Below are 113972 nucleotides of genomic sequence, written 5' to 3' on the forward strand. Positions count from 1 at the left end.
AGCCCGAAGGCAGCAGCCTGTTTCGTGATGCTCTGTAACAGGAAATCATCGCGCCGATCCGGCCCTACAACCGGAACACTCTGACCCTGCCGTTTTTCAAGAGCTCTCTTCAGAGGAGCAGCCCCGCCGGCGTGATCCAGATGACCATGTGTGAGGAGAATAGCCTCGACAGGCATGTCACCCAGTTCCTGCAGGATGTCATCAACATCCCCACCCGGGTCCACCACGACAGCACGGCCTGCGTCATTCGAGAGAATGGTGCAGTTCTGCCGCAAGGGCGTAACCGGCACCCGCTTCGCATACAAAGGAGTCATCACTCCTCCTTCCAGACGATCCGTTCTGATGTGGCGATACAGGCTCCGTCTCCGCACGACAAGTCAACCGGAAGGATTGTGTCGCGCAGATCATTGACCCCCTTTCGCAGGAAGGTCACTCTCGCCCTTTCCTCTCCAGACCAAGGTATCATCATGAGCCGCATCATCCGCACGGAACCTAACGCCATTCTGTCCAAGGCTGTCGAATATCATGGCTTCATTTTCACGCAGGGCGTGGTCGCAGCCGACCTGTCGCAGGGTATCGAAGGACAGACCCGGAGCGTTCTCGACCAGCTCGATCAGATCCTTGAAGAACACGGCACCGACAACACCCGTATCCTGCAGGCCCAGATCTGGCTGAAAGATATCGCAGACCGCGCCGCACTCAACACGCTCTGGTCCGCCTGGCTTCCGGAAAACGCAGCCCCCGCCCGTGCCTGCGTTCAGGCTGTGATGGCAGATCCGAAGATTCTCGTGGAAATCATGCTCACGACAACGAAATGATCTGACCCGAACGATTGTGGCGAGAATGCAGCAGGATGTGGTGTCAAAAAGATTTTCCATGGAAATGAAAATTTAACACACAGGTCTGCATTCTGCTCTTGTCAGGGTTGCGGGAAGGTTGTTACCTCCCTGTAACCCGAACAACACACAACCAATCAGGATCCTAAAGATCGTGAAGCATAAAAGTTGCCGGAAAACCTTTCTCTCCGCTCTGGCGCTCTCCGCTGTCGCGTTCTTTTCAGGACAGGCTCAGGCCCGTCACAGTTCGGCTCATCACGGACGGTCCGTTTTCCATAGCCGTCACTCCATCAGCCACCATCATTCCTATGCACACGTCATTCAGTGCGTCGCCTATGCCAAAACGGCCTCTGAGGTCGAACTGCACGGCAATGCGCGGGACTGGTGGTATAATGCTGCTGGCGTTTATGCCCGTGGCTCTGCACCGCAGGCCGGATCGGTCCTGAATTTCCGGGCCATCCGCCGCATGCCCCTCGGCCACGTCGCCGTCGTGCGTTCGGTCGAAGACAGCCGCACGATCTATATCGATCAGTCGCATTGGGCCTCGAACGGCATCGCGCACAATGTCCGCGTCGTTGACGTCTCGCCCAACAATGACTGGAGTGCCGTCCGCGTTGGTCTCAATGACCGTAGTGGTCGACTGGGCAGCATCTACCCGACATACGGCTTCATCTATCCCCGTTCCGACGACGGTGACCGCACCCCGGCGCCACATGTTGTGCTGGCCCGTGCCTCGAACGTCTCAGGCTTTCGTCACCGCGCTATCGTGAATGGCTCCGATGCACTGAGCCATCCGATGCTCAGCACCGAGGTTGCTGAAGCACCGGACGACGCCTTCACTTCGGATGCGCCAGACCGTTCGATTCGCTGATATAATCAGGAATATATAACCGGCGGTTCAGTCTGGCCGGGACTCCCGATGATAGGGATGACCGGTATTGATGGCCTGAGCCCGAAACACCTGTTCGGCAATCAGAACCCTGACCAGCATGTGCGGCCAGGTCAGTTTCCCAAGAGAAATCACGGAATCGGCCCGCTGGATCACACTCGAATCCAGCCCTTCTGCACCACCAATCAGAAAATGAATGGGACGTCCGGACTCCTGCCAGCGGGACAACATCTCTGCCAGACGCAGACTGTCAGGCGTCTTACCGCCCTCGTCCAGAGCCACGATCAGCGCGTTATCGGGACAGGCCCCCAGCAGAGCCGCAGCATCCTTGCGTTTCTGCTCCTGGACGCTGCCTTTTGACGGCGCGAGTTCCGTCACCGTCAGGGCGGGCCTGATCCGGCCCGCATAACGTTCGAACAGTTCGCGCTCCGGCCCGGCTTTGAGCCGGCCGATTGCGACCAGTTTCATTCAGTCCTGCTCTTCGCCCTGTCCGACCGCGACTTCGTTTTCGCTGCCATCCAGATCGGTGCCCCACATCCGCTCCAGACCATAAAGCTCGCGGCTTTCCGGCTTGAAAAGGTGGACAACAACATCGCCGGCATCGATCAGAACCCAGTCGGTGCCATTCGCGCCCTCGATCAGGATGCGCTTGATGCCGATCTCATTGAGCTTCTTCTCGATGTGATGCGCCATTGCAGAAATCTGACGATCGGCAAGACCGGTCGCGATGACCATGCGGTCTGCGAAATTCGCACGTCCGACAAGATCCAGCACAACGATGTCTTCACCCTTGTCTTCATCCAGACTTGTGGTGATGACTGTCAGCATGCTGGTCAGAACGTCCGGCTGCACGGCTTCGCGCTTGACGGCCGTTTTCTTCGGTCCGGCGACAGCAGCCTTCTTGCGAGCCGTTCCCGGCACCTTGGCAGCCTCGGCCAGTGCCGCATCGGGGGAGCTGGTTTTCCGGCGCACAGGCTTTTTGGCCTGCGATTCGGGAGAGGTCGTCTTGGTGATGGTTTTTACTCCTGATCGGATTCCGGACGAAACTGGCCGGACTCACGCAACGCTGTAGCCGATATATCGTTCTGCGGCGCAGAAAGGAACGTCCATGCGTTGCCTTTTCGCTCTGCAAGCACAGGAGATTCCCGCGAAGGCTGCCTCTGGTGCCGCAAAACAGATGCTGCAGCCCCTCTCAGCGCAGGCGAAACGCTTCCCGGACGGGGGGCAACGGCTATGGGAACCATCGCAGCCAACCGGCGCCAGCGCTTCCATTGGGACAACTGCGCCAGTCCGTCCGCTCCCATCAGCCACACAAAGCGAACATGTGGGAATCGCTGCTTCAGCAATGCCACGGTTTTGACGGTAAAGCGCTGGCCCAGACGGGATTCGATATCGGTCGCAACGATTCGCCGCCCATCCGCGATCCGCTCCGCAGAGGCAAGACGCACCCTGAACGGCGCCATCCCCTTGCCCGGCTTGAGCGGATTCCCCGGCGAGACCATGAGCCACACCTGATCCAGCCGCAGCGCCCGCAATGCCCGTCGCGCCAACATGAGATGCCCGGCATGGGCCGGGTTGAAAGACCCACCCAGCAGGCCGATCCGCATGTTCCGGCCGTCGCCAGACGTCGGAATACTGCTCAGCCCCGCACCTGTCCGGTGCCGATCACCTCGTAGCGATAGCATGTAAGCTGTTCGAGCCCCACCGGGCCGCGCGCATGCATTCGCCCCGTCGCAATGCCGATTTCCGCGCCGAATCCAAACTCCCCACCGTCACAGAACTGCGTGGATGCATTCCACATCACAACCGCACTATCCGTCCCGTTGAGAAACTCAGCCGCGGCCTCCGCATCTTCGGCAATAATGGCCTCGGTATGCGAGCTTCCATGCCGGGCGATGTGATCCAAAGCGTCCTCGACACCGTCCACAACAGCAATCGACAACACCGAATCCAGCCATTCCGTCCTGAAATCATCAGGCCGGGCCGCTTCAAGTGTCGGGACAATCGCACGCGCCCGGTCATCTGCCCGAAACGCACATCCTTTTGCGCTCAGATCCTGAACCAGCAATGGCAGGAGCGTCGGCGCAATCGCAGCATCAATCAGCAGCGTTTCAGTCGCACCGCAGACGCCCGTCCGGCGCATTTTCGCATCCAGCAACACCTTCCGGGCCATGGCCGGGTCAGCGCTTGCATGAATATAGGTATGATTCAGACCATCTGCATGAGCAAGAACCGGAACGCGCGCTTCTCGCTGCACACGCTCCACAAGCGACTTGCCACCACGCGGAATAATCAGGTCGATCTGCCCCGAAGCCTGCAACATGGCTCCCACCAGAGCACGATCGGCAGACGGCAGAATCTGCACACAGGCCTCATCCAGCCCGGCAGCCCGCAATCCATCTTCCATCGCAGCCTGAATCGCCCGTGCGGAATGCAGGCTCTCCCCGCCTCCACGCAGAATCACGGCATTACCCGACTTGATGCAAAGCGCCGCGGCATCCGCACCAACATTCGGGCGGCTTTCATAGATCATGCCGATCACGCCAAGCGGTGTCGCAACGCGCCGAAAATGCAGACCATTCGGCCGGTCCCATTCCGCCAGAACACGCCCGACCGGGTCCGGCAGACGTGCGACATCTTCCAGACCACACGCCATTGCCTCAACACGCTCTGGCGTCAGCGTCAGACGATCGCGAAAGGCTGCGTTCCGGTCTTCTGAAAGGGCAGCCAGATCCTGTTGATTGGCCGCAACAATCGCATCAGACCGTTCCCGCAACGCCTTCGCAGCTTCGGACAGCGCAAAATTACGGGTGTCCTCGCTGGCGCGCGCCAGACTCCGGGAGGCCCGGCGGGCATGATCCGCCAGACCGTCCAGAATCCGGATGGCCCCGGAAGCAACTTCAGACATTGAACCGGAACAGCAACACGTCACCGTCCTGCACCACATATTCCTTGCCTTCGATCCGCAGCTTGCCGACTTCCTTGGCCCCGGCCTCACCGTTACAGGCCACATAGTCGTCAAACGCTACGGTTTCACAGGCAATGAACCCGCGCTCGAAATCGTTGTGAATCACGGCAGCAGCCTGCGGTGCCTTCGTCCCGGCCGTGATCGTCCAGGCACGGGATTCTTTTGGCCCAACCGTGAAATACGTCCGCAGACCCAGCAGCTTGTAACCAGCCGCAATCACACGATCCAGCCCGCTATCCGTCAGACCCAGACCTTCAAGAAACTCCGTCCGGTCTTCATTCGGTAACTGGCTGACTTCCGCTTCAATAGCGGCTGACACCACGACAACGCCCGCACCCTCGGCTTCAGCCCGCTTGCGCACGGCCTCAGAAAAAGCATTCCCGGTGGACGCCGAGGCTTCCTCGACGTTGCAGACATACAGAACCGGCTTCGTCGTCAGAAGCTGAAGACGGGACGCCTCCACTTCCTGCCCTTTAGGAACAGCCGTCCGGGCCGGCTGGCCGTCCCGCAGGGCCGCAAGCAGCGGCTCCAGAAGCTCAAGCTGCGCCTGCGCCTCACGGTCGTTGCCACGCGCGCGCTTCTGAAGACCGATCTGGCGCTTCTCAAGGCTTTCCAGATCCGCGAGCATCAGCTCCGTCTCGATGATGTCCGCATCACGAACCGGATCAACCCCACCCTCGACATGGGTGATGTCGTCATCCTCGAAACACCGCAGCACATGCACGATGGCATCGACTTCACGGATATTGGCGAGGAACTGGTTCCCAAGGCCTTCGCCCTTGGACGCGCCCCGGACCAGACCGGCAATGTCCACGAATTCGAGGCTTGTCGGAACCTTGCGGATGGACTTGCCGATCCGCGCCAGTTCATCCAGCCGCGCATCCGGCACAGCCACACGTCCCGTATTCGGCTCGATGGTGCAGAACGGGTAATTCGCAGCCTGTGCCGCCGCCGTTTCCGTCAGGGCATTGAACAGCGTGGACTTGCCAACATTAGGCAGACCAACGATGCCGCAATTGAAACCCATTCGTGCTCTCCATCATCATTAAAAGATCGCTCGAACGCGAACGACCCGTTCCAGAAAAATCCGTTGCCCTGTGTTCGCAGAAACCGGAGAGGCTCACAACCTCTTACCCTTGCAAAACAGGCATTCAGCCCACGATTCCCGCCAGATCCTGCAAGGCCCGCACATGCGCCTTCAGCGCCGTACGCCCCTGCACCGTCAGAACCAGCCAGGTTCGCTGCCGCCCCCCCAGAGGCGCCTTGCGCAACCGCACATAGCCCGCCTCCTGCATCTGCGCGAGATGCTTGGACAGGACCGAGTCACTCACACCCAACAGATCCCGCGCCCGGCCAAATTCCATGTCGTTCACTTCCGACAGGGCCGCAGCAAGCTGCAACCGGACCGGAGGATGAATAACAGGATCGAATTGGGGAACAGCCGTCACAACCGCGCTGTCATACCAGCCTGCCAGGCCCTCCGCCAGAGCAGCGCCACCCCATAGCCAATCGCAAAACTGCCCAAAGTCGCAATCCACGGCAGCCACGCCTGATGAAGCACCCTCGCCCCCGCTCCCGACAGCGCCATCATTGCATAAACCGCCAGAACCATGCCGATTGCGATCTTTCGGGTCCGCCCCCGACGGTATCCATTGACGAAATATCCCATCCGCCGCCGCGCGAGCGAATAGAAAATCCCCATCAACGCGACGCACAGCCCTTCCAGCAGAAACATAAAGGGCGGATCGAGACTCATGGCAAAGGTCAGGAGCGCAAGAAGCCCACCCATGACCGGCGCATTCCACCACGGACAGACCAGCTCTTTCGGAAGCCTGTTCCTGAAAGCGTCAAGCGCTTCCAGTTGCGCACGCGCATCATCCCGACTGCTCACATCCGTAGTTCCGAATCCATCCTGCTGCACAGCCTTGACTTTCCATATTGGAAAATGATGATCTAACTTTCCAATATGGAAAGAGAACCCATTCATGACAATCCTGCATAGCAGTCTGGCCGCAAGAATTCTGGCAATCCTCTGGCTCGCAGTCCTGCTGGCCGCCTGCGTCCATCACAGTCGCAGGGGAATGCAGGACTGGAAGTTCTTCCGCACAGCCATCCATACTCATGCACGCCGCCGCTTTTATCTGAAGTGGCTGTTCCAGAGTGTGCTGCTCTTCGATCTGGGTGGCCTCGTGACACTCTGGCTTCTACCCGAATCCCTGAAGCCCACATCCATCGTCCAATTGCGCCTGTCCGCACCGGCAACACCGGCCAGCACGACGCCAACTGAAACGTCGCCAGCTTTTTTCATTGGATTCGCCTGCGGGCTTCTGATCATCGCGGGCGTGTTCATTCTGCTCCGCAAACTGAAGCGACCCGCGCTTCTCAACCCTCTTGGCAATTTTTCCGCCCTGATCCCACGCACTCTGCCCGAAGCCGGACTGGCTTTTTTGCTCTGTCTGAATGCGGGTCTGGGAGAAGAGCTTTTCTTCCGTCTGGCTCTTCCCCTGCTCGTAGGGCAGCTCACCGGTAGCCTGATTGCCGGAGCAGCGCTCTCAACACTGCTGTTCGGAGGCATGCATTGGTATCAGGGGCGTAAAGGCGTGCTGATCACGACGATCATCGGCCTGATCTTCATGCTCCGCGCGCTTCACGGAACACCCCTGATCTGGCTGATGGGGCTTCACGCCCTGATGGACGTCATTGCCCTGTTCGTCAGGCCTGTTTTGACCGGCCATTTCAACCGAAGCGCTGTTACGCCGCCAGCAGGGCAACCTTTGTCATGAAGGCTTCGTGCTCTTTTTTCGCCAGCAGAGGGGCTGCGTCGGCCATAGCCTCAAGCCAGCGCTCGAGTTCCGGCTCTTCCGCCTTGGCAAAATTGCCCAGCACATGTCCCGTCACACGATCCTTGTGCCCCGGGTGACCGATTCCCATCCGCACACGCCAGTAATCCGGCCCCGACAGACATTTGTCCATGGAACGCAAGCCATTATGCCCCGCAGCACCACCGCCGCGTTTGATACGCAGCTTGCCAAAAGCAAGGTCGAGTTCATCATGAAATGCAGTGATATCGTCCGGCGCGATCTTGAAGAACTGCGCGGCCTGCTGAACGCTGTCGCCTGACAGGTTCATATACGTCATCGGCTTGAGGAGCAGGATCTTCTGCCCCCCGATGACGCCTTCGGAGGTCTCCCCCCGGAAACGCTTGCGCCACGGTGAAAAACCGTGGCGCTTGGCGATCTCATCGACCGCCATAAAGCCGATATTATGTCTATGACGGCTCATCCCCGGCTCGGGATTGCCGAGACCGGTCCAGAGCCTCATGACATTACTTCTTCTTTGCGCCCGGCTTGGTAGCAGCAGCTTCAGCAGCGGCAGCCTTTGCAGCGGCTTCAGCTTCCATTTCGGCATCAACCGTCGGCGCAGCGATGGAAGCGATGACGATGTCCGTGTTCTGGCCACCCGTCAGCACAACACCCTCGGTGCCCTTAAGATCCGTCCAACGCACGTTGTCGTGGATCTCAAGACCGCTCAGATCTGCCGTGAAGTGTTCCGGAATGTTCGCCGGATCAGCCTGCACGTCCATGTAATGACGCACGACGTTCAGAACGCCGCCACGCTTGATGCCCGGGGACTTCTCTTCGCCAACGAAAGCGATGGAGACTTCAACGTGGATCTTGGTGCCAGCCGTAACGCGCTGGAAATCCACGTGGATCGGGGCATCGGTGACCGGGTGCAGCTGCACGTCACGGATCAGGGCCGCAACCGGCTCTGCACCTTCGGCAGCGAGGTTGTACACGCGCGAGGACCAGCCACCGCGATGCAGTTCCTTCATGATCACGCGCGGATCAAGTGCGATGATGGAGGGTTCTTCCTTGCCACCGTAGATCACGGCCGGCACGAGGCCCTCACGTCTCGTTGCGCGCGCTGCCCCCTTACCAGCCTTCGCGCGCGTCGAGACAGCAAGTGTCGTCAAATTAGCCACTGTTACGCTCCTGCGTATTGAATTTCATTCATCACAGACCTCCAGGGGTGCCTGTGCGAGGCGCGGAGTAGCGGAAAACCGCCACCGATACAACCATTTTCGGACTCAGACGCCCTGCTTCCCCCTCTGGACCATCCCATCCCGCGACCGCTACGATTGCGTTCCGTTTCCACAGTTTCCGGCAGATATCCCCACCGATGAGCATCGCCGCCCGCATCGAATGCCTGCCCTTTACCCGCTTTCACTGGAAACTGCTGTTCCTCGGCGGCCTGGGTTATACGTTCGACGGCCTCGATTCCGCGATTGTCGCTTTCGCACTCCCGATGCTCAAAAACCAATGGCATCTGAGCGGCCCGGCGCTGGGCCTGCTCGGAAGCGCCACCTATCTCGGCTACGGGCTGGGCGCCCTGCTGTCCGGCTGGTGGGGAGACCGCTCCGGCCGCCGCCGCGTCATGATGAGCGCACTGGCCATTTACGCCATCGGCTCCCTGCTCTCCGCCGGATCGTCCTCCTTCACCGCGTTTTTTCTGTGCCGCCTGCTCTCCGGGATCGGCGCGGGGGCGGAAGCCACCATCATCGCGCCCTATCTCAGCGAGTTCGTCGCCGCCCGCTATCGGGGAGCCTTCACCGCAGCCCTGACCGGATTCTACTCCTTCGGGTACGTCACGGCAGCGCTTCTGGGATTCATGTTCGTCCCCGCAATGGAGGATGGCTGGCGCTGGGCTCTGGCACTGACGGGTTTTCCGGTGTTGATGCTGCTGTGGTGGCGACGCGCTCTGCCCGAATCCCCCCGCTGGCTCGACGAACGCGGACGCACTGTTGAAGCCTGCCGGATCGTCGGCGATATCGAGGAAAGCGCTGGCCTCGCGGTTGGCCTGACCACCACGACCGATCGTGGTGCTCCTTCCCTGCGACCCGTCCGGGATCTGTTCGCCCCAAATCTGCGGCGCTCCACCTTCATGAGCTGGGCTATGTGGCTGGCCATCACCTTCAGCTTCTACGCCTTCTTCACCTGGATCCCGACCCTGATGATCGAACGCGGCATGACCGTCACCCGTAGCTTCGGTTACGCTATTTCGATCTATTTCGCCCAGCTCCCCGGCTATGCCTGCGCCGCCCTGCTCACCGACCGCCTGGGACGACGCGGAACCGTGGCGCTGTTCATGGTCTCCGGAGCACTCAGCGCCATCGGTATGGCGGCCAGCCAGACCCCAACCGAAGTCCTGATCTTCGGCATGCTGCTATCTTTTTTCATGAACGGCACCTTCGGCGGCATTTACGCCTACACCCCCGAACTCTTCCCGACCGCCCTTCGTGCTCGGGGCATGGGACTTGCATCCGCCATCGCCCGTCTCGGCGCCATCGCCTCACCCATCCTGATCGGCTGGCTTTACCCAATCGCCGGCTTTCCCGGCGTCTTCGGCCTGACCACCCTGATCCTCCTGTCCGGTGCCACCGTCACGCTCCTCTTCGGCCCCAGAACAGAAAAACGCCCGCTCGACGACGAGCAGGCGTTCGCACAGATCTGAGTTCCGGAGATCCGTGTCAGATCATCGGCACACCACCATTGACCGCCAGAAGCGCGCCCGTCGTGTAGCTGTTCATCGGATCAGCGAAGTAAACATAGGCACCCGCCAGTTCAGCGGGTTGTCCGGGACGGCCCAACGGCACATCGGAACCAAGATGTTCCTGTTCGTCTTCCGGCATGCCCGTGACGATAAACGGCGTCCAGATCGGTCCCGGCATCACCGCATTGACCCGGATGCCTCGCCCGGCGAGCTGCTGCGCCATGCTGGACGTGAAATTCGCGATTGCCGCCTTCGTCATGGAATACGGTACCAGCAGCTCCGGCGCCGTCTTGAGATTGACCGAAGACGTATTGATGATGGATGCGCCCGCCTGAAGATGCGGCAACGCGGCCTTCGTCAGATGGAACAATGCATCCGTGTTCGTGGAGAAATGGCGCTTCCATTCCTCGTCTGAAATGTCTTCCAGTTTCGCACGGGCTTTCTGGAAAGCCGCATTGTTCACAAGAATATCGAGCTTTCCGAATGCCTCGACGGTTTTGCGGATCATCTCCCGGCAATGCGCCGCTTCTCGAATGTCGCCCGGCAACAGCAGACAGGCCCGGCCTTCAGCTTCAATCTCGGCCTTGATCTTCCGGGCGTCGTCGGTTTCCGTCTCCAGATACGAAATCGCGACATCAGCCCCTTCCCGGGCAAAAGCCAGCGCCGCAGCCCGACCGTTTCCGGAATCGCCCCCTGTAATCAGAGCCGCTAGCCCCGTCAGCTTTCCGGACCCCTTATAGGTTTTCTCCCCATAATCAGGTTTCGGAACCATCTTTTCCGAAAGACCGGGAAAAGCCTGCGTCTGACCTTTGAAAGGCGGGCGCGGATAGCAGGTGCGGGGATCGGCTGGCATGGAAACACTCCTGTGTCGTCATGGGACAGTATTGCCGCCTTAACGGCGCGTCTTCCGGGCGGGTTCAGAAATTTTCACGGATTTATTTCAGGAACACTTGCCCCTGACGGCGCTTTCTTATGGGCGCAGCCTTTCCTGTGGGAGGGGCGACTTTCTTATCCAGGCGTCCCGAAGCCCGCGCTTTTCCGGGCTTGCAGCCAGAGGTGCATTTCATGAGCACGGACAAACGCACGACCGTCACTATCGGCGATCAAACTTTCGAGCGCGGCCCGCAGGGTGCTACCCATCAGGTGGCCACAGGCGATATCCCGACCCTGACCACACAGCAGGGCGTCCCCATCTCGGACGACCAGAACACCGAGAAGGCGGGGGCACGTGGCCCCAGCCTTCTCGAAGACTTTCATTTCCGGGAAAAGATCTTCCATTTCGATCACGAGCGCATCCCCGAGCGCGTCGTCCATGCCCGGGGATATGGCGCCCATGGCTTCTTCGAACTGACCGACTCCCTGTCCGACTACACGACCGCCAGCGTCCTCGGAAAAATCGGTAAGCGTGTCCCGGCCTTCGTGCGCTTCTCGACCGTGGCTGGCGGACGGGGCTCATTTGATCTGGCCCGTGACGTGCGGGGCTTTGCCGTGAAACTCTATACCGAAGAAGGCAACTGGGATCTCGTGGGCAACAATATGCCCGTCTTCTTCATTCAGGACGCCATCAAATTCCCGGATATGGTCCATGCGGTGAAGGAAGAGCCTGACAGCGGCTTCCCGCAGGCACAGTCCGCCCATGACAATTTCTGGGACTTCGCATCGCTCTCTCCCGAGACCGTCCACATGCTGATGTGGATCATGTCCGACCGCGCCATTCCGCGTTCCTTCCGCTTCATGGAAGGCTTTGGCGTCCACACCTTCCGCCTCGTGAACGCCGAAGGCAAATCCACCTATGTGAAGTTCCACTGGAAGCCGAAACAGGGCCTGCAATCCGTTGTGTGGAACGAAGCCGTGAAGATCAACGGCGCTGATCCGGACTTCCATCGCCGGGACCTGTGGGATGCCATCAATTCCGGCGATTTCCCGGAATGGGAGCTGGGCGTGCAGCTTTTCGACGACGCCTTTGCAGACAAATTCGACTTCGACATTCTCGACGCGACCAAACTGATCCCGGAAGAACTCGTTCCTGTCCGTCGTATCGGACGCCTCGTGCTGAACCGCACGGTGGACAATTTCTTCGCCGAGACCGAACAGGTGGCTTTCTGTACCCAGAACGTCGTTCCGGGCATCGCCTTCACCAACGATCCGCTCCTGCAGGGTCGGAATTTCTCGTATCTGGACACCCAGACCAAGCGCCTCGGTGGCCCGAACTTCACGCATCTTCCCATAAACGCACCCAAATGCCCGTTCCATAATTTCCAGCAGGACGGACACATGGCCATGCACAACCCCAAAGGGCGTGCAAATTATGAGCCAAACTCCTGGGGGATGGGACCACGTGAAAACCCGCAGACCGGCTACAAACCCTATGCAGAGGAACTGAACGGCCGCAAAACCCGCGAGCGCGGAGAGCTGTTCGCCGATCACTACAGTCAGGCCCGCCAGTTTTATGCCAGCCAGACGCCCACCGAACAGACGCATATCAAGGACGCCTTCGTCTTTGAGCTCAGCAAATGTCTGACGCCCGCCATCCGCGCTCGCGTGGTCGCCCATTTGTTGAATGTCGATGAAACCCTTGCTCAAGCGGTGGCCGAAGGTCTGCGTCTGGAAAAAATGCCGGCTCCTGCTCCGGCAGCGCGCACGCCGCTAACGGGCCTTCCGGCTTCGAACCCGCTCAGCATCCTCAAAAATGGCCCCAAGACCTTCAAGGGCCGCAAGCTGGGCGTGCTCGTTACCGATGGTACGGATGCGGAACTGCTCACAGCCCTGATGAAAGCTGCAGAAGCAGAAGGGACAACCATCGAACTTGTCGCTCCAGCCGTCGGCGGCGTGAAAACCACGGATGGCAAGCTCGTCCCGGCAGGACAGAAGATCGTCGGTGCGCCATCGGTCCTGTACGATGCGGTGGTCCTGCTCCCATCCGCAGAGGGTGCGAAGCTCCTGACCCGTGAAGCCACGGCCCGGGACTTTGTGGCCGACGCCTTCGCCCATGCCAAATTCATCGGCTACGGCGCGGAAGCCAAACCCCTTCTCGCCAAAGGCGGCATCACCCCTGAAGACATGGATGACGGCATCGTTCCACTAAAAGCTGCGGGCGATTTACAGAACTTCATCACCTTGTGCCGCAATCTGCGCTTCTGGGACCGGGAAGCCAGAACCCACGCCGTTTGAGACGAAAAAAAGGGGCGGAGACATTCTCCGCCCCTTTTTTATATCTGCCGTATTCCGAACGGAATCATGCCTGATTTCCATTGCAGAAGCGTTTCGCTTTTGCAGGATAGGATTTCAGGGTGCAGACAGTCACGACAGGTGCGCAGCGCAATCCGGGGATCGACCTGCTCAGGGGCATCTCCATCATCCTCGTTGTCATCCATCACCTCGCTTTGCGCATCCCCCTGATGCACACCGGTCTTTCAGCCGTCTTCCCTGCTTTTCTGCTCAAAGCCCTCACCTGGGACGGCGCCAAAGGCGTAAAGATCTTCTTCGTGATCTCAGGCTTTCTGATCACCGATCATACATTGCGCCGCTGGGGCAGTCTGAACGGTATCAAAGTTGTCGCGTTCTCCGGTCGCCGGGCCTGCCGAATCCTGCCGTGTCTGCTGGTACTGCTCGGGATTCTCGCAGTTCTGAAGCTCGCAGGCGTGCCTGACTTCCTTTTCCATCACGAAAACCAGACACTGCCCGGCGCCATCTTCGCAGCCCTGTTCATGCATCTGAACCTGTACGAAGCACAGACGAACTACCTGCCTGCGAACTGGGACGTATTGTGGTCATTGTCGGTCGAGGAACTGTTCTATCTGGCCTTCCCGATCTTCTGCCTTCTGAGCGGACGCATTCCAAAACTGATCGGCCCCAGACTTCTCGTCTGCGTTTTCGTCCTTCTGGCCCTGTCCCTGCCTTTTGCGGAATGGCAGATCCGAGACGCTTCTGAAATCTGGCAGGACGAAGCCTATGGACCGGGCATTTCTGCAATCGCCATGGGCGTCTGTACAGCCCTGCTGGCGCACCGGATGTCTCCGTTCACATTCGCGCGTCTCACGCCCTGGCTGGGTTGGATCGGAACATTCGGCGTCGGTCTCTATCTGCTGAACAGCCACGTTCTTTGGCAGACCCTGAATTACGGCGCCCCGCTATTCTTCACAGTATCCTGCGCGGCCCTGCTGCTCGCCTTCTACAACGGCTGGGGCAAAGCGACCGCAAGTCGCTTTCTGGCATGGCCGCGCCACTGGGGCAGACTGAGCTACGAAATCTATCTCAGCCATATGTTTGTGGTCATGCCGATGGTTCACCTGTTCAAGGCCACTGGCGAAAACTGGACGTTCGGCTGGGTCTGGTTCCTCCCGACCCTCGGCCTGTCCTTCTGCCTCGGCGTCCTCGTGGACCGTTTCCTCTCACGCCCCGCCGATCGCTGGCTGCTGGAGAAATCCGGCCTTCGCCGCCCTCAGCCCAGTGGGGAGGCCAGCGGGCGGATCGCCGAAATCTGATGCCCGATATGCCCACCGCCCGCGAGGGTCCGGCGGCGATGGCTGAAGAAACGCGGATCCGTCAGCGTATCCATCCCCAGAATCTGCACGTTCCGGACTCCGGCCTGTTCCAGACGAAACCCGCAATAGCCCGGCAGATCAAACAGGAAATGCCCGGCACGGGGCGCTGAACGGAAAAAGATTTCCCCAACACTCCCGTAAGCCAGAACCGCATCCCGCATATCCGGCCCGACTTCATAGCTCGCCGGTGCAATGCATGGCCCGACAACGGCACGAATCCCCGTGGCACCCAGCGCAACCATCTGCGCCACCACGGATTCAAGAATCCCGCCCGCAGCGCCACGCCAGCCCGCATGGGCCGCACCCACAATCCGCCCATCCTCAGAAGACAGCAGCACCGGTCCGCAATCCGCCGTAATAACGCCCACGCCAATCTCCAGCCGATCCGTCACCAGCGCATCCCCGACCTGCCCGGTTCCAGCCACCCACAGAGGCGTTTCGGACGTCACAGGCACAGTGATGTCACTATGCGTCTGCTTCAGGCCCAGTAGATGATCCGGTTCCACTCCAATCGCCCGCGCCACCCGCGCCCGGTTTTCCGCCACATTCGCCGGATCGTCCTGAGAGGACAACGAACAGTTCAGGCTGTCATACGGCGCGGGCGATACGCCTCCGAGACGCGTGAAGAACCCGTGCGGCACCTTGAGAACAGATCCCGTCAGCACGGCCTCAGACATGCGCCGACACCCGAGCCGAAATCTGGGCCGGGCGCCGCATCGCGTAAACCATGAGCCCCATCCCCGCGAGTGCCATCGGAATACACAGCAACTGCCCCATCGTCGTACCCCCGGACAGGAACCCGATATTCGCATCAGGCTGGCGGAAGAACTCGCAGAAACTCCGTGCGCAGGCATAGCCGAACAGGAACAGCCCCGACAGGAACCCGAACCGCTCCCGCGCCGCCGGACGGCTGGCCGCGAACAGCATGACGCACAACAGCAGCACACCCTCGGTCAGGGCTTCATACAATTCGGACGGATGACGCGGAATCGGCCCACCCGTCGGGAAAATCATCGCCCAGGGCAGATCCGGAGACGCCGGACGCCCCCACAGCTCCCCGTTTACGAAATTCGCACAGCGCCCAAGCCCCAACCCGATCGGCACCACCGGCACGATCCGGTCTGCAAAAGCCAGAAAGCTCAGACGGTTCTTCCAACTGAAATAGGCCAGCGCCAGAATAACGCCCAGCGCCCCGCCATGAAACGACATCCCGCCATCCCACGTCTTGAAGATTTCCAGCGGGTGCGAAAAATAATCCATCGGCCGGTAGAACAGGACATAACCCAGCCGCCCGCCCAGAAGCACACCCAGAATGGCGTAGAACAGGAAGTCATCGACCTGCTCTTTCGTCGCCACTTCCGGCGACAGACGGTTCAGGCGCTTCGCAATGGGCAGCGCAATGATGAACGACACCATATAGGCCAGCGCATACCAGCGCACCGCAAGAGGGCCGACATGAAAGGCAACCGGATCAAAATCAGGGAAGATCAGGGGATGGCTCACGGAATCGGCTCTCAGAGATTGGGGTGGGAACGGGAAAGATAGTCGCGCACATATTGCCCGATTCCATCTTCAAGAGACGTAAACGGCGCATCATAACCCGCAGCGCGCAGGCGGCTCATATCCGCACAGGTAAAAGACTGGTACTGCCCGCGCAGCTTCTCGGGCATGTCCACGAACTCGACATCCCGCGCTCGCTTCGCAGCATCACACACCGCATGCGCCAGATCGAGATAACTCCGCGCCACGCCGGTTCCGCAGTTGAACAGCCCGCTGACCTGCGGATGATCGAACAGCCACAGCATGACGTTCACAACGTCCCCGACCCAGATGAAGTCCCGCTGCTGCTGCCCGTCAGCCAGTCCCGGCACATCCGAGCGGAACAGCTTCGCCGCACGATCCTGCACAACCTCGTCGTACTTGACCTTCACGACCGAGATCATCGACCTCTTGTGGTATTCGTTCGGCCCATAGACATTAAAGAACTTGAGCCCGGCCCATTGCGGCGGCACAGACGCTCCGGCTTCGATTTCCCGCTTCACCCAGAGGTCGAAGGCCTGCTTGGACCAGCCATACAGGTTCAGCGGCCTCAGACCATCGATGCCCTCCAGCCCGTCACGGAACATCTCAGGCCGGTCCGCTGCTCCATAAGTCGCGGCAGAAGACGCATAGATCATCCGCACACCCCGCGCCGCGCACCAGCGCCACAATGTCTGCGACAGGTCCACGTTGCTCGACCAGACGAGGTCTCCGTCCCGCGCCGTCGTGGCGCTGATCGCCCCCATGTGAAACACGGCTTCGACATCCGGTTCGGACGCAAGGAAACCTTCCAGCTCATCAGGCGTGATGATGCGATCCGGCGCATGGGACGCCAGATTGCGCCACTTCACCCCGTCCCTGAGCCGGTCAACCACGATCGTCCGCAAGCCCCGGCGACGCAGGGCGGAATGAAGACACGAACCAATGAATCCGGCCCCGCCGGTGACGATAATCATCCTTCCTGTATAGTCTGCCCCCGATAACGATCCAAGCGACGCGCCCGACACGACACGCCGCAGAACAGCAGGAACTTCATCATGGCTGACAGACCCCGCTTTTTCGACGACCTCGCTGGCCTCGCCGGTAACGCATTTTCCGCCGTGACCGGCGCCCGCGAGGAGCTTCATGCCATCGTCCGCACACGCGTGGACGAAATCCTCAACAGTCTCGACCTCGTCCGCCGTGACGAATTCGACGCGGTACAGGAAATGGCAACCCGCGCCCGCATGGCACAGGACGCCACCGAACAGCGTCTGGCCGAAATCGAATCGCGTCTTGCCGCTGTCGAAGAACTCGCAACTGAAGAAAAAGGCGGCCCGCAGGGCTAATCTGCAACAGTCACCCAAGACCGTGTAGCTATTGTAACACGTAATGCTTGCACCCGAGGCAAAGGCTCCATAACGTAACTGCTGTCGGGAGCGGTTTTCCGCTTCCGGCCGCAGACATCTGGAGCGCCGCACCGGCGCCAGGCCGGTGCCAGGCTCCACGGCCTTGGGAGACCCGCCATGCCTGCCCTGAGCACCTCACTCACCACGGAAACAGAATCCCATCCGCTCGACCTGATGGAACAGGTCATGGGCCTCTATGAATGGGAGTTCGAACGCCTCGGCCCGTCCGAAATGGCCGCCCAAGCACCCGGACAATGGTGCGACTATTCCCTGTATTTCACATGGTCCGACGAGCTCTCGGCCCTGCATCTGAACTGCATCATGGATCTGCGCTCCCCCGCAAAGCGCCGTCCGGCCGTCCACGAACTCGTTTCCCTTGCCAATAACCGCCTCTGGATCGGCCATTTCGCCGTCGATCCCGACACAGGCACCCCGTCCTACCGACATACGCTGCTGCTGCGCGGCGTGCAGACATTGCCCGGCGAAAGCATGGAAGACCTCGTGGAAATCGCGATGTCCGAATGCGAACGCTTTTATCCCGCCTTCCAGTTCGCGCTCTGGGGCGGAAAAACACCGCAGGAGGCCATAGACGCCGCCATGCTCGACTGTGTGGGAGACGCCTGATCGTGCCATCCTCCGTCCCTTCAATCCTTCTTTCAGGGTGCGGCAAGCTGGGAGGCGCGCTGCTCGACGGGTGGCTCGCCTCCCCAACCCCGCCACGCCTCGTCGTCCTCGACCGACACCGAACCAGTCCGGACGATACGGTCACCATCGTCCGGACTGCCGCCGAAATCCCGGCCGATTTCCAACCCGACATCATCGTCCTCGCCGTCAAACCCAGCGTTGCCGAAATCGTGATCGACGCGCTTGGAAAGGCTCTGGGGCCCCGCCTGAACGGTGCCGCCCTGCTCTCCGTCATGGCCGGTCGCACCTGCGAAGCACTGTCGGACTCTATCCGGCTTGCAGGCGCGGATATTCCGGTCCTGCGCGCCATGCCCAATACACCCTCCTCGGTGGGTGCCGGGATCAGCGGTCTCTTTGCCTCGAGCGCCGCCACCCCCGAACAGAAATCCATCTGTCACGATCTGCTATTTGCGGTCGGAGACGTTGTACCAGTCGAAAACGAAGACGATCTGTCGGTCGTCACAGCCATTTCCGGCTCCGGGCCCGCCTATGTATTCCTTCTGGCCGAACTGCTGGAAAAAGCAGGGCAGCAACACGGTCTGGCGCCAAATGTCGCCCGCCGTCTGGCCCGTGGAACAATCTATGGTGCAGGACGTATGCTCGACGATCTGCCCGAAAGCGCCGAAGACCTCCGCAAGGCCGTCACCAGCCCCAATGGTACCACCGCTGCGGCGCTGGCCGTCCTCATGAAACCCGATGCCTGGCCCCAGACGGTTCCAAAAGCTATTGACGCTGCTACAAAACGGGCCGACGAACTCGCTGGCTGACGGTTTCTTTATGGGAGAGAGCTTGTCGGCAGACCGCAACGCTCCCACCAATAGAACAAGACGCTTTCGACAGGAGACCCGAATGGACGGACGGCAGGACCCCTTTGAATCCGACGACATGGCACTGAGTGGTCCGCCGGATCTGGCGCAGGAAGCTTTCGACGCCGCCCTTCTCCAGTCCGCCCTGTCCCTCGCCGCAAGCGAAGGCTGGCACCGCTTTTCGCTCGTGGAAGCCGCACGGGACGCCGACCTTCCGGTCGAGACAGTCCGCAAACGCTATCCCGTCAAAGCCCTGCTGCTGCTCCAGCTTGGACGTTTGGCCGATGCCAGCGCCCTGCGTGACGACGGCAATGGCGGCACGCTGCGCGAATATCTCTTTGACCTGATCATGCGCCGTTTCGATATTTTTCAGGAATATCGCGAAGGCGTCCGTGCTGTCCTTCAGGCCGTGCCCTACGACCCGGCTTTGGCTGCCTTTCTGGCCGGCACAACCCTTGATTCCATGAAATGGCTGGCAGAGGCCGCCGGAATCGACTGCACGGGTTTCGGTGGCATTTTCCGAATCAATGTTCTGGCCGCTGTCTGGGCGCATGCCATGCGGGCCTGGGAAAAAGACGAAAGCCCGGATCTGGCCGCGACCATGGCTGCCCTTGATACCGCGCTGGATCGTGCAGAGCGTTACGGCATCCTCAAGCCCTCAGCGCGGCGCAAAATGGACGAGGCCCTGAACACAACCGGCCTGCCTGATCACGATCTCGAACTGGAATCCTGACTTCGGACTTTACGAAGGCAACCGGTTCGGACTAGAAGTCCGAAAGGATGCGCTCCCCGGGGCGCATCGATTGGGGTGTAGCCAAGCGGTAAGGCAGCGGATTTTGATTCCGCCACGCGGAGGTTCGAATCCTCCCACCCCAGCCAGCCTTTCAGACAGACTGCTTCAGCCCAGGGCTGGCCTTGAACCTTACGGTTCGTCCCGCAGAAACATCGACGGCTTCTCCAGTTCTCGGATTGATCGCCTGTCGTGCCCTTGTTTCACAAACCGTGAACGTTCCAAATGAAGGCAACGTGAACCCTCCCTCTTCCCGTAATTCCTCGATAATAGCCTCAATCATGTCATTGACGGCTCTCTGGGCGACAACCCCGGTGCAATTCATGGAATCCTGAAGAACTGCGGCAAGAAAAGCTTTGCTCATGAATAAAACTCCGGATTTACTCAGTACTGATCGGGTCTTTCCGGTACAGAAATGCCGCTTAAGCGAATTAACGGACAAATTGCCCATCTTTTCGATATATCGTAATATTTCATATAGATCTGGTTCATAAACAACCATAATATCATGAATTTAACATTTCTTCCTTCCTTTGGCGGGTCCATACCAATGCCTGTCTGCCTCTTTGCCTACTACAATCCTGACGGCCGACTGCCGCCCCACACCCGACATCTGCTCCGGCAGATCGCGTCCTGCGGTTTCACGATCCATATCGCCGCCTCCGGTCTTTCAGAGAACAGCGCCCAACTATTGCGAAACGACCTTGCGGACCCAACAGTTCCGATCCCCGCGACTGTCCATCCGCGCCCCAATACCGGACTGGACTTTGGAGCATGGCAGTTCCTGCTCTCCAAAGGCTGCGCGGACAACGCAACAGAGATTCTTTTCGCCAATGACAGCGTTTTTGGCCCTCTCATGCCTTTGCGCCCCATCATGGACCAGATGCGAGAGAAGAATCTTCAGGTCTGGGGCATGGTCCGCTCCGAGGCAGTCGTGCCCCATCTTCAGTCATGGTTCCTGTGTATGACGCGTGACGCCCTGGAGCATCCGGCGATTCAGCGCATTTTCAACCAGCCGTTCAACGATATGACCAAGGACGAGATCGTCCTGCACGGAGAGCTTGGCCTCGGACTGGCCATCAAGGCAGCCGGCCTGTCCACGGGAGCCTCCTGGAGCAGCACCCGGGGCCTCGCCCGCCTTTTAGCAATCAATCCCATGCATGCAGACTGGCGGACCGTCCTTCGATCGGGCAACGCTCCATTCATCAAAACGGAGCTTCTGCGCGACAATCCGAGCGGCATCGCCTCCATCCATCTGTGGCGCGGCGAAATCCCCGACCCGGCCTTTTTCAATCCAGACTGGATCGCGGCCTACCTGGCTTCAACCCCGCCACGCAACCGCTCTGCCCGAGCCAGCCTGCGCGCCAGAGCGGTTCAGGCGTTCGCCAGCGCAGACCGTCGCCACGCCTTCATCGCACTGCTTCTCGGACGTTAAGACCCGCCGCCTGTTGCAGGAAGGCATACAGTTCGTCTGCCTGTGTGTCGTAGGTCGCAAGGCGCTCCCGAAAGGGATTGACGTAATTCTCGAAACGCTCGGGCGCATCCAGCAACGCCGAGACAGCCTCGGCCAACGTCCGGGATTTACCATCCAGCGGCAGGCAGGTTCCGTTCAACCCGTCTACCACATCCTCGGACTGCCCCCCCGGAGACGTCGTCACAACCCAAACATCCCGTGCTAACGCCTCACGCACCGTCAGGCCGTAGCTTTCCTTCCATTGCGATGGAAAAAGCAGCACATCAATCTGATCGTAGAAATCGTCCAGCCCTGATTGCGTATAGGCCGGGACAACACGAAGCCGCCCCCGCACCGACCAGTCTTCCGGAAAAATCGACTGGAAGCCCAGATTGAGCTTGTTATCAACCAGCACAAGCTCCCAGTCACTCCGGGACAGGGACTGCATCGCCTCTTTCAGCAGACCATAGCCCTTGACGGCCTCTGTCCCCCCAACAAACCCGAACCGTAGCGGTGTACCGGCAGTTCGCTTCCTGCGCGGGCGCTCAGGCCAGCGAAACCCGTTTCGGTTGACCACGATCCGCTCGGGCGCAATCCCGTTCGCCAGATACAGCTCACGATGCGCCTGTGACGGACTGATCAGCAGAGCCGCCCCATTCAGCGCCTGTCGCATCACCACAGCCCGATCCGTGAGATGCCGTGCTCCCGGCACACAGGCCTGACAGACAGCCGAGTCAATGGTCGTCTGGAAGCAGTAACGTCCATCAGCCCGAACCATGAACTGACGCTCACACAACCACCAAGCATCATGCAGCGTCAGAACATAGGGAACCCCCTTCTCCTGACAGACCCGCAAAAGCCCGGTCCCAAGCCCCTGCGCGGCATGAACATGAACCACATCAGGCTGACAGGCCTCCAGAATTTCCGAGAACCTTGCCGTCATGGCCGGATTGTCCAGTTGCCCCACCCCCCCCTGATCATCAGGCAGAACCGAGGCAAAAACCGTCATTCCATCCACGTCGTAGCGAATATCGCCATCAGGGAGATCCGCAACGCTTGAGCGGGACGTCAGAACACTGATCTTCGCCCCTTTACGCACCAGCCGACGCCCCATCTCCTCAGCTACGATCGTGGCACCCCCGAAGGAACGGGGAGCGAAATAGACATTCGCCATCAGAACCCTGAGATTCTGTGCTTCCTGAACGGGTGGAGCACCAAACAGAAGCCGCGCCTGCGTCTGCACCATCGACTCCGGTGCATAGTGGGCCATCACATCTTCATACGCAGCCTCCGCCAGACGTTTGCGATAATTGTCGTCCCGCGCCAGCCTGAGGAAGGCGTTCCGCCATTCCTCAGCATCCGCCGCCAGACATCCGTTCTGTCCATCCCGCATCACAGTCAGGAAAGCTGCCCGCGGAGAGCAGATCGCAGCCACCCGGACAATCGCCGCTTCAAGAAACTTGATGTTGCTCTTGCAGTCGTTGAACAGCGTCGGTTCCAGCGGGGCAATCGCAATATCCGTCTGTGACAAAGCCCTCAGATATTCGGGATAGGACAGCTCAGTCAGACGTTCGACGCGGTCCCCAAACCGCTCAAATGCCGCAGAAAGCTGCAACTGCCCGATCACCCTCAGGCACAGCCGGGGTTCTTCAGCCATCGCAGCCAGCAATCCGGCCTCTGCCTGCCTGAAATCCGCATCATGAGTGTTGGTCCCAGATCCATAGGAGACCCACAGACGCTCTGAACTCGAATGCCGCGGCAGTGCTGCCGAAACTTTCAGCGTTTCCATATCCAGAGCATTCTCCAGAACCACTACATCCGAAAGACCCGCCTTGCGCATGGCCTCTGCCAGCGCCTCGGTTGACGCAATGCCCCGCCCACAGGCCAGCATACACCGTCGAAACAACACCACCCCAGACAACACAAGGTCACGTTCTGCGGCGGGAAGCGTTTTGATATTCCCGTTCTGGCGATATTCCTCTTCATCGAAAATCAGGTCATCGACTTCCCATCGCGGCGCCAGCTCCAGCCGATGGGCCTCCTGAACCAGTTTCAGAACATCCTCAAAACCGGGAACCCGATAAAAAATAACCTGTGTGCAAAGCTGCAACGCTGACATGGCATCAGCAATATCGCGCCAGTCCACAACCTGAACCGACCATCCCAACGCTGTTAGAAAATCGCGTTTCTGCCAGACACGATACTTGGCACACTGTCGCAGACTCAGTTCCGCAATAATCAATACTTTTGGCCGCATTCCATCTGACTGATGAGCAGCTTTGTAAGGGTGAAGCTGCCCCGTTTCGTCCTCGGCTTCAGGAAGACCAGTCCGTAATTTCGCACGGACCCTTTTCAGACGACGCAGGCGATGAACGACTTTTTTCTGAAGGCCAGCCCACCCATCCCGTGCCCACAGACGCACAAACCGTCCCGGCACATCCCGTACAGGCCGCCCAGACAGCAGTTTGCCTAACATCAGCGCACGGACGGCCCGCAGGGGAAGCGTCACACGCCAGGACAGAGACGTCTGAATCAGGGAAAGCTGTCGAAGAAGCTGCTGGTTTTCCTTTTGCAGCTGCTCCGCTCTCAACCCGTTCAGGCGGGCCGCACTTCGATAGCTTTCAATCAGTGTGTCGCGCGCATTATCGCGCATTCCATCAGGCTTTCGCAAAGGTCAAAAACAGTATCAGAAACACGAAAGGCCGGACCCTCTCGGATCCGGCCTTCCTGAACATTACAGGTCTGTCAGATGACAGATACCTGTTATCAGCTCAGGGTGAAGTTCGAAGCGTTCAGGTCGTTAACGCCCAGGAACGTGATCTTCGAGTTGTCGGACAGTTCGATCGTGGTGTTACCACCAGCAACCGTAGCATGCGACAGGACGTTCGACAGACCATTGTTGTTCTGAAGGCCGTACTGGTACAGGGCCATCAGGTTACCAGCTGCACTGCCGAAGTCGGTGATCGTATAGTCACCACCAGCAGAGCCCTTGTTCAGAGCGAACAGGTTTGCAGCGCCCGAACCACCCGTGAGGGTTGCTGAGCCCGAACCACCAACCAGCGTATCGGCAGAAGAGCCACCGATGATGGTTTCGTTGCCCTTGCCTGCGAACGCGTGGAGTGTGCCGTTGGAAGATGCAGCCGAAACGGTCTCATTGCCATCACCACCAACAAACAGGTTGGTCGAGTTGGCAGAACCGCCAACCAGATGCATGTCGAGACCCGACGCACCGAACAGCGTGGACGTACCAGCAGAGACAGTCGTGGAGCCCGTGCCGTTCAGGAACGTCAGAGAGCCCGAAGCCGTGATGGAGTTGGACGTACCACGGATCTGCCAGATGTCGGCAGAAGCCGAAATCGTGTCGTTCAGACCACCCGAGACGGTGCTCATGGCGCCGGTCGAGAAGTAGGTGCTGGAGCTGCCACCCGTGATGAAGCTGTTGTTGCCGCCCGAAACGGTGTTGTGCGACGTCGTGTCGTAAACCGTTGCGTTGGCACCCAGCGTAACCACGGAGCTACCGCCGAGCAGCGTAACCGTATCCGTACCGGCCTTGCCGTCGATGGTGTCCTGGCCCTCGGAACGAACAACATTCGTGCCGCTACCCAGAACGATGCTATTGTTGCCAAGACCACCGCTGATGGTGTTGTTGCCGTTGGTGCCCGTGATGGTGTCGTTGCCGTCACCCGTTGCAACGGTCCAGTTGCCCGAAGAGCTGCCGCCGTTGAATGTGTTGTTGCCAACACCGCCAACAAACGTGCCGTTCTGGTTGCTGGCATTGAACGTGACGCCGGCATAATCGCCAGCAAGAACACTGATGTTCTGAGCTGTGCTTCCCGAAACATCCAGGCTCACGGCAGAGTTCAGCGTGTCCTGGCCCGAATCGGAATAGCTGCCGACGGAGATGTACTGGGTGGTGCCGCCAGAAACGGAGTAGTCGCCGCCCTGACTGATCAGGCCGTGGCCCGGATTGGCACCCGTAGCGGAATTGCTACCGGCGACCAGATCGTAAGAATCGAGACCGCCACTGGTGTGGAGGGTGGAAAGAGCAGTCTGGTACTGCTGAGCAAGAAGCTGGGTCTGTCCACCATTGACCGTGACCGCGAAGGTCTGGCCGGAGGCGCCAACGACTGTAGTAATGTTAGCCATTACCATGCACTCCTAAAAAAGGTTGCCTCGCACCGGCGGCCCTCGGACCACCCAAATGATCGAGCGACGAGTCTTGCATATATCAGAGCGGGATTGTCAAAAGCAATCAACTTTGCACACGATACAAGGCTTCATGATCTGCCATTTAGGGAATTCGAAAAGCAACGCCGACAAAGGGGTTCTCCATTTTCATTACGCAAAAATGGAAAAGAGCGGATAATCCAACTCTTCAATCAAATCCTTTTATATCGAAAAAGTTCCGTCAATGTTAATTTCATAAGAAATAAATATTAACGCTACTGCTTCAATCCTTATCAGAACGTCATGTCTCTTTTTAAGATATATCGTCTCTCGCAGAAAAACCGATCCTCACAGGCCCGCTCGTGAATTTTTCCAATCCGCCCTCTCAACTCCCTTCAAAGCCCGATGATTTTCTGGTCCGTCTGACGCTTCTGCTCACATCAGAAACGGTTGACGACCGAAGCCTTTCTCAACAGCAGGATCAAACAGATCACGTCCATTTGATCATTTGGCTGATGATGATTCTGACTGAGGAAAAAAGGGTTTCAACCGCCCTCATCGAATATTCACCGCACCTTCCCAGTCGGACTGGAAAAACTCTTCGCAGATTTCTGGAGACCTATCTCCCGACCACCAACATCCAGATCACCCCCTATCCGTCTCAGATCACAGGGCACTCTCCTCCCGTCCTGCTTCAGGTTCTGGGGGACGTAACAAAGGTCTCTCCTTCGATACCTCTGTTATATTTCGGGGCCCATCATTCTGACGGATCTTTCGCACTCACTCCGGAAAACGTCCTGATCAACGCAGGCGATTCTCCTTTTCTGAGCTTTCTGCTGTCAGACACTCCGGAGAGCAGGAATTACCGTCATGCCATCCAGCAGCTTCTCCGCAGCGATCGGAAAAACCGTCTTCTGCGCGCCCGGTCTCAGGAGTTGCAGCAGGAATCCCTGAAGAAAACACATATCATCCAGGATCTGCGTGTTTCACTTCGCATGCTGTCCAACCGCAAGACCACGGATCTTGCAGACACACAGCTACACGAGCCTGCGGCAGAGAGCGTTTTACAGCCGACAGTATCCTCTATCGAACATGCCCCCGTCACGCCGTCCCCGCTCTGGCTTCGCGCAGGCCGTCGCCTGAAGCGTTCCCTTCTTCCCCGCCCTGCGCCTGTCGACATTCCAAATCAGGATTCCGCCGCGAGCGAAGACACAACATCTTCTCCAGAGGCGCCCTTTTCCGTCTCCCGCATCCTGTTCATTGCCGGCGAGCCGGACACGCCCGGCGTTCTCTATCGATGCGAGCGGAATGCAGCCGCAGCCCACGATGCAGGCTTCGATGCCAGAGTCCTGCCCTGTGCCTCAGTCGGCTACGACGACATCCACTGGGCGGACGTCATGGTATTCTGGCGCGTTGAATATAGCGGTCATGTCAGTACGATTTTCGATCTCGCCAGATCTGAAAACGTCGTGACTATCTTTGACGCCGACGATATCGTCTTCGTACCGCATTATGCACGCGTGGACCTGATTGATGGCATCCGCTCCATCGGCGCCACGGAAGAACAGATTGAGCGCTGCTTCTCGGACATGCGCCGCACCTTTCTGCGCTGCGATCAGGGGTCAACCACGACGGCAGAGCTGGTCTTTGCCATGCACAGCCTGCGCCCCGTGGTTCATCTACTGCCCAATATCTACGATATGGCCTCGCTGAAACGGGCCCGAATGGCGCTGCGCATGCGTGGGGAACCGGGACGCGTCAATGCCGGAGATGGACTGGTCCGCATCGGCTATGCCGCAGGCTCGCGGACCCATCAGCGGGATTTCGCTCCCATCTGCCCGACCATCGCAGATATCCTGCATCAACGCCCACAGGCCCGGCTTGTGCTGTTTCGCGAGCCCCAAACGCATCGTCCCATTCTGCTCGTGGAAGAATTTCCCAGCCTGATCCCCGTGCAGGACCAGATCGAATGGCGCGACATGGTGCCGCTCGCAGAACTTCAGGACGAGTTTGCGCGATTCGACATCTCCATCGCACCACTGGAAACAGGGAATGTCTTCTGCGAGGCCAAGAGCGAGATCAAGTTCTTCGAGGCCGCCCTGTCCGGTGCAGCGACAGTCGCTTCCCCTACAGGCCCATTCCGGCGCGTCATCCGTCAGGGAGAAACCGGCTTTCTCGCCGAGAGCCCTTCCGAATGGCACGACGCCCTGATCGAACTGATCGACAACCCCGAGCGACGCATCCAGATGGCACGGGATGCCTATCATTCCATTCTCTGGCCCTTCGGCCCACAGGCTCAGGCCCAGCGCATGAAGCTCGCACTTTCTTCCCTAAATGAGGACGACGCAGCGGCCCTCGCTGCCGAGACACGCCTGGCCCGAGATCGTCTGGTCCCACCGGACCTGCCCGTCATCCCCGCCAGCCGGACCATTTTCCATCATGACGCTTTGGGGGAAGCGCCAGTCACGGTCGTCATCACGTCCTATAATTACGAAGCGCACCTTCTGGACGCATTGGAATCCGTCGCGTCGCAGACCCTGCCCATGCTGGATCTGATTGTCGTGGACGATGGATCTTCCGACGGTTCGCTCGCTCTGGCCACAACATGGATGGAACGCCACCGCGAGCGCTTCAATCGCCTGATCCTACGCCAGTCCCTCACAAACGCCGGACTGGGCGGCGCGCGAAACATCGGAATGGATGCAGTCGAGACGGTCCATGTCATGCAGCTCGATGCCGACAACACCCTGCGCCCCGAAGCCTGCGAAACACTTCTCGAGTCCATGAATGACGGCACGGCCTATGCCTATCCGCTCATCGCCTGTTTCAACGAAAACGGCCCGGTCCTGATGGACATGACTGCTGACACCCACCACCGGCCGGGCACCCCGGAACTTCTGGGAGACCTGCCCTTCAACCCACTCTCCCTTGTTTCCGGAAACCGCATCGACGCGATGGCCATGGTCACGAAATGGGCCTGGGCTGCCGTCGGCGGCTATTATGTTTCACGTGAAGCAATGGGCTGGGAGGATTTCGATCTGTGGTGCTCAATGGCGGAACGCGGCCTGCCCGGCCATCATGTCCCGCAGATTTTGGCTGATTACCGCCAGCACGAAACATCCATGACAAACGCTTCAACCGAAAAAGACGCCCACAAGGCCCGCGTCGTGGCTTTCGTTCAGGGCCGCCATCCGTGGATCCGCCTCAGCGCCGAACAGGCAAAGCCCCGGAAAAACTGAAACTCTTCCACACCGAGCACGAAAAAAAACCCGCTCCCGGACAACTCCGGAAGCGGGTTTTTCATGACCTGAAAGATCGAACCGGACTTCTCGAAAGAAGCCCGATACACTCCAATCAGAACGGTGCGTCGATATCCACAACGTCGATCAGCTTGTGATTGACGAATTCCTTGATGCCCAGACCGATCAGCTCGCGGCCATAACCCGAACGGGCCACGCCACCGAACGGCAGATCAGCCTTCACCATCGTCGGATGGTTGATATAGACCATGCCCGTATAGATCTGCTCGGCAACCTTCACGCCACGCTTGGTGTCCTTCGTGAAGACCGAACCACCCAGACCAAACGGCGAATCATTGGCAATGCGAATGGCGTCCGCATCGTCCTTGGCGCGATAGAGCTGCGTGACCGGACCAAAGAACTCCCACAGACGGGCTTCATTGTTCTCGTGCAGGTTGGTCATCAGCAGCGGCTGGAAGAACGCACCCTTTTCCGGAACGGACGGGCCAATCGCCTCGACAACCGCACCATGCTTCTTGGCTTCCTCAACCTGAGCCTTCAGATCGTCCGCAGCCTTCTGCGAAGACAGCGGTGCCAGCGTGGTGGACGCATCCATCGGATCGCCTGCCTTCAGCTTGAGAACTTCCGCCTTGTACAGCTCAAGGAAACGATCATAAACGGCATCTGCCACGATCAGACGCTTGGCGGACACGCAGACCTGACCGGCATTCCAGTGACGGCCGAAAGCAGCCCATTTCGCGGTCTTCTCCAGATCTGCATCGTCCAGAACCAGGAATGCGTCAGAGCCGCCCAGTTCCATCGTGGACTTTTTCAGAGCCTGCGCCGCAATCCCGGCAACAATGGCGCCAGCCCCTTCCGAACCCGTAAGAGCCACGCCACAGACGCGCGGGTCCTTGAGGATCGTCTCGGTGTGATGACGGGCAGCATACAGATTGCGGAACCCACCCTTCGGCAGCCCGGCTTCCTGCATCAGGTCATCGAACGCCGCCGCGCACTGCGGCACGTTGGAGGCATGCTTGAGAATGACCGTGTTACCAGCAGAAAGCTGTGGCGCAATGATGCGGGCGATCTGATAGAACGGGAAGTTCCACGGCTCGATCGCAAGCACGATGCCCTGCGGCTGATGGATCAGCACGGCGTCGCCCGAGTTCGGGTCTGCAACCGGCAGCTTCTCGGATTTAAGAAGTTCTTCGGCATGCTTGGCATAATATTCGAAGATTTCAGCCGACAGGATCGTCTCGGCCTTGGCCTCGGCGTAAATTTTGCCCATTTCCAGCGTCAGAAGACGGGAATACTTGTCGATATCACGACGAAGGATATTGGCGGCGGCGGTCATGATCTTCGCACGCTCGGCGAAGGAGGTGTGACGCCAGCTCTTGAACGCATCATAGGCTTCGGTCAGCGCGGTCTGGACTTCCTGATCCGTGGCATCTGGAAAAGTCTTGAGCGTCTCACCGGTATAAGGGTTGATCGTAGCATAAGCCATGATGGGTCATATTCCTGTAAGGTGACGTGTTTGAGACATATTGGCACGAATGCCAAAAGACAAAACCCCCTAACAGTCATTCCTCCCGAAAGTTCACAGAGCTGTGTTCGTTTCAGGGAGATTATCCCATAACTCCTCAAGCCAGGCCGTCGCGGTCCCATCAGAGGGGGCGCGCCAGTCTCCCCGTGGCGAGAGAGACCCGCCCGCTACAAGCTTCGGACCATTGGGCATGGCCGAGCGCTTGAACTGGCTCGTTCCGAAAAACCGTCGCAGAAAAATTTCCAGCCAATGCCGGATTTCGGCCAGATCGTATGAGATTTTCCGATCCTCTGGATAATGGGCAGGCCAGTCTCCTCTGGCAGCGTCTCCCCAGGCAAACTCAGCCAGAAACGCGATCCGTGACGGACGGAACCCATGACGCAGGATGTAAAAGAGCGTGAAGTCCTGAAGCGGATACGGCCCGATCGTCTGCTCCGTACTCTGCACGCCCTGACCGGTATCAGGCACCAGTTCGGGGGTGATTTCTGCGCTGACGATCCGCTCAAGAACAGACCCAACCCCTTCACCCAGCTTTCCCTCACGCGCCAGCCAGCGGATAACATGCTGGATCAGCGTCTTCGGCATCCCGGCATTGACGTTGTAATGGGACATCTGGTCTCCCACGCCATAGGTGCACCAGCCCAGCGCAAGTTCCGACAGATCGCCCGTCCCGATCACGATCCCATTGCGGTAATTGGCGATCCGAAACAGGAAATCGGTCCGCAACCCCGCCTGCACGTTTTCGAACGTAATGTCATGAACGGGCAGCCCCTCCGCGAAAGGATGGCCGATCCCTTCCAGCATCGTCTGCGCCGTGGGTCGGATATCCAGCTCATTCACCTCGACACCCAGCGCCTCCATGAGCGCATGAGCCAGAGACCGGCTTTCACTTCCCGTCGCAAATCCGGGCATCGTGTAGGCCAGAACATGCGTCCGTGGCCAGCCAAGCTCATCCGCCGCCCGCACCGCCACCAAAAGCGCGAGCGTGCTGTCCAACCCACCCGACACCCCGATCACGGCCCGCTGCGCGCCACTGGCCTGCAACCGCCTCCGCAACGCACTGACCTGAATGGTCCATCCTTCGTAACAGTCCCGCGCCAGCGTCCGAGCATCGGACGGCACAAACGGAAACCGCACCACATCCCGCTTCAGTCCCAGATTGGTCATCGGAGGCTGGAGCGTGAACCCGACAGTCCTGAACTCCTGACCCGCCTGCCCGAACTGTCCGGCCCGCATCCGCTCCTGCCGCAGCAGGTCCAGATCCACATCCGCCACAACCAGACGTTCGCCCTGTGGAAAACGGTCCGACTGCGCCAGAAGTCGCCCGGCCTCATGGATCGAGACCTGACCATCCCATGCCAGATCGGTCGTGGATTCCCCTTCGCCTGCCGCCGCATAGGCATAGGCCGTCAGCGTCCGCATGGACTGCGCCTGACACAGCAAAGACCGGTCATCCGTCCGCCCGATCGTCACGGGAGACGCAGACGGGTTGAGAATGACCGTTGCGCCCGCTTCCGCAAGCGTTCCACTCGGCGGAGACGCCACCCACAGATCCTCGCAGATCTCCACACCGAGCGTCAGTCCGCGCAAATCCTCCGCCTGAAACAGCAGATCCGCACCGAACGGCACATCCTCCCCAAACAGGCAGATGCTCCCCGACATGCGAAGCCCGGACGTGAAGTGCCGGGGCTCATAGAATTCGCGATACCGCGGCAGATGAGATTTCGGCACCACGCCCAGCACCCGCCCCCGATGCACAACCGCCGCACAGTTATAGAGCAGTCCGCTACGCACAAGCGGCACCCCCACAACCGCGACAGGCAACAGATCCCGCGACCCTGCGACAACCCGCCGAAGTGCCTCCAGCGCCCCGTCCAGCACCACGTCCTGAAACCGCAAATCGTCCAGCGTGTAGCCCGTCAGCCCCAGTTCAGGGAACACCGCCGCCGCCACACTCTGCTGATCGCAGTCGCGCAGAACATCCAGCGTCCGCTCTGCATTCTTCAGCGGATCTGCAAGAAACACCGGCAACGTACAGGCTGCAATCCGGGCAAATCCCTGATGATACAGGGAACGGAACAGAGTCATAACGGCCCTCCGGCGGCGGCTTTAAGAAAAACAGGAACCGAGCGCCCGGTCCCCACACAAAACGCCCCACACAAAACGAATGTTGCGAAAATGAACCCGTTCACCCCGCCATCGTTCACCTTTTCAAACCCCGCTTCTCCGTCGGAGGGCGCGACTGACAAAAGGAGACATTTCCATGGACCTGCTACGCTGGACCATTGCCTTCCTGATTCTGGCCCTGTTTGCTGCAGTGCTGGGCTTCGGCGGAATTTCGGCAGATTTTGCCTATATCGGCAAGATCCTTTTCTTCATTTTCCTGGTGCTGCTGGTCATCAGCCTCATCTTCGGGCGAGGACGCGGCACCCGTCTCTGAGCACGGCCCTTAACGCCGGGAGCGTCCCATGCGGACGCTCCCCACCAGAGCAATCACAAAAACCGCCACGGCATACAAACCGCCCAACTCCGTCATGGAAACAGGCAGCCCAAACAGATAGTCCGGGGAATCACACGGCTTGTTCGGCCGGGCCGGCATCGCAGACATCCAGTCCTTGAAACTGCCTCCGTGAAAAGACGGCGCACGGCATTCCGGCGCGGGACTTGGCCAGAACTTGTGCTCCACACCTGCATGCAGCACAGCCAGACCGATGCTGGTCATCAGGCATAAAATCCCCGCAAAAACCGTATAACGCGCATAGCGTCTGGGAAGCAGAGCCGTGATAACGCCAATCCCAATCAGCACCCACCACGGACGCCGCTCCCACAGGCAAAGCTCACAGGGCGCAAGCTTCAGCCAGTGTTCGGCAAACCAGACAACCCCAAGCGCCACCACTCCGGCCAGAACATAAAAGCCACCCAGTGCAGTCGTAGAGACAGGGCGGCGTGGTCTGTTCATGGGCACGGACGGATTTCCTCCAGACTATCAAGGAACTGCTTGGACCAGCTTCCTGCGGTATTGCGGGAAACTTCTTCATACATTGCAGACCATGCCGCGTGACGCGCCTTGACGTCCATAGTCAGACCAATATGCAGCGCATCAGCCATTCCTTCGGCATCCAGCGGATTGATCAGCAGCGCCTCAGGCATTTCCGGTGCCGCTCCAGCAAACCGCGAGAGTACCAGAACGCCAGGGTCTTCCTCATCCTGAGCCGCAATGAATTCCTTGGCCACCAGATTCATGCCATCGCGCAGAGGCGTGACGAAGCCCACATCCGCCATCCTGTACAAACCGGCCAGAATATCGCGCCCGATTGGCCAGGTCGTATAACGGATCGGCACCCAGTCCGGCGTGCCATAAGCGCCATTGATCGTCCCGACCAGCCCGTCGAGTTCTTCCTTGAGCAGTCGGTAACTCTCCACCCCGCCCCGCGACACCGGCGTCACCTGAAGGAACGTCACCTGCCCGCGATGCTCGGGGTAATTCTTCAGAAGAGCCTCAAATCCCTTCATCCGCTCCGGCAGACCCTTGGAATAATCCAGCCGGTCCACCCCGATGATCAGCCTCGTGCCTTCCAGCGTATCGACGATCTTCACGACCTCGTCCGAGACCGCACTTTCGATCGCCTGCTGGCGAAAACTCACAGGATCAATCCCGATCGGCACAGCCTTCACAGCAGCTTTCAGACCATAAGCCTCAAAACATCCCCTGAGGTTGGACTCGTCCTCAGGCGTCTGAACGCCGATCAGGTCACAGGCCGCAAGGCCGGTCAGCAGCATGTCGAGTTTAGGCAGAAGCCGCGCCACGCTCCACGGCGGGAACGGAATATGCAGGAAAAATCCGATCCGCCCCGTCACGCCCCTGTCCCGCAGCATCTGGCCCAGCGGGAACAGGTGATAGTCATGAATCCAGATCGTATCGTCCGGCTCCAGAAGCGAGATCAACCGATCCGCAAAAACCCGGTTCGCCTCATAATAGACGTCACAGTCTTCCCGCGTGTAGCGAATCAGATTGGTGCGGTAATGGCACAGGGGCCACAGCACACCATTGGAAAAGTTCAGATAGAACCGGTCATACTGCTTCTGCGTCAGATCGAACGTCACATAATTGACGTTCCCGACCTGCTCGCGCTGGACAGGCCGATCGGCCGCATCCGCATGTTGATGGCCCGACCATCCAACCCAGACGGTCTCACGCGTCTGGACAGCATCATACAGGCCAACCGTCAGCCCGCCCGCAGGCTGTGTCCGCTCCCCTGGAGCGGGTGTGCGGTTCGATACAATGATCAGGCGCCCCATCCGCGTCCCTCCGAAAGCTCGTGCAGCCAGCGCCGGAACGTGGCCGCATCTGGAAAATCATCAGGAATGAGCCAGCCCGCACCACCCATGTGGCGCGCAGCCCTCACCCCATCCCGGTCTGTGACATCATCGCCGGCAAACAGCGGAAGACGCCCCCTGAAAGGCGGCTCCGCCATCAGTTCCTCAAGCGCCTTGCCCTTGTCGATCCCCAGAGGCCGCAGCTCGATGGCCATCTGTGCATCCTGAAGATGAAACCCGTGGCTTTCCACGGGCCAGGCTGCCGTCAGATTCCGAAACGCCGATTCAGCCTCGGGAGCGCGGCGATAATGCAGCACCATTCCAGCTTTTTTGTGTTCAATGCTAGCTCCGGGATAACGGTCGGCAAGTTCTGCACTCGTCGCAGTCCAGTCTGGCGGAACCAGAGGCAACACGCGCTGGCGAACATCCTGATCCGGCGCCGGACGCACCGCAACACCATGTTCCCCTGCCACAGCATAAGGAATACCCGGCAGGAAATGATCAATCTGGGCGATGGGTCGCCCCGTAATGATCGCCAGCGCACCGTCGAGCATATCGCGCAGTCGCAACAGATCGGCCGTCAGCCCTTCCGGGACACGCACGCCTTCAGGAGTGGGAGCGATATCGACGAGGGTCCCGTCGAAATCAAGCAGCAGAGCCGCCCGGGACGGGGAAAAGGGAACCTGAATCATGAAGCTGTCATTTCTTCCTGTTTCTGGGTCATTCCGCCCCGTCCAACCTTATTCGAGACCGGGGTCGGCCTGAGGAGGCGGTAACGGCTGCCCCGAGGACTGCGCGGGCGCTGCCGGAGCAAGGGACGGTGCTGCACCCGTGGAAGGCGCGAGCGGAATGGGATTATGACTGTCCGGAGCAAGCGGTACAGGACCACCTGAGGCAGAACCGGGCAGGGATACCGGAGCATCGCCACCCTCTTCCACCGGAACCTCCGCACCGGCGAGCACGGGAGCCTTCACCACAGGCAGAGGACCCGCCTGCGGTGCCGTCGGCACACCCGCACAGGAGACAACGCGCACATCGTACAAAGGGCTGCCATAAGTTGCGACAGAAGGTTCCTGCGCCAGCATCCACCCGTCAAAAGGCGGACGCTGAGGGTCGCTGGTATCCTTCAGATGCAGCAGAGCCCCGGCATCCGTTGCCAGTGTCTGCGGCCGGGTTACGCAGGCCTCAACTCCGACAGAGAGACTGCGATAGGCCGCTGTCCCACCAACCGGAACCGTCAAAAGCTCCAGATGACCGTCCAGCCGATCTAACACACGCACCACAGCCTGCGACTGGCCCTGCCAGGTGGCAGCCGGATACATGGCCGGAGGCGCTACACCCACAGCCGCCTGCGCTGCAACCGGCAGAAAAACTCCAGCCGCACCACACAGTAATGCGACGCCCACATACCGTTTCATCATGACGGCTCTCCCCCGGAACGCCCCTGCAAAGGATTTTTCAGATCAGAGAGCATGGCCTGGAACGTCTGCAACATCGCATCTGGCGCAACCCCCATCAGAACCCCGTCTTCAAAAGCATCCTGAAGCGCCTGACGCAGTTCTGCATCGTTTTCCCGCAAAAGCTGCACTTTCTCCACGCAGGATACAGGGTTCCCCTCATGGTCGACCCACAGAAAAGTCCTCTCCTGCGCCTGCGTCATGACTCAGGGCTCGTCCGACAGACTGCCCGCAGCCGGCTTGGACGCAGCGGCTTTCTGGCTCTTCTGCAAAGAATCCGTCACGGAGAAAATGAACTTGCTCAGAAGCTGTTCCAGGCTGATGGAGCCCTGGGTTTCCGTCATGACACCGCCGGGCTTTACCAGCGAATCCGCCCCACCCGGAGACAGCGCGATATACTTGCCGCCCAACAGACTGTCAGACGTCACGATCGCAGCGGAATCCGTCGGCAGCTTCACATCGGGCGCCAGCGTAAACGTCACCTGCGCCTGAAACGTCTTCGGATCGACCGTGGCCCCGGTCACATGCCCCACGGTAATCCCCGCCAGACGCACATCGGACCCCACGTTCAATCCGTCGATCTGACTGAACGAGGCGTGAACCGGATAGCCTCCGTCGTTGCCCTGATGATGCCCGACCATCGCCGCCACCAGAAGTCCCGCAAGGCAGACAAGGACTGCGAACCCGGCCAGAAGCTCCAGCCGGTCATGGCGGACCGTAACAGCGGTCATGACAATACCCTCGTGAAAATCATCCTTCCTGCACTACCCGACTCCGCTTCCCGCGTCCAATCCCCCCGCAGAAATCGTCCCGATCGGGCGTGGGGAAAATGTTATCCCCCATATCCCCATGTTCCCACCCATTAGCACCCTTCCAGAGGCCCTTTTCCGGCTTACGGGCCAACCGGCGCAGGGCGTAGATTTACGTCATGACAGCTCGCCTTCACTGGACCGGCGTTCGTATGAGGACGCTTCAGGTCATGACCGACCCCGACGACAGCGCCATGCGCTCCGTTACCCTTCCCGCTGCCTGGGATGACGAGGCCGCGCAGGCCCTTGCGCGCATCACCCTGAACGGCGGCCCGGTCAGACTTGCCGCCGAAGCCGCGCGCTGGGTGGACACGATCGACGCATGCCCGCCCCTGCCCGGCACCCCAGCAAACCCGCCTGCTCCGGGGCGGAGCCTGTCCTATCTTCTTCTGATGCAGCAGATGGCGCCCAATACGGCGCTGTGGCAGTGCCAGCCGGACGAAGCGCCGGGTTTCACCATCCGTCTGTCCAGCTTCGTGCAGGATTCCGGATTCGCCACGGAACATTTCGTCGCCTGCCTGCGTCTGGCCTGTGACGCCCTGCGCCGCCTTCATGCCGCAACACGGATCGAACGCACCGGCGAGCTGCCTTTGTTCGATCTGCCCGCGAAACCGGAAGACGAAGCCGCAGGTTTCGTTCTGCTGACGGATCTGGACGCCTGCCTGGCGGCCCTCGGCCTCGACTACGACAGTGACGATGCCCGCAACGCGGCCCGCGCCCTGTCCGCACTCGCCACCACGGTGGCCCGCGCCGGGACGAAACTGCCACCTCCTGCTATTCCGGAATCGCCGCTGGCAGACCTGCGCGCCGCAGCTTCTTCAGCTTACAATACGGAAGACGGTCGGCATTTCTGCCCAATCGAAACCGGATTTTCTTCTCCCGGCCCGACCGAGGGTCTTCTGGGCGTGGAAACCTGCGGTCTTGCACCGGCCTTCTCCCCACTGCGCGAAGACGGGCATCTGCGCGCCTCGACGCTGGCCCGACTGGCCAGCAGGGGCCTGACACCCGAATCCGCGCTCGCACTCGCATTGGCTGGCGAAACACCGCTACCGCCTGTTCGTCCCGAAGCGCAGGGCGCCATGCATGCGGCTCTCAAAAACGCCGTGGATTTCCTGCCCGCCGTTCCCGAACCCGATCTCGCTGACCTTCAGGCCAGACTGGCCCGCGGCGTGCGTCGTCCACTCCCGATGCGCCAGACCGGCTTTACCCAGCGTGCCGCAGTGGGAGGACACAGCCTCTTCATGCGCACCAGCGAGTTCGAAGACGGAACGCTCGGCGAAATCAGCATCACCCCACCCCGCGAAAGTCCCATGGCCCGCGGCCTGATGGACTGTCTGGGACATGCCGTCAGCATTGGCCTGCAATACGGCGCTCCGCTGGAATCCTTCGTGGAACGATTCGCCTATACGCGCTTCGGCCCCGCAGGCACCGTGGAAGGCGATCCTTCCACGGCCTATGCGACCTCAATGCTGGATTATGCCTTCCGCACCCTGTCGGACGCCTATCTGGGTCAGCCCATGCCCGATGCCCCGCGCCTCGAACCCAGCTCGGAAGATGTCGCCCCCATGCTTCCCTTCGGTCGCAGTTCCGGCGAAAGCCCGGAATGGAAAGACCGTGGACGCCGCCTGAAGCTGGTCAGCTAGGACGAAAACGGGTTTCAGAGGCTCGGGCGAGCAGAATACATTGACAGTCAACGGACTCGCCGGTAGCTAGCGCCTGCGCTGAGAAGGAATCCGGTTGAATGACCGGGTGAAAATGATGCGTACAGGGTAAGGGATCAGATCTCATGGGACACGCCCCTGCCGGTAACGACGGAAACTTCGACGAACGCCTCAAGCGCGCGCGTCAGAAGCTCGATCCCCGTTCAGGGGAATTCGCCGTAACCGACGCGGGCAATGATGACAGTTCCATGTCATCCCTTGGACTGGCGATCCGCGTGGGAACCGACCTTGTGGCCGGGCTCGCGGTCGGTGTAGCCATAGGCTACGCCTTGGGTCACTGGTTCGGGTACAGGGCTTTGTTCCTGTCCGTTTTCGCCCTGGCAGGATGTGGTGCCGGCATGTTGAATGTCTGGCGGGTTTTGAAGGATTCGGACATGGTGTCCGGACCGAAAGATGACGGGAGAAGCCAGCGTGGCAGCCGGATCGACGATTGACGCGCTCGGACAGTTCGAGCTCCATCCGGTTCTCGGACATCTGGGAGAAGCCCTGCGGTTCTCGCAGTCACCGCTGTTCATGCTGATCGCCGTCGCTGTCGTTCTCGTTTTTCTGTATGTCGGAATGCGTCCTGCCGCCGTTGTGCCGGGTCGCCTTCAGGCCGCTGCCGAGATCAGCTACGACTTCGTGCATGACCTCGCCGTCAGCACGATCGGCGAAAACGGCGCGACGTTCTTCCCGTTCGTCTTCGCAATCTTCTTCTTCATTCTGGCTGGCAACTATCTCGGTCTGCTGCCCTTCGCCTTCACCTACACCAGCCACATCGCCGTGACTTTCGGTCTGGCCATCATGGTGTTCGTTATCTCGATCCTTGCTTCCATCCGTTTTCAGGGTGTCGGCTTCCTCAAGCACTTCCTGCCCGCTGGGACGCCTGTCTGGCTTGCTCCGCTGCTGGTGCCGATCGAGCTCATTTCTTTCCTTTCGCGTCCGGTCAGCCTGTCGATCCGACTTTTCGCCAACATGGTGGCGGGTCACGTGCTTCTGGAAGTGTTTGCCGGCTTCACGATCATGCTCGCCGGTCTGGGCGCATTCGGCCACGTTCTGGCCGTCGCCCCGATCGCGATCAACATCGCGCTGACGGCCCTCGAACTGCTGGTGGGTGTGTTGCAGGCCTATGTGTTCGCCATCCTCACCTGCATCTATCTGCGTGAGGCCGTCGCTCACTGAGCCACACCAGCTTCGCACTAACCCTTTTAATCGACCCAACTAAGGAACCTGACAATGGACGTTCAAGCCGCTCACGAATTCGGCATCAGCATCGCCCAGGCCGCCCGTGACCTCGGTGCCGGTATTGCCGTTTTCGCCCTCGCCGGCGTCGGCATGGGTCTCGGCAACATCTTCTCGACGCTGATCAGCTCGGTTGCCCGCAACCCGGCTTCGCGTCCGCATGTCTTCGGCATCGGCATGCTGGGCTTCGCGCTGACGGAAGCCGTCGCGCTGTTCGCCCTGCTGATCGCGTTCCTGATCCTGTTCGCCTGAGGTCGAACATGTACCGTACGCCACGCCTCTTCCTGTTCGCCGCTCCGCTTGCGGCCGTGCCGGGCCGTGCCGTGGCTGCGGGCATGCCACAGCTGAACTTTCACGATCCGCTGCTGATCGGACAGGTCGTCTGGGGAGCCGTCATTTTCGGCGGCTTCTATCTCGCCCTGAGCCGCTTCGCACTGCCGCGTGTCGAACGGGTCCTGACCAACCGTCGGACCCGCATCCAGAGCGATCTGGATGTTGCCCGCAAGGCTAAAGCCGAGGCCGACCGCGCCAGCGCGGAACTCCTCAGCGCCCGTCATGAAGCAGCCGAGCAGGCCCGCGCCCATGTGGAGCGGATCCAGAGCGAAGCCCGCGCCAGCGCGGATGCTCACGCTGCGGAAACGGCCAAGCGTCTCGAAGCCGAGATCGCAAACGCCGAGACCCGAATCACCCAGTCCCGTGAACAGGCCCTGTCCAGCCTGTCCGAGATCGCCACCAGCACCACACAGGATCTGGTTGCGCGTCTGATCGGCACGCAGGACGAACAGACTGTCGCCAGCGCCGTCAAACGCGTCAGCGCCTAAGGAGACGATGATGTTCCACGATCCCCGGTTCTGGACCGCCCTCGCCTTCGTCCTGTTCTTCGTCATTTTCGGACGCAAGCTCTGGATTGCCATCACCGGCCATCTGGACGCCCGCGCTGAAAGCGTCCGTCACGACCTCGACGAAGCAGCCCGCCTGCGTCGCGAAGCCGAGCAGATGCTGGAAGACGCCACCCGCGAGCGTGAAAAGACTCTGGCTGAAACACAGGCCATGCTTGCACGCTCCGAGGCCGAAGCCGCCGGTCTGGCAGAACGCGCCCGCAAGGATGCCGAAGCCGCCGCAGCCCGCTACGAGAAGATGGCGCAGGATCGGATTCACGCAGCCGAACGCTCGGCCATCCGTGAAATTCAGGATCGCGCCTCCCAGATCGCAGTCGCCGCAGCCCGCGACGTTGTGTCAACCCGCCTGACGGAAAGCCCCGACATCGCCTCCAGCCTGCTCGACCAGAGCATCAACAGCCTGCCGGAAGCCCTTCGGCGCTCCGCTGCCTGATCCGATGCCCACCTCCACGGTGCAAGGTTCCTTTCATGACGACGGACAGCCCACAAGGCTCTCCGTCGTCATGGCCGTTCTGAACGAGGCGGACAATATCCTCCCCGTCTGTCAGGAACTGGCCGAAACCTTCGGTGCCGACCCTTCAATAGAAATTCTGGCTATTGACGACGGCAGCACCGACGCCACCGTCAAAAAGCTTCTGGAAGCCCGGCAGACCCTTCTGCCCCGCCTCCGCATCATCAGCCACCCGAAGCGTCTCGGAAAATCAGCGGCTCTCCGGACAGGCATCACCGCCGCAAATGGACAGTGGATCGCCACCATCGACGGCGACGGACAGGATGATCCTTCCGCCATCCTGAAAATGCTGGAACGCGCGATATCGACGCGGGGGGCCCAGCCTCTGGTAGTCGGCGTCCGCCGAAAACGCAACGACCGCCTGTCCCGTCGGATTGCCACGCGCCTCGCGAACGGACTGCGTCGCCGCCTCCTGAACGATGGCTGCCCGGACACGGGTGCCCCCCTCAAACTTTTCCCGCGCAATCTCTTTCTGAGAATTCCACAGTTCGAAGGCGTCCACCGCTTTCTTCCTGCCCTGCTAGGACATTACGGCGCACCGCTGATCTGCATCGAAGTCCAGCATCGCGCCCGACTGCACGGCAGCTCGAAATATACCAATTTCAACCGGGCTCTCGTGGGTATCCGTGACCTGCTGGGCGTCATGTGGCTCCAGAACCGCACGCACCTTCCCGAACACCTGACCGAACACTGAAACCGTCACCGGGTCCCGCTTCAGCGGTTCCCTGCCGCACGTCCGGCCTGACAGAACGGCGCGGAGAGTGCCCATGACCCTGAACCTCCGGCATTATGCTTTTTTGGGGCTGCTGGCCTTTCTGCTTGCCCTTCCCGGCCGCATGACACTTCCGCCTCTTGATCGAGACGAGCCGCGCTACATGGAAGCATCCGAACAGATGCTTCTTTCCCATAATTTCATCGACGTCCGCTTTCAGGATAAGCCGCGCTATCTGCAACCGGCCGGAATCTACTGGCTGGAAGCGGCTTCGACAGCGGCCGCTGAAAAAATTTTCGGCCCTTCCGTTCTCCGCAAAACCTGGCCGTACCGGATTCCAAGCCTGCTCGTTGCAGCGACGATCGTACCGTTAACAGCCTGGATCGGCGCAACCCTGTTCGGAGGCCCCACCGGGCTGATGGCCGCTGGCCTGTTGATGGTCTCAACCCTGTTCGTCGCCGAAAGCCATATGGCGACCATCGACACCGTCCTGCTGCTCGACATCCTGTGCATTCAGGCCGCGCTCCTGTGCGCCTTTACAGATCGGCAGAAAAATCGCCCCACGCATCTCCGGGTCGCGATTGCCTACTGGTTCGCTCTGGGTGTGGGCCTCATGCTCAAGGGACCCGTCGTCCTCATTCCGGGATTCGGTACCCCGCTGGCCCTATGGCTGATGGAGCGGGACCGGTCATGGTGGTCACGTCTTCGCCCGCGCTGGGGGTGGCTTATCATGCTTGCCGTGGTCGTTCCCTGGTGCATTGCCATTGAAGTCATAAGCGGCGGAGACTTTTTTGCCCGCGCGGTCGGACGCAATTTTCTTGGCAAGGTGGCTCATGGTCAGGAAGCCCACGGGCTTCCCCCCGGCTTTCACCTTCTGGTCTTCGGACTGGCCTTCTGGCCCGGATCGCTTTTCGCCGTCTTCGCCATCCCGGCCGTCTGGAAGAACAGAAAACTGCCACAGGTCCGCTTCCTGTTGAGCTGGATTCTTCCCCACTGGCTGGTGTTCGAACTGATCGCCACCAAACTCCCCCACTACGTCCTGCCAACCTATCCGGCGATTGCCATCCTCACCGCAGCCAGCCTGATGATCTGGCCTATCCCAACAGCCCCGCGATGGGCAAAAGCCCTGCTCGGGGCTTATGGCGTTTTATGGATGATCATCGGCCTTGCCTTCTGCTTCGCCGGCAGCATTGCGCTCTACAGTCTTGAGCACACAGTCTCTCTTTCAGCCCTGATCGCACTAGGAGGCGCACTGCCGCTGATGCTTGGGGCCGTTCTGATGCTTCTGAAACAGGAACGTCGACAGGCCGCCTTCTGCGCCATGGGAGCCGCCGTTATCGTTCACGCTGGTCTTTTTCTAGGCGTCATTCCCAATTTGCAGACCATCCGTCTCAGCCCCAGAATCGCAGACCTCTTCGAAAATGTTCGGCCATGCACGGACAGCGTCCTCGTATCAGCATCTTATTCAGAACCAAGCCTCGTTTTCCTTGCAGGGCCCAACACCCAACTCATCGGCCCCGCCGAGGCAGCAGAATATCTGCATAATCATCCGCAATGCAGCCTGGCACTGATCGATCATAAAGACGAAGCCACCTTTGAACGGGCACTGAATAAATATGGTCTCAATGCTGTGGAGTATGGCCGTCTTCAGGGCGTCAATTATTCAAACGGGCACCATCTCAATCTGGGACTTTTCGCACCTCGGTAAATTTATTCGTATCGAAAAACAGATAGGTGTTAAAAATATTTGAACTTTCCATACATGTTATGCGCTTCACGTAATGGAAACCTGTATCCGTTCCGGCTGTTAGATATTTCATTAATTCATAATCTTCCCGGGAGAGTCTTTGAAAGAGATTAATTTTTATTCTATACTTAGAGTATTACATATGATTTAAAGCATTATTGGTTCGTAAGGAGAAAATTAATGATTATATGCCAAATCGATGAATTTTCCGTTACTGGTATAAGAGGATGGGCGACAGACACCGAAAGCCCATCAGAACCTGTATTTCTCCACGCTCTGGCTGATGGTCAGGAATTTCTCCAGTTTAATTGTACCGATCTGCGTGAAGATGTTCATGCCTCCGGAATTCCATTAAAGAACACCGGCTTCCATATTCCAATGCCGCCCAGTCTTCTTGATGGTAAAAAACATAACATTACTTTTAAAAATCGCCTTAAACAGATTGAAATCTACTCCCAAAATCAAAAACTGGAACATATTTCCTTTTCTGGAAGGCTCCCTGTAGAAACACATTCTTTCGTAGACGGCCTGAAGCAGGGCGTCCTGAGTGGCTGGGTCGTCCGCGGTAATGCCGTCGAGGGCTGGAAGGGCAACCAGCAGATTCTCGTGACCTGCAACGGTCAGAAAATTGCTCAGCTCGAAGCCAACAGATATCGAGGCGACGTCGGAAAAGCCCTCTCCTGCGATCCATATTGCGGTTTTCAGTTTTCGCCGCCGGATCTGTATCGCAAACCATACGAGCAGGAATTCCGCTTTTACATCCTTCCGGACATGACGGAAGTTGCCAACAGTCCCTGCCTGACCAGTTTTGTTACGGATGCAAACGAGTCCCTGATCATCGACGTGATCGATCAGATCGATGCGCTCCATGTTGAACTGACCCGCCTGCGCCGCAAGGTTCGAGAAATTCTTCCGCAGCCCGGATTTACCATTGCTGATTACCATTCCTGGGCAACTGCCTACTTCCCGATTCTTCGGAAGTATGTTGATCGTACCCGGGATGACGATCTTATTCCTGGTAATCCTCTGGTCAGTATTGTCTGCCCGGTATGGAATCCGAACCTCACGGATTTCACAGCCGCAATCGAAAGTGTTCGTGCCCAGACTTGGCAGAACTGGGAGCTCATTCTGGTCGATGACTGCAGCAAAAACCCTGAACTACGCGCCGTCATTGAAAATTTTGCCAAAACAGATGCTCGCATCAAGCCAATTTTCCAGAAAGAAAATGGCGGCATCAGCGTTGCTACAAATGCTGGTCTTGAAGCCGCACAAGGCGAATGGATCGCGTTTTTCGATCACGATGATCTTCTTGCAGACGTCGCCGTCGAATATATGCTCAGAGAAGCCACGAGAAGCCATGCTGATCTGATCTATTCAGACGAAGATAAAATTGACGCCAGTGGTTATTATCGGGAACCCGCGTTCAAGACTGACTGGAATTACAGACTTCTTTTAGGCGTTAATTATGTCTGCCACTTTGTCATGATTCGTCAGTCTGCCCTACAGAAAGTCGGTGGCCTGAATAAAGAATATGACGGCGCGCAGGATCATGATTTTCTGCTGCGGGCTTCCGAACACATTCCTGCAGAAAAAATCCATCACGTTCCCGAAATTCTGTATCACTGGCGTATTACTGCAAACTCGACAGCCTCAGATATTGGTAACAAGCGCTACGCTATTGATGCTGGCATCAATGCTGTGAACGACCATCTCGAGCGTCGCAACCTGCCAGCCCATGTCGATTCCCAAATGGGTATGACGCTTTATGCCGTGGATTGGCAGTTCAACCAGTCTCCGTCGGTCACAATCATCATTCCTTATAAAGATGAAATTCCAACAACGGCCCGATGCCTGGATGCAATCCAGAAATATACCCGTTATCCGAATTATAAAGTCATTCTGGTTAACAACTGGTCGATCACAAAAGAAGCAGAAGATTTTGCAAAGAAAGTCGACGGAATTTCTAATGTCGAAATTCTGACAGTCAAGGAACCCTTCAACTACTCACGAATCAACAATCTTGCAGCAAAAGGCGAGACATCTGAATTCCTTTTATTCCTGAACAACGACGTTTTTGTCGAACAGGAAAACTGGCTTGAAATTCTTGTCAATGAAGCTCTTGCAGATCCGCAAGTTGCAATCGTTGGTGGAAAATTCGTCTACCCCAATCAGACTGTTCAGCACGCTGGCGTCCTGCTTGGGATCGGAGATGTTGCTGGTCATGCCCATGTCGGCATCCCACGCAACGAGGGCGGCTATGCTGGTCGCGCTTACTTCCCGCAGGAAATTTCAGCTGTAACCGCAGCCGGAATGCTGATCCGTCGCCCGGCCTTCGAACTCGTGGGAGGCTTTGATGAAGAGCATCTCAAGGTGGCGTTTAACGATATCGATCTGTGCCTGAAGGTTCGCGACGCCGGCTACAAAGTGATCTGGACTCCTGATTTCTGTGCAGAACACCATGAAAGCCTGAGCCGAGGCAGTGATGATCGTCCTTCAACCGAACGTCGTTTCTTCCATGAAACACAGTTCATGATTGAAAAATGGGGCAAGACGCTTCGTACGGATCCATTTTACAACCCGCACTTCACCCTCGACCGACAGGTCTTTTTTGACCTGACCATCCCGGGAGTTGATGAAACGCGATATCCCCCCCTCGAATCGACCAGAAAAAAAATTCGTCCTCTCTGGGATACCGTGACGCTTACAGCAGAGCAGAAGGCGCCTTCTGCTACAAAAAAACCTGTAGCTAAAAAAAGCCAGGCCAAAGCCCGAGGGAAAAAGCCTTCAAACGAAACCGTAACGGACGCTGCTGAGTAATAGAAAGATTTTGTAAAAAGCAGAGTCTATTAAGTTCTCATCACATCCAGAACATAAACTGGCCCATCCGGGCCAGTTTATGTCTCCTCTAAATTGTCGTTACACAGATTTTCTAACGACATTACTGTTGCCTTTCGCTTCAGACAAAGCAGGTTGTCGACCCTGGATCTCGACAGATCATTTGCAATGCTATTTTTGGTTATAAACGGCACCAGCTTGCGATTTACTTCATGCCCCAAGCAATCCAGACACCTTTCCTTCCCAGACGCACGGCGTCTGACCTAACAGCAAAACCAGACTGCATGGGGAACACAATGATTCTGAAAACTCCTCCCCGAAAACCCAATGTCCAACATGAGTTTAATGGGAACCGGTCAGAAAAGAATAACTTTCAAAAATTGAATGTTCATCAGGGGAAATTCGGAGACCATGGTGGAGCTGAGGGGAATCGAACCCCTGACCTCCTCATTGCGAACGAGGCGCTCTCCCATCTGAGCTACAGCCCCACGGCAAACAGATAGTTCTCCTCTTCCCATACGCTGTCAAGCAGACCTGAGCGCAGGATGTTGTTCTGTGCTATTGCTATCGCTACAAGCGTTCTCCGACCGGCCTTTCGGCTGCCCTGACCGACATTCGACGAGGTTTTACATGGTTGCCCTGCACGCCATTATTCTAATGCTGATCCAGGCTTTCGTATGGATTCTTCTGGCGTATTGCATTCTGTCAATGCTTCTCGGTTTCGGAGTTCTTGATATCCGCAACCGCTTTTTCTATTCTATTTTCAACGCCTTGGCCAAGATCGTCGAGCCTGTCATGGCGCCGATCCGCAACATCCTGCCCAATACGGGTGGCGTGGATTTTGCACCCATGGTGGTCCTGCTGCTGATCCAGTTTCTGGTCTATCCCGCTGTAAACCGGATCTTCTTCATGCTCGCCACCCAGAGTAGCTTCTAAGCACCTTTATCTCAGAGCGCGCCACACTTCTTCCAGCGCCTCAATGAGACTATCAGCGGTTTCATGATGCAACATTCCGTCCGGACGCTGCATCATGACCGACCATTTCCCTTTCGGCTGGCGCTCCATTTTGACATTCCAGTCCTCAGGAAGGCGAGAGAAAACCCGTTCCATCCGAGCTTCAGCCGTTAACGGTTTTGCGTAATTATGTCCCATCGCTGACTGCTTTCGTCTTTCAGTCCGAACTGTTCCGGATCAGCCCGTACCACCCACCGTCAAACCAGAGATCTTCAGGGTCGGCTGACCAACACCCACCGGCACACCCTGACCAGCCTTGCCGCAGGTTCCGATCCCCGGATCAAGCGCCACATCGGACCCGATCATGGAAATCTGGTTCATGGCATCCGCCCCGTTTCCGATCAAGGTCGCGCCCTTTACCGGGCGAATGATTTTTCCGTCTTCCACGAGATACGCTTCCGAAGCCGCGAACACGAATTTCCCCGACGTGATATCGACCTGCCCGCCGCCAAAATTCACAGCATAGAGTCCCCGCTTGATCGAACGGATCATCTCGTCCGTCGTGGCACTCCCTTCGAGCATCAGCGTATTGGTCATCCGGGGCATCGGAGCATGAGCATAGGACTGACGGCGCCCGTTTCCGGTCGATTTCGTTCCCATCAGGCGCCCATTCAGGCGATCCTGAAGATAGCCGGTGAGAATCCCATCCTCGATCAGCACCGTCCGGGACGTCGGCGTGCCTTCGTCATCAACACTGAGCGATCCCCGACATTCAGGCAGCGTTCCGTCATCAACCACGGTCACGCCTGCAGAGGCCACACGCTTGCCAATCATTCCCGAAAAGGATGAGGTCCCCTTGCGGTTGAAATCCCCTTCCAGCCCGTGACCTACGGCTTCATGCAGCAGAATACCCGGCCAACCCGGCCCAAGCACCGCATCCATCTCGCCCGCAGGAGCAGGCGCGGCATCCAGCGTAATCAGGGCCTGCTTCAGCGCCTTGTCGACCGCATCCCGCCATGTGTCCGGAGCCAGCAGACGGTCCAGTTCGTAACGCCCGCCCAGACCACAGCTTCCGCTCTCGCGTTGGCCATTTTTTTCCACGACGACCGACACGTTCATCCGCACCAGAGGCCGCAAATCCGCCACCTCGCCCCCGGCATCTGCGCGGCGCATGATCTGCACCGCCTGCCATTCGGAACTCAGCACCGCACTCACCTGCACCACGCGGGAATCCAGCCCCCGCGCATAGGCGTCAATTTCACTCAGAACCGCAGCCCGGGCCGCAAAATCCGTTCCCTCAAGCGGACGGGAGTCTCCATAGAGAAGCTGGTTCGTCGCCTGCGGCCCAGGCGCCATAACACCACTCCGCCCCTGCCGAACGGCCCCCACCGTACTGACCGCCCGCGCCAGAGCGTCGCGGCTGATATCGTCGGCATGGGCAAAAGCCGTCTCCGTTCCCAGGACGGCCCGCAAACCAAACCCTGAAGACGTGTTGAAACTGGCCGAACGGATCGTCCCGTCATCCAGACTGATGCTCTCGTTTTCCCGGTATTCCAGAAAAAGCTCACCGTCATCCACACCCTCAAGCCCCCGATCAACGAGCGCTTTGGCGTCATCACGAGTCAGCTTTGAATCAGGCCGCCCGAAAAACAGCGTATTGGTTGTCGCAAGAGCGCCCAGAGCATCAGCAGCAACAGACATGAAAAATCTCCAGACAGAAAACGAATGACAGAACCGAGCTTCTAAGAAAGGGCTTTTTCCAGCCGTTTCAAGGCTTCTCGCAGGATCTCCGGCTTTTTACAGAATGCGAACCGGACCAGATTCTGTGGGGGAGTATCCCCTTCAGGATCATAGAAAGCCGAAACCGGAATTGTCGCAACGCCCGCATGCTCAATCAACCAGCGCGCGAATTCCACATCGCTGCGCCCATCTGCATGACGCGAGATATCCGCCACGATGAAATAGCTTCCATCGGCAGGCAATGTCTCAAAGCCCAAACGGGGCAGACCATCCCGCAACAGATCCCGCTGTGTTTCCATTTGGGACGACAGAGCCTGATAGTAACTCTCATCCTTGTTCAGCCCATAAGCCACGGCCCGCTGAAGGTTCGGAGCAGTCGCGAACACCAGAACCTGATGCGCCTTCGCCACCAACGATGCCAAGGCGGCAGGTGCAGTTACATAGCCGACTTTCCATCCCGTCAGGGAGAAACTCTTGCCCGCACTCCCGATCCGCATAGACCGCTCACGCATCCCCGGAAGGCTCATCAGCGGGATATGTTTCACGTGAAACGTCAGGTGCTCATAAACCTCATCGCAGATCGCATATGCATCATGCTCCCGCACCAGTTCCGCAATCAGCTCAAGCTCTTCACGAACAAAAACCTTCCCGGAAGGATTCATCGGCGAATTGAGCATGATCGCCTTTGTCTTCGGCCCAAACGCAGCCCGCAGTTCCGCTTCCGGCAGCGACCAGTGCGGTGGCTGAAGCCGCACACAGCGCGGAACGGCTCCCAGCAGCCTGAGTGCTGGCAAATAGGTGTCATAAAGCGGTTCGATCACCACCACCTCATCCCCCGGTTCCACCACCGCCATGAGGCACGCCGCCAGCGCTTCTGTAGCCCCGGACGTCACCACAACTTCCGTCGCTGGATCGACCTCCAGCCCATAGAAACGCCGGTTGGAAGACGCCACGGCCTCCCGCAACTCCGGTAGTCCCGTCAGAGGCGCATACTGGTTTCGTCCGTCCTGAAGCGCCTCGGCAGCCACCTGAATGATATCCTGCGGCCCCTCCGTATCCGGGAATCCCTGCCCAAGATTGATCGCCCCATGTTTCACGGCCAGCTGGGACATGATCGTGAAAATGGTCGTCGGAAGACCTGCAAGATACTGATTCGGAGTTTTCATTGATGAGGTCCAGAGCAGACGGAAAACACAAAGCCCCTCACCATTGCAGGCCAGTGCGGGCCTGAAAAGCCTTTCAGTCCCGCATCCGTGTTTTCCGATGCATATCGCACAACGATCTACAGGCCACCGCAAAATTCATGCAAATAACGTTCGACCAGCGGGGAAAGAAGATCGATGCTTTTTTCCATGCAGGTTCCGAAGCAGACGCGGAAAACTTTGATCCACTTCCGCAAGATTCTACCCTAAATCCGCAGAATAGCGTAATTTCCCATACTCGACAGACGGGCATTTGTCGCTTAATCGTTTTGCAGCCGTTTACACGATGCAAGGCGACAGATCGATGGCCAAGAAAGCCCCCACTTCCTCTACCGCGACACCAAAGGCCGCTCCGGCGCGCCGCCCCTCGAAGGCCGCAGCGCCCAAGGCTGCTCCGGCAGCGTCGGGCAAGCCGCCCGCTCCGAACCCGCTGGCCGTAGCCCGCGTCTTCGAGATGATCCAGGAGCACGCGGCGGAATTCGTCGATCTGCGCTTCACGGACCCCAAGGGCAAGTGGCACCACACGACCCAGACAGTCTCGACCATCGAAGACGACACCTTCGTTGAAGGTTTCATGTTCGACGGTTCGTCCATCCAAGGCTGGAAGGCCATCAACGAGTCCGACATGGTCCTGCTTCCGGACCCGGAAACGGCCGTAATGGACCCATTCTCGGCCAAGCCGCAGCTGATCCTGTTCTGCGACATCATTGATCCGAAGACGGGCAATTTCTACAACCGCGACCCGCGCTCGACCGCCAAGCTCGCAGAAGCCTACCTTAAGGAAGCCGGTTTCGGTGACACGGCGTTCTTCGGTCCGGAAGCCGAGTTCTTCATCTTCGACAACGTGCAGTTCGGCACAGGCCCGAACTTCGGCATGTACCAGCTCGACAGCATCGAAGGCCCCGGCGCCTCCCTGAAGGCCTACCCGGAAGGCAACATGGGCCACCGCCCTGTCGTCAAGGGTGGCTACTTCCCGGTCCCACCCGTGGACAGCGAACACGACCTGCGCGCCGAAATGCTTTCGACGATGGGCGAAATGGGCCTGCCGATCGAAAAGCATCACCACGAAGTCGCACAGTCGCAGCACGAGCTCGGCACGAAGTTCGACACACTCGTGAAGTCCGCCGACTTCATGCAGATCTACAAGTATTGCGTGCACAACGTCGCCCATTCCTACGGCAAGACGGCCACGTTCATGCCGAAGCCGATTGCGGGCGACAACGGCTCGGGCATGCATGTCCACCAGTCCATCTGGAAGGACGGCAAGCCGACTTTCGCTGGTGACAAGTATGCAGACCTGTCCGAAGACGCGCTGTTCTACATCGGTGGCATCATCAAGCACGCGAAGGCCCTGAACGCCTTCACGAACCCGTCCACCAACTCCTACAAGCGCCTGATCCCGGGCTTCGAAGCTCCCGTGCTTCTGGCCTACTCCGCTGCGAACCGCTCGGCTTCGTGTCGTATTCCGCATGCGACCAACCCGAAGGCAAAGCGCGTCGAAGTCCGCTTCCCGGACCCGATGGCAAACCCGTATCTCGCTTTCGCAGCCATGCTGATGGCCGGTCTGGACGGCATCCGCAACAAAATCCATCCGGGCGATGCCATGGACAAGGATCTGTACGAACTGCCGAAGGAAGAGCTGTCCCAGATCCCAACGGTCTGTGGCTCGCTCCGTGAAGCACTCGAAGCCCTTAAGGAAGACCACGCATTCCTTCTCGAAGGCGGCGTCTTCACCAAGGACCAGATCGAAAGCTACATCGACATCAAGTGGCCGGAAGTCTACAAGTTCGAACACACGCCGCATCCGGCAGAGTTCGAGATGTACTACTCGGTCTAATCCGGGTCATAACATCCCGTCTATGGAAAGCCCGGCCTTCGCGCCGGGCTTTTCTGTTTTCAACACACTGACCAAGACGGCCGATGATCCATCCCTCCCCGCAGGCATTCTCCTCGTCCACCCTGCCTGTTCTCGACATCGCAGGCACAATCGTTTTTGCCATTTCGGGGGCCATAGAAGCGGCACGGGCGCGCCTGACCATCGTAACCTTCATGTTTTTTGCCGCCATCACAGGCGTCGGCGGCGGAACGGTGCGTGACCTGCTCATCGGTGCGCCCGTCTTCTGGATGCACACCTCCGTCCCAATTACAGCCTGCCTGCTTTCCGCCATTGCCGTCTGGTTGACACCAGCCCGTTTTTGGCCGGCCCGTGCAGTAGAATGGTTCGATGGTCTCGGAATCGCGGCTTATGGAGTCTTTGGATCTGCCAAAGCGCTGGCACACGGCATCCCTTTGATTCCCGCGGCTCTCATGGGAATTGTCAGCGCCTGCATGGGCGGAATTTTCCGGGATGTCCTGGCAGGTGTGCCATCCATCATCATCCGACCGGAGCTTTACGTAACGGCCGTCGCCCTGTCGTCCGGGACATATGTGTCCCTGACAGCGCTGGGCATGAACACGAGCCTCGCAGCCCTTATTGCCGTCGTGGCAGGGTTCAGCTTACGTGCCGTAGCCCTCATAAAGAGGCTCGGCCTGCCGCATTACAAACGATAGTCAGCAGGCCTGTTCAAACGCCTCTCAGGCTATGATGTCGAACCCGATATCTTCCACGACATGCTGCAATGCAACCGGCGTCACTTTCTGCTCATCGTACTGAATGGCCGCCTGTCCCGGATCAAGCGTCACCTGCGCGGACGACACACCCGGAACATTGGACAACGCGGACTGCAACTTGCCCGAACATCCGTTGCACGACATCCCGTCAACCTTGAACGTCACCATCGAAACCATAAAAGACTCTCCTGTCTTCAAGAGCTGCTCCGCAAAGCAGTCGATCCCCGAAATGGGGGCCTATTCCCACAGAAACAAAAACCGCTTCTTCAGACCGCGTCCGCAGCCTCGTCAAGCGGCTGAACCTTCATGATATCGATCTCCACGCGCAGTTTTCCAAGAGCCTCACCCAGAGCCTTGAAATGCGGCGACGCCAGATGTGCTGCGAACGCAGCCTCAGAAGTCCAGACTTCAGTTGCCACAAACCGTCCGGCCTTTTCGGTGTCCCTGCTGATCACATACTGGCGGCAGGCTTCTTCCTTGCGTGAGGACACGATGCAGGCTGCAAAAGCATATTCTGCCGCTGCGACATGGTCCGCCGCGACCGTAATAACAGCCGTGATATGAACCGTCTGACTCATGGAGAAATTCCTCATCAACAATGGAACTACCCGAAAGCTCTTCTTCCTCAGACGGGCAGTGTTTCACGTGAAACCATACCTCACCCCTTTGTGAGAAAGAACCCATGCCGGGTATCACAATAAAAGAGCCCGAACAGCAAAAAGGCGCCTCCCAAAAGGAAGACGCCTTTTCTCAAACATCAGGCCGAAAACGCGTTTAGCCCTCCGCGTAGGTCGAAATATCCGGGCAGGAACAGACAAGGTTCCGGTCCCCCCAGGCATTGTCCAGACGCCCGACCGGCGACCAGTATTTCGACGTGTTCACACCACCGGGGAAGCATCCGGCCTCACGGCTGTAGGAGCGCTCCCAGACACCTGCGAGATCCGCCGTCGTATGCGGCGCAAAGCGCAGGGGGCTCTCTTCCATCCCAACATGCCCAGCTTCGACCTCAGCAATTTCCGCACGGATGGCGATCATCGCATCGCAGAAGCGATCCAGCTCGCCCTTGCCTTCGGATTCCGTCGGCTCGATCATGAACGTCCCGGCCACCGGGAAGCTGACCGTCGGTGCGTGAAAGCCATGATCGATCAGACGCTTGGCGATATCATCCACCGTCACGCCGACCGTATCCTTAAGCGGCCGCAGATCCACGATGCATTCATGCGCCGTAAAGCCATTCGTGCCGCGATACAGAACCGGATAATGCCCTTCCAGACGCGCCGCGATGTAGTTTGCATTCAGGATCGCCATCGTGGTCGCCTGACGTAAGCCCTCGTCGCCCATCATCATGATGTAAGCTGCGGAAATCGGCAGAATGGATGCCGACCCGAAAGGCGCAGCGGACACCGCAATGCCATGCTGCCCCGGCAGATACGGCGCGAGGTGCTTGCCCACACCGATCGGCCCCATGCCCGGACCACCACCGCCATGCGGAATGCAGAACGTCTTGTGCAGGTTGAAATGCGAGACATCCGCGCCGTACAGACCCGGCCGCGCCAGCCCAACCTGAGCATTGAGGTTCGCGCCATCCAGATAGACCTGCCCACCAGCTTCATGAACCAGCTCGCAGATCTCGACAATCCGCTCCTCGAACACGCCATGCGTGGACGGATACGTGATCATGATGGCCGCCACGCGCCCGTCATGCTGCGCGATCTTCGCCTTCAGATCCTCGACATCCACATTGCCGTTCTCATCGCAGGCCACGACGACAACCCGCATCCCGACCATCTGGGCCGAAGCCGGATTGGTCCCATGCGCCGAGGCCGGAATCAGGCAGACATCCCGGTTCTCATCCCCACGTGCGCGGTGATAGCCGCGGATCGCCAGAAGGCCGGCATATTCGCCCTGCGCGCCGGAATTCGGCTGAAGCGACACCGCGTCATACCCCGAAATCGCACAGAGCGTGCGCTCCAGATACGTGAACAGCTCGGCATAACCCTGAACCTGATCCGCAGGTGCAAACGGATGAATCCGCGCGAATTCCGGCCAGGTGATGGGGATCATCTCCGCCGTCGCATTGAGCTTCATGGTGCATGAGCCCAGCGGGATCATCGTGCGATCCAGCGCCAGATCCTTGTCCGCCAGCGCACGCATGTAGCGCAGCAAATCCGTCTCGGAACGATGGGCATGGAACACAGGATGCGTCAGCAGCGGCGCCGTCCGGGACAGGCCTTCCGGCAACGCATCCGTCACATCGAGCGCCTGCTCGACAGACACCAGATCCGCATCCTCACCTGCGAAGGACGCCCAGACTGCACGGATCGTTTCCGGCGTCGTGGTCTCGTCACAGGACACGCCAATCCGGCCATTCCCCGCATCGCGCAGATTGATGCCCGAAGCCACGGCCCGCGCCAGAACCTGTGGCGCAGCAGCACCCGCCTGAACGGTGATCGTGTCGAAGAACACCTCCGTCTCGACGCGCGCGCCCAGAGTCTTCAGCCCAGCGGACAGGATCGCCGCCATCCGGTGCGTACGCGCGGCAATCGCCTTCAGCCCTTCCGGACCATGATACACTGCATACATGGACGCGATGATCGCCAGCAGCGCCTGCGCCGTGCAGATGTTGGACGTCGCTTTCTCGCGGCGGATATGCTGCTCACGCGTCTGAAGCGCCAGACGATAGGCAGGCTTGCCCGCACTGTCGCGCGACACGCCAACCAGACGGCCCGGCATGTGCCGCTTGAACGCATCGCGCGTCGCCATGAACCCCGCATGCGGGCCACCAGCCCCCATCGGCACGCCATAACGCTGCATCGAGCCAATTGCGATATCCGCGCCCAGCGCACCCGGACTTTCCAGCACCACCAGCGCCAGCGGATCACAGGCCAGAGCGGCAATCGCGCCCTTCTCATGCAGCGCCGCAATCACGCCGCGCAGATCCCGCACGCGCCCTGAAGAGCCTGGATAGGATAGCAGCGCACCAAACACGGAGGACGCATCCAGATCCGTCTCCGGATCGCCAACCACAACATCCCAGCCCAGCGGCTCGGCGCGCGTGCGGATCACGGCAATCGTCTGCGGGTGCGTGTCGGCATCCACGAAGAATGCTGTCGCCTTGGACTTGCCCACACGCTGCGCCAGCGCCATGGCTTCCGCACAGGCCGTGCCCTCGTCCAGCAGGGACGCATTGGCAATATCCAGCTCCGTCAGATCCGCCACCAGCGTCTGGAAGTTCAGCAGCGCCTCAAGACGGCCTTGGCTGATTTCGGGCTGATACGGCGTATAGGCCGTGTACCAGGCCGGATTTTCCAGAATGTTCCGCTGGATGACCGGTGGCAGAACCGTATCGTAATAACCCTGCCCGATCATGGACGTCAGAACCTGATTGCGCGACGCAATCTGACGCAGGCGCAAAAGCGCATCCTGCTCGGTCAGGGCCGCACCAATCCCGTGATCCCCGCGATCGAGAATGGCGGCCGGAATGGTCCGGTCGATCAGGTCATCGAGACTGGACGCGCCAACGACCCGCAGCATCTCCCCGATTTCGGAAGGACGCGGGCCGATATGGCGGGAGCTGAAATCTTCGGTCTGGGCAGGCCACAAGGTCGTCACAGGCAGGTTCTCTGGCATTTCATGAAAAGCGGAGGCAGGAATTTAGGGCAGGCTGAAAGAAAAACGGGGCCTGCCAACGCAAACCCCGCAAGCCTCAGAGGCTCTTGTACTGCTCGGCCGTCAGCAGGCCCTTGAGGTCGTCCGGGTTGGAAACCGTCATGCGGAAGATCCAGCCCTCGCCTTCCGCATCGCGGCCCACCAGCGTCGGGTCGTCAGACAGCGCCTCGTTGAAGCCAGCCAACGTGCCCGCAACCGGTGCATAGATGTCGGACGCTGCCTTCACGGACTCAACAACCGCAGCCGCATCACCGGCGGCAACTTCCGTGCCCTCGTCCTTGGCTTCAACGAACACCAGCTCGCCCAATTCTTCGGAGGCATGGGTCGTGATGCCGACGGTAGCCTGCTCGCCATCGACGCGGATCCATTCATGGGACTTCGTGTAATAGGTCGTCATTGCTGTTTTTCCTGATCTGAAAGTCGACTGTAAGTTCAGCGCTTGAAACCGGGTGCCACGAAGGGCATCGCCCGCACATGCAGCGGCACATACTTGCCCCGCAGTTCCGCAAAGACGGGTGTGTCCAGCGCCGCATGATCCGACGCGACATAGCCCATCGCAACAGGAGCCTTCACGCTCGGGCCAAATGCCCCGGACGTAACCACCCCGATTTCCTTCTGCCCCTCGGCATCGGCAAAGAGTTTCGCCCCCGCCCGCACCGGAGCACGGCCTTCCGCCAGCAGACCCACGCGCTTACGCGACACGCCATCGCGCGTCTGCTTCAGCACAACTTCCGCACCCGGATAGCCACCCTCGCGGGAACCACCTTCACGACGCGCCTTCTGGATCGCCCAGCCCAGCGAGGCTTCAACCGGCGTGGTCGCGACGTCAATGTCATTGCCATACAGGCACAGTCCGGCCTCAAGACGCAGCGAATCCCGCGCACCCAGGCCAATCGGCAACACATCCGGCTGCGCCAGAATCGCACGCGCGACTTTCTCGGAATCCGCGCCCGCACAGCCAATCTCGAACCCGTCCTCGCCCGTATAGCCGGACCGCGACACCGTCACCTTCACGGGCCCAGTCGCAGTGGCCAGCTCGGTCTCGATCACATCCATGAAGCGCATGTCCTTCACGGCCGGGCAAAGCGGCGCCAGAGCCGCTTCCGCAGCCGGGCCCTGAAGCGCCATAAGACCGCGATCAAACTGGCGCGTCACCACACACCGATCAGACAGCGCCTTCTCGATCCGATCCGCGTCCTGAACCTTGCACCCGGCATTCACGACCACCAGCAGATCATGGCCCATATTGGCGACCATCAGATCGTCCAGAATGCCACCGTCCTCGTTGGTCAGCAGTCCATAACGCTGACGCCCGGCGGCAAGCCCGACATAATCGGCAGGGACCAGCGTCTCCAGAGCCGCAGCAGCGTCCTTCACGTCGCCGCTTTTCGCAGCAATACGGATCTGCCCCATATGGGACACGTCAAACAGACCGGCCTTCTCGCGCGTATGCAGATGCTCCGCCATCAGCCCAGCAGGGAACTGGATCGGCATCTCGAAGCCTGCAAACGGCACCATCTTCGCGCCAAGTTCCAGATTCAGATCGTAAAGGGGAGTACGCTGGAGGGAATCGCTCATACGAAAAAGCCCGGCCCATTCTATCTCAAGACGTGAAGATGCAGACGCCCCCGGCATTCCGCAGAACGCGGCCGGAAAAACGTCGCCCCTTCTGTCCTTTCGCCTGAGATCGCTATCCCGTCGGCGGATGCGTCAAGCGCACCTCTCTCCAGAATGTCCTGACCGCCTCGGTCCTTTGGCCTGAGAGTTTCCGGGGCGGTTGCTCCTTCGGCGCCAGCCTTGCGGCTGATCTCTCCCGTGTCGATCAATTCAATCCTGCCAGTTTCCGAAAAACTCCGCAATCGTTACGATCGCTCCCGCGTTGTGTCCCGAGACCTTAAATGCACAAAGGAGAACTCCATGGCTGGCGAACTGACGGTCATTGCTGAATTCGAGACCACACCGGCAACCTATGACAAATTTCTCAAAGCCTGCGCCTATGACAGCGAACGCTCCGTGGCCGACGAATCCGGCTGTCACAGCTTCACGGTCCTTTCCCCCGAAACGGAAGCCGATACCGTCATCCTGGTGGAAGTCTATACCGACCGCGCGGCTTTCGAAGAGCACCTCAGGACCCCGCATTTCGAGGTCTTCGCAAACGCTGTAAAAGAACTGGACATCAAGGAACGCAGCGTCCGCTTCCTGAAGAAAAGGGCTCCCTGAGCAATGCAGCTTTCAAGCACGAAACGCCTCCTCGCCATTACCCTCCTGTGTGGCACGGTGTCTGCCTGCGCGTCCCATCCGCAGCATAATCCGCGCACCCGCCTGATCGGCATCCCCAACCCCGCCAGCGTCTATTGCACGCAGCAGGGCGGCCGACACGGCGACGTCCGGACGCCAGGCGGCGAAACCGGCACCTGCACCTTTCCCCCCAACCAGATCTGCGACGAATGGACGCTTTACCGCGAACACCGCTGCGTCGCGCCTCTGGCCAAGATGACGCCCTGATTTTTCAGTTCGGCCAAATCAAGCCCGGTGAGGCCCGCAAGGGCCAGCCGGGTTTTTCATTTTCCGAATACATAATATGTTATGTATTCCATCCACATGATCCCCGGAATCCGCATGACCGCCCCGTCTCCCCTGAGCGCCCTGACCACACGCACCACCAGACTCTTCACCCTCCTGCTGGAACGCGATCTCAAGAAATCAGGCCTCCGGATCGGTCAGCTCCCCGTGTTGCAGGCTTTGCAGGACGGAAAGGCACTCAATCAGAAAGCCCTCGCGGATTTTGCGGATATTGAACAACCGGGCATGACGACACTTCTCGCCCGGATGGAGCGCGACGGCCTGATCCAGCGCGAACCAGACCCCACAGACCGTCGCAGCACACAGGTCACACTGACGCCGGACGGCCAGCGGAAAAGCCGGAATATCGTTCCAATAATAGAACATTTAACCGACACAGCACTCAAGGGGTTTACACCCCTTGAACGCGATATTCTCGTAACACTTCTGGAACGGATCAACAGCAGCCTGAAAAGCCAGCTGTAACCGCCTGCCCCTTCATCGAAGGAGCAGGCGCGAGATCATTTTCCGGTCTTCGGAAGATGCTCGGCAATATAGGGCGGCAGATTGAACGACCCAACATGGATCTCCGGCGTCCAGTAGCGCGTCGTTCCCACAATCTTCGCAGCGTCTGCACGGGCGCGGATCTGCTCCACCGTCTGCGTGTTCGGCGCCTGCCCCTTGGAGGCCACACCCAGCGTCATGAACCCGCCAACATAGGTCGGAACAGCCGCCACATACGCACCCACATGCGGGAAGAACTTCGCACGGCGCAGGCTCGTCTCATGCAGTTCATCCGCCTGCATGAACGGCACGCCGCACTGGTTCACGATCAGCCCTTCGTCCGAAAGGATACGCGCGCAGTTGCTGTAGAACTCATCCGTGAACAGCACTTCGCCCACACCGATCGGATCGGTGCTGTCGACGATGATCACATCGAAGGAGCCATCAGCTGCCTTCAAAACGTAATCAATGCCGTCGCCTACAATGACCTCGGCCCGTGGGTCATTCCACGCGTCACCGGCAATATTCGGCAGATACTGCTTGGACAGCTCGATCACCGCACCGTCGATCTCGACCATAACGGCCTTCTCGACCGTCTCATGCTGCAACACGCGACGCAGAACGCCACCGTCACCCGCACCGATGATCAGAACGCGCTTCGCACAGGGATGCGCCAGAAGCGGCACATGCGTCAGCATTTCCTGATAGACGAACTCGTCACGCTCGGTAATCTGGATGACACCGTCCAGAACCAGTACGCGGCCGTGACCAGCACTTTCGAACACCACGATGTCCTGAAAATCGGATTTTACCCGTGCGAGTTCGCGCGTCACGAGAAAGCGCTGTCCCCAGTCCGGGTACAGTGTCTCGTTGAGCCATGTTTCAGCCATGGATCATCGTTTCCTTGTCGGAGTATATTGAAAAAGGGCCGGTTTCATCCGGCCCCTTCATCAGTTCAGACCGCCTTTGCGGCCTTGTCCTGCACGCGGCCGCGCCGCATGGCATCAACCTCGATCCGGCCAGCCTGGAACAGGCGCTGCATCACCGGAATTGACAGGTTCGGATCACACACACCGCACATGAACACGTCCACAGCGGCGTAATTCCGTTCCGGCCACGTATGGATCGAGATATGGCTTTCCGCCAGCACGATCACACCCGACACGCCGCCATTGGGCGTGAAGTGATGAAAATGGCTGTGCAGAATCGTCGCGCCAGCCGCAACCGCAGCTTCGCACAGCGTTTCATCGATCCGCGTGGGATCATCGAGGTTCCGGGCATCCCAGAAATCGATCAGCAGGTGATTGCCAGCAAACCGCTCGCCATCACGCTCAATGAAGTAATCCTTGCGCTCATCTTCGACGAAGTGAGCAGCGCTGTTCTGGATATCTCTCGGGAGTTCCGATACCATCCCCAGTTGAGCAAGTGCGTTCATCACGTACCCCCAAACCAGTAGACAGCCTGTTGGGCAAAAAATGCCCCCTTGGGCCAGGAAGCGCGCTAGTTACCGGCCCCTCCCCCCCGATGCAAGCACTTTATGGGGTAGTTCCTCAATATGTCATATATCTCCCCCGCCCCATGTTCCCATTGCATGAGAAAAGGGTTTTCCCTTTCCTGTACACAGGGCTGAGACACGGAAAAGCCACGTTCCACCCACTCCACACACAATTCGGGCGCCGGACCCCCGGGAAACGAATCCCGGATATCCTGACGCCCGACTGACGCTGATTCTATATATTCCGAAAGAACGAATCCGCCCTTTCGGAACAGCCTGATCAGTTCTTGGTCTTGTCGACCAGCTTGCCCTTGGCAATCCACGGCATCATCGCACGCAGCTTCTCACCGGTCTTCTCGATCTGGTGAGCATCGTTGCGAGCGCGAATGGCCTTGAAGCCAACGCCACCGGACTGGTTCTCAAGGATAAAGTTGCGAACGAACGTGCCGTCCTGAATGTCCGTCAGGACGCGCTTCATTTCAGCCTTGGTTTCCGCCGTGATGATGCGCGGACCCGTCACGTACTCACCATACTCCGCAGTGTTGGAGATGGAGTAGTTCATGTTGGAAATGCCGCCTTCGTAGATCAGATCTACGATCAGCTTCATTTCGTGCAGGCACTCGAAATACGCCATTTCCGGCGCATATCCGCCTTCAACCAGCGTCTCGAAACCAGCGCGGATCAGGTCGACCACGCCACCGCACAGGACAGCCTGCTCGCCGAACAGATCGGTTTCGACTTCTTCCTTGAAGGTCGTCTCGATGATGCCTGCACGGCCACCACCATTGGCGCTGGCATAGGACAGGGCGATTTCGAGCGCATTGCCCGAAGCATTCTGCGCCACGGCCACGAGGGACGGAACGCCACCGCCACGCTGGTATTCGGAGCGAACCGTGTGGCCCGGGCCCTTCGGCGCGATCAGGAACACGTCCAGATCCGGACGGGCTTCAATGATGCGGAAATGGATGGACAGACCATGCGCGAAGGCAAGGGCTGCGCCCTGCTTCAGGTTCTTCTCAAGGCTGTCCTTGTACAGGGCGCCCTGGCCTTCATCCGGCGTCAGAACCATGACCACATCGGCCCACGCGGCTGCGTCTTCCGGGGACATGACCTTGAAACCAGCCTCTTCAGCCTTCTTGACGGCAGAAGACGTCGGACGCAGGCCGATGACGATGTCCGTCAGGCCGCTGTCCTTGAGGTTGTTGGCATGAGCGTGACCCTGGCTGCCATAGCCAATGATCGCGACTTTCTTGCTCTTGATCAGATTCAGATCGGCATCGCGATCATAATATACCCGCATCAGACAGGCTCCTTGTTAAGGTGAAAGACTGAAGGACCGCGCCCGATGGCGGCAATCCCGGTGCGCGAAACCTCGGCCAGACCAAGGGGGCGCATCAACTCGATGAAAGCGTCGATCTTCTCGGGCGAGCCCGTCAGTTCGAACACGAAACTCGTAGCCGTCGTATCCACGGGCCGCGCACGGAACGAATCCGCAATGCGCAGGGCCTCCGTCCGGCGCTCCCCGGACGAGACAACCTTCACCAGCGCAAGCTCACGGCCCACATACGGACCCTCTTCCGTCAGGTCACAGACATCATGCACCGGAATCAGGCGCTTGAGCTGCGCCTTGATCTGCCGGATCACCATCGGCGTACCGGACGTCAGCACCGTGATGCGCGAGAGCTTCTGCTCCGCATCCACTAGCGCCACAGTCAGGCTCTCAATGTTGTAGCCACGGCCGGAAAACAGACCGACCACACGGGCCAGCGCGCCACTCTCGTCCTCGATCAGGACCGAGATGACCGAATGTTGGATAATCTCCGTCATCAGACCAGCATCTTTCCTTCTTCGGTCAGTCCCGCCGCTTCGGAATCCTGATCCGGACCCAGCAGCATCTGGTTGTGCGCCGCACCCGATGGGATCATCGGATAGCAGTTCTCGCCTTCCGCCACGCAGATATCGGCCACGACCGGACCATCATGCGCCAGCATCCGGCGGATCACATCATCCAGCTCACCCACATGCGTCGCCCGCATCCCGGTCGCATGGAACGCCTCGGCGAGCTTCACAAAGTCCGGCAGCGCCTCGCTGTAGGACTGCGAATAACGCGAGCCGTGAAGCAGTTCCTGCCACTGGCGAACCATGCCCATATAGTGGTTGTTCAGGATGAATATCTTCACCGGCAGACGATACTGCGCGATCGTCCCCAGTTCTTGGATGTTCATGAGCGTGGACGCTTCACCGGCAATATCGATCACCAGCGCGTCCGGATGCGCCACCTGCGCGCCCACGGCGGCCGGCAGACCATAGCCCATCGTCCCCAGACCACCGGACGTCAGCCAGCGGTTCGGCTTGTCGAACTGGAAGTGCTGGGCCGCCCACATCTGATGCTGCCCGACTTCCGTGGAGACAAACGTATCGCGACCCGTTTCCTTCGCCAGCTCATACAGACGGCGAACGGCGTGCTGCGGACGGATGACGGCAGACGGCGTCATGTCCTGCGTGAAGCCGAACCCGTCCACACTCCGCCAGGACGCAATCTGGTTCCACCAGACCGACAGATCCGGCGCAGGCGTCTCTCCCCAGCCTTCCAGCAGCGCTTCAAGCGTATCGCGCACATCGCCTTCGATCCGAACGTCCACCGGCACGATCTTGTCGATCTGGCTCGGGTCGATATCGGCATGAACCTTGAACGAATTGGGCGAGAACGCATCCACACGCCCCGTCACGCGGTCATCGAAACGCGATCCCAGAGCGATCAGCAGATCACAGCCATGCGTGGCCATGTTCGCCTCAACCGAACCATGCATCCCCAGCATGCCGAGGAACTGCGGATCGGGAGACGGAAACGCCCCCAGCCCCATCAGCGTGGACGTCACCGGGAAACCGGTCTTACGCGCCAGACGACGCAGCAGATCCGACGCTTCCGGCCCGGAATTGATGATGCCGCCACCCGTATAGAAGAGCGGACGTTTCGCCGTCTTCATGGCTTCGAGGGTCCGGGCGATTGCCTCCGCGTCCGGGCCACCCTGATGACGCAGCCGCTGCAACCGCGACAATGCCGGCTTCGTCAGCGGCGCCTTGCCAACGGTGATGTCCTTGGGCAGATCCACCAGAACAGGCCCCGGACGTCCCGAACGCGCAACCTCGAATGCCTCACGCACGGTCTGCGCCAGCGTTCCGGGCTCCCGGACGAGATAATTGTGCTTGGTCGCAGGACGCGTGATGCCCGTCGTGTCGGCTTCCTGAAACGCGTCATTGCCGATCAGCTTCGTCGGCACCTGCCCCGCCAGACAGACGAGCGGAATGGAATCCATCAGCGCGTCCACGAGCCCGGTCACGGCATTGGTCGCCCCCGGACCCGACGTCACCAGAACCACGCCAACCTTGCCCGTCGAGCGCGCATAAGCTTCCGCCGCATGAACGGCAGCCTGTTCGTGGCGTACAAGAATGTGTCGAATCCGGTCCTGCTTGAAAAGAGCGTCGTAAATCGGAAGGACAGCCCCACCCGGATATCCGAATATGACCTCCACACCCTCTTCATCGAGAACGCGCAGAAGCACTTCCGCGCCATTCAGCGCCTCGTTGCCTGTTCCTGCGTCTCTTTCAGCAGCCGTCACCGTTTCCTCCCAAGGTATGAGCCGCCGGATTTAGGACGACAACGCGGCCGCGTCAACTCGTTCCGATATAAAGTTCTCTATTTTTTCATAATCACTTTCCGAATCTTGCGCAAAATGGGTGTATCTACGCAACGAAATCATCGCATCACCCTCTTTTCCCAACGCATGATGCCGAAACCACGTTGCCTGCCGCCGCGTATAGCGCCCGATGGCAAGGACCGCAGATTCCCGGGCCTTCTCAAGCGATTCCGCCCCTCGCAGAACGGATGCCAGTTCAGGCACACCATGCGCACGCATGGCAGGTAGAACCGGATCAAGCCCCCGCTCCAGCAGACGGGACACTTCCTCCAGAGCCCCGGCCTCCAGCATCTGCCCGAATCTGAAATCGATCGCACGGCGCAACCCCTCCCGCGGGGGATCAAGCTGCACGGACACAAACTGGCATGGCGCAGGCGACAGACCCGGCTGCGACCGCCACCAACCCAGCCCATGCCCCGTCCCCGTCCAGACCTCCCAGGCCCGCGAAATCCGCTGCGTATCGTTCGGACGCAGACCAGACGCCGTTTCAGGGTCAACCTGCATCAGCCGCGCATGCAGCGCCTCCGGCCCGATTTCTTCAGCCAACCCCCGCGCTTCCGTCCGCGCAATCTCTCCGGGGTCCGGCACCTCCACCAACCCATCCGTCAGCGCCCGAAGATACATCCCTGTCCCACCACACAGGATCGGCATGCGCCCCACGGCCCACGCCTCATCCATTTCCCGCAAGGCTTCGGACCGCCACCAGGCCACACTGCCCGGTACGGCCGCATCCAGAACGCCGTAAAGCCGGTGCGGGACAGCAGCCTCATCCGCGTCGTCAGGCCGGGCCGTCAGGATCCGCAGATCACGGTAAACCTGCATGGAATCCGCGTTGATAACCGTACCGTCAAAGCGTCGCGCAAGATCGAGCGCCAGTGCTGACTTGCCGGAGCACGTCGGTCCAGCCACAATGATCGCAGTTTTTATTGTCTTCGGGGCGTTCATTCTCCCCTCCTGCCACACGTGCCGGACCGTTACGAGATCTCATGTCCCTTCCTGCCGTCCTGACCCTTATCGCTGACCGGAAATCCGGTCCCCTCAAACCCGAAGCCATCGACGTGGCCCGCACGCTCGTCAAGGGCAGCGCACCCATCGTCCTGTCTCCGGGCGAAGCAGTGGACATTCCCTGCCCGCCGCCACGCCCCGGATCGGCCAGCATCGCCACGATCCGGGCGACGCTTGCGCCCTACCGCGTCGATGCACTGCTCCTCAAAACGCGTGGCCGCCGCCGTGCCGTCCTCGTCGCGGACATGGACAGCACCATCGTCACGGGCGAAACGCTGGACGAAATGGCCGCCCTGCTGGGCTGCGGCGAAGAAGTCGCAGCCATTACCCGCGCGTCGATGAGCGGCGAACTGGATTTTGATGCGGCCCTTGAACAGCGCGTGGCTCTTCTGGCCGGGAAACCGGCTTCGGTTCTCGAACAGGTCTGGGAATCCGTCACACTGACGGAAGGGGCCCGCGAACTCGTGCAGACCATGCGCAAGCATAATGGCCGGACGGCGTTGGTCTCGGGAGGCTTCACATGGTTCACCCAGCGCGTGGCCGAGCTTTGCGGATTCGACGAGAATTACGGCAATGAACTGGAAATCGAGGACGGCAAGATCACCGGTCGTCTCGCGGCCCCGATCCTCGGCCCGGATGGCAAGCGCGACCATCTCGAACGCCTGACTTCAGAGCGCGGCGTGCAGCTTCGTGCCGCCCTGACGACCGGCGACGGCGCCAACGACATCCCGATGCTGGCCAGCGCGGGCCTTGGCCTGGCCTTCCACGCCAAACCCAATGTCCGCCGCATCATTTCCACGCAGATCAACTTCGCCAACCTGCGCGCGCATCTCTTCGCACAGGGCTATCACGCGAAGGATTTCGTCACGGACTGACCGGGCCTCAAACCCGCAGGATACAAAAAAGCCGCCGGAGACTCTCTCCAGCGGCTTTTTTCTGATCAGTACCCCCAGGTGTAAGGCGGCACGTCTGAATAAGAAGGCTCGGCGTAATAGCCGGGGGCATAACCCGGCGCATATCCATATCCGCCATACCCGCCACCATAACCATAAGGCGAGGCCTCGATTGCCATCCCGGTCGCGACGCCAAGCCCGACACCAAGGCCCCAACCACCCCAGCCCCAGCCGCCGCCCCAGCCCGGCATCCCCCAGCCATAACCGAACCAGCCGGGTCCGCCCCAGCCGTTCCAGCCACCCCAGCCCGGATAACCCCAGCCGCCAAAGCGCGGACCACCCCAACCTCCATGCCAGCCGCCACCACGGTAGCCCCAACCGGGACGCCCACCGCCATAACCGCCCCATCCTCCATGATAGCCACCACCGGGAGGGCGGAACCCGCCGCCGCCCGGACCATGAAAGCCACCCCCCATACCGCCGGGCCTCATACCCCCGCCCATACCACCGGGGCCCATGCCACCACCGTGAAATCCCCCACCGGGGCCTCCACCGCCATGGAAGCCGCCGCCACCCGGACCTCCGCCATGCTGGGCAAAAGCGGGAACAGAAATCGTGGACGCCAGCAAGGCCAGCATCAATGCGGCAGCTGATCTGTGGGTGAAGGTCATGGCAAGTCTCCTGCGGGAAAGCCCGATCATGTGTCCCATATCGGCATTACCAGATCGTGTAGAAAGAGGGACTTTCCATGACGAAACAACTTGTTTCACGTGAAACACTTCCGTCACCTTCGCCTGCGCTGCGCCCCCAGATGCCCACCAAGGCTTTCCAGCGCCAGACGAAGCTCCTCGTCCTCGATATCCGGCACGTCGATCTGCAAGGGTTTCGGACGCTTCGGCGTTGGTCGCTCGAACGCTACCAGATCCTGAACGATCTTCAGTCGCTCGATCCCATATTCACCCCGCAACCCACACGCCACATTGATGCGCTCAATGATCTGCGGCGCCAGATGCTGAAGCTCCATGGCGATCGGTCCCGCACAGGCCAGCGTCAGCGTTCCCGCAGACAGACGGCGCGGTTCGGTCTGCTTTCCCAGACGCGGGCCGACAAAATCCGCCCAATCCATCATCAGACGCGCCAGAACCGGCGGCTTCTTTTTGAAAACAGGCTGCGTCAGCGCCTGCACAAAAGACCCGATCTGCTTTGTGCCCGAACGGCGCGGCGTCCAGTTGCGGTCTGCCGGCACCCAGCCATCAGGCTCCTGCGCCGGTTTCTTTCGGGCCGTATTTCGTAACGGGCGCTTGTCCGAACCGCGATCCTTCGTCATATCCGTTCCCGTGACTCCTGATGCATCCGCCCTGCTGCGCTGGTACGACCACCACCGCCGCGCCCTTCCCTGGCGCAGCCTGCCCGGCCAGCGTCCAGACCCGTATGCCGTCTGGCTGAGCGAAATCATGCTCCAGCAAACGACAGTCAAAGCCGTCATATCCTATTATGAGCGCTTTCTCACGCATTACCCTACCGTACAGGATCTCGCGGCAGCCCCGCTTGAAGACGTCCTGCATCTCTGGGCTGGCCTCGGCTACTATGCCCGCGCCCGCAATCTTCATGCCTGCGCGAAACGCGTCTCCGAACGCGGCGCTTTCCCCGATACGGTCGAAGACCTGCTGACCCTTCCCGGAATCGGCGCCTACACAGCCCGCGCCATCGCCGCCATCGCCTTCGGACGCCCCGTTGTGCCCGTTGACGGCAATGTCGAACGCGTCACGGCCCGCCTGTACGCCACAGAAGAGCCGCTCCCGGCTGTGCGGCCCCTTCTGGCGAAACAGGCCGCACGCCTGAATGCCGATCCTGTCGCACAAAGCCGTCCGTCAGACTTCGCTCAGGCCCTGTTCGACCTCGGCGCAACGATCTGCACACCCCGCAATCCCGCCTGCCTGACCTGCCCTTGGCAGACCTCCTGCATCGCCCACGCCCGCGGAATCGCAGCCCAGCTTCCGGCCAAACAATCCAAACAGGCACGCCCGACACGTTACGGCGCACATTTCCTCCTGCATGATACCAACGGCCAGATCCTGCTGCGGACCCGTCCCCCAACCGGCCTGCTCGGCAGCATGGACGAACTCCCCGGAACGGACTGGCGCAGCACACCCTGGAGCGAAGACGAAGCCCTCGCTCATGCACCCTGCCTAACCGACTGGGCGCACAGAGGCGAAATCCGCCATGTCTTCACCCATTTCACCCTGTACCTCACGGTTTATGAGGCTTACCTTCCACAAGCTCATAATGCAGGGATCGATTCCTCTTTCGGCACGTTCCGTTCAACGAAGCGCGCTGCCCTGCCCGGCGTCATGAAGAAATGTCTGGCCCTCACCAAACAGCCTTCGGAGACATGATGACTGAGACCACCCCGACACTCCGCCTCTGGTTCATGGACTGGTTCGGCTGGATGCTCGATCACAATTCCCTGAAAGATGCGCTGGGCCGCACCCCCTTTCAGGAAGGCCGCTTTCCGGGCCTCAGCGCCAGTATCCCGCTACCCTTCCAGCTTCCCTGCCGCCCGACGCTGGAAAAGCGGATTTCAATGCCACGCACCTTTCCCGAAATGGAACTGCGGGAAATTGCCCCGAACCGGGTCGTCTTTTTCATCCCACAAAGCGGAACCTATCTGAGAAGCTCTCCGACAGGCCCGAATTCGATAGACCTTTGGGCTCCCGAAGCAAAAGAATGGGAAACATTTTTTCCCATGACGGTCGAGATGCTGCGTGGGTTGTCCCTGATCCTCAAGCCCAACACTGTAAAGCTGCAAGACGATGCGGGGCACGACCTTCCTGCACCCACGCTCCAACAGGGATTCATGCTCCAGTTTGGCGACCGGCATCTTCCATTGTTCCTGAACACGACAGCTCTGATCCAGATCGGCCAGATCATGCCAGGAGCCACTGCCAAAGTCGCACTGACATGGGAAGACGACGCCCCACCTGCCTATTTTAACGTATCCCGCGAAACCCCGTCCAATCATCAATAGTATAAAAACAGGCCATTCAGAGAAATATGTGAAAACTTTTACCCCATATCTCTGAAATACCATGGCGATTCCTGTAATCCGAAATACCTGAAAAAGACTATTCCAGTCCTCATCCTTTTCACGGAAATTGTCTGTCTGTATTCAATTCCCCCTCATGAGAAAGGGTTTTTTCAATTAATTGTAATTTTTGATTGATGTCCTTCACAGACAGGATTTTTGTTCTAAACATTTATGCGTCTGGAGCAGACAGGCATTTAATACGAAGCCGGTCTGTTTTCCGGCTGTCATGGGAAGATATGTCAGCAACAGATTATTTTCTTGCCGCTTCAGGGGGCCGTCTTAACGGAACGGACCGTCTATTCTTTTACGCTCCCGGTTATTTAACGACAGAAAATCGCTATCCCGACTTTCACGATTTTCCGCTTCTCCCTACGGCACATCGCCCCTCACTACCCTGCTCCAGACACCAGCCCGCAACCTGCCATCCGCCTGTCTCGGGTCAGATGACTGCATGGTCCTGTCAGCACGCCAGACCATCCAGTCATCTGACCGTCACTACGGCTCCTGAGGTATCGAAATCATGACCTACACTGTCGGACATTATCTTGCCGAACGACTGACACAGATCGGCCTGAAGCATCACTTCGCCGTTGCCGGTGACTACAATCTCGTTCTGCTTGACCAGCTGATCGAACAGGGCGGCACGAAGCAGATCTATGACTGCAACGAGCTGAACTGCAGCTTCGCCGCCGAAGGTTATGCCCGCGCCAACGGTGCAGCCGCTGCCGTCATCACCTTCAGCGTCGGCGCTATCTCCGCCATGAACGGCCTCGGCGGCGCCTATGCCGAGAACCTGCCGATCCTCGTGATTTCGGGTGCTCCGAACTCCAACGATCACGGTTCGGGCCACGTCCTGCACCACACGATCGGCACGACGGACTACAGCTACCAGATGGAAATGGCGAAGCACGTCACCTGTGCCGCCGAAAGCATCACCTCTGCTGAAACCGCGCCGGCCAAGATCGACCACGTCATCCGCACGATGCTGCGCGAGAAGAAGCCGGCCTTTCTCGAAATCGCCTGCAACATCTCGGCCGCACCCTGCGTCCGTCCGGGCCCGGTCTCGTCCCTGCACGCCCATCCGCGTCCGGATGAAGCCAGCCTGAAGGCCGCTCTGGACGAAAGCCTGAGCTTCCTCAACAAGGCCAACAAGGTCGCCATCCTGGTCGGCACCAAGCTGCGCGCAGCCGAAGCCCTCAAGGAAACGGTCGAACTGGCTGACAAGCTTGGCTGCCCCGTCACGGTCATGGCGGCTGCAAAGAGCTACTTCCCCGAGACGCACCCCGGCTTCCGTGGCGTGTACTGGGGCGACGTCAGCAGCCCGGGCGCCCAGGAAATCATCGAAGGCGCCGATGCCGTCATCTGCCTGGCACCGGTCTGGAACGACTACTCCTCGGGTGGCTGGAAGAGCATCATCCGCGGCGAGAAAGTTCTCGAAGTCAATCCCGACCGCGTCACGGTCAACGGCAAGACCTTCGAAGGCTTCCGCCTGAAGGAATTCGTCAAGGCCCTGACCGAGAAGGCTCCGAAGAAGTCCGCAGCCCTGACCGGCGAATACAAGCCCGTCATGCTGCCGAAGGCCGACCCGTCCAAGCCGCTGTCCAACGACGAAATGACCCGCCAGATCAATGAACTGGTCGACGGCAACACCACCCTTTTCGCCGAGACCGGCGACTCATGGTTCAACGCCGTGCGTATGCACCTTCCCGAAGGTGCGAAGGTCGAGACGGAAATGCAGTGGGGTCACATCGGCTGGTCCGTTCCGTCCATGTTCGGTAACGCCACCGCTTCGCCGGAGCGCAAGCACGTCCTGATGGTCGGTGACGGTTCCTTCCAGCTGACGGCGCAGGAAGTGGCCCAGATGGTCCGCTACGAACTGCCGGTCATCATCTTCCTGGTGAACAACCACGGCTACGTCATCGAAATGGCTATCCATGACGGCCCGTACAACTACATCCAGAACTGGGACTACGCAGCTCTGATGCAGTGCTTCAACCAGGGTGTCCCCGGCGAAGAAAGCGGCAAGTACGGTCTCGGCCTGCATGCCACGACGGGCGAGGAACTGGCCGAAGCCATCGCCAAGGCCAAGAAGAACACCCGCGGCCCGACGCTCATCGAGTGCAAGCTCGACCGGACGGACTGCACCAAGACGCTGGTTCAGTGGGGCAAGGCTGTTGCAGCCGCAAACTCCCGCAAGCCCCAAAACACCTGATCAGAATCAGGTCTCTAACGAAAAACCCCCGTGTCAGACACGGGGGTTTTTTCTTTTGTACCGCATAAAACCTGACAACCGTCAGAGCAGACGCGCCACCTTCATGAACAGAAACGTCACACTCATGAAGACGAAACAGACAATGCCTGCCTCCACCGTCCCCAAAGACCCCTGAGCCAGAAACATCCCGCCGGTATTCATCCCGAAGAACCCGGTCACGAATGTCGCGGGCAGCATCAACGTGGTCCCGACCGAGACGATATACAGCCGCCGGTTGGTCTCTTCCGCCTGATTGGACCCAAGCTCGTCCTGCAACGACCGCGCACGGTCCTGAAGCGCGATCAGATCGTCCAGCGCCGCATGAACCTGCCGCTCCGCCCGGTCGCGGAGTTCATCTTCCGCCCAGTCCGGAAGATCCAGATCCTCGTCTTTCAGAACACGGTCAATTGGCGTCACAACCCGGCGCAATTCGGTCGCACGACGGCGCACCTTGCCCACGATACTACCCAGATGCCCCAGATCCGAACGATGCTCGATCAGCAGAAGCACATCTTCCGCCCGATCCAGCTCATCATCCAGATGCCCAAGCTGTCGCCGCACAGTCCCGGTAAATTCCCGCAAGGCACGATCAATGATCCCTGCAGGCGTTTTGGGAATCTGATCCGGCCTCAGAGAACGATACGCCGCCCCCAGCACCGGAATGGGATTGCGCCGCGTCGTAATCAGCAGATCCGGGCGCATCGCAAACCGCCAGGCACAAATTTCCCTGTCATCTTCGGACAGCGCATCGTCAAAGGCGGGGAGCGCCCCCCAGATCAGGTCCTCGAACGCTTCAAGCGCAATACCGTATTCCGTCTCAGCCAGCATGGCACAGACGTCTTCAGGCAGATCCGGCAGATGCGCGACATAGCCGCGAGCAGAACTGTGCACCGTATCGAAATGCAGCCAGTACCAGCCTTCGCTCTCAAGTGGACGACCCGGCGCCAGCAGCGCCTCGACCTCAGCCGATCCCAGCGTGCGCAGTTCCTGCCCCGGAACGGCATGAACGGCCCAGACAAGCCCGTTCGCGAATGCGGGCGCACCGGTTTCCTGATGCTGTGGGTCCAGAACCGTGAAGGGGAAGTTGTAGGCAGTGCTGTCTGACACGACATCCTCCTGTTTTCAGGGGGTTCAGGACCGGCAGAACCGGCATGCAGGTTCAACAGAAACGACGGGGCAACGCGCCCTCTCCGGCTTCTCGCATGCCCTGCATACAGACGCAATATACCCGTCTTTCCGCACCCAAACCGTCACGAAAATGCAACTCCGCCCCAAACAGACAGTTAAAACCCCATATCGCAATGAGTCAGCCTCATACACGGGCGCTCTCTTTTGGGAAGGAATATCCATGTCCATCCGCACAGCATTCTTCGCCACAAGCCTTCTGCTCGGCACCGCAATCGCCGCTCCTGCCGCAATGGCTCAGGCAGTCAGCGCGCCCAGCAACGACCAGCCGCAGACTTCGACCTCCGCGATCCAGAAAGCGCAGAATTCCACGATCAGCCAGCCGAATAATGCCCTTCCGACCAATCCGCGCACCGTAACGGAACAGCCGGACCAGCCTGCGCCTGCCGCCCCCGGTCCCATGACCCACAGCCCGAACGAAACCGGCCCCGTCCCGTCAAACCAGAAGGACGTCCACAGGCTCCCCGGCAAACATCATCACGCCCACAAGAAAACCTCCGCACCAACCGACGCGACACCACAGACCACAGCGCCGGAATAACGCGTCCGAACAGACATACAGAGAGCCGATTGCCGGGCCCGCCCTTTCCGCGGGTCCGCCAAGCCTTTATACAGGCAGCCATCCAAAGATGGGCAGCAAGGGCCATTTCATGACGACGCAGGATTACAAGGTTCGCGACATCACTCTCGCAGACTGGGGCCGCAAGGAAATCTCCATCGCCGAAGGCGAAATGCCAGGCCTGATGGCTCTTCGCGAAGAGTACAAAGACACACAGCCGCTCAAGGGCGCCCGCATCGCCGGCTGTCTGCACATGACCATCCAGACCGCCGTTCTGATCGAGACGCTGATCGACCTCGGCGCCACAGTCCGTTGGTCCTCTTGCAACATCTTCTCTACGCAGGATCACGCCGCCGCCGCCATCGCCGCAGCGAACATCCCCGTCTTCGCCTGGAAGGGTCTGACGGAAGAAGAGTTCAACTGGTGCATCGAGCAGACCATCCATGGTCCCGATGGCTGGACGCCGAACATGATCCTCGATGATGGCGGCGACCTCACCATCATGATGCATGACAAGTACCCCGAAATGCTCAAGGACGTGCGCGGCATCTCCGAAGAGACGACGACGGGCGTGCATCGTCTGTGGGAAATGTCCAAGAAGGGCACGCTGAAGGTTCCGGCCATCAACGTGAACGACAGCGTCACCAAGTCCAAGTTCGACAACCTGTATGGCTGCCGTGAGAGCCTCGTGGACGCGCTCCGTCGCGGCACGGATGTCATGATGGCTGGCAAGGTCGCCGTGGTTGCCGGTTACGGTGACGTGGGCAAGGGCTCCGCTGCCTCCCTGCGCAACGCAGGCTGCCGCGTGCTCGTGACCGAAGTCGATCCGATCTGCGCCCTTCAGGCCGCCATGGAAGGCTATGAAGTCGTCACGATGGAAAACGCAGCTCCGCGCGGCGACATCTTCGTCACCTGCACGGGCAACGTGGACATCATCACGATCGACCATGTGCGTGAAATGAAGGACCGTGCGATCGTCTGCAACATCGGTCACTTCGACAGCGAAATCCAGGTCGAAGCCCTGCGCAACTATCGCTGGAACAACATCAAGCCGCAGGTCGATGAGATCGAACTGGCTCCGAACCGCCGCATCATCCTTCTGTCCGAAGGCCGTCTGGTGAATCTGGGCAACGCAACGGGCCACCCGTCCTTCGTGATGTCCGCATCCTTCACCAACCAGACACTGGCACAGATCGAACTGTGGACGGCAAAGCCGGGCCAGTACGAGGTCAAGGTCTACACCCTACCGAAATCTCTGGACGAGAAGGTCGCTGCCCTGCACCTCGCAAAGGTCGGCGCAGAACTTTCCAAAATGTCACAGAAACAGGCGGACTACATCGACGTTCCCGTCAATGGTCCGTTCAAGCACGAAGAATACCGCTACTAAGACGAGGCCGGTCTGGAAGGGCGAAACCCCGGTTACGCCCTTTCCCGATTTCCTTAACCAGCAGGAGTTACACCCATGGGTCTTTTCAGCACGATCATGTCCAAGATCTTCGGACATGCAGAAGCCGCAACACCGTCCACCAGCGCAGCCCCGGCTGACGCAGCCGCTCCGGCCGCAGCAGCAACCCCGGCAGCAGCGCCCGTGGATGTGGACGCCGTCCTGTCCGGTCTGGCCGCAAATGCTGGTCAGCCGCTGAACTACAAGACTTCCATCGTGGATCTCCTGAAGCTGCTCGGTCTCGACAGCTCGCTCCAGTCCCGCAAGGAACTGGCCAGCGAACTGCATTATTCGGGCAGCACAGACGACACCGCGACGATGAACGTCTGGCTCATCAAGCAGGTCTATGCCGAGCTGGCCAAGAATGGCGGCAAGGTTCCGGCTGACTGGACGCACTGATCCGCGACCCGTCCACACGGACACCATAAAAAAAGCTCGGCTGGTAACAGCCGGGCTTTTTCTACGTCTGATCGCAGAAGCTGCCGCTCAGGGAAGGACGAAGTTTCGCGGCTCCAGCGTCTGCATAGAACGCTCGACACCAGACGCCTGCCCCGCACGCAATTCCTCAAGCGACTGATGAAAAATCCGCACTTTCACTTCCACATGTCGGTCCAGATAACGCCACCGCTCAAACGCCAGAACCGTGTCCGGCGCAGTGCTGTCCGGCTGATCGTCAAACGTCCATGACAGCCCGAAGATCGCCGCCAGCGCGTCCTGATTGGTATCGTGCCCTGCCAGCACCAGCAGACGCGTGGAGGTCGTCACACCCGGAATCTCCGTAACCGGACGGTCCGCCAGAAACGCCCGGATGCTCTCGGCCATCACCCCGTTACGCGCCGCCGCCACAACAGGCAGACGCCGCAACATCCGGCTCTCCGCCTCATGAACCGGCATGACAGTATTCAGAAGTCCCGGAACATCACCGCTCGAAGGCCCGAAAACATCCAGCGGGAAGCCCTCGGAATACAGCAGCAACAGACTTTCCGCCGCCATGCCACCCGTCGCCCCCCCTCCAGAGAGACGCGGCGCGCCTTTCTTCCATTCAAGCACCACATCATCACGCAGACACCACGCCGTATGCGCAACACCATCACAAGCGCCGGGCGCCAACACGGTCTGCAAAGCGTGCAAACCATGCTGAACATCCGCACTCTTTGAGACGGGCAACATGGAAGCAAACGCCTGCTCGGTCTCATGCTTCGACGGCACCGCGCGTCCAGCGGAAATGGCATTGAACACAGGGTCCGGCCCACACTCCTGCCATTGCGCAAAAACATGACAGTCCGGAACCAGACCCCGCGCCCAGACCTGCCCCGTCTGCTGCGTCCGATGATCTGCACCATCCGCCCAGATCCACACACCATCAGAACAGGATCGTAACGGATTAAATCCGAGATCCACATAATGCGTCCGGACAGCCTGAACCATGGCCCCAAGCGCCACAGCCCCATGCGGCGTCATTTCTCCGGGCGTGACAGACCATTCAGGCCAGTCAAACCCGGTCTTTTCCCGCAAAGCCGCCGAAGAAGCCGTCGGACTGCGGATTCCGTGCCGCGACAGCAGCACGACTTTTTCCAAAACAGGCCCCGACGGCACAGAGGCACCACCCGAGCATCCCGTCAGGAACAAAGCCAACAGAACGACAGAGTGCGTCTTTTTCACGGGAAAGTCGCCGTCATGTTGAAGAAGACGCTGCGCCCTGCCAGACGCCAGTAAAGCGGCGCATCGCCATAAGACTGGTTGCCCGCAAAATCGCTGATGGAGCGGTTGTTGAAGAGGTTGGAAATCTTGAGGCTCGGCGTCACGTCGCGCATAAAACCACCGATATTGTGAATGCGCCACCCCAGCGCCAGATCCGCCGTCACATTGCTGTGGATTTTGTACTGGTTTTCAAACGCCGCATTTCCAGCCGCATTCGTGGTGCTGTCCAGCCCCCAGTGATGCCCGACATATTTCCCCATCAGCGAGAAATACGGCCCCTTCGGATTTTCATAAAGCAGACCGAACGACGCCAGTGAATCCGGCGTTGTGGCAACGCGCACGGTGCTATGTTTGTAGCGCGCATCATTTACGCTGTAATTGCCGTAAAGCGAGAATCCATATCCAATGACATACTGCCCCTCAAGCTCGATCCCCTTATAAATCGCACCACCACTGTTCACGTATGTAGACGTGGTTCCGATACCATCAACCTTGATCTGTGCGGATGCGATATAATTGGAAAAATCGATATAATATCCATCCAGTGACAGCATCCAGTTCTTGCCATGATAAACCGATCCAACCTGATAATTCAGCGTCGTTTCAGGCTTCACGTTACCAACCGACTTCACCTGAAAAACCGACATCGGAGGCGCCAGAAAGCCCCGCGCGATCTGCGCATAAGCACTCCAGTTTTTCATTATACGTTGATTAATCGCAATGGATGGCTGCCAGGATTTATAATGCTGTGTATCATTCAGCGGCACTTTTGTGGACTTGTTAATGGCCGCATTATAGTCCCTTGTGAACATGGAATATTTCACACCCGGCTTAATAACTGCCCCCTTCCAGGGGTGAATATCCAGTTCGAGATAGGGCTGAATGGTCGTGTTCAGATCCGAAATATCATAACTGTAAGCCGACCCTGTTTTGGACGGAACCGGTATCGCATTTTTACTCAGATCGAGTGCATAGGTGTACCGACGGTCCTTTTGCACATCCGCCCACACACCGAACAGAACATCCCCGTAAGATGTGTGCGCTTTGAACCGCAATGTATCGCCATAAGAACGAAATTTGGCGTCCGCATATTTTCCGGGAATATCATTGGCATAGGTCGCCACCTTTTTCCCAGCCGTACTGTAGAACGTCACACCATTCGCAGCAGTGCTCGTCTGACTGGCATCAGTGCTTTCCGTATAATCATGCTCAAACCCGCTTGTATAAAGCTGGTTTTCCATCGTCAGCCACGATGCAAGACGACTTTTCAGGCTGACATAATCGAAATCAGACGTGTAGGTGCTGGGATTATATCCATAATAACACTGCGCGGACGGGTCGTTGCACAGCCCGTAATTCTTCCCATATTTCGCATATTCCGCGAGCGTCGCGCCCTGCGTCGTAAACTGCCATTCCTTGTTATAGGTCGTCTCAAATGTCAGCGTCGTCTCGGGCGCAAGATCAATCACGTCCTTGAACATCAGATTGCTCCGGCGCTCTGCAGAATTGGTCAGATAGCCATTCGTTTCCTCGTGCTGCATATCAAGAAATGCACGACCAAAACGTGTCTTGCCACTATCGAACTCGATCCCTCCAGCCCGCGTATTAAAACTGCCGTAGGTCCCATACAACGACACCCCCCTCTTGGCCGGCGGCGTCTTGGACGTGAAACCCATCGTGCCACCAAACGTGGCATTTCCAATCGTCGAGCCCGTTCCAGGACCACGATCAATCTGCGCTTCCCCAAGAAAATGAGAAATAAACAAAGACGATGTCGTGTGATGAAGATCGGTAGCATCGCCAAACGGAATGCCATCAAACGTCATGTTGTACTGGCCGTCCTGAAACCCGCGCAGGCTCATCGCTTCCGCCTTACCCATTCCGGGTCCGTTAGGATTTTGCGAATAAACACTCGGCTGGAACCGGATGATATCGTCGATGCTGGCAAGCGGAATGATGTTGTTACTCAGAAACCCCGATTGGATTTTTGATGTCGGCTCCGTAATGTCCAGCGGGACCGTGGCAGGCGCAATCCGCGCAGCATGACCAAGCACGGTCAGGTTTTCCACACCGGGCGTCGCGTCTTTTTCTTTTCTGGTTTTATGCTCCTCATGCTTTTTCTGTTTTGCATCAGGAACATCAGCCTGCGCGCCTCCTCCCAAAAACAGGGCACCGGCAAAGCACCCGGAAAGCAGGATATGGTTACGCATCTTGAACGTCATGGGGAGTAGGCTCCAGTGATTGGCGCGCACTCCATACGGAAGGCTTCAGATCAGGAAAACTGCTTTACCGTTCCTGAAATAAAACATTCACGCGTTTTACTTCAAATTTTCATACTTATTTTGAAATATTTCTTATTCTATACTTACGGTAACGGTCTTTTATCTGCAATAGGGTCAATTTTCGGCTCGGTCAGTGGCCCTGAATCCACCACAACGACCAGATCTCCCGCAATCGGCGTGGGCTGCCGGTCTTTCGGAAGCAGCGCCTGAAAACGCGGATCGTAACTCGCAGCTTGTTCATACAGAGCATCAATCAGCCCATAATGATCCATGAATTTGTTCATGGTCGCCGGAATACGAATGCATCCTTCCGAAGCCGGGTGACCCAGACGCCATTCCAGAAACTGCGGGTCCGTCGCATGGATCTCCAGCCGGATCTGCCCGGTTTCGTGACGCGGCAACCAACCCTTCATCGCCGTCTGCCATCCCATGTCCCACACGCGTGATCCCTTGGCGCCGATACCGCGGATTCCGTTCTTGTTCTTCGTCCCTTCCGCCCGATACCCCAGACGATCCGCCGTGTTCTGAAAAACACCAATCGGCGTAATGTAATAATATTTGCGTCCCGTCGTCCCGGTTGAAACCGGCGTTCCCCCAAGAGATTCCCAAGGAGCATCCGGCAACGCGAGAATATAATCCAGATGCTGGATCTGCTCGTTACGATCCACAACCATAATGAGCTGCGGGCGGGAAATCGGCATGTTCGCCTGCGTCACCTGCTCCTTCGCAAGCGTCAGGAACGCCCGGCGGCGCTCGGGCGTATAGGTGCTGAACCCCTTGATAGTGTGCTTCATCAGCACAGCAAGACGCGACGCCTCCTCCCGCGCAGTCTCATCGGAAACAACCGGCAAATCCGGAATATCCAGAGGCGGCGGCGCCAGATCAGGACGTGGCGGCGTATCGGTCGGCGGATTACTGGCTGGCGGCGGAACCGACACTCCCAGAGACGGCGTCGTATCCGGCTGAGGGCCCGACAGTTCCGGCCCCGCGCCATCCGGCCGCGCGCAGGCCGCCAGCGGTGACAATCCCACGACCATCGTGGTGGACGCACATAACAGAACTGCAAACCGCGTCAGTCTGGAAACATCACGCATCTTCAGGGCACCATCCTCGGGTTCGGAACAACAGACAGAACGCGAGGGAACAGGAACCTGTCCGGCGTTCGGCATGACTGGAACGTCTTCAACGCACCAGCCACGCAAAAGACATCACAGATCCAGAAGCAACCGCCTCGGATCTTCCACAAGCTGCTTGATACGGACGAGAAAGCTCACCGCTTCCCGCCCATCCACGATCCGGTGATCGTAAGACAGCGCAACATACATCATCGGCCGGATCACAATCTGCCCGTCCCGCACGACCGGACGGTCCTGAATGGCATGCATCCCCAGAATGCCCGACTGCGGCGTGTTCAGGATCGGCGTGGAGAGCAGAGACCCGAAAATCCCGCCATTCGTGATGGAGAACGTCCCATGCGACAGTTCCTCCAGCTTCAGCCCGCCCGTCCGCGCCCGCTTGCCATAATCGGCAATCCGGCGCTCAAGCTCGGCAAAACTCATCTGATCGGCATCATGCAGCACCGGCACCACAAGCCCGCGCTCTGTGCCCACCGCAATGCCCAGATTGACGAAGTCGCGATAAACGATTTCATCGCCTTCGATCTGCGCATTGATCGCCGGATAATCCTTCAGCGCGCCCACCACGGCCCGCGCGAAAAAGGACATGAAGCCCAGACGCGCACCGTCATGCTTTTTCTCGAACTCGTCCTTGTATTCCGCCCGCAGCGCCTTGGCAGCGGACATATCAATTTCGTTGAACGTCGTGAGAATGGCCGCCGTATTCTGCGCCGCCTTCAGATTCCGCGCGATCGTCTGACGCAGACGGCTCATGGGAACCCGACGCTCCCGTGCTTCATGTGAGGACAGCTTGGGGGCCGGTGGAACAGAGACAGGCTTCGGCGCTTCAGAAGCAGGAGACGTGACTCGCGCAGGGGATGCAACAGGCGCCGCGACAGGTTCCGGAGCCGCTGTCTTGAGAGCAGGAGCAGGTTCAGCAGCAGCAGCTTGAGGCACAGCCGGTGCCTCCGCCGTCTCGTCCACAGCCCCGAGCAGCCCGCCGATCTCGACTTCCGTCCCCACCGCCACACAGTCTTCCAGACGCCCGGCGGACGGCGCGGTCACTTCAACGCTGACCTTGTCCGTCTCCAGCTCCACGATGGTCTCGTCATGCTGCACATAGTCGCCGGAGTTTTTAAGCCACCGCGCGACAGTCGCAGTTGTCAGGCTTTCTCCAAGCGCCGGAACCCTGATTTCGACCGTCATGCTGCTTCCCTGTCTTGCGTCCCGCCGCGAAGCGGGGAAATGTCTGTGCCGTACCCCGGCACTCTGTCCGGAAAAGTTAAGAATGCAGGATACTGCATCTTCGTTCCCAGCGGGAGGCGGAACCATCCCCATCGCCGGACTTTGAAACCAAAACGCAGGAGGCCGCAATGTCCCACCCGCCCGACCGTCCTGAAATTCTGGACTCCGACCATCTTTCCGCTCGTACCCGCGAGATTCTGACATCGCGGCTTTCGGTCTCCACCACACAGCCACGCACCTTGTCCCTTCGGGCCTATGCCGTCCTCGATGCGCTGCTGCCCATCCTGCTCCCATTGGACGAAATCCTGCCTGCCAGTCCCGACATCGCCATGACAGCACGGATCGACGCCGCGCTCTCCGGCCCGCGTGACGGCTGGCGTTTCGCGGACCTCCCACCAGATGCCGAAGCCTGGGAATCCGCCCTCCTGACGCTCGACGATGCTGCCACCGAACAGCACGGACTCGCCTTCATTCATCTGGCCCCGGACCTGCGCGGCACCCTGCTCGATGCCGTCATGGACGGACAGATCGGCCTCGACCGTGCAGGACGCCTCACGGCATCCCAGATGAAACGCTGGTCCGGAGACCTGCGTGGCGAGGTCGTGGACTGCATCATGAGTGACCCGCGCATCCAGCAGGCGCTCGGCATTTCCTCCAGCCTCACCGGCGGCGACACCGTCTTTCAGGGCTTCACAAACGTCGGCCCCGACAGCCGCGAAAACTTCGAACCCAAAGCCACCGCCCCCCTTCTCCAGATGACAGACTCCAGCGAATGAGCAGCAGCACCCTCATGAAGACATTCGCCGAAACGGACATCGTCGATACCCTCATCATCGGCAGTGGTGCCGGTGGCGCGCCGCTGGCTGCAGAACTCGCCCGCAACGGCAAAAGCGTTGTGGTTCTGGAAGCCGGGCCCGCTTTCCCCGCCACGGGACACACGCCCGACGAAGTCGCCGCCCGCGAACTCTACTGGCTGCACGAACGCCTCTCCGCTGGCACAAACCCACAGGCTTTCGGCGGCAACAACAGCGGCACCGGCCTCGGCGGCTCTTTGCTGCATTACGGCGCCTTCATGCCCCGCATGGATGCCCGCGACTTCCACCTGCACACCGAAACCGGCAAAGGCGTGGACTGGCCTTTCGGTCTGGACGAACTGCTCCCCTATATCGAGCGCGTGGAATCCTTCATCGGCGTCTCAGGCCCCGCCCATTACCCGTGGGACCCCGAGCGCCGCTACGCCTATGCACCCCCGCCTGCCAATTCCGCCGCACTCAAGATGCGCGAAGGCTGTGACGCGCTCGGCCTGCGCCACGCGGACGGCCCCGCCGCCCTCATCACGCGCGATATCGAACAGCCGCATTTCGGCACCCGCCACGCCTGCGCAAACTGCGGGGCCTGCCATCAGGGCTGCCGCAACGGCGCCAAGTCAGGCACGGACAACACATGGCTCCCCATGGCCGCCGCCTATGGTGCGGAACTCCGCCCCGGCTGCTTCGCCCATACGATCGAACGCGACAGTTCAGGCCGCGTGACCGGCGTGGTCTATCGCCAGAACGGCGTCGAACACCGCCAGAAATGCGCGACACTCGTCCTCGCCGCCGGTGCCGTCGAAACCCCGCGCCTGCTCCTGACCAACGGCCTCGCCAACAGCTCCGGCCAGGTCGGCCAGAACTACATGACCCATGTCTCCACACAGGTCTGGGGCGAGTTCGACGAAGACATCCGCCCCAATCGTGGCTATCCGTCCCTCACCATCACCGAAGACATGATGCGCCCCAAAGACGCGGATTTCGTCGGCGGCTACCTCGTGCAGTCACTGGGCATGATGCCCGCAACATGGGGCCAGAACCTCGCCCGCAGCACCACAACACGCGGTCCAGCCTTCGCCCGCGCGCTGGCCGGATACAACCGCTCCGCCGGTATGGGCATCAACGGCGAATGCCTGCCCCGCCCCGAAAACCGTGTTACGCTTTCGGACGAAAAAGACGCTTTCGGCATCCCCAAACCGCTGATCGAACATTCTTACGGCCCCAATGAATGGGCCATGCACCACCATGCCGCCCGCCTGCTGACGCAGATGTGGGAAGCCGTCGGCGCAAAGGATATCCGCGTCATCGACCGCGCCGCCCACATGATCGGCACCTGCCGTATGGGCACGGACGCCGACAGCAATGTCGTCAATCCGGTCGGCCGCAGTTTCGATATCGACAATCTGTGGATCTCCGATCACTCGATCTTCCCCAGCGCCGCCGCCGCCAACCCGGCTCTGGCCATCATGGCGCTCTCCCTGCGCACCGCGGAGGCCATGCTGAAGACCTGACCCGCAGGAAACTGACATAGATCAAAGTGATCCGGAGCATGCTCAGCAGTCTTGACACTGCTTCGCGCGCTCCGGTAAGCGAAGGACGACTTTATCGGTGACGTCTTGTCACCCGGTCTCCCTTTCCTTACGGATGCTTCCTGCTTCCATCGTCCTGCGAAATCCTTACAGATCACCGCCTGACACAAGCAGTCCCCGTCCAGTGGCCCCGCCTTCTGTACGGTCGCGCATCCCTCCCCCTATCAGGTCTGCCACTACCGGCACATCAAGGCGCGTCTTTCATGCATCTTGCCGAACTCAAGAAAAAATCCCCAGCCGACCTTCTGGATTATGCAGAGGAACTGGAGATCGAGAACGTCTCGTCCATGCGCAAGCAGGACATCATGTTCGCCATTCTCAAGACCCTTGCCGAGCGCGATCAGGCGATCTACGGCGAAGGAACGCTCGAAATCCTGCCGGACGGCTTCGGTTTCCTGCGCAGCCCGGAAGCCAACTACCTTCCCGGTCCCGACGACATCTACATTTCTCCCACCCAGGTCCGCCGCTTCGGCCTGCGCCCGGGTGACACGGTTGAAGGCCAGATCCGCGCCCCGCGCGACGGCGAGCGCTATTTCGCGCTGCTGAAGGTCAACACCATCAATTTCGAGGCTCCGGAAACCGTCCGGACCCGCATCAACTTCGACAACCTCACGCCGCTCTACCCCGAGCGTCGCCTGAAGATGGAAGTCGAACAGTCCGAACCCGCCCCCACGGAAAACCACCGCAGCAAGGGCAAGAAAGACCAGCGCGACTACACCCCGCGCGTGATCGATCTGGTGACGCCGATCGGCATGGGCCAGCGCGCCCTGATCGTCGCCCCGCCCCGCACCGGCAAGACCGTGATGCTCCAGAGCATCGCCGCCTCCATCTCCGCCAACCATCCCGAAGTGTTCCTGATCGTCCTGCTGATCGACGAACGCCCGGAAGAAGTGACGGACATGGCACGCTCGGTTCGCGGCGAAGTCGTTTCCTCCACCTTCGACGAACCGGCAACCCGCCACGTCCAGGTAACGGAAATGGTGCTGGAAAAGGCCAAGCGCCTCGTCGAGCACAAGCGCGACGTGGTCATCCTGCTGGATTCCATCACCCGTCTCGCCCGCGCCTACAACACCGTCGTCCCCTCCTCGGGCAAGGTGCTGACCGGCGGTGTGGACGCCAACGCCCTGCAGCGCCCCAAGCGCTTCTTCGGCGCTGCGCGTAATATCGAAGAAGGCGGCTCGCTCACGATCATCGCAACAGCCCTGATCGACACGGGCTCGCGCATGGACGAAGTCATTTTCGAAGAGTTCAAGGGCACCGGTAACGCCGAACTCATCCTGGACCGCAAGCTGGCCGACAAGCGCACCTTCCCCGCTATCGACATCACCAAGTCGGGCACGCGTAAGGAAGAACTGCTGGTCGATCGCGCCGAACTATCCAAGATGTGGGTCCTGCGCCGCATCCTCGCCCCGATGGGCACGATGGACGCCATGGACTTCCTGCTGGACAAGCTGAAATACAGCAAATCCAATCAGGACTTCTTCGACGCCATGAACAACTGATCCCGGATCAGCATGGTTGACATGGAAAAGGGGAGCTCCGGCTCCCCTTTTTTGTTGTCCAGTCTATCGGAATATCGAAAGAGGCCGTTCGTTACAGCACACCTTCCAGATGCAGCATGGCATGCTTGTCCGCGATGCCTCCCAGCCCCGAATATCCGCCCAGCCCTGCACGCCCGACAACACGGTGGCAGGGGATCAGGATCGGAATCGGATTCGCCCCGACCGCCCCGCCCACAGACCGGGGAGATCCTCCGACCTCGGCCGCGATATCCGCGTAAGTCCGCGTCTTGCCATAGGGAATCCGACGCAGCGCATCCCAGACCTTCTGGCGATACGGAGTCCCGTAAGGGCGATAGGGCAGCGTGTCGAAATCGACCGATTCCCCGTCAAAATAGCGCTCCAGAAGGTCGCGGGCTTTCAGAAGGAGTGGAGTCTCCTCCTGATCGCGCCCCCAACCCCAGTCCAGAGCGACGATCTGGCCCTCATCTTCACTGATGGTAAGGGCCCCGAAAGGTGAGTGGCAGGATAGCTGTGGCATGAACGACACGGTGCCCGAGCCGCTCAAAACCGTCAATCCGGCAGTATTGCCATTATGCTGAGACTTTTAAGCTATGCAATTTAAGCATATTGGAGAACTCCGATATGCATAATAAACATACAGGACTGCATCTGTAGGCTTTCAGCAATATTCTGTAATGTGTTGGAAAACTGCCCTTTTTTGTATCAGAAACGAGACAGGAAGTTTTCCGAAACGCCTGTGTAATTATCCAGTGAGCCACATCGCAGCCTGTTTTGCAGCTTTCCCCTCCCTCCCTCACGGAAACGTCAGAAGCCGTGTTTGTCTTAAGCAATAAAATAGGGTCAGTAAGTTCTCATGCTAACGGTGTCTGGTACTGATCGTTGGGTTGAGAGGGCAGGAATGTTTCCTGCACCTTTCAAGACTACAGAGGTCCAGAATATCGCAGTGGAAACAGTCTTTACAAAAAGGACAGTTGGATCATGACTTCTGGTCTACTGACGCCGATCAAGGTTACGAAAAAGCGCCTTCTCAGCTGCGCTGCCGTATTGGCGCTCTCAGCAGCTGTACCTGTCGCTTTTGCGCAGGAAGATACGGGCGCAGCAATTACAAGCGCCGACAGCGGTGGCAATGCCGGAAACTGGATGTCCTACGGACGGACCTATTCCGAGCAGCGTTTCAGCCCGCTCGACCAGATCAACAAGGACAATGTCGGCAAGCTGAAGCTCGCCTGGCACTATGATCTGGATACGAACCGCGGTCAGGAAGGCACTCCCTTGATCGTTAATGGCGTCATGTACGCCACGACCAACTGGAGCAAGATGAAGGCGCTGGATGCAGCGACCGGCAAGCTCCTGTGGGCCTACGATCCCAAGGTTCCGGGCAACATCGCCGATCGCGGCTGCTGTGATTCCGTCAACCGCGGCGCTGCCTACTGGAACGGCAAAGTCTATTTCGGCACGTTCGACGGACGCCTGATCGCCCTCGACGCCAAGACCGGCAAGCTGGTCTGGAGCGTTTACACGATCCCCAAGGAAGCCCAACTCGGCCACCAGCGCTCCTATACGGTTGACGGCGCACCGCGCATCGCCAAGGGCCGCGTCATCATCGGCAACGGCGGCGCCGAATTTGGTGCCCGTGGCTTCGTGACGGCCTATGACGCCGAAACCGGCAAGGTGGACTGGCGCTTCTTCACGGTTCCAAACCCCGACAACAAGCCCGACGGCGCAGCCTCCGACGACGTCCTGATGTCCAAGGCCTATCCGACCTGGGGCAAGGGCGGAGCCTGGAAGCAGCAGGGCGGCGGCGGTACCGTCTGGGATTCGCTCGTTTATGACCCCGTGACGGACCTCGTCTATCTCGGCGTCGGCAACGGCTCGCCCTGGAACTACAAGTTCCGCTCCGAAGGCAAGGGTAACAACCTCTTCCTCGGCAGCATCGTCGCGATCAACCCGGATACCGGCAAATACGTCTGGCATTTCCAGGAAACGCCGATGGACCAGTGGGATTACACCTCGGTCCAGCAGATCATGACGCTCGACATGCCGGTCAACGGCGAAATGCGCCATGTGATCGTCCATGCCCCGAAGAACGGCTTCTTCTACATCATCGATGCGAAGACCGGAAAATTCATCTCCGGCAAGCCCTACACCTACGAAAACTGGGCAACAGGTCTGGACCCCGTCACCGGCCGTCCGAACTATGTGCCTGACGCCCTGTGGACCCTGACCGGCAAGCCCTGGTACGGTATTCCGGGTGATCTGGGTGGCCATAACTTCGCCTCCATGGCCTACAGCCCCCAGACGAAGCTGGTCTATATCCCCGCACAGCAGGTTCCGTTCGTCTATGATCCGCAGAAGGGTGGCTTCAAAGCCCACCACGACAGCTGGAATCTCGGACTGGACATGAACAAGATCGGCCTGATTGACGATTCCGATCCGCAGCACAAAGCCGACAAGGCCCAGTTCCTGAAGGACCTGAAGGGCTGGCTCTTGGCCTGGGATCCGGTAAAGCAGCAGGCAGCCTTCACGGTTGACCACAAGGGTCCGTGGAACGGTGGTCTGCTCGCAACGGGTGGCGGCCTTCTCTTCCAGGGTCTCGCAACCGGTGATTTCCATGCCTATGACGCGACGAACGGCAAGGATCTCTTCAGCTTCCCGGCACAGAGCGCCATCATCGCGCCTCCTGTGACCTACACCGCCAACGGCAAGCAGTATGTTGCAGTTGAAGTGGGCTGGGGTGGCATCTATCCGTTCTTCCTCGGTGGTGTGGCCCGGACATCCGGCTGGACCGTCAACCACTCCCGGGTGATCGCTTTCTCGCTGGATGGCACGGACAAGCTCCCGCCGAAGAACGAACTTGGCTTCCTGCCGGTCAAACCGCCAGTAAAATGGGATGAAGCCCGTACGAAGAACGGCTATTTCCAGTTCCAGACATATTGCGCTGCCTGCCACGGCGACAACGGCATCTCGGGTGGCGTTCTGCCTGACCTGCGGTGGTCCGGTGCAATCCGCGGAGATGAGAAGTTCTACAAGCTCGTCGCCAAGGGCGCTCTGACCGCCTACGGCATGGATCGCTTCGACACGTCCATGTCTGCGGCCGAGATTGAAGACATCCGCAACTACCTCGTGAAGCGGTCCAACGAGTCCTATGAGGACGAAGTGAAAGCCCGCGACAACAAGCAGGGCGTCCCCAACGACCAGTTCCTCAACGTACCCCAGGGTCCGGTTGAGCCTGCAACGGCGGACCATCCGTAACGGGCAACCGTTACGGTAAAAGGAGGCACGTGACATGCTCAATGCATCAATTCGCGACAGGCTGGTATCTGAGATGAAACAGGGATGGAAATTCGCGGCCGCTATCGGCCTCATGGCGGTGTCGTTCGGCGCCGCCCATGCCCAGGACGCTGACGAAGCACTGATGAAGCGTGGCGAATATGTCGCCCGCCTGTCAGACTGCATCGCCTGCCATACGGCTCTGCACGGACAGCCCTACGCGGGCGGTCTGGAAATCAAGAGCCCGATCGGCACGATCTATTCGACCAACATCACGCCGGACCCGGAACACGGGATCGGCAACTACACCCTTGAGGACTTCACGAAGGCCATCCGCAAGGGTATCCGCAAGGATGGTGCAACGCTTTACCCGGCGATGCCCTATCCCGAATTCGCGCGTCTGTCCGACGAAGATATCCGTTCGATGTATGCGTACTTCATGCATGGCGTGAAGCCGGTTGCCGTTGCCAACAAAGCACCGGACATCAGCTGGCCGCTCTCCATGCGCTGGCCGCTGGCAGTCTGGCGCGCCATGTTCGTTCCGAGCATGACGCCGGGCGAAGACAAGAGCATCAGCAACCCCGAAGTCGCCCGTGGTGAATACCTCGTCGATGGTCCGGGTCATTGCGGCGAATGTCATACGCCCCGCGGTTTCGCAATGCAGCTCAAGGCTTACGGAACGAGCGGCGGAAACGTCTATCTGTCCGGCGGTGCACCGATCGACAACTGGATTGCCCCGAGCCTGCGCAGCAACAGCGACACGGGTCTGGGTCGCTGGTCTGAAGATGACATCGTCACCTTCCTCAAGAGCGGCCGTATCGACCACTCCGCCGTCTTCGGTGGCATGGCCGACGTGGTGGCCTACAGCACGCAGCATTGGACAGACGACGATCTGCGCGCCACAGCCAAGTACCTCAAGAGCATGCCGGCCGTTCCGGAAGGCAATAACCTCGGCCAGGATGACGGTCAGACGACCGCCCTGCTGGACAAGGGTGCCCAAGGCAATGCCGGTGCAGAAGTCTATCTGCACAACTGCGCCATCTGCCACATGAACGATGGTTCGGGCGTCAACCGCATGTTCCCGCCGCTGGCAGGCAACCCGGTCGTCATCACTGATGATCCGACGTCGCTCGCCAATGTCGTGGCCTTCGGCGGCATCCTGCCTCCGACCAACACTGCACCGTCCGCTGTTGCGATGCCCGGCTTCAAGGAACACCTCTCCGACCAGCAGATGGCGGATGTCGTGAACTTCATGCGCAAGGGCTGGGGCAACAAGGCACCGGGAACCGTGTCCGCTGCCGACATCCAGAAGCTGCGCACGACCGGAGCACCGGTTTCCACAGCGGGCTGGAACGTCTCCAGCCGCGGATGGATGGCCTACATGCCGCAGCCTTACGGCGAAGGCTGGACCTTCTCTCCGCAGACCCACACGGGCGTGGACAACGCACAGTAAGCGTTTCCCACTCTCTGAAAGTCTGAACAAAAGGGCGGATCGGAAACGATCCGCCCTTTTTTCATGCCCGCACGCCGCTCATTGCAGCCTAACCATTTTCACCACAGGGCCTCCTGCACTACATAGAACCTCATGACGCGCTCCTCCCTCCCGGACCACACCCCGCAGGTCATTTTCGCACTGGCAACCGGCCCCTCCCGTGCCGCCATCGCGATCATGCGCGCCAGCGGCCCCGGCAGCGATACAATCCTGCGCGCCCTCTGTAACGGACATCTCCCCGAACCGCGCCGCGCCAGCCTGCGCACCCTGCGCCATAACGCAGAGGTGCTCGACCATGCCGTCGCCCTCTGGCTCCCCGGCCCGAATTCCTACACCGGGGAAGACGGGTTCGAACTTCACCTCCATGCCGGTCCCGCAATCATCGCCCGCGTCGCCGATGCCCTGACCGATCTCGGAGCACGCCCCGCCGAACCCGGCGAATTCACCCGCCGTGCCGTCCAAAAAGGGCGGCTGGACCTGCTTCAGGCCGAAGCCATCGCGGACCTCGTGGACGCCGAAACCGAAAGCCAGCGCAAACAGGCCCTGCGTCAGGCTGATGGCGCCCTGAGCCGCCTGTACGACAACTGGGCACAACGCCTGCGCCTCGTCCTCGCCCATCAGGAAGCCCTGATTGATTTCCCGGACGAAGACCTCCCTCAGGACGTGGAAGACGGACTGGTCGAAGAACTCTCAAAGCTCCAGACCGAAATGTCTGCCCATCTACAGGACAATCGCGGCGAACTCCTGCGTCAGGGCCTCACCGTCGTGATAGCAGGAGCGCCGAATGTCGGAAAATCCAGTCTTCTCAATGCGTTATCCGGAACAGATGCCGCAATCGTCACGCATCGTGCAGGCACGACCCGCGATGCCATCGCACTGGACTGGATTCTGGACGGCATCCGTCTCCGCCTGATCGACACGGCGGGTCTGCGGGAGACGGAAGACGAAATCGAAGCCGAAGGCATTCGCCGCGCATTGTTTCACGTGAAACAGGCAGATGTCGTGCTGCATCTGATCGGCCCGGGAGAGAGCCTTGAGTCTCTCTCCGGACAGGAAATTCCCATCCGGACGAAAATCGACATCGCACCAGCCCCATCCGGCATGTTAGGGATCAGCACGCAGTCCAGCGAAGGACTTGATGCGCTGCGTCAGGTTCTGTCCGAACGGGTGTCCGAACTCATGGCCGGTTCAGCCGCGCCTCCTCTGACCCGCGCCAGACACCGCGCCGGAATCCAGGAGGCCGCAACCCATCTGGAACATGCCCGGACCGCGACATGGCCGGAACTGCGGGGCGAGGAACTCCGGCTGTCCATGCTGGCTCTCGGGCGTCTGACCGGGCGTGTTGATGTTGAATCCCTGCTCGATGCAATTTTCGGGCAGTTCTGTATCGGGAAGTAGGTTGTGAGCGATTTCGACGTCATCGTGATCGGCGGCGGTCATGCCGGATGTGAAGCTGCAGCGGCAGCGGCCCGTTTCGGCGCGCGCACCCTGCTGCTCACCCATCGGCTTGAAACGATCGGCGCCATGTCCTGCAACCCGGCCATCGGCGGGATCGGCAAGGGCCACCTCGTGCGCGAAATCGACGCGCTCGACGGCCTGATGGGCAAAGCCGCAGACCGCGCAGGCATCCACTTCAAACTGCTCAACCGCTCCAAGGGCCCAGCCGTTCACGGCCCCCGCGCCCAGGCCGACCGCTCGCTCTATCGCGCCGCCATTCAGGATCTTCTGGCCGCAACCCCCAACCTGACGATCCGCGAAGGCGCTGCCGGAGACCTGATCGAAGAGAACGGCCGCATCACCGGCGTCATCTGCGAAGACGGCCGCGAGTTCCGTTGCGGTGCCGTCGTGCTGACCGCCGGAACCTTCCTGCGCGGCGTCATCCATGTCGGCCACACCCAGACAGACGCCGGACGCATCGGCGAAGCTCCGGCAAAGCGTCTGGGCGAACGGCTCTATGCGCTCGGCTTCCAGATGGGCCGCCTCAAGACCGGCACACCGCCGCGTCTGGCCAAGGACAGCATCGATTGGGAAAACCTCCCGGCCGATCCGGGCGATGCCGAGCCCGAGGCCTTCAGCCCCATGACGACGGCCATCACCAACCCGCAGGTCGTCTGCCGCATCACCCAGACCACCGCCGAAACCCACAGGATCATCAACGAGAACCTGCACCGTTCGGCCATGTATGGCGGGGCCATCGCCGGACGCGGCCCACGCTACTGCCCATCCATCGAGGACAAGGTCGTCCGCTTCGCCGACCGTACCTCGCATCAGGTCTTTCTCGAACCCGAAGCCCTGCCCGGCAATCCGGGCGGCGATCTGGTCTACCCCAACGGCATCAGCACCAGCCTGCCCGCCGATGTGCAGGCCGCGATGATCGCCACCATGCCGGGTCTGGAAAACGCCCGCATCGTCACGGCTGGCTATGCCGTCGAATATGATTACGTGGACCCACGCGAGCTTCTGCCCTCCCTGCAACTGCGCCGCCTGCCGGGCCTGTATCTGGCCGGACAGATCAATGGCACGACCGGTTATGAAGAAGCCGGCGCGCAGGGCCTCCTCGCAGGCCTGAACGCCGCCCGCGCCACAGCTGGAAACGAGGCCCTCACGCTGGATCGCAGTGACGCCTATCTCGGTGTCATGATCGACGACCTGACGCTGCACGGCATCAGCGAACCCTATCGCATGTTCACGTCCCGCGCCGAGTATCGCCTCACCCTGCGCGCCGACAACGCTGACCTGCGCCTGACGCCCAAAGGCATCGCCGCAGGCTGCGTCCTCTCCGAACGCGAAGCCGCTTTCACCGCTCAGAAAGCCGAACTCGACGCCGCCGTGGCCCGCGCCGCCGGAACAACCTTCCTGCCGCAGGCCCTCCGCGACGTCGGTTTCGAAGTCTCTCTGGACGGTCGCCGGCGCACGGTTCTGGACGTCCTCGCCAGCAATGGCGACCACACGATCTTGAACGCTCTGGCCCCGTGGTTCGCCGAACTTCCTCTGCGTGTGCGTCGTCATGTCGAGACGGAAGCCCGCTATGGCGGCTATCTTCACCGACAGGATCGTGAAATTCGACAGCTCGCATCGGAAAGTGCCATCGCCCTTCCGGCCGATCTGGATTACACTGCCATCGGCGGCCTGAGCAGCGAAATGCGCGAGCGTTTTTCCCAGGCCCGCCCGACCAGTTTCGCCGCAGCACAGCGCGTGCGCGGGGTCACACCTGCCGCGTTGGTCGCCCTGCTGGCCCATGTAAGGACCCTGTCATGACCACCGTTTCACGTGAAACACACGAAAGGCTGGAGCGCTTCGCCGACCTGCTCGTGCAGTGGAACGCAAAAATCAATCTCGTCAGTCCGCGGGACATCGCCCAGCTCTGGCCCCGCCATATCGAGGACAGCCTCCAGCTCGCCGAGCTGATCCCCGAAGGTGCCACCATTACCGATCTGGGATCGGGCGGCGGTTTTCCGGGCATCATTCTGGCCATCGCCACAGGCAATCCGGTCACGCTGATCGAATCGGACCAGCGCAAATGCGCCTTCCTGCGGGAAGCCGGACGCATCTGCGACACGAAGGTCACAGTCATCGCCAAGCGTATCGAAGCCGCCAGCCCCCTTCCGGCCGACATCATCACGGCCCGGGCGCTGGCCCCCCTCAACAGGCTCCTGGACTGGGCGCGGCCATTGCTGAAAGAAGACGGGTTCTGCCTGTTTCTGAAAGGTCAGAAGGCACAGGTCGAGTTGACCGAGGCAAGCGCCGACTGGCACATGAGCCACACCATTGTTCCCAGCCGCACCGACCCCGGCGGAGCCATCATCAAGGTCAGTGATTTCAAGCGTGTCGTCTAAAACCGAATCCCCCACCACCCGAATCATTGCCGTCACCAACCAGAAGGGAGGCGTCGGCAAGACCACCACCACCATCAATCTGGCCGCAGGTCTGGCCCGTCAGGGGCAACGCGTCCTGCTCGTGGATCTGGACCCGCAGGGTAACGCCTCCACCGGTCTGGGCATCGATTATGACCAGCGCAACACCGGCACTTACGCCGCGCTGATGGTGGAAGCCGAACCCCACGCCCTGCCCCAGCCGACCGCGTTCGAGAATCTCTCGATCATCACGGCCAACAACGAACTGGCTGGCGCAGAACTTGAAATGATCGGGGATGAACGCCGCGAATACCGCCTGCGCGACGCCCTGCATGCCCTGCAAGGCGATTACGACACGATCCTGATCGACTGCCCGCCAAGCCTCGGCCTGCTGACGCTCAACGCACTGGTGGCGTCCGACAGCGTGATCGTGCCGCTACAATGCGAGTTCTTTGCGCTCGAAGGCATCAGCCAGCTCGTCCGCACCATCGACCGCGTCCGCCGCGCCTTCAACGCCGACCTGCATCTCGAAGGCATCATCCTGACGATGTACGACCGGCGCAACAACCTGTCCGAACTCGTGGCGCAGGATGCGCGCGGCTTCTTTGGCGATCAGGTGTTCGAGACGATCATTCCGCGCAACATCCGCATTTCCGAAGCCCAGAGCCATGGCTCTCCGGTGCTGGATTACGACGCCCGCTCCACAGGCGCCATCGCCTATCTGGCACTGGCGGACGAGCTGATCAAACGCAACAAGAACAAGACAAAGGCGTAACCGGCGATGGCCAAAAAGGACAGTTCTCCGCGTCTTGGTCGCGGCCTCGCAGCCCTTCTGGGCGATCAGGCGCCGCAACTGGCCCGCGCCACACGCGCAAACGCCCAGCCGCAGCAGCATTCGTCCCTGCCCGTGGATGTTCTGGCCCCAAGCCCCTTCCAGCCGCGACAGGACATGAACCCCGAGCGCCTGTCCGAACTGGCCGACTCCATCCGCTCACGCGGCGTGCTGCAACCCCTGCTCGTCCGCCCCGATCCGGAAAAACCGGGTCATTACCAGATCATCGCCGGTGAACGCCGCTGGCGCGCCTCACAGCTCGCAGGCCTGCACAGCGTTCCCGTCCATATCCGCGAACTGGACGACACGGACGCGATGGCCGCTGCCTTGGTCGAGAACCTCCAGCGTGCGGATCTCAACCCGATCGAAGAAGCCGAAGGCCTGCAACGCCTCGTCATGGACTATACCCTGACGCAGGAAGAACTGGCCGGTGCCGTCGGCAAGTCCCGCCCGCACATCACCAACACCATGCGCCTGCTGAACCTGCCGCCGGAAGTCCGCGCGTATGTCCGCAACGGCGACCTCACAGCCGGTCACGCCCGCGCCCTGCTCACCCATCCCGATCCGGTCGCTGCCGCCAAGCTCGTCATCGCTCGCGGCCTGAACGTCCGCCAGACGGAAGCCCTCACCAGCGGCAAAGAGACCACCACCCCGGCCAAAAAGGCGCGGGACGCGGAAATCCTCCAGATCGAAAACGACCTCTCTTCCCGCCTCGGCCTGAAAGTCCATATTTCCTATAATGGCAAAAAGGGCGGCTCCCTGAAGATCGACTATACGTCCCTGGAGCAGTTCGAAAGCGTCATGCGCCTCCTCAACCGTAAATAAGGCCCTGAAAAACAAGGTTTTTCTTCTTTTTCAGACCAGACGCGAAGAAAAGAAGAAAAACCTCTTGCAGCTTCCCGCAAAATCCCGCTATAAGCCGCTCCACCGGTAGACGGGCCATGGGCACATAGCTCAGTTGGTAGAGCAGCTGACTCTTAATCAGCGGGTCCAAGGTTCGAGCCCTTGTGTGCCCACCATGCCCGTCTCCGGTTATTTTCCAAAAATTCTATCTTGATCTGCTAAAGCCCGCTCCGGGTCTTTTCGCGTGTCTGGACAGTCCCTGAAATCCAGAGACTGCCCCGCAAACTCAACCCCGGAAATCCGGCAGTTCGTTGACCGTCACGACACGCCACAGGCAGTCAATACGCTCCAGGATGGTGATGGACAGGTTCTGGATCGAAAACCGCAGGGCCGTATCGGGGTGAACGCCCAGCGCATGCGCCAGCGCCGCGCGGATGGCCCCCCCATGACTGACGACAACCATGTCTTCGCCTTCATGGGCATTCGCCAGATCGTCAAGCCCATGCGCCACACGCGCACAGACATCCAGCATGCTCTCCCCGCCCGGCGGCAGTTCACACGCGGAAATGGACCAGAACGGATTGGGCGGCAGACGCAGCAGAGACATGAACTCCGTGTGCGGCGTTCCATGCCATTCCCCGATCGACTGCTCGATGAAACGGCCGTCAATCGTCACATCCTGCGAAAACGCCCCTGCCTTACGGATCTCGCTTGCAGTGTCACGCGCGCGCTGGAGCGGCGAACTATACCACAATGCCTCGGTCGGCAGACGCCGCGCCAGCGTGGCATAACCACCCTGCTGGCTCGCCATCGCTTCCCGGCACAGCGGCACGTCAAGCGCCCCATACATCGTCTTGCGCGCACTGGCTTCCACGACCGCATGGCGGATCAGCCAGAACCGGGTGACGCCCTTCGGCAGTTCCGGCGTATCAAGAAAATGCCCGTGCGGGACCGCTTTATCTGTCTGGGTCATGCTAATGGGGCGTAACGGGGGACGGGGTTCGCGTCCAGCAGAACATCCCAGTGCTTCAGGATCAGTTCCAGTTTTCCAAGCACCCGGCGCGCATCCGTACATTCACGCTGCAACCGGCGCTCTTCGTCCAGCCCTTCATGCGACGGCTCTCCCGAAACCAGCCGCGCGCCCGCACACAAACGCAGCGCACCCGCTGGCCCCTCCAGCATCGGATGCGGCACCGGCACGGGCTGCCCGAGCACACAGAGCAGACTGCCCTCCCCGTCTGCCACCCAGGGCGACAGATCCGCATTCAGCCAGCGATGCAGCCGTCGCGCATCTTCCAGCGCAAGAGGCTCGCTGGGAGCATGTGGGTCCTGCACCAAAAACGACAGGATGGTCGGAACCGCATCCCAACGCCCGTCATCGAAAGGTGTGCCCATGGGCAGCATGGTCAGCACAGGACGGGCGCGCACCATAGCAACGGCCTCCGTCATGAACCGGGTCAGGCGACCGCGAATAACCGGATCGGGCAGTGCAAACAGCGCATCCATTTCGGCCAGCGCCGCATACCAGCGCAGGGCCAACCCGATATTGTGACCGTCATTGAGCGCCGAAACATCCGCACCTTCCGGCCACTCATCGCGGTTGCCATAGGCCCGCAATCCCTTCGGAAGCGACAGGGACGGCAGACGATTACGAATTTCGGGAGGGAGAAGAATGGCCCCGCAGAAAGGCGGGCCAGTAAAGAACTTGGAGCCGGTCACCATGACGATGATCCCCCGCTCCACCCAGTCCGCCACCCGCGACGGACTCAACCGCGCCTGACAGACATCGATAACGACGCTGAGCTGATCGCCCAGCTCGGTACACAATTCCCAGACAAGATCCATGTCAGGTGCCGCAAGCCCGGTCTTGGACTGATCCAACCGATGCAGCAGCACATGACGCCCCTCAGCCGCTTCGCGTCGCACAAGGGCCGCACATTGCGCGTTGATCTCCGCAACGGGCCGCGCCGTGCCATCAGCCGCACGGATATCGACACCAATCAGCCGCGTTTCCGGCGAAAATCCTTCAATTACCTCGCCCTTGCCCACCAGCGTGGAGCAGGCACTGTCCGTCGCGAAATGCCGTCCACAGGCCGCCAGCGGCACGCCACTACCCGTTTCATCGGGCGCCAGAAGAATAGACGTGACCGGGCGCTCCGTTCCGGCCGCCACAAGCGCCAGAACCGCCAGTTCGCAATCCGTCCCGGATGCGGACAGCAGAACCGCATCTTCTGACAGACCATAGTGCGCACCAATCAATGCACGGGCCCGGCGCACAACACCTTCTTGCACCACATCCGGGTCCTGCTTGGCGAGCAGCGCACTCATCATGGCGCGTCGGGCGGATTCTGCCCCACCAAAACCACGCGCAGACAACGAAGACGCCGTCGATGACCCGAAAGTGATCGCCCAGGGACGGGGACGATGGGAGCTGGAATAACGGTTCAGCCCGGTATGCGGATCAACAGCCAGCCGGGAATCCCCGCCGCCGCTCATCAGGCTCTCGGCCGGTGCCAGAACGTGCCACAACCGGGTCAGAACCCCTTGCAGACGCTCGGCCTCAGGCTGCGTAAAAGGCGGCAGATCTGGCAGAAACGCACTCAGTGTCTCCCAGCTCTGCAACAGGGAAGACACTTCCGGCACACCGTCGCTGAAAACCGCAAGCCAGGACGGAAGCGGCGCGACATCCCCCGTATCGAGCGCATGAAACAGCGCCGCCACACGCGCTGCCGCAAAACTGGCCAGAAACGGATTGGCGCCGGGCTCCAGCAACCGCATGAGTTCAATGGCATGGCGCAGGAAGGTCGGCGCAAGACGCGGCGCTTCAAGACATAATCCACCCAGCTTGAGCGTCGCCGTGGACAGGCAGAAAGGCTGCCCCGGCACCAGTTCTCCCTCAATCCGGAACGGAAGCGGCAGTGACACGTCCAGGATCGGAACCAGTCCGTCCGCAATCACCCGCAGATCGGGCCGCTCCAGAACATCCGTCAGGGAGCGTGTCAAAGTATCAGCCAGCATGCCTGCCTCTCCTGCCTCCGCACGACAGTGGGATTAGACCATCAGCCCTGCCAGCGCGAGAGGCGAAAGCCGTCTTCAAAATCATACATATGATGTTACAGAGAATGTCGCAGCGTTATTTGCGCTGTTCCAACAACACTGTAAGATAAAATTACTCTGCAGGGGTTCAGACCCTGATTTTAACCAAGAGGTTCAAATGCGGATTTTGCTGACAGGCGGTTGCGGCTTCATAGGATCGGCCGTTATACGCCATCTGATCCGGAACACGGACCACTCGGTCCTGAATGTTGACTGCATGACTTATGCAGCCTCGGAAGACACCGTCAGCGAAGTCGCAGACGATCCCCGCTACTCCCACGCCCGTGCAAATATTGTGAACGGCGTGGAAATGCAGCGCCTGTTCGAGGAATACCGCCCCGACGCCGTGATGCATCTCGCGGCCGAAAGCCATGTGGACCGCTCCATCGACGGCCCCGGGATTTTCATCCAGACGAACGTCGTCGGAACCTATTCCCTGCTCGAAGCCGCCCGCAAATACTGGAACACGCTGGGAGACGCCGAAAAGAAGGCCTTCCGCTTCCACCATATTTCCACAGACGAAGTCTTCGGCCATCTGGAGCCGAACGATCCCCCGTTCACGGAAACCACACCCTACGATCCCCGCAGCCCGTACTCGGCCTCCAAGGCATCGTCCGACCATCTGGTCCGCGCCTGGTTCCACACCTACGGCCTGCCAACCTTCGTGACCAACACCACCAATAATTACGGCATCTGGCATTTCCCGGAAAAACTGATCCCGCTGGTCACGATCAATGCGATCGAAGGCCGCGATCTTCCGGTTTATGGCAAGGGCGAAAACGTCCGCGACTGGCTGTTCGTCGAAGACCACGCCGAAGCTTTGGTCAAGGCGGTCGAAACCGGCAAACCGGGCGAAACCTATGCCATCGGTGCCCGCCAGCCCCGCACCAATCTTGAAGTCGTCAAGAAGATCTGCGCCGTCCTCGATGAGCTTCAGCCCGATCCGGCTGGCCCGCGCGAGCGTCTGATCCGCTTCGTCACCGACCGCCCCGGCCATGATTTCCGCTACGAGATCGATCCGTCCCACGCCGAGAAGGAACTCGACTGGAAAGCGACGCACGATTTCGAAAGCGGCATCCGCAAGACGGTTCAGTGGTATCTCGACAACCGCGCCTGGTGGGAAGGAATCCGCTCCAAGCGCTATACAGGCCAGAGACTGGGAGCCAGCAAATGAGCACCATCGAGACCAAACCCATGAAGGGCATCATCCTCGCCGGCGGTTCGGGCACACGCCTGTATCCGATGACGATGGCATCCTCCAAGCAGTTGCTGCCGGTCTATGACAAGCCGATGATCTACTATCCCCTTTCCACGCTGATGCTGGCGGGAATCCGGGACATCATGATCATCACCACGCCGCATGACATGCCGCAGTTCCAGCGCCTGCTGGGCGATGGTTCACAGTTCGGCGTCACCTTCGAATACCGCGTCCAGCCCACGCCAGACGGTCTGGCACAGGCGTTCCTGATCGCCGAAGACTGGATTCAGGGTTCACCCTGCGCGCTCGCGCTGGGCGACAACCTGATTTTCTCCGAACATCTCGGCGTCCTGCTGCGTGCGGCCTCCAACCGCCCCGAAGGTGCCACCGTCTTCGCCTATCAGGTCCGCGATCCGGAGCGTTACGGCGTGGTCTCCTTCGACGAGAGCGGCATCGCTCTCAAGGTCGAGGAAAAGCCGACCCACCCCGAATCCCACTGGGCCATCACGGGCCTGTATTTCTACGATCACCGCGTCGTAGATTTCGCCAAGAAGGTGAAGCCAAGCCCGCGTGGCGAACTGGAAATCACCGACCTCAACCGCATGTATCTCGAAGAAGGCACCCTTCAGGTGGACCGTCTGGGTCGCGGCTGCGCATGGCTCGATGCCGGTATGCCCGACAGCCTGATGCAGGCCGGAACCTTCGTACAGACCATCCAGTCCCGTCAGGGTATGCTGGTCGGCTCTCCTGCCGAAGTTGCCTTCCGCAACAAGTTCATCAACGCCGACCAGCTTCGTGATCATGCAAAGAAGATGGGCAAAACCGAACTCGGCCGCCTGCTTCTGGAACTGGCTGACAGCTGATTTTGTTTCTACGGTTCCGGTCTGCTGAAATACGCAGCCGGAACCATTTTTTCATAAGAAATTTTTACGGCAGGATTTCAGCATGAAGGTCGAACGTCTTTCCATTCCAGAGGTCATTCTCGTTACGCCTCCCCGTTTTGGTGACAATCGCGGCTTCTTCTCCGAAACATATAATGTGGATCGCATGAACGATGCCGGCATCGCCCTGCCCTTCGTTCAGGACAATCAGAGCCTGTCACGCCAGAAAGGCGTCGTCCGCGGCCTGCACTGCCAGCTGGCTCCCCACGCACAGGGCAAGCTGGTGCGCGTCACGCGCGGTGCGATCTGGGACGTGGCTGTCGACGCCCGCACAGGCTCGCCAACCTATGGCAAATGGGTCGGTGCTGAACTGTCTGCTGAAAACTGGTCGCAGCTCTGGGTTCCGCCCGGCTTCCTGCACGGCTTCGTCACGCTCGAAGAAAATACCGAAGTCCAGTACAAATGCACCGCGCTCTACAGCAAGGTCTCCGAACGCGCGGTTATCTGGAACTGCCCGGAACTGAAGATCGACTGGCCCGTTTCCGGAGCTGATGCCGTCCTGTCCGAGAAGGATCTGGTCGCACCCCATTTCTCGGAATCCAAAGACTGGTTCCAGTACGAAAAGTGAGCATGCCCATGTCAGGCACAGGTCCCATTCTTGTCACGGGCGGCAACGGTCAGCTTGCAACCTCCCTCCAGAATCTTGGAGAGGAGCGCATCATCCGGGTTGGGCGGCCGGAATTCGATTTCGACCATCCGGAAACGATCGCGGCAGTCGTTGAAAAATACAAGCCGTCGGTCGTCGTGAACGCGGCAGCCTGGACGGCCGTCGATCTGGCCGAAACGGAAAAGGACGGAGCCGAACGCGCAAACAATTCCGGCCCGGCAGCGCTTGCCGCGGCCTGCGCCAAAGCAGATATCCCGTTCATTCATGTCTCAACGGACTATGTCTTCTCCGGTGACAAGGGCACGCCCTACACTGAAGACGACGCCACCTCTCCCGAGACTGTCTATGGCAGTACCAAGGCCGAAGGCGAACAGGCTGTCCTGAGTGCCAACATCAAGAGCATCATCCTGCGCACGTCATGGGTCTATTCCGCCCATGGCAAAAACTTCGTGCGCACCATGATCAATGCGGGCGCCAAAAACCCCGTGCTCAAGGTCGTGGGAGACCAGAGCGGCAACCCGACCAGTTCGGACGATCTGGCAGAAGCCATTCTCGCCATCATCACCCTGATCGAACGCGATGGCTGGAAGCCGCAATATCGAGGCATTTTCCACGCCAGCGGCACCGGCGAAACCACGTGGCACGGCCTCGCCGTCGCCGCTCTGGAAGAAGCCGCGAAACATGGTCAGACCATGCCGCAGGTCAACGCCATCCGCACCAAGGACTGGCCCACTCCTGCCAAACGTCCCCAGGACTCCCGAATGGACAATTCAAAGCTCCATCGCGTTTTCGGCGTAAAGATGCCAGACTGGCGCCACAGCGTGACGCGTACTGTTCACAAGCTGTTTTCTGAAGCCTGACCGGCTGTTGCCCTCTCCCGGCGGGAGGGCAACCGACTGTCTCTCTCCTTGGCGTTGCGTTTGAATGATTCCCTTTCTCCATCTTTCGGCCTTAAGCCCGGGTGCCGAAACATGACACAGAAAAGGACCGAACCTACCCGTCAGGTCGCCATTCTCCTGTCACTGTATAATGGAGAAGTCTATCTGGATGCGCAGCTTGCGAGCATCTTGGCCCAGACCCACCCGGACTGGACACTATACTGGCGAGATGACGCTTCCACTGACTCTTCGAGAAACCGGATGCAGGCCTTTGCCGAAGGCCCCGGACAGGGAAGATGCATCGAGATCACCAGCCGTCATGAACGTCTCGGCGTCGCGGGCTCCTACGCCCATCTGCTCGATACGGTCCCAGTCACGCCGTATATCGCTTTCGCCGATCAGGATGATATCTGGGAACCGCAGAAGCTCGAATGGGCCGTGGATACCGCAGAAGAGGCCGCCCGCCGATACTCGGGCGAAATACCGCTTCTGTATTGCGCCCGACAGTATCTGACGAATGCGAACCTCGTCATTTTCCAGAAATCTTCAACCCTGCGGCGCAAACCCGATTTCCCGGCCTCCCTGACGCAGAACATCGCAACCGGCCATACGGTTCTGCTCAATGCGGCAACACACACCCTGTTGCGGAACAACCCACCACCGCCATCAATCCTGCATGACTGGTGGGCCTATCTCCTGACAACGGCAGCCGGCGGAGAAGTCCTATTCGACAACCGCTGCGTCAGCTATTATCGGCAACACGCCCACAATACGGTTGGCGCCACAGGCTCGTTCATCCGACGCGCCTGGGCAGCCTGCCGCCGTGGCCCACGGGCGTTCATGACAATCTTCCACTCCAACGTGACACATCTTCTAAACCAGCCGGAAAACCTGTCGCCCCCAGCCCTGCGTCTGCTGAAGACCATCGCCGCTGCCCGGACATTCTCCGCCCGGCTCCGTATCCTTTTCAGATACTCGTCCCTCCGACGACAGCGCTTCTCCGAAACTATAGTTTTCCGGCTCTGGTTCCTGTTCTCACGTTAGATGTCTATTTCCGAAATTTAATAGCAAGTATCTTCGCTTGAAGGGCATGCGGCCCGATTCCAAAATGACAGGAATATTGAATAATAAATACTGACAATCAAACACAATAATTATAATTCACATATGAAATATTTTATTTTTAATTCTATCCAGGAAATAATCTTCTTATTTCTTTCATTATTCCATAACAAGGGGTGTACTTGTAAATTACAGGCCTAGATATGGGACAAAGGCCAAATCCAGCCAAAAATTTAGCGCTTGAAACACTTCCATAGCAATCAAAGTCCAAAATTTTCCCCATTGAAGAAGCCAATTTCATACATTCCCACAGCAATAATGAATTTGCTCCTGCATAAGAAAAACTCGTATCTCTTGCTGATTGCCAGAAATACATAATATTTTCTCCCCATATTACAATTGATGCCGCAACCGGGATATGTCCTTTATACGCAACAACCGTCACCAATTGATCTCTAAGCAGACATTGCCTACAAATTTCTTCCAATAATTTATAATTATGTGTACTCTCTTCATTTCTTTGTTTTTTTGATAAATAAATGAAGGACTCTATTGAACTCTCAATTCGAATTTCCAACAATTTATCAGTAGTTCGAATTAAATTTCGAGTTTTTTGATCGAGATTATTCCACGCATCTTCTAAATCAACATTAAAATCATACTGGAATGTAGATTGATTGGATATGTTAAATCCTTCCAGTTCAAATGCGAAAAGAGTTTCATCGTGAGGATCAAATGATAATCTAAAATTACTGTAGTTCGGTATATTTTGAACCAACCCTTCCACCAGACGTCGTATGTTCTGTCCTTTTTTAAAGGGCTTTGATTCTGGAATATCGAACTGTGGGGAGAAAGTTCTTGTATATGGAGGCATCGAAATACTTGTCATGCCCAGATTTTTTATTTTATATATTGGAAGGTTTATATTCAATTTATTGCTATGAGTATAATTTATAAACTCTATTTTTCCTTCCGTTACACAATCAAGCCACCACTCCTCCATAAAAATACTGTTCTTTTTCATTGTCCTGTTCCCGAAATGCATTCTTCCTCGTCTCTAGATATTGGCACAAAACTCTAACCAAAGAATAGTATGATAATTTTTATATTTGCCGTTAAAAATAAGTTATTATAATACCTGTGCCATCTATTCAATATTTTTCAGATCGATAAAGATACATCTCCTAACCAGAAAATTGGATACATCGGCTATATTTTCATTTCTCTCCGATGAGAAATTTTCCAGAGTGAATTTTGAGAAGATGGCTGCAAACTGCCCTGTCCGTTCATTTGCCCGCCGATGTAATTTCTATTTTATTAATCTCAGACCTTTAACTTCAAATACTGACGGATGATTTCCATAAATGGGCCGTCCTGCTCCAAGCTGAACGGTCGTGCCGCATCGTAATCATAGACCGTCCCCGCCGGGCGTGTGGCTTTTTCGGGATCTTCGGACGCATAGCGCGGCACGATATGGGTATGCAGGGACGGCGCCAGATTGCACCATGTCTCGTAATTGATTCGCACCGCATTGGTTACCGCCAGCAGCGCATCCCCGACCGCCGCCATATCGGCCAGATACTGTGCCCGTGCCTCGCCGTGCAGGTCATTGATCGTCGGCACAACCGGGTCGGCCAGGAGCTGACAATATCCCGGCAAAGGCTGCGTTTCTCCGATCACCAGCCAGCCCGATTTCATCCGCCCGATAACAGAAGGGTTGCTGCCACATCGTGCGGCAGCAACCCTCTGTGCAATAACATCCGTCATGGTTGGTTCCCCTTCTGCGTGAAGGGGAAAGCGTATCATGCAGCGGCTTCGACGTCCTCGTCCTCACGTTCCACGATCCGCGTATTTCCGCGCGTGGGACGGAAGCGCTTTTCAACCAGCGCCTCTTCAATGTCTTCCAGAGACGCACCCGCCGTTTCCGGCACAAAGAAGAACACGAAGATCACGGACGCCAGATTGACGAAAGCATAAAACCACATCGTCCAGCTCAGCCCGATGGCTTCCGCCATGCTCAGCGCCGTACTGGTCACCAGCAGATCAGCCCCCCACAGCGTCGCAGCATGAAGCGACGTTGCCTGTCCGCGCATCGACAGCGGGAACATCTCCGCCCCCAGCAGCCAGCCACACACCTGAATCCCGCCGGAATTGAACATCATGAACAGCAGCAGGAACACCACGATCAGATAGGCCCCCGTGCTGCCCGGAGCCGGATGGCTCAGGAACATCACACCAAGCCCGACCAGCGACAGCGCAGCCCCCGGCCCCATGATGAGCATCAGGCGACGACGACCAATCCGATCCACAAACATGCAGCCCAGAAACGTCATGATGCAGTAAATTACCGCCACACCCAGCGACGCCAGAAGGGCGGAGGACGTGCCGAAACCCGCATCGTTCAGGAAGGTCGGGGTATAGTAGATCATCATCTCCAGCCCGCCGCACTGCGTAAAGAACGCAACGCCGAGCGCCGCCACAAGTGCAGGCCGCACCCAAGGCTGAAACAGACCGCGCCAGCCCCGGTTCTTCGGCTCGATTCCTTCCGCATTTTCACGGATGGTCTGAACTTCCCGACGAATGGCCCGCTTGGTCGTACGGATGCGCCCAAGCTGGATGATGGCACTCTTCATACCTTCATTCTCAGCCGCCCAGCGTGGGCTCTTGGGCATGAAGAACATGGAAACGAACACGATCGCCGCCGGAATGGCCGCAATACCCACCATCGGGCGCCAGCCCCAGGCCACACGCTGGGTAAAGCCGATGATGTTGGCAATCAGAATGCCCAGACCGATCGCCACATTAAACAGCGTCACCAGCGTGCCGCGACGTTCCTGCGGCGCCAATTCGGAAATATACATCGGCACGACCTGCGTCGAACCACCAACCGCCAGCCCCAGCACGAAACGCGCCGCAATCAGGCTCCAGACATCCGGCGCCAGCGAACAGGCCGTCGCCCCCGCCACGAACAGACCACTCACCATGCAGGTGGTGTTCCGTCGGCCGAATTTCTCCGACAGGCTACCCGCGCCGAAGGCTCCGAATATCGCCCCAAGAAGGATCGCGGACGCAACCCATTCCTTCATGGTGGCATTCAGATGGAAATCATCCCCGATCAGAGGCAACGTGCCCGAGATGATGCCGGTGTCATAGCCATACAGACCGCCGCAAATCGCAGCGACCACAGCGGCCAGAATCAGCATCAGCTTGGCATTGGGAGAAACTTCGATGGACGCGGGATCAATATGCTCCCGTCCGGTTCGGACTGTTTTCGTATCGTTTTCCATAGGGGGATAACATACCACGAAACGATTGGTTTTTCAGGTTCGGCAGAAAACAGCCACAAAATACATCAGAAATACGTTCAGGATTGACTATTCCCCCCCAATATCGTCAGGATACGCGCCATGCAGACACCTGATACAACCAACGATGTTCCCGTTATCAGTACGAAAGCGCTGATCATCATGCATTTGGTGCTGGCTGCATTCATCGCTCTAGTGCATTTCAAGCTGACGAGCGCTACGGACTTCTGAACCGCCGCCACAGATCGGCCAGCGCATAAGACAGGGCAGCACCAAGCCCGATCCAGAACGGAACCGGCGCATCCGTCACCCAGGACAGCATCAGCCCACCCCACGATAATCCCAGCGCAAGCCCGACCGAAACGGCAATCCCTGCCAACGGTCCAAGCCCGAGCTTCAGCGCTGTCGCGGCAGGCCCGATCATCAGGCTGAACGCCAGAAGCGCCCCGGCCACTTCCGCACAGGCCGCACAAGCCAGCGCCGCCACGGCCATGAACACCACAGAGACTAACCGCGCCGCAACACCCCGCGCCCGCGCCACTTCCGGCGCCAGACTGGCAAACAGCAGCCTGCGCCCCAGAAACGCCAGCAGTCCAAGACACAGCACGGCGACCCCACACAGCGCCTCCAGCGTCGGCACATCAATGCCCAGAACATCCCCAAACAGTAGCGTAGTCGCAAGGCTGGAGCCCCGGTTGCTCATATGCAGGAACCACGCCCCAAGCCCCAGACTGGCCGCCAGCACAAGGCCGATCGTGCTGTCCCGCTGGGCGGGAACACCGCGCTCCCCTTCGCGCTCAGCCCCGATAACGAACCCCGCCATCAGACTGAACACCACCATCCCCGAAAGCGGCGGGAAGCCAAGCCAGACCGCTCCGGCCGCCCCGCTGAACCCGATATGCGACAGCGCATGGGCCGCAAACGCCTGACGCCGCAGCATCAGGAACCAGCCCACCGTCCCCGCCAGAACAGAAACAACCGCCGCGCCCACAAAGGCATGGCGCATGAAATCAAACTCGAACATGCAGCCCCCCGTCCTCAAGCTGCACAACTCGCGTCACGGCCCCGGACAGGGCCTCGGTTTCATGAGACGTCAGCACAATCCCGATCCCCAGGCGCTCCGTCAGATCCCGCAACAGACGCACCGTCCGCTCCTGCCCCGCCTGATCGAGCGCCGCCAGCGGCTCATCCAGCAGCAGCAGATCCGGAGTCCCTGCCAGAGCCTGCGCCAGCCCGATCCGCTGACGCTCCCCACCAGACAGCAGCCCCAGCGGACGATGCGCAAACGCCGAAGCCCCCGTCAGCGCCAGAAGCCGGTCCGCCTCTTCGCGCCGAGACCGCAGACGCAGCGGCAGCCCCCAGCGCACCCCGTCCACCGCCGCCCGCACATGACTGACCGCCGGAAGCAGCAACGCCGCATCCGTCACACTCTGCGGCATGTAACCGATATGCTGCCGGGCCTGCGCCGGCAGCAAACCATGCGTGAGAATTTCGCCAGCCTGAATCGGGATCAGACCCAGCATGGCCCGCAGCAGAGTGGACTTCCCCGCCCCGTTCCGCCCCGACAAAAGCGTGATGCCCGAAAGCGGCACCGTCAGAGACGTCTCCCGCAACACACAGGTCGATCCCGCCGTGAGCGTCACATCCCGCAAAACCAACCCACGCTCCGGCTGACAGCAGACCCGTTTATTTTCCGCCATCACCCAGCGCCTGCTCCACCGTCTGAAGAATGCCATGAACCCAGCCCTGCCAAGACTGACCCGGTGGCAAAGTCTCCCCAATCGCCACGACCGGCAAGCCCACAGCCTGCGCCCGATCCACCAGCCGGTCGATCTGCGGCGAATGAATGGCCGGATTGGTAATCAGCATCCGCACCTTGCGACCTTCAATCAACATATCAACCTGCGCTACATCACGCGGCGACGGCTCCGCATGGTTCATGATCGACAGCGCAAAATTCTCATCCAGAACAGCCAGCCCCGCATCCCGCAGCAGCATTTCCCCAACCGGCTCCACCGCCGCCACGGGCACAGCTTCATGACGGGCCTTCATCGCCGCCAGACGATCCGTCACGCCGTCCAGTTGCTTGCGGAACGCCGCCAACCGCTCCGCCACGGCCGGTGCGGAAATCCCCGGCTGATGCGACAGCCTGTCCGCAAAGACCTGCGCGACCTTCCCCACCACAGCCGGATCGAGAAAAAGATGCGGATTATCGCCGGGCCGCCACCCCGCAAAGGACGCCACCACGATCCGCTCCGGCACGGCAGCCGTAAAAGGAAGCGCCCAGTCGTCGTAGGTCGCCCCATTCACGATCGCGATGGTCGCCCCTGCCATGGCGCGCGCCATGGAAGGCGAGGGCGTCAGATCATGCGGATCAATCCCCGGCGTCGCCAGAAGGGCCTGCGTCTGCACATCCGCCCCCCCGATCTGCGCCGCCACATCGCACCAGGCTGCTTCAACGCACACCACACGCACGGGAGCGGGCGACGGCTCGGCCTGAGCGACGGCTACAGATCCTGAAATCAGTGCAGCCAGCAACAAAGCTGGAAAAAAACGCATCATGGTCCTCAGGGCAGGGGTCAAGGCTCAGGTGTTATAAAGTAACATTTACGGCCTGACCATCCTCACCGGACCGTCTTATCCCTGACGCAGATAAAGTGCTGCCGCCGCGGCCACAACCTTGCGCTGGTAATCCAGATTGAGCGGCAGGGTCCGGGAATGGTAATCCCCGATCGCCTTCATCAGATTGCCGTGCTCGTCATTCAGCGCCCTGCGCAGGATCATCGCCGCCGCCGCAATATTGAAACACGGCTCCAGCGCCAGTCTTGCCGCAACCTGCGACACCGGCTGATGCGTCATGGACGCAATCGGCAAAATCCAGCGCGAATTGATCTGCATGAGGCCGATATCAACCGAACCGTCCGTATTACTACTGACATGCCCCATCGTTCCGCCCTCAACCCGCTGGATTGAAGGCAGAATGCGCGGCGGCAAATGGTAATGCAAAGCCGAAGCCAGCATACAGGCTAGCAGACCACCAGCCATGATTATGAACGCAACACAGGGTGAATCATGCTCTCGACCCTAGCATCGGACGCGCCTGCCTGCCATCCTGAACACCTCGTGATGACCGCAAAGGACAGGAGAACACGTGCAGGACACATCCGCGACCCTGACACTGGATGCGCTGGGCATTTCCTATGAACGCCATGTCTATGACTATGACCCCTCAGCAGGAAAACTCGGCGTGGCCGCCGCCGCAGCACTGGGCCTGTCACCGGATCACGTCCTCAAGACCCTGATGGTGCAGATCGACGGACGCCCTGCCTGCGTGGTGCTGCCCGCGGACCGGGAACTGGATTTCGCCCGCGTGGCACAGGCCTTCGGGGGCCGGAAAGCCAAGATGCTCTCCCGCCCCGATGCCGAACAGCGCACCGGCTACCGCATCGGCGGCGTCAGCCCCTTCGGACAACGGAGCACCGCCCCCACAGCTTTCGAACAGTCAGGCATGGACGGCCCGCCCGTCGTCATCAACGGCGGAAGCCAAGGCCTCCTGATCGAGTTATCCCCGCAGGATGCCCTGATCGCCACCGGTGGCCTCGTGGCCGATCTGGTCAAACCCCTTTAAGCAGCGCCATATCCGTCCGGATGGTCCACCCGCCAGCGCAGGGCCGTCTCGACGATATCATCAAGCTGGCTGAACTTCGGGTCCCAGCCCGTTTCCTTGCGGATCTGCGAAGAATCCGCCACCAGAACTGCCGGATCTCCCCCACGCCGCGGCGCCCATTCCCAAGGCACTTTCCGGCCACTGACACGCTCGACACTCTGGACGACTTCCAGATTGGTAAAGCCCAGACCATTGCCCAGATTATACGTCACAGACCGGTCATCGAGCTGCCCCATGGCGCGGATATGCGCGTCGGCCAGATCCGTCACATGAATATAATCGCGCACACAGGTGCCATCGCGCGTCGGATAATCATTCCCGAACAGCTTCAGCCCGGCCCGACGACCCAGCGCCGCGTCGATCGTCAGCGGAATGAGGTGCGTCTCCGGCCGATGATCCTCACCCAGACGCCCCTGCGCATCCGCACCCGCCGCATTGAAATAACGCAGGCACGCGCTCTTCATGCCGCAGATCCGGTCCGCCCAGACCAGCGCACGCTCGATCAGATACTTACTCTCGCCATAAGGCGATCCCGGATCGACCGGCGCATCCGCCGAAATCAGCGGCGGACGATCATCGCCACCAAACAAAGCCGCCGTTGAGGAGAACACGAAACGCTTCACACCATGCCGCGTGCAGGCCTCGATCAGGTTCAGAGCCGTAATGTAGTTCCGGCGCAGATAGAGGAAAGGCTGGCTCATGCTTTCGCCCACAAGCGACAGCGCCGCGAAATGCAGAACCGCATCCCACTGCCCCGAAGCCACCGCCCGGTCCGTCGTCGCCGCATCCGCCAGATCGACATGAATAAACTGCGCGCCCTGCGGCACGGCCGCCCGATGGCCCGTGCTCAGATTGTCGAGAACGACAACCTCATGTCCGGCATCCACCAGAGCCTGTGCCAGATGACTTCCGACAAACCCGGCCCCACCCGTAACGAGATACTTCACTGATCCAGCAGTCCTTTTTCCGGAAATACCCGGCCCGTCACAGATGATCCATGACGGGCCGGATCAAATAAGAGCAGAACAGATCAGAGAAGATTCTGGGCGCGGTTAAGGATCATGCTGCACAGCTTCTGCTTCATCTGCCCCTTGAGGCTCGACAGCGACAGCGGATTGCTGCCCCCCGTCAGAAGCTGCCCCTGCTGCCCGGCGGCATAATCGCTGGAGGACGTCACGTCCTGCTTGCCCGTCAGGCTGCTCAGGGCCGATGTGGCGCTGCTGCCGCTCAGATAGTTATTCTGCACACAATAGCTCAGAACACCCGCGATATTCCCCGTGCTGGCGGAAGACACGTTCGGCAGCACACTGCTCATGAGGCCACTGCCTCCCGTCATACCACTCATGCCTGACATGCCGCTCATGGCATTACCCGCATTGCCAACACCCGGAATGGACTGGGCCTGGGCTGAAGACGCAACCAGAGCAGTGGCCACCAGACCTGCGAAGAGACCGTTTAAGTAACGCATCCTATTTCTCCTTCAGAAGACGCTCAGGGCAGCACCTGTCAGAAGTCATCGTCGCTGCCGACATGTTTACCGGAAGTGACGCTAACATAGGATTGCAACGGGTTCACCCGTCTAACGTCCGCAGAATTCCCGCGCCGCACCATAAATATGATAGAGCGAACTGGCCGGCACGTCCGAGACTGTCGCGTTTCCGAAGGCGTCGAAACGGTCCACCCACAAAGCGCTTTTCTGGTCGGAACTGAACGTTCCAAAGAAATGCTCCGTCAGCCCCCGCAGAATATCCGGTCTCTCATTGCGACACACCAGCAGACGGCAAAGCTCGGTCTGCGGCCAGATCCGTGTTGCATTTTCAACGGTCTGCCCCCCATCCGTCACGGCATCCCGCACGACGGCGCCTTCCCCGACACGCGCTACGCCATGCGCCATTCCGAACGCAAACAGCCCTTCCGCCGCCCGGCCAATCGCCTCGGCATCGGACGCTCCCGGATCGAGACGCAAATAATCGCGCAGCAGCCAGGACCATTCGAAAAGATGCCCCGGCTCCACACGATTACTCCCCGCGGGGGCCGTCGGACGCCAGTCTGTCATGAAATCTTCAAGGAGCGCCCCTGATCCGGGCTGGATGAGCTTCCCCAACGCCAGCCTCACCAGAGACCGCGCCTCGTCCAGATAAAAGCTGTCCCCCGAAACCTCGAACAGCACCAGAAACGCCTCAAGCAGATGCATATGCGGATTCTGATGCCGCACCGCCCCCGTCAGCGGCACCTCGTCCAGAAACCCACCATGCTCCGCCCGGAAAATCTGATGCAACTCCAGCACCGTCTGCCGCGCCACCGCCAGAAAATCCGGATTGCCGCTCAGGCGATACGCCCAGCCATAAGCAAACAGAATGAAGGCATGCGCATACAGATCCCGCTTCGTCCCGACCGGGGTTCCGTCCGGTGCGACGGAAAAGATCCACCCCGCCTGTCCGTCCCTATGACGATAAAGCCGCTCGACCTCTTCCAGACAGACCAGCGCCTGCCCGGACGCCTCATGCAGCCCGTCCAGCGCCGCCCGACAGAATGTCGAAATCTGCCGCGCCTGCACCATCAGCCGCGACGCCTCCAGAACCAGAGGCTCACCGGAAAACGTCAGACGCTCATGATAGAGGCGCTTTGTGCGATCAAACCCGGCATCGCTCCAGAACGGCAGCACCGTCCGCGTCAGCCAGCCGCCCCAGAGCGACCGCTGGTCAGCATCCATGAGGGTCGGCAAAGAGGCGTAAGGCGTTCCGGTCTGCATCCGACTGCCGTATGAGAGCTGAACGTCCGCGTCAACAGACACAGATCAACCGTGGCAGAACCGGACCAGAAATTTCAGATTTTTAAGAGGGAAGGAAACTGGTGGAGCCAATCGGGATCGAACCGACGACCTCCTGAATGCCATTCAGGCGCTCTCCCAACTGAGCTATGGCCCCACATGTTTCATCTGCGGCCCCTTTGGGACGGAGCCGGATGAGGGCGGTATATCGTCATGATTTCGCCCTGACAAGCCTGAAAAACAGATTTTGACAGCAGTTTTTCAAGCACCAAGCGCCTTCAGCCTCCGCAGTTCCTCCAATAATGGAAGCACCGGCAGCCCCAGCACAGCGTCCTGCGCCCCTTCAACAGCCGAAAAAAGCTGTATTCCGGGGCCCTCCAGCCGATACGCCCCCACACAGGACAGG

The 113972-nt window shown here is 59.4% G+C and carries 112 protein-coding genes, 4 tRNA genes and 1 riboswitch (2 of these 117 running past the window's edge); of the genes, 54 read left to right on the plus strand and 62 right to left on the minus strand.

The features are described 5' to 3' along the window. Window positions 1-314: the 5' end (the start) of an MBL fold metallo-hydrolase gene (locus ABDK74_RS08600; RefSeq protein WP_194256107.1), read on the minus strand. It extends 337 nt beyond the left edge of the window; 314 of the gene's 651 nt are visible here — the first part of the coding sequence; the start codon lies at window positions 312-314; its stop codon lies off the left edge, out of view. A 153-nt stretch (window positions 315-467) separates the two neighbouring features. Here ABDK74_RS08600 and ABDK74_RS08605 point away from each other — a divergent pair, with 153 nt between their 5' ends. Beyond that, window positions 468-818: a RidA family protein gene (locus ABDK74_RS08605; RefSeq protein WP_099287303.1), complete on the plus strand. Its 351-nt coding sequence runs from the start codon at window positions 468-470 to the stop codon at window positions 816-818. A 172-nt stretch (window positions 819-990) separates the two neighbouring features. Beyond that, complete coding sequence (locus ABDK74_RS08610; RefSeq protein WP_346003484.1) at window positions 991-1707, plus strand: CHAP domain-containing protein; 717 nt, start codon at window positions 991-993, stop codon at window positions 1705-1707. Window positions 1708-1734: 27 nt separating this feature from the next. Here ABDK74_RS08610 and ABDK74_RS08615 read toward each other — a convergent pair whose 3' ends face one another. From ABDK74_RS08615 to ABDK74_RS08645, 7 genes are all read right to left on the minus strand, one after another. After that, on the minus strand, window positions 1735-2193 hold the full coding sequence (locus ABDK74_RS08615) for a 23S rRNA (pseudouridine(1915)-N(3))-methyltransferase RlmH (RefSeq protein WP_041111584.1): 459 nt from the start codon (window positions 2191-2193) through the stop codon (window positions 1735-1737). After that, window positions 2194-2646 carry a ribosome silencing factor gene (rsfS, locus tag ABDK74_RS08620; protein WP_346004194.1) on the minus strand — a complete coding sequence of 151 codons (453 nt, stop codon included), beginning with the start codon at window positions 2644-2646 and terminating at the stop codon, window positions 2194-2196. Between the two features lie 98 nt (window positions 2647-2744). Continuing rightward, window positions 2745-3332, minus strand: a complete 588-nt coding sequence (locus ABDK74_RS08625) for a nicotinate-nucleotide adenylyltransferase (protein WP_346004195.1) — start codon at window positions 3330-3332, stop codon at window positions 2745-2747. Between the two features lie 32 nt (window positions 3333-3364). Further along, window positions 3365-4633 carry a glutamate-5-semialdehyde dehydrogenase gene (locus tag ABDK74_RS08630; protein WP_346003485.1) on the minus strand — a complete coding sequence of 423 codons (1269 nt, stop codon included), beginning with the start codon at window positions 4631-4633 and terminating at the stop codon, window positions 3365-3367. Further along, window positions 4626-5720, minus strand: a complete 1095-nt coding sequence (ychF, locus tag ABDK74_RS08635) for a redox-regulated ATPase YchF (protein WP_194256111.1) — start codon at window positions 5718-5720, stop codon at window positions 4626-4628. Before ychF ends, ABDK74_RS08630 begins: the two co-directional genes overlap by 8 nt. Window positions 5721-5844: 124 nt before the next feature. After that, the gene (locus ABDK74_RS08640; protein ID WP_346003486.1) at window positions 5845-6141 is read right to left on the minus strand and encodes a transcriptional regulator; all 297 of its coding nucleotides are present in this window, start codon (window positions 6139-6141) and stop codon (window positions 5845-5847) included. Then, the gene (locus ABDK74_RS08645; RefSeq protein WP_346003487.1) at window positions 6138-6584 is read right to left on the minus strand and encodes a hypothetical protein; all 447 of its coding nucleotides are present in this window, start codon (window positions 6582-6584) and stop codon (window positions 6138-6140) included. The genes ABDK74_RS08640 and ABDK74_RS08645 overlap by 4 nt, the downstream gene beginning before the upstream one ends. A gap of 94 nt (window positions 6585-6678) precedes the next feature. Between ABDK74_RS08645 and ABDK74_RS08650 the strand changes: the two genes are divergently transcribed. Beyond that, a complete protein-coding gene (locus tag ABDK74_RS08650; protein WP_346003488.1) occupies window positions 6679-7476 on the plus strand; it encodes a CPBP family intramembrane glutamic endopeptidase in 798 nt (265 codons plus the stop codon). Here the strand turns inward: ABDK74_RS08650 and pth are convergent. Both pth and ABDK74_RS08660 read right to left on the minus strand, forming a co-directional pair. After that, the gene (pth, locus tag ABDK74_RS08655) at window positions 7445-8014 is read right to left on the minus strand and encodes an aminoacyl-tRNA hydrolase (protein ID WP_346003489.1); all 570 of its coding nucleotides are present in this window, start codon (window positions 8012-8014) and stop codon (window positions 7445-7447) included. The two genes, ABDK74_RS08650 and pth, sit on opposite strands and share 32 nt — an antisense overlap. A gap of 4 nt (window positions 8015-8018) precedes the next feature. Next, window positions 8019-8675, minus strand: coding sequence for a 50S ribosomal protein L25/general stress protein Ctc (locus ABDK74_RS08660; RefSeq protein ID WP_346003490.1), 657 nt, complete (start codon window positions 8673-8675; stop codon window positions 8019-8021). 197 nt (window positions 8676-8872) lie between these two features. Here ABDK74_RS08660 and ABDK74_RS08665 point away from each other — a divergent pair, with 197 nt between their 5' ends. Continuing rightward, entirely contained in the window at window positions 8873-10204 is a 1332-nt protein-coding gene (locus ABDK74_RS08665) for an MFS transporter (RefSeq protein ID WP_346003491.1), read from the plus strand. 16 nt (window positions 10205-10220) lie between these two features. Here ABDK74_RS08665 and ABDK74_RS08670 read toward each other — a convergent pair whose 3' ends face one another. Continuing rightward, entirely contained in the window at window positions 10221-11096 is an 876-nt protein-coding gene (locus tag ABDK74_RS08670; RefSeq protein WP_346003492.1) for an SDR family oxidoreductase, read from the minus strand. Between the two features lie 212 nt (window positions 11097-11308). On the opposite strand from ABDK74_RS08670, the gene ABDK74_RS08675 reads away from it, so the two are divergent. After that, complete coding sequence (locus ABDK74_RS08675; RefSeq protein WP_346003493.1) at window positions 11309-13414, plus strand: catalase; 2106 nt, start codon at window positions 11309-11311, stop codon at window positions 13412-13414. A 119-nt stretch (window positions 13415-13533) separates the two neighbouring features. Next, window positions 13534-14727 carry an acyltransferase gene (locus tag ABDK74_RS08680; RefSeq protein ID WP_346003494.1) on the plus strand — a complete coding sequence of 398 codons (1194 nt, stop codon included), beginning with the start codon at window positions 13534-13536 and terminating at the stop codon, window positions 14725-14727. Here ABDK74_RS08680 and pgeF read toward each other — a convergent pair. Genes pgeF through rfaD form a run of 3 tightly spaced genes read right to left on the minus strand, consistent with a single transcriptional unit; the run spans window position 14685 to window position 17282 of the window. Then, complete coding sequence (gene pgeF, locus ABDK74_RS08685) at window positions 14685-15464, minus strand: peptidoglycan editing factor PgeF (protein WP_346003495.1); 780 nt, start codon at window positions 15462-15464, stop codon at window positions 14685-14687. The two genes, ABDK74_RS08680 and pgeF, sit on opposite strands and share 43 nt — an antisense overlap. Next, a complete protein-coding gene (gene lgt, locus ABDK74_RS08690) occupies window positions 15457-16275 on the minus strand; it encodes a prolipoprotein diacylglyceryl transferase (protein WP_099287309.1) in 819 nt (272 codons plus the stop codon). Before lgt ends, pgeF begins: the two co-directional genes overlap by 8 nt. 26 nt (window positions 16276-16301) lie before the next feature. Then, window positions 16302-17282, minus strand: a complete 981-nt coding sequence (gene rfaD, locus ABDK74_RS08695) for an ADP-glyceromanno-heptose 6-epimerase (protein ID WP_346003496.1) — start codon at window positions 17280-17282, stop codon at window positions 16302-16304. An 81-nt stretch (window positions 17283-17363) separates the two neighbouring features. On the opposite strand from rfaD, the gene ABDK74_RS08700 reads away from it, so the two are divergent. From ABDK74_RS08700 to ABDK74_RS08720, 5 genes are all read left to right on the plus strand, one after another. Continuing rightward, window positions 17364-17654, plus strand: coding sequence for an accessory factor UbiK family protein (locus tag ABDK74_RS08700; RefSeq protein ID WP_062107038.1), 291 nt, complete (start codon window positions 17364-17366; stop codon window positions 17652-17654). Window positions 17655-17831: 177 nt separating this feature from the next. Beyond that, window positions 17832-18338: a YbjN domain-containing protein gene (locus tag ABDK74_RS08705; RefSeq protein ID WP_346003497.1), complete on the plus strand. Its 507-nt coding sequence runs from the start codon at window positions 17832-17834 to the stop codon at window positions 18336-18338. Window positions 18339-18340: 2 nt separating this feature from the next. Next, window positions 18341-19165: a pyrroline-5-carboxylate reductase gene (proC, locus tag ABDK74_RS08710; protein ID WP_346003498.1), complete on the plus strand. Its 825-nt coding sequence runs from the start codon at window positions 18341-18343 to the stop codon at window positions 19163-19165. An 82-nt stretch (window positions 19166-19247) separates the two neighbouring features. Beyond that, a complete protein-coding gene (locus tag ABDK74_RS08715; protein WP_346003499.1) occupies window positions 19248-19937 on the plus strand; it encodes a TetR family transcriptional regulator in 690 nt (229 codons plus the stop codon). Window positions 19938-20008: 71 nt separating this feature from the next. Further along, window positions 20009-20083 (plus strand) — tRNA-Gln (locus ABDK74_RS08720). Between the two features lie 5 nt (window positions 20084-20088). Here the strand turns inward: ABDK74_RS08720 and ABDK74_RS08725 are convergent. Continuing rightward, the gene (locus tag ABDK74_RS08725; protein ID WP_194256215.1) at window positions 20089-20358 is read right to left on the minus strand and encodes an HU family DNA-binding protein; all 270 of its coding nucleotides are present in this window, start codon (window positions 20356-20358) and stop codon (window positions 20089-20091) included. Window positions 20359-20538: 180 nt separating this feature from the next. Here ABDK74_RS08725 and ABDK74_RS08730 point away from each other — a divergent pair, with 180 nt between their 5' ends. After that, window positions 20539-21429, plus strand: a complete 891-nt coding sequence (locus ABDK74_RS08730) for a rhamnan synthesis F family protein (RefSeq protein ID WP_408874508.1) — start codon at window positions 20539-20541, stop codon at window positions 21427-21429. On the opposite strand, the gene ABDK74_RS08735 is transcribed toward ABDK74_RS08730, so the two are convergent. Both ABDK74_RS08735 and ABDK74_RS08740 read right to left on the minus strand, forming a co-directional pair. After that, on the minus strand, window positions 21404-24100 hold the full coding sequence (locus tag ABDK74_RS08735; RefSeq protein ID WP_346003501.1) for a glycosyltransferase: 2697 nt from the start codon (window positions 24098-24100) through the stop codon (window positions 21404-21406). The genes ABDK74_RS08730 and ABDK74_RS08735 overlap by 26 nt on opposite strands. A 113-nt stretch (window positions 24101-24213) precedes the next feature. Continuing rightward, window positions 24214-25593: a calcium-binding protein gene (locus ABDK74_RS08740; protein ID WP_346003502.1), complete on the minus strand. Its 1380-nt coding sequence runs from the start codon at window positions 25591-25593 to the stop codon at window positions 24214-24216. Between the two features lie 536 nt (window positions 25594-26129). Between ABDK74_RS08740 and ABDK74_RS08745 the strand changes: the two genes are divergently transcribed. Then, window positions 26130-28853, plus strand: a complete 2724-nt coding sequence (locus ABDK74_RS08745; RefSeq protein ID WP_346003503.1) for a glycosyltransferase — start codon at window positions 26130-26132, stop codon at window positions 28851-28853. A 115-nt stretch (window positions 28854-28968) separates the two neighbouring features. On the opposite strand, the gene ABDK74_RS08750 is transcribed toward ABDK74_RS08745, so the two are convergent. Together ABDK74_RS08750 and ABDK74_RS08755 are read right to left on the minus strand one after the other, a co-directional pair. After that, window positions 28969-30360 carry an NAD-dependent succinate-semialdehyde dehydrogenase gene (locus tag ABDK74_RS08750; RefSeq protein WP_346003504.1) on the minus strand — a complete coding sequence of 464 codons (1392 nt, stop codon included), beginning with the start codon at window positions 30358-30360 and terminating at the stop codon, window positions 28969-28971. Window positions 30361-30453: 93 nt separating this feature from the next. Further along, the gene (locus tag ABDK74_RS08755; RefSeq protein WP_346003505.1) at window positions 30454-32487 is read right to left on the minus strand and encodes an NAD(+) synthase; all 2034 of its coding nucleotides are present in this window, start codon (window positions 32485-32487) and stop codon (window positions 30454-30456) included. A gap of 181 nt (window positions 32488-32668) precedes the next feature. Here ABDK74_RS08755 and ABDK74_RS08760 point away from each other — a divergent pair, with 181 nt between their 5' ends. After that, window positions 32669-32839, plus strand: a complete 171-nt coding sequence (locus ABDK74_RS08760; protein ID WP_198945444.1) for a DUF1328 domain-containing protein — start codon at window positions 32669-32671, stop codon at window positions 32837-32839. Window positions 32840-32848: 9 nt separating this feature from the next. Here ABDK74_RS08760 and ABDK74_RS08765 read toward each other — a convergent pair whose 3' ends face one another. From ABDK74_RS08765 to mlaD, 6 genes are read right to left on the minus strand one after another with little or no spacing between them, the layout of a single operon-like run. Beyond that, window positions 32849-33358, minus strand: a complete 510-nt coding sequence (locus ABDK74_RS08765; protein WP_346003506.1) for a disulfide bond formation protein B — start codon at window positions 33356-33358, stop codon at window positions 32849-32851. Beyond that, window positions 33355-34698 carry a trehalose-6-phosphate synthase gene (locus ABDK74_RS08770; protein ID WP_194256098.1) on the minus strand — a complete coding sequence of 448 codons (1344 nt, stop codon included), beginning with the start codon at window positions 34696-34698 and terminating at the stop codon, window positions 33355-33357. The genes ABDK74_RS08765 and ABDK74_RS08770 overlap by 4 nt, the downstream gene beginning before the upstream one ends. After that, window positions 34686-35408: a trehalose-phosphatase gene (otsB, locus tag ABDK74_RS08775; protein WP_346003507.1), complete on the minus strand. Its 723-nt coding sequence runs from the start codon at window positions 35406-35408 to the stop codon at window positions 34686-34688. Before otsB ends, ABDK74_RS08770 begins: the two co-directional genes overlap by 13 nt. Window positions 35409-35456: 48 nt before the next feature. Then, window positions 35457-36137, minus strand: a complete 681-nt coding sequence (locus ABDK74_RS08780) for a DUF2155 domain-containing protein (RefSeq protein ID WP_346003508.1) — start codon at window positions 36135-36137, stop codon at window positions 35457-35459. Beyond that, window positions 36134-36376, minus strand: coding sequence for a hypothetical protein (locus tag ABDK74_RS08785; protein ID WP_346003509.1), 243 nt, complete (start codon window positions 36374-36376; stop codon window positions 36134-36136). The genes ABDK74_RS08780 and ABDK74_RS08785 overlap by 4 nt, the downstream gene beginning before the upstream one ends. A 3-nt stretch (window positions 36377-36379) precedes the next feature. Next, window positions 36380-36904 (minus strand): outer membrane lipid asymmetry maintenance protein MlaD, encoded by a 525-nt coding sequence (gene mlaD, locus ABDK74_RS08790; protein WP_194256094.1) that lies wholly within the window; start codon window positions 36902-36904, stop codon window positions 36380-36382. A gap of 197 nt (window positions 36905-37101) precedes the next feature. Here mlaD and ABDK74_RS08795 point away from each other — a divergent pair, with 197 nt between their 5' ends. The 9 genes from ABDK74_RS08795 (at window position 37102) to ABDK74_RS08835 (ending at window position 46610) form a co-directional block, all read left to right on the plus strand. Continuing rightward, the gene (locus ABDK74_RS08795) at window positions 37102-38625 is read left to right on the plus strand and encodes a vitamin B12-dependent ribonucleotide reductase (RefSeq protein WP_346003510.1); all 1524 of its coding nucleotides are present in this window, start codon (window positions 37102-37104) and stop codon (window positions 38623-38625) included. Window positions 38626-38768: 143 nt separating this feature from the next. Beyond that, window positions 38769-39137, plus strand: a complete 369-nt coding sequence (locus ABDK74_RS08800; protein WP_194256092.1) for an AtpZ/AtpI family protein — start codon at window positions 38769-38771, stop codon at window positions 39135-39137. After that, window positions 39115-39864: a F0F1 ATP synthase subunit A gene (locus ABDK74_RS08805; RefSeq protein WP_194256104.1), complete on the plus strand. Its 750-nt coding sequence runs from the start codon at window positions 39115-39117 to the stop codon at window positions 39862-39864. The genes ABDK74_RS08800 and ABDK74_RS08805 overlap by 23 nt, the downstream gene beginning before the upstream one ends. A gap of 84 nt (window positions 39865-39948) precedes the next feature. Further along, complete coding sequence (locus ABDK74_RS08810; protein ID WP_024717170.1) at window positions 39949-40176, plus strand: ATP synthase subunit C family protein; 228 nt, start codon at window positions 39949-39951, stop codon at window positions 40174-40176. 8 nt (window positions 40177-40184) lie between these two features. After that, complete coding sequence (locus ABDK74_RS08815) at window positions 40185-40745, plus strand: hypothetical protein (protein ID WP_099287272.1); 561 nt, start codon at window positions 40185-40187, stop codon at window positions 40743-40745. Window positions 40746-40755: 10 nt separating this feature from the next. Then, complete coding sequence (locus tag ABDK74_RS08820; RefSeq protein WP_194256103.1) at window positions 40756-41256, plus strand: F0F1 ATP synthase subunit B; 501 nt, start codon at window positions 40756-40758, stop codon at window positions 41254-41256. Between the two features lie 4 nt (window positions 41257-41260). After that, a complete protein-coding gene (locus ABDK74_RS08825) occupies window positions 41261-42028 on the plus strand; it encodes a glycosyltransferase family 2 protein (protein ID WP_346003511.1) in 768 nt (255 codons plus the stop codon). Window positions 42029-42101: 73 nt separating this feature from the next. Next, window positions 42102-43754, plus strand: a complete 1653-nt coding sequence (locus ABDK74_RS08830) for a glycosyltransferase family 39 protein (RefSeq protein WP_346003512.1) — start codon at window positions 42102-42104, stop codon at window positions 43752-43754. A 219-nt stretch (window positions 43755-43973) separates the two neighbouring features. Next, window positions 43974-46610: a glycosyltransferase family 2 protein gene (locus tag ABDK74_RS08835; protein ID WP_346003513.1), complete on the plus strand. Its 2637-nt coding sequence runs from the start codon at window positions 43974-43976 to the stop codon at window positions 46608-46610. 430 nt (window positions 46611-47040) lie between these two features. Here ABDK74_RS08835 and ABDK74_RS08840 read toward each other — a convergent pair. Next, window positions 47041-47116: transfer RNA gene (locus ABDK74_RS08840), tRNA-Ala, on the minus strand. 142 nt (window positions 47117-47258) lie between these two features. On the opposite strand from ABDK74_RS08840, the gene ABDK74_RS08845 reads away from it, so the two are divergent. Continuing rightward, window positions 47259-47564, plus strand: a complete 306-nt coding sequence (locus tag ABDK74_RS08845; RefSeq protein WP_346003514.1) for a YggT family protein — start codon at window positions 47259-47261, stop codon at window positions 47562-47564. Window positions 47565-47570: 6 nt separating this feature from the next. Here the strand turns inward: ABDK74_RS08845 and ABDK74_RS08850 are convergent, their stop codons facing one another. The 3 genes from ABDK74_RS08850 to ABDK74_RS08860 all read right to left on the minus strand — a co-directional run bounded on the left by ABDK74_RS08850 (window position 47571) and on the right by ABDK74_RS08860 (window position 50488). Then, window positions 47571-47693 (minus strand): hypothetical protein, encoded by a 123-nt coding sequence (locus tag ABDK74_RS08850; RefSeq protein ID WP_346003515.1) that lies wholly within the window; start codon window positions 47691-47693, stop codon window positions 47571-47573. 126 nt (window positions 47694-47819) lie between these two features. Next, a complete protein-coding gene (tldD, locus tag ABDK74_RS08855; protein WP_346003516.1) occupies window positions 47820-49283 on the minus strand; it encodes a metalloprotease TldD in 1464 nt (487 codons plus the stop codon). A gap of 41 nt (window positions 49284-49324) precedes the next feature. Further along, window positions 49325-50488, minus strand: coding sequence for an aminotransferase (locus tag ABDK74_RS08860; RefSeq protein ID WP_346003517.1), 1164 nt, complete (start codon window positions 50486-50488; stop codon window positions 49325-49327). A 490-nt stretch (window positions 50489-50978) separates the two neighbouring features. Here ABDK74_RS08860 and glnA point away from each other — a divergent pair, with 490 nt between their 5' ends. Both glnA and ABDK74_RS08870 read left to right on the plus strand, forming a co-directional pair. Beyond that, window positions 50979-52361 carry a type I glutamate--ammonia ligase gene (glnA, locus tag ABDK74_RS08865; protein WP_194256102.1) on the plus strand — a complete coding sequence of 461 codons (1383 nt, stop codon included), beginning with the start codon at window positions 50979-50981 and terminating at the stop codon, window positions 52359-52361. A gap of 83 nt (window positions 52362-52444) precedes the next feature. Continuing rightward, window positions 52445-53074 (plus strand): trimeric intracellular cation channel family protein, encoded by a 630-nt coding sequence (locus ABDK74_RS08870; RefSeq protein ID WP_194256084.1) that lies wholly within the window; start codon window positions 52445-52447, stop codon window positions 53072-53074. Window positions 53075-53098: 24 nt separating this feature from the next. Here the strand turns inward: ABDK74_RS08870 and ABDK74_RS08875 are convergent, their stop codons facing one another. The 5 genes from ABDK74_RS08875 to gcvT form a co-directional block, all read right to left on the minus strand. Further along, window positions 53099-53311: a heavy-metal-associated domain-containing protein gene (locus tag ABDK74_RS08875; protein WP_194256083.1), complete on the minus strand. Its 213-nt coding sequence runs from the start codon at window positions 53309-53311 to the stop codon at window positions 53099-53101. Window positions 53312-53400: 89 nt separating this feature from the next. Next, complete coding sequence (locus ABDK74_RS08880) at window positions 53401-53712, minus strand: putative quinol monooxygenase (RefSeq protein ID WP_346003518.1); 312 nt, start codon at window positions 53710-53712, stop codon at window positions 53401-53403. Window positions 53713-53908: 196 nt separating this feature from the next. Then, entirely contained in the window at window positions 53909-56764 is a 2856-nt protein-coding gene (gcvP, locus tag ABDK74_RS08885; RefSeq protein ID WP_346003519.1) for an aminomethyl-transferring glycine dehydrogenase, read from the minus strand. Between the two features lie 76 nt (window positions 56765-56840). Then, a complete protein-coding gene (gcvH, locus tag ABDK74_RS08890; RefSeq protein ID WP_062107071.1) occupies window positions 56841-57200 on the minus strand; it encodes a glycine cleavage system protein GcvH in 360 nt (119 codons plus the stop codon). 35 nt (window positions 57201-57235) lie between these two features. Then, window positions 57236-58381: a glycine cleavage system aminomethyltransferase GcvT gene (gcvT, locus tag ABDK74_RS08895; RefSeq protein ID WP_346003520.1), complete on the minus strand. Its 1146-nt coding sequence runs from the start codon at window positions 58379-58381 to the stop codon at window positions 57236-57238. Between the two features lie 158 nt (window positions 58382-58539). Further along, window positions 58540-58629: riboswitch (glycine riboswitch) on the minus strand. A gap of 91 nt (window positions 58630-58720) precedes the next feature. On the opposite strand from gcvT, the gene ABDK74_RS08900 reads away from it, so the two are divergent. The 3 genes from ABDK74_RS08900 (at window position 58721) to ABDK74_RS08910 (ending at window position 59851) form a co-directional block, all read left to right on the plus strand. Beyond that, window positions 58721-59023 (plus strand): putative quinol monooxygenase, encoded by a 303-nt coding sequence (locus ABDK74_RS08900; RefSeq protein WP_346003521.1) that lies wholly within the window; start codon window positions 58721-58723, stop codon window positions 59021-59023. A gap of 3 nt (window positions 59024-59026) precedes the next feature. Beyond that, entirely contained in the window at window positions 59027-59308 is a 282-nt protein-coding gene (locus tag ABDK74_RS08905; protein ID WP_194256077.1) for a DUF333 domain-containing protein, read from the plus strand. Window positions 59309-59422: 114 nt separating this feature from the next. Next, window positions 59423-59851, plus strand: coding sequence for a MarR family transcriptional regulator (locus tag ABDK74_RS08910; protein ID WP_346003522.1), 429 nt, complete (start codon window positions 59423-59425; stop codon window positions 59849-59851). Between the two features lie 35 nt (window positions 59852-59886). On the opposite strand, the gene speE is transcribed toward ABDK74_RS08910, so the two are convergent. The 6 genes from speE to miaA form a co-directional block, all read right to left on the minus strand. Further along, the gene (speE, locus tag ABDK74_RS08915; RefSeq protein ID WP_346003523.1) at window positions 59887-60759 is read right to left on the minus strand and encodes a polyamine aminopropyltransferase; all 873 of its coding nucleotides are present in this window, start codon (window positions 60757-60759) and stop codon (window positions 59887-59889) included. A gap of 65 nt (window positions 60760-60824) precedes the next feature. Further along, window positions 60825-61304 carry an adenosylmethionine decarboxylase gene (gene speD / locus ABDK74_RS08920; RefSeq protein WP_346003524.1) on the minus strand — a complete coding sequence of 160 codons (480 nt, stop codon included), beginning with the start codon at window positions 61302-61304 and terminating at the stop codon, window positions 60825-60827. Between the two features lie 340 nt (window positions 61305-61644). Then, the gene (gene ilvC / locus ABDK74_RS08925; RefSeq protein ID WP_099285903.1) at window positions 61645-62664 is read right to left on the minus strand and encodes a ketol-acid reductoisomerase; all 1020 of its coding nucleotides are present in this window, start codon (window positions 62662-62664) and stop codon (window positions 61645-61647) included. After that, on the minus strand, window positions 62664-63191 hold the full coding sequence (ilvN, locus tag ABDK74_RS08930) for an acetolactate synthase small subunit (RefSeq protein ID WP_346003525.1): 528 nt from the start codon (window positions 63189-63191) through the stop codon (window positions 62664-62666). Before ilvN ends, ilvC begins: the two co-directional genes overlap by 1 nt. Continuing rightward, window positions 63191-64984 (minus strand): biosynthetic-type acetolactate synthase large subunit, encoded by a 1794-nt coding sequence (ilvB, locus tag ABDK74_RS08935; RefSeq protein ID WP_346003526.1) that lies wholly within the window; start codon window positions 64982-64984, stop codon window positions 63191-63193. The genes ilvN and ilvB overlap by 1 nt, the downstream gene beginning before the upstream one ends. 30 nt (window positions 64985-65014) lie before the next feature. Next, the gene (gene miaA / locus ABDK74_RS08940; RefSeq protein ID WP_346003527.1) at window positions 65015-66007 is read right to left on the minus strand and encodes a tRNA (adenosine(37)-N6)-dimethylallyltransferase MiaA; all 993 of its coding nucleotides are present in this window, start codon (window positions 66005-66007) and stop codon (window positions 65015-65017) included. Window positions 66008-66048: 41 nt separating this feature from the next. Between miaA and serB the strand changes: the two genes are divergently transcribed. Beyond that, entirely contained in the window at window positions 66049-66942 is an 894-nt protein-coding gene (serB, locus tag ABDK74_RS08945; protein WP_346003528.1) for a phosphoserine phosphatase SerB, read from the plus strand. Between the two features lie 65 nt (window positions 66943-67007). On the opposite strand, the gene ABDK74_RS08950 is transcribed toward serB, so the two are convergent. Together ABDK74_RS08950 and ABDK74_RS08955 are read right to left on the minus strand one after the other, a co-directional pair. Beyond that, complete coding sequence (locus ABDK74_RS08950; protein WP_346003529.1) at window positions 67008-67631, minus strand: hypothetical protein; 624 nt, start codon at window positions 67629-67631, stop codon at window positions 67008-67010. Between the two features lie 113 nt (window positions 67632-67744). Beyond that, a complete protein-coding gene (locus ABDK74_RS08955; protein ID WP_346003530.1) occupies window positions 67745-68287 on the minus strand; it encodes a DciA family protein in 543 nt (180 codons plus the stop codon). Window positions 68288-68297: 10 nt separating this feature from the next. On the opposite strand from ABDK74_RS08955, the gene mutY reads away from it, so the two are divergent. The 3 genes from mutY to ABDK74_RS08970 all read left to right on the plus strand — a co-directional run bounded on the left by mutY (window position 68298) and on the right by ABDK74_RS08970 (window position 72260). Then, on the plus strand, window positions 68298-69356 hold the full coding sequence (gene mutY, locus ABDK74_RS08960) for an A/G-specific adenine glycosylase (RefSeq protein ID WP_346003531.1): 1059 nt from the start codon (window positions 68298-68300) through the stop codon (window positions 69354-69356). Beyond that, the gene (locus ABDK74_RS08965; RefSeq protein WP_346003532.1) at window positions 69353-69988 is read left to right on the plus strand and encodes a hypothetical protein; all 636 of its coding nucleotides are present in this window, start codon (window positions 69353-69355) and stop codon (window positions 69986-69988) included. The genes mutY and ABDK74_RS08965 overlap by 4 nt, the downstream gene beginning before the upstream one ends. Before the next feature lie 580 nt (window positions 69989-70568). After that, on the plus strand, window positions 70569-72260 hold the full coding sequence (locus ABDK74_RS08970; protein ID WP_346003533.1) for a thiamine pyrophosphate-binding protein: 1692 nt from the start codon (window positions 70569-70571) through the stop codon (window positions 72258-72260). An 81-nt stretch (window positions 72261-72341) separates the two neighbouring features. Here ABDK74_RS08970 and ABDK74_RS08975 read toward each other — a convergent pair whose 3' ends face one another. Next, the gene (locus ABDK74_RS08975; RefSeq protein ID WP_346003534.1) at window positions 72342-73406 is read right to left on the minus strand and encodes a transporter; all 1065 of its coding nucleotides are present in this window, start codon (window positions 73404-73406) and stop codon (window positions 72342-72344) included. 241 nt (window positions 73407-73647) lie between these two features. Here ABDK74_RS08975 and ABDK74_RS08980 point away from each other — a divergent pair, with 241 nt between their 5' ends. The 3 genes from ABDK74_RS08980 (at window position 73648) to ABDK74_RS08990 (ending at window position 75886) form a co-directional block, all read left to right on the plus strand. Next, the gene (locus ABDK74_RS08980; RefSeq protein WP_194255417.1) at window positions 73648-74025 is read left to right on the plus strand and encodes a hypothetical protein; all 378 of its coding nucleotides are present in this window, start codon (window positions 73648-73650) and stop codon (window positions 74023-74025) included. 109 nt (window positions 74026-74134) lie between these two features. Continuing rightward, window positions 74135-75430 carry an adenosylhomocysteinase gene (ahcY, locus tag ABDK74_RS08985; RefSeq protein WP_346003535.1) on the plus strand — a complete coding sequence of 432 codons (1296 nt, stop codon included), beginning with the start codon at window positions 74135-74137 and terminating at the stop codon, window positions 75428-75430. Between the two features lie 75 nt (window positions 75431-75505). Beyond that, window positions 75506-75886, plus strand: a complete 381-nt coding sequence (locus ABDK74_RS08990; protein ID WP_194255418.1) for a DUF3597 domain-containing protein — start codon at window positions 75506-75508, stop codon at window positions 75884-75886. 87 nt (window positions 75887-75973) lie between these two features. Here ABDK74_RS08990 and ABDK74_RS08995 read toward each other — a convergent pair whose 3' ends face one another. The 4 genes from ABDK74_RS08995 to sucB all read right to left on the minus strand — a co-directional run bounded on the left by ABDK74_RS08995 (window position 75974) and on the right by sucB (window position 81791). Further along, a complete protein-coding gene (locus ABDK74_RS08995) occupies window positions 75974-77149 on the minus strand; it encodes a histidine-type phosphatase (protein ID WP_346003536.1) in 1176 nt (391 codons plus the stop codon). Continuing rightward, window positions 77146-79410, minus strand: a complete 2265-nt coding sequence (locus tag ABDK74_RS09000) for a TonB-dependent receptor domain-containing protein (protein WP_346003537.1) — start codon at window positions 79408-79410, stop codon at window positions 77146-77148. Before ABDK74_RS09000 ends, ABDK74_RS08995 begins: the two co-directional genes overlap by 4 nt. 143 nt (window positions 79411-79553) lie before the next feature. Then, window positions 79554-80564 carry a L,D-transpeptidase gene (locus ABDK74_RS09005; protein ID WP_346003538.1) on the minus strand — a complete coding sequence of 337 codons (1011 nt, stop codon included), beginning with the start codon at window positions 80562-80564 and terminating at the stop codon, window positions 79554-79556. Window positions 80565-80678: 114 nt separating this feature from the next. Then, a complete protein-coding gene (gene sucB / locus ABDK74_RS09010) occupies window positions 80679-81791 on the minus strand; it encodes a dihydrolipoyllysine-residue succinyltransferase (protein ID WP_346003539.1) in 1113 nt (370 codons plus the stop codon). Window positions 81792-81958: 167 nt separating this feature from the next. Between sucB and ABDK74_RS09015 the strand changes: the two genes are divergently transcribed. The 3 genes from ABDK74_RS09015 to rho all read left to right on the plus strand — a co-directional run bounded on the left by ABDK74_RS09015 (window position 81959) and on the right by rho (window position 85730). Further along, window positions 81959-82606 (plus strand): gluconate 2-dehydrogenase subunit 3 family protein, encoded by a 648-nt coding sequence (locus ABDK74_RS09015; protein ID WP_346003540.1) that lies wholly within the window; start codon window positions 81959-81961, stop codon window positions 82604-82606. A 14-nt stretch (window positions 82607-82620) separates the two neighbouring features. Beyond that, the gene (locus ABDK74_RS09020; RefSeq protein WP_346004196.1) at window positions 82621-84150 is read left to right on the plus strand and encodes a GMC family oxidoreductase; all 1530 of its coding nucleotides are present in this window, start codon (window positions 82621-82623) and stop codon (window positions 84148-84150) included. A gap of 281 nt (window positions 84151-84431) precedes the next feature. Beyond that, the gene (gene rho / locus ABDK74_RS09025; RefSeq protein WP_194255423.1) at window positions 84432-85730 is read left to right on the plus strand and encodes a transcription termination factor Rho; all 1299 of its coding nucleotides are present in this window, start codon (window positions 84432-84434) and stop codon (window positions 85728-85730) included. A 91-nt stretch (window positions 85731-85821) separates the two neighbouring features. On the opposite strand, the gene ABDK74_RS09030 is transcribed toward rho, so the two are convergent. Further along, complete coding sequence (locus ABDK74_RS09030) at window positions 85822-86268, minus strand: methylated-DNA--[protein]-cysteine S-methyltransferase (protein ID WP_194255424.1); 447 nt, start codon at window positions 86266-86268, stop codon at window positions 85822-85824. 461 nt (window positions 86269-86729) lie between these two features. On the opposite strand from ABDK74_RS09030, the gene ABDK74_RS09035 reads away from it, so the two are divergent. The 8 genes from ABDK74_RS09035 (at window position 86730) to ABDK74_RS09070 (ending at window position 96218) form a co-directional block, all read left to right on the plus strand. Beyond that, a complete protein-coding gene (locus ABDK74_RS09035) occupies window positions 86730-89003 on the plus strand; it encodes a PQQ-dependent dehydrogenase, methanol/ethanol family (RefSeq protein ID WP_194255425.1) in 2274 nt (757 codons plus the stop codon). Window positions 89004-89037: 34 nt separating this feature from the next. Next, window positions 89038-90474 (plus strand): cytochrome c, encoded by a 1437-nt coding sequence (locus ABDK74_RS09040; RefSeq protein WP_194255426.1) that lies wholly within the window; start codon window positions 89038-89040, stop codon window positions 90472-90474. A 132-nt stretch (window positions 90475-90606) separates the two neighbouring features. After that, window positions 90607-91911, plus strand: coding sequence for a tRNA uridine-5-carboxymethylaminomethyl(34) synthesis GTPase MnmE (gene mnmE / locus ABDK74_RS09045; protein ID WP_346003541.1), 1305 nt, complete (start codon window positions 90607-90609; stop codon window positions 91909-91911). Window positions 91912-91914: 3 nt separating this feature from the next. Next, entirely contained in the window at window positions 91915-93771 is a 1857-nt protein-coding gene (gene mnmG, locus ABDK74_RS09050) for a tRNA uridine-5-carboxymethylaminomethyl(34) synthesis enzyme MnmG (RefSeq protein ID WP_346003542.1), read from the plus strand. After that, window positions 93768-94349, plus strand: coding sequence for a 16S rRNA (guanine(527)-N(7))-methyltransferase RsmG (gene rsmG / locus ABDK74_RS09055; RefSeq protein WP_346003543.1), 582 nt, complete (start codon window positions 93768-93770; stop codon window positions 94347-94349). The genes mnmG and rsmG overlap by 4 nt, the downstream gene beginning before the upstream one ends. Next, window positions 94339-95142: a ParA family protein gene (locus ABDK74_RS09060; protein WP_194255430.1), complete on the plus strand. Its 804-nt coding sequence runs from the start codon at window positions 94339-94341 to the stop codon at window positions 95140-95142. Before rsmG ends, ABDK74_RS09060 begins: the two co-directional genes overlap by 11 nt. A 6-nt stretch (window positions 95143-95148) precedes the next feature. Next, the gene (locus ABDK74_RS09065) at window positions 95149-96024 is read left to right on the plus strand and encodes a ParB/RepB/Spo0J family partition protein (protein ID WP_194255431.1); all 876 of its coding nucleotides are present in this window, start codon (window positions 95149-95151) and stop codon (window positions 96022-96024) included. Between the two features lie 118 nt (window positions 96025-96142). Beyond that, window positions 96143-96218 (plus strand) — tRNA-Lys (locus ABDK74_RS09070). A gap of 110 nt (window positions 96219-96328) precedes the next feature. On the opposite strand, the gene ABDK74_RS09075 is transcribed toward ABDK74_RS09070, so the two are convergent. Together ABDK74_RS09075 and ABDK74_RS09080 are read right to left on the minus strand one after the other, a co-directional pair. Then, entirely contained in the window at window positions 96329-97015 is a 687-nt protein-coding gene (locus ABDK74_RS09075; protein ID WP_346003544.1) for a histidine phosphatase family protein, read from the minus strand. Then, window positions 97012-99060: a hypothetical protein gene (locus tag ABDK74_RS09080; RefSeq protein ID WP_346003545.1), complete on the minus strand. Its 2049-nt coding sequence runs from the start codon at window positions 99058-99060 to the stop codon at window positions 97012-97014. Before ABDK74_RS09080 ends, ABDK74_RS09075 begins: the two co-directional genes overlap by 4 nt. Window positions 99061-99256: 196 nt before the next feature. Here ABDK74_RS09080 and rfbB point away from each other — a divergent pair, with 196 nt between their 5' ends. From rfbB to ABDK74_RS09105, 5 genes are all read left to right on the plus strand, one after another. Then, window positions 99257-100312, plus strand: a complete 1056-nt coding sequence (rfbB, locus tag ABDK74_RS09085; RefSeq protein WP_194255434.1) for a dTDP-glucose 4,6-dehydratase — start codon at window positions 99257-99259, stop codon at window positions 100310-100312. Between the two features lie 20 nt (window positions 100313-100332). After that, window positions 100333-101199, plus strand: coding sequence for a glucose-1-phosphate thymidylyltransferase RfbA (gene rfbA / locus ABDK74_RS09090; protein WP_174694242.1), 867 nt, complete (start codon window positions 100333-100335; stop codon window positions 101197-101199). Window positions 101200-101281: 82 nt separating this feature from the next. After that, complete coding sequence (gene rfbC / locus ABDK74_RS09095) at window positions 101282-101845, plus strand: dTDP-4-dehydrorhamnose 3,5-epimerase (protein WP_346003546.1); 564 nt, start codon at window positions 101282-101284, stop codon at window positions 101843-101845. Window positions 101846-101853: 8 nt separating this feature from the next. Continuing rightward, a complete protein-coding gene (gene rfbD, locus ABDK74_RS09100) occupies window positions 101854-102744 on the plus strand; it encodes a dTDP-4-dehydrorhamnose reductase (RefSeq protein WP_346003547.1) in 891 nt (296 codons plus the stop codon). Between the two features lie 111 nt (window positions 102745-102855). Continuing rightward, window positions 102856-103806: a glycosyltransferase gene (locus ABDK74_RS09105; RefSeq protein ID WP_346003548.1), complete on the plus strand. Its 951-nt coding sequence runs from the start codon at window positions 102856-102858 to the stop codon at window positions 103804-103806. A 145-nt stretch (window positions 103807-103951) separates the two neighbouring features. Here ABDK74_RS09105 and ABDK74_RS09110 read toward each other — a convergent pair whose 3' ends face one another. The 3 genes from ABDK74_RS09110 to ABDK74_RS09120 form a co-directional block, all read right to left on the minus strand. Continuing rightward, on the minus strand, window positions 103952-104848 hold the full coding sequence (locus ABDK74_RS09110; RefSeq protein ID WP_346003549.1) for a GNAT family N-acetyltransferase: 897 nt from the start codon (window positions 104846-104848) through the stop codon (window positions 103952-103954). 299 nt (window positions 104849-105147) lie between these two features. Next, window positions 105148-105591 carry a hypothetical protein gene (locus tag ABDK74_RS09115; protein WP_346003550.1) on the minus strand — a complete coding sequence of 148 codons (444 nt, stop codon included), beginning with the start codon at window positions 105589-105591 and terminating at the stop codon, window positions 105148-105150. Window positions 105592-105626: 35 nt separating this feature from the next. Continuing rightward, on the minus strand, window positions 105627-107111 hold the full coding sequence (locus tag ABDK74_RS09120) for a sugar porter family MFS transporter (RefSeq protein WP_346003551.1): 1485 nt from the start codon (window positions 107109-107111) through the stop codon (window positions 105627-105629). 120 nt (window positions 107112-107231) lie between these two features. Here ABDK74_RS09120 and ABDK74_RS09125 point away from each other — a divergent pair, with 120 nt between their 5' ends. Further along, complete coding sequence (locus tag ABDK74_RS09125) at window positions 107232-107360, plus strand: hypothetical protein (protein WP_346003552.1); 129 nt, start codon at window positions 107232-107234, stop codon at window positions 107358-107360. On the opposite strand, the gene ABDK74_RS09130 is transcribed toward ABDK74_RS09125, so the two are convergent. From ABDK74_RS09130 to ABDK74_RS09145, 4 genes are all read right to left on the minus strand, one after another. After that, entirely contained in the window at window positions 107347-108153 is an 807-nt protein-coding gene (locus ABDK74_RS09130; protein WP_346003553.1) for a metal ABC transporter permease, read from the minus strand. The two genes, ABDK74_RS09125 and ABDK74_RS09130, sit on opposite strands and share 14 nt — an antisense overlap. Beyond that, complete coding sequence (locus ABDK74_RS09135) at window positions 108140-108829, minus strand: ATP-binding cassette domain-containing protein (protein ID WP_346003554.1); 690 nt, start codon at window positions 108827-108829, stop codon at window positions 108140-108142. The genes ABDK74_RS09130 and ABDK74_RS09135 overlap by 14 nt, the downstream gene beginning before the upstream one ends. After that, on the minus strand, window positions 108816-109691 hold the full coding sequence (locus tag ABDK74_RS09140; RefSeq protein ID WP_346003555.1) for a metal ABC transporter solute-binding protein, Zn/Mn family: 876 nt from the start codon (window positions 109689-109691) through the stop codon (window positions 108816-108818). The genes ABDK74_RS09135 and ABDK74_RS09140 overlap by 14 nt, the downstream gene beginning before the upstream one ends. 75 nt (window positions 109692-109766) lie before the next feature. Further along, window positions 109767-110174: a lytic transglycosylase domain-containing protein gene (locus ABDK74_RS09145; protein ID WP_346003556.1), complete on the minus strand. Its 408-nt coding sequence runs from the start codon at window positions 110172-110174 to the stop codon at window positions 109767-109769. A gap of 106 nt (window positions 110175-110280) precedes the next feature. Between ABDK74_RS09145 and ABDK74_RS09150 the strand changes: the two genes are divergently transcribed. After that, entirely contained in the window at window positions 110281-110757 is a 477-nt protein-coding gene (locus tag ABDK74_RS09150; protein WP_346003557.1) for a YbaK/EbsC family protein, read from the plus strand. On the opposite strand, the gene galE is transcribed toward ABDK74_RS09150, so the two are convergent. From galE to ABDK74_RS09175, 5 genes are all read right to left on the minus strand, one after another. Then, complete coding sequence (gene galE, locus ABDK74_RS09155) at window positions 110754-111743, minus strand: UDP-glucose 4-epimerase GalE (RefSeq protein WP_346003558.1); 990 nt, start codon at window positions 111741-111743, stop codon at window positions 110754-110756. The two genes, ABDK74_RS09150 and galE, sit on opposite strands and share 4 nt — an antisense overlap. An 83-nt stretch (window positions 111744-111826) precedes the next feature. Further along, window positions 111827-112264, minus strand: coding sequence for a DUF2501 domain-containing protein (locus ABDK74_RS09160; protein ID WP_346003559.1), 438 nt, complete (start codon window positions 112262-112264; stop codon window positions 111827-111829). 111 nt (window positions 112265-112375) lie between these two features. Then, entirely contained in the window at window positions 112376-113590 is a 1215-nt protein-coding gene (locus tag ABDK74_RS09165) for an AGE family epimerase/isomerase (protein WP_346003560.1), read from the minus strand. 57 nt (window positions 113591-113647) lie between these two features. Continuing rightward, window positions 113648-113723 (minus strand) — tRNA-Ala (locus ABDK74_RS09170). Between the two features lie 104 nt (window positions 113724-113827). Beyond that, window positions 113828-113972, minus strand: the end of a protein-coding gene (locus ABDK74_RS09175) for a Maf family protein (protein WP_346003561.1). Its footprint extends 467 nt past the window's final position; 145 of the gene's 612 nt are visible here — the last part of the coding sequence; its start codon lies off the right edge, out of view — the gene reads right to left on this strand; the stop codon is at window positions 113828-113830.

Origin of the sequence: Gluconobacter sp. OJB (assembly GCF_039638275.1) — a bacterium.
GTDB lineage: Bacteria > Pseudomonadota > Alphaproteobacteria > Acetobacterales > Acetobacteraceae > Gluconobacter > Gluconobacter cerevisiae.

What these genes read in the sequence shown, in the direction of transcription:
- ABDK74_RS08765 (WP_346003506.1), bottom strand. Translation starts at nt 33,358, where the DNA reads ATGAACAGACCACGCCGCCCTGTCTCTACGACTGCACTGGGTGGCTTT.
- ABDK74_RS08735 (WP_346003501.1), bottom strand. Translation starts at nt 24,100, where the DNA reads ATGCGCGATAATGCGCGCGACACACTGATTGAAAGCTATCGAAGTGCG.
- rfaD (WP_346003496.1), bottom strand. Translation starts at nt 17,282, where the DNA reads ATGATTATCGTCACCGGCGGGGCCGGATTCATTGGTTCGTGTCTTCAT.
- ABDK74_RS08880 (WP_346003518.1), bottom strand. Translation starts at nt 53,712, where the DNA reads ATGAGTCAGACGGTTCATATCACGGCTGTTATTACGGTCGCGGCGGAC.
- speD (WP_346003524.1), bottom strand. Translation starts at nt 61,304, where the DNA reads ATGAACGCACTTGCTCAACTGGGGATGGTATCGGAACTCCCGAGAGAT.
- ABDK74_RS09080 (WP_346003545.1), bottom strand. Translation starts at nt 99,060, where the DNA reads ATGCTGGCTGATACTTTGACACGCTCCCTGACGGATGTTCTGGAGCGG.
- ABDK74_RS09030 (WP_194255424.1), bottom strand. Translation starts at nt 86,268, where the DNA reads ATGCCACAGCTATCCTGCCACTCACCTTTCGGGGCCCTTACCATCAGT.
- ABDK74_RS08780 (WP_346003508.1), bottom strand. Translation starts at nt 36,137, where the DNA reads ATGATGAAACGGTATGTGGGCGTCGCATTACTGTGTGGTGCGGCTGGA.
- ABDK74_RS08650 (WP_346003488.1), top strand. Translation starts at nt 6,679, where the DNA reads ATGACAATCCTGCATAGCAGTCTGGCCGCAAGAATTCTGGCAATCCTC.
- ABDK74_RS08715 (WP_346003499.1), top strand. Translation starts at nt 19,248, where the DNA reads ATGGACGGACGGCAGGACCCCTTTGAATCCGACGACATGGCACTGAGT.
- rho (WP_194255423.1), top strand. Translation starts at nt 84,432, where the DNA reads ATGCATCTTGCCGAACTCAAGAAAAAATCCCCAGCCGACCTTCTGGAT.
- ABDK74_RS08605 (WP_099287303.1), top strand. Translation starts at nt 468, where the DNA reads ATGAGCCGCATCATCCGCACGGAACCTAACGCCATTCTGTCCAAGGCT.
- rfbC (WP_346003546.1), top strand. Translation starts at nt 101,282, where the DNA reads ATGAAGGTCGAACGTCTTTCCATTCCAGAGGTCATTCTCGTTACGCCT.
- pgeF (WP_346003495.1), bottom strand. Translation starts at nt 15,464, where the DNA reads ATGTCTGAGGCCGTGCTGACGGGATCTGTTCTCAAGGTGCCGCACGGG.
- ABDK74_RS08860 (WP_346003517.1), bottom strand. Translation starts at nt 50,488, where the DNA reads ATGAAAACTCCGAATCAGTATCTTGCAGGTCTTCCGACGACCATTTTC.
- otsB (WP_346003507.1), bottom strand. Translation starts at nt 35,408, where the DNA reads ATGATTCAGGTTCCCTTTTCCCCGTCCCGGGCGGCTCTGCTGCTTGAT.
- ABDK74_RS09115 (WP_346003550.1), bottom strand. Translation starts at nt 105,591, where the DNA reads ATGACGGATGTTATTGCACAGAGGGTTGCTGCCGCACGATGTGGCAGC.
- ABDK74_RS08830 (WP_346003512.1), top strand. Translation starts at nt 42,102, where the DNA reads ATGACCCTGAACCTCCGGCATTATGCTTTTTTGGGGCTGCTGGCCTTT.
- speE (WP_346003523.1), bottom strand. Translation starts at nt 60,759, where the DNA reads ATGGCTGAAACATGGCTCAACGAGACACTGTACCCGGACTGGGGACAG.
- ABDK74_RS08750 (WP_346003504.1), bottom strand. Translation starts at nt 30,360, where the DNA reads ATGGCTTATGCTACGATCAACCCTTATACCGGTGAGACGCTCAAGACT.
- ABDK74_RS08755 (WP_346003505.1), bottom strand. Translation starts at nt 32,487, where the DNA reads ATGACTCTGTTCCGTTCCCTGTATCATCAGGGATTTGCCCGGATTGCA.
- ABDK74_RS09120 (WP_346003551.1), bottom strand. Translation starts at nt 107,111, where the DNA reads ATGGAAAACGATACGAAAACAGTCCGAACCGGACGGGAGCATATTGAT.
- gcvT (WP_346003520.1), bottom strand. Translation starts at nt 58,381, where the DNA reads ATGAGCGATTCCCTCCAGCGTACTCCCCTTTACGATCTGAATCTGGAA.
- ABDK74_RS09015 (WP_346003540.1), top strand. Translation starts at nt 81,959, where the DNA reads ATGTCCCACCCGCCCGACCGTCCTGAAATTCTGGACTCCGACCATCTT.
- ABDK74_RS08900 (WP_346003521.1), top strand. Translation starts at nt 58,721, where the DNA reads ATGGCTGGCGAACTGACGGTCATTGCTGAATTCGAGACCACACCGGCA.
- ABDK74_RS08980 (WP_194255417.1), top strand. Translation starts at nt 73,648, where the DNA reads ATGTCCATCCGCACAGCATTCTTCGCCACAAGCCTTCTGCTCGGCACC.
- ABDK74_RS08740 (WP_346003502.1), bottom strand. Translation starts at nt 25,593, where the DNA reads ATGGCTAACATTACTACAGTCGTTGGCGCCTCCGGCCAGACCTTCGCG.
- ABDK74_RS08700 (WP_062107038.1), top strand. Translation starts at nt 17,364, where the DNA reads ATGGCTGACAGACCCCGCTTTTTCGACGACCTCGCTGGCCTCGCCGGT.
- ABDK74_RS09040 (WP_194255426.1), top strand. Translation starts at nt 89,038, where the DNA reads ATGCTCAATGCATCAATTCGCGACAGGCTGGTATCTGAGATGAAACAG.
- ABDK74_RS09110 (WP_346003549.1), bottom strand. Translation starts at nt 104,848, where the DNA reads ATGAAAAAGAACAGTATTTTTATGGAGGAGTGGTGGCTTGATTGTGTA.
- ABDK74_RS08950 (WP_346003529.1), bottom strand. Translation starts at nt 67,631, where the DNA reads ATGACCTTCACCCACAGATCAGCTGCCGCATTGATGCTGGCCTTGCTG.
- mnmE (WP_346003541.1), top strand. Translation starts at nt 90,607, where the DNA reads ATGACGCGCTCCTCCCTCCCGGACCACACCCCGCAGGTCATTTTCGCA.
- ABDK74_RS08705 (WP_346003497.1), top strand. Translation starts at nt 17,832, where the DNA reads ATGCCTGCCCTGAGCACCTCACTCACCACGGAAACAGAATCCCATCCG.
- ABDK74_RS08725 (WP_194256215.1), bottom strand. Translation starts at nt 20,358, where the DNA reads ATGAGCAAAGCTTTTCTTGCCGCAGTTCTTCAGGATTCCATGAATTGC.
- ABDK74_RS08630 (WP_346003485.1), bottom strand. Translation starts at nt 4,633, where the DNA reads ATGTCTGAAGTTGCTTCCGGGGCCATCCGGATTCTGGACGGTCTGGCG.
- ABDK74_RS08905 (WP_194256077.1), top strand. Translation starts at nt 59,027, where the DNA reads ATGCAGCTTTCAAGCACGAAACGCCTCCTCGCCATTACCCTCCTGTGT.
- ABDK74_RS08670 (WP_346003492.1), bottom strand. Translation starts at nt 11,096, where the DNA reads ATGCCAGCCGATCCCCGCACCTGCTATCCGCGCCCGCCTTTCAAAGGT.
- miaA (WP_346003527.1), bottom strand. Translation starts at nt 66,007, where the DNA reads ATGAACGCCCCGAAGACAATAAAAACTGCGATCATTGTGGCTGGACCG.
- ABDK74_RS08675 (WP_346003493.1), top strand. Translation starts at nt 11,309, where the DNA reads ATGAGCACGGACAAACGCACGACCGTCACTATCGGCGATCAAACTTTC.
- ABDK74_RS08745 (WP_346003503.1), top strand. Translation starts at nt 26,130, where the DNA reads ATGATGATTCTGACTGAGGAAAAAAGGGTTTCAACCGCCCTCATCGAA.
- rsmG (WP_346003543.1), top strand. Translation starts at nt 93,768, where the DNA reads ATGACCACCGTTTCACGTGAAACACACGAAAGGCTGGAGCGCTTCGCC.
- ABDK74_RS08665 (WP_346003491.1), top strand. Translation starts at nt 8,873, where the DNA reads ATGAGCATCGCCGCCCGCATCGAATGCCTGCCCTTTACCCGCTTTCAC.
- ychF (WP_194256111.1), bottom strand. Translation starts at nt 5,720, where the DNA reads ATGGGTTTCAATTGCGGCATCGTTGGTCTGCCTAATGTTGGCAAGTCC.
- ABDK74_RS08625 (WP_346004195.1), bottom strand. Translation starts at nt 3,332, where the DNA reads ATGCGGATCGGCCTGCTGGGTGGGTCTTTCAACCCGGCCCATGCCGGG.
- rfbD (WP_346003547.1), top strand. Translation starts at nt 101,854, where the DNA reads ATGTCAGGCACAGGTCCCATTCTTGTCACGGGCGGCAACGGTCAGCTT.
- ABDK74_RS09140 (WP_346003555.1), bottom strand. Translation starts at nt 109,691, where the DNA reads ATGATGCGTTTTTTTCCAGCTTTGTTGCTGGCTGCACTGATTTCAGGA.
- gcvP (WP_346003519.1), bottom strand. Translation starts at nt 56,764, where the DNA reads ATGCCAGAGAACCTGCCTGTGACGACCTTGTGGCCTGCCCAGACCGAA.
- ABDK74_RS08820 (WP_194256103.1), top strand. Translation starts at nt 40,756, where the DNA reads ATGTTCCACGATCCCCGGTTCTGGACCGCCCTCGCCTTCGTCCTGTTC.
- ABDK74_RS08835 (WP_346003513.1), top strand. Translation starts at nt 43,974, where the DNA reads ATGATTATATGCCAAATCGATGAATTTTCCGTTACTGGTATAAGAGGA.
- serB (WP_346003528.1), top strand. Translation starts at nt 66,049, where the DNA reads ATGTCCCTTCCTGCCGTCCTGACCCTTATCGCTGACCGGAAATCCGGT.
- ABDK74_RS09035 (WP_194255425.1), top strand. Translation starts at nt 86,730, where the DNA reads ATGACTTCTGGTCTACTGACGCCGATCAAGGTTACGAAAAAGCGCCTT.
- ABDK74_RS08845 (WP_346003514.1), top strand. Translation starts at nt 47,259, where the DNA reads ATGGTTGCCCTGCACGCCATTATTCTAATGCTGATCCAGGCTTTCGTA.
- ABDK74_RS09130 (WP_346003553.1), bottom strand. Translation starts at nt 108,153, where the DNA reads ATGTTCGAGTTTGATTTCATGCGCCATGCCTTTGTGGGCGCGGCGGTT.
- ABDK74_RS09160 (WP_346003559.1), bottom strand. Translation starts at nt 112,264, where the DNA reads ATGCGTTACTTAAACGGTCTCTTCGCAGGTCTGGTGGCCACTGCTCTG.
- ABDK74_RS09000 (WP_346003537.1), bottom strand. Translation starts at nt 79,410, where the DNA reads ATGACGTTCAAGATGCGTAACCATATCCTGCTTTCCGGGTGCTTTGCC.
- ABDK74_RS08955 (WP_346003530.1), bottom strand. Translation starts at nt 68,287, where the DNA reads ATGACGAAGGATCGCGGTTCGGACAAGCGCCCGTTACGAAATACGGCC.
- ahcY (WP_346003535.1), top strand. Translation starts at nt 74,135, where the DNA reads ATGACGACGCAGGATTACAAGGTTCGCGACATCACTCTCGCAGACTGG.
- ABDK74_RS08825 (WP_346003511.1), top strand. Translation starts at nt 41,261, where the DNA reads ATGCCCACCTCCACGGTGCAAGGTTCCTTTCATGACGACGGACAGCCC.
- glnA (WP_194256102.1), top strand. Translation starts at nt 50,979, where the DNA reads ATGATCCAGGAGCACGCGGCGGAATTCGTCGATCTGCGCTTCACGGAC.
- ABDK74_RS09135 (WP_346003554.1), bottom strand. Translation starts at nt 108,829, where the DNA reads ATGGCGGAAAATAAACGGGTCTGCTGTCAGCCGGAGCGTGGGTTGGTT.
- rfbB (WP_194255434.1), top strand. Translation starts at nt 99,257, where the DNA reads ATGCGGATTTTGCTGACAGGCGGTTGCGGCTTCATAGGATCGGCCGTT.
- ABDK74_RS09020 (WP_346004196.1), top strand. Translation starts at nt 82,621, where the DNA reads ATGAAGACATTCGCCGAAACGGACATCGTCGATACCCTCATCATCGGC.
- gcvH (WP_062107071.1), bottom strand. Translation starts at nt 57,200, where the DNA reads ATGACGACCTATTACACGAAGTCCCATGAATGGATCCGCGTCGATGGC.
- ABDK74_RS08910 (WP_346003522.1), top strand. Translation starts at nt 59,423, where the DNA reads ATGACCGCCCCGTCTCCCCTGAGCGCCCTGACCACACGCACCACCAGA.
- pth (WP_346003489.1), bottom strand. Translation starts at nt 8,014, where the DNA reads ATGAGGCTCTGGACCGGTCTCGGCAATCCCGAGCCGGGGATGAGCCGT.
- tldD (WP_346003516.1), bottom strand. Translation starts at nt 49,283, where the DNA reads ATGTCTGTTGCTGCTGATGCTCTGGGCGCTCTTGCGACAACCAATACG.
- ilvC (WP_099285903.1), bottom strand. Translation starts at nt 62,664, where the DNA reads ATGCGGGTATATTATGATCGCGATGCCGATCTGAATCTGATCAAGAGC.
- ABDK74_RS09125 (WP_346003552.1), top strand. Translation starts at nt 107,232, where the DNA reads ATGCAGACACCTGATACAACCAACGATGTTCCCGTTATCAGTACGAAA.
- ABDK74_RS08875 (WP_194256083.1), bottom strand. Translation starts at nt 53,311, where the DNA reads ATGGTTTCGATGGTGACGTTCAAGGTTGACGGGATGTCGTGCAACGGA.
- sucB (WP_346003539.1), bottom strand. Translation starts at nt 81,791, where the DNA reads ATGACGGTCGAAATCAGGGTTCCGGCGCTTGGAGAAAGCCTGACAACT.
- mlaD (WP_194256094.1), bottom strand. Translation starts at nt 36,904, where the DNA reads ATGACCGCTGTTACGGTCCGCCATGACCGGCTGGAGCTTCTGGCCGGG.
- ABDK74_RS08615 (WP_041111584.1), bottom strand. Translation starts at nt 2,193, where the DNA reads ATGAAACTGGTCGCAATCGGCCGGCTCAAAGCCGGGCCGGAGCGCGAA.
- ABDK74_RS08965 (WP_346003532.1), top strand. Translation starts at nt 69,353, where the DNA reads ATGATGACTGAGACCACCCCGACACTCCGCCTCTGGTTCATGGACTGG.
- rfbA (WP_174694242.1), top strand. Translation starts at nt 100,333, where the DNA reads ATGAAGGGCATCATCCTCGCCGGCGGTTCGGGCACACGCCTGTATCCG.
- ABDK74_RS08770 (WP_194256098.1), bottom strand. Translation starts at nt 34,698, where the DNA reads ATGGGGCGCCTGATCATTGTATCGAACCGCACACCCGCTCCAGGGGAG.
- ABDK74_RS08970 (WP_346003533.1), top strand. Translation starts at nt 70,569, where the DNA reads ATGACCTACACTGTCGGACATTATCTTGCCGAACGACTGACACAGATC.
- ABDK74_RS09075 (WP_346003544.1), bottom strand. Translation starts at nt 97,015, where the DNA reads ATGACCCAGACAGATAAAGCGGTCCCGCACGGGCATTTTCTTGATACG.
- ABDK74_RS08800 (WP_194256092.1), top strand. Translation starts at nt 38,769, where the DNA reads ATGGGACACGCCCCTGCCGGTAACGACGGAAACTTCGACGAACGCCTC.
- ABDK74_RS08795 (WP_346003510.1), top strand. Translation starts at nt 37,102, where the DNA reads ATGACAGCTCGCCTTCACTGGACCGGCGTTCGTATGAGGACGCTTCAG.
- ilvN (WP_346003525.1), bottom strand. Translation starts at nt 63,191, where the DNA reads ATGACGGAGATTATCCAACATTCGGTCATCTCGGTCCTGATCGAGGAC.
- ABDK74_RS09145 (WP_346003556.1), bottom strand. Translation starts at nt 110,174, where the DNA reads ATGGCTGGTGGTCTGCTAGCCTGTATGCTGGCTTCGGCTTTGCATTAC.
- ABDK74_RS08850 (WP_346003515.1), bottom strand. Translation starts at nt 47,693, where the DNA reads ATGGAGCGCCAGCCGAAAGGGAAATGGTCGGTCATGATGCAGCGTCCG.
- ABDK74_RS08815 (WP_099287272.1), top strand. Translation starts at nt 40,185, where the DNA reads ATGTACCGTACGCCACGCCTCTTCCTGTTCGCCGCTCCGCTTGCGGCC.
- ABDK74_RS09065 (WP_194255431.1), top strand. Translation starts at nt 95,149, where the DNA reads ATGGCCAAAAAGGACAGTTCTCCGCGTCTTGGTCGCGGCCTCGCAGCC.
- ABDK74_RS09105 (WP_346003548.1), top strand. Translation starts at nt 102,856, where the DNA reads ATGACACAGAAAAGGACCGAACCTACCCGTCAGGTCGCCATTCTCCTG.
- ABDK74_RS08785 (WP_346003509.1), bottom strand. Translation starts at nt 36,376, where the DNA reads ATGACGCAGGCGCAGGAGAGGACTTTTCTGTGGGTCGACCATGAGGGG.
- ABDK74_RS08990 (WP_194255418.1), top strand. Translation starts at nt 75,506, where the DNA reads ATGGGTCTTTTCAGCACGATCATGTCCAAGATCTTCGGACATGCAGAA.
- ABDK74_RS09005 (WP_346003538.1), bottom strand. Translation starts at nt 80,564, where the DNA reads ATGCGTGATGTTTCCAGACTGACGCGGTTTGCAGTTCTGTTATGTGCG.
- ABDK74_RS08870 (WP_194256084.1), top strand. Translation starts at nt 52,445, where the DNA reads ATGATCCATCCCTCCCCGCAGGCATTCTCCTCGTCCACCCTGCCTGTT.